This window comes from Oscillospiraceae bacterium CM, assembly GCA_022870705.1.
Lineage (GTDB): Bacteria > Bacillota > Clostridia > Oscillospirales > Oscillospiraceae > Sporobacter.
The window spans coordinates 56,354-171,696 of sequence record CP072107.1 but is presented as its reverse complement, the minus strand read 5'-3'; the positions used below and the strand labels follow the sequence as shown (position 1 = coordinate 171,696).

Genomic DNA, 115,343 nt, shown 5'->3' with positions numbered 1-115,343 from the left:
GAGAGGTCCGTAAACAGCGCGAAGTGGTCACAGAGGATTTTAGCACCCAGCGAAACGGCGTCTCTGGCGGAGATGGTTTTATCCGTCCAAACCTCAAGCGTCAGCTTGTCAAAGTCCGTCATATTACCAACACGCGTATTTTCAACTGTATAGTTAACCTTCTGCACCGGCGTATAGATCGAGTCGATCGGAATAACGCCGATAATCGGCTGCTGCAGCTTGTTGCGTTCGGCTGAGACGTATCCTCTGCCGTGGCCAAGCGTCATCTCAATACTGAGTGTCGCGTCGGCGCTTAGTGTGGCAATATGCAGGTCGGGGTTTAAAATCTCAACCTCGCTGTCCGGCTTGATATCACCAGCCGTGACGGCACCCTCGCCCGTTGCTTCTATATAGATCGTTTTTGCTCTCGGGTTGTGGAGTCTCGCGATAATCCCCTTGATGTTGAGGATAATCTCCGTGACATCTTCCTTGACTCCCGGAATCGTTGAAAACTCATGCTGTATGCCGGCGATTTTTACGGTCGTCACGGCGGTACCGGGCAGTGAAGACAACAGAATTCTGCGAAGGGAGTTTCCTAAGGTCGTGCCATAACCGCGCTCCAACGGCTCGACAACATATTTGCCATATGAATCGTCACCCGGCGTTTCAATGCATTCAATACGCGGTCTTTCAATTTCTACCATATATACCCTCCTTCAATGATCGGCGCATAGTCGCGCTTCGATGTGACAGCTATCCAATATGAGGGCTTGTATCTTACTTCGAGTAAAGCTCAACGATCAGCTGCTCGGTGATCGGCAGGTCGATTTCCTCTCTGGCGGGGAGACCGACAACCTTGGCCGACTGCTGCGTCGCATCATACTCAAGCCACTTCGGGGGCTGCCTGAAGGAATTTGCTTCGATCACCGACTTAAACTTATCCAGGCTTCTGCTGGAGTCTTTCAAGGCGAGGACCATTCCCGGCTTGACGATAAACGAGGGTATGTTGACCTTTTTGCCATTGACCTTGAAGTGCCCGTGCAGCACGAGCTGCCTGGCCTCGGCGCGGCTCATTGCAAAGCCGAGTCTGTAAACGGTATTGTCAAGGCGTCTTTCAAGGAGCGCGAGCAGGTTTTCGCCCGTCTTGCCCTTCATTTTGCTGGCTATATCGAAATAGCCTCTGAACTGGCTCTCCAAAACGCCGTAATATCTCTTTGCCTTTTGCTTTTCACGCAGCTGCGTGCCGTATTCGGACACCTTTGTACGGCCCTGTCCATGCTGACCCGGCGCATAAGCCCTGCGGTCGACGGCGCATTTTTCCGTGTAGCACCGGTCGCCCTTGAGAAAGAGTTTTTGTCCTTCCCTGCGGCAGAGGCGGCAAACTGCATCGGTATATCTTGCCATAGATTATTCCTCCTTAAACTCTGCGTCTTTTCGGCGGACGGCAGCCGTTGTGCGGTATGGGCGTCACGTCTTTGATCATGGTGACTTCAAGCCCAGCCGACTGGAGCGCACGAATCGCCGCTTCACGGCCGGAGCCTGGGCCCTTCACGAAGACTTCAACCGTCTTCAGCCCGTGCTCCATAGCAGCCTTGGCAGCCGTCTCTGCGGCTGTCTGAGCGGCGTAAGGCGTTGATTTCCGGCTTCCGCGGAAACCCATGCCGCCGGCAGAAGCCCAGGAAAGCGCGTTGCCTGCCGTATCGGTCACAGTAACCATCGTGTTGTTGAAGGACGAGCTGATATGCACGGCGCCCTTTTCGATATTTTTGCGTTCGCGGCGTCTTTTGACGACCTTTTTGCCCTTTGCGGGTGCTGCCACAGTGACCCCTCCTTACTTCTTCTTGTTGGCGATTGTGCGCTTGGGTCCCTTACGGGTGCGCGCATTCGTTTTGCTTCTCTGGCCGCGGACGGGGAGGCCTCTTCTGTGGCGAGTGCCTCTGTAGCAGCCGATTTCTGTCAGGCGCTTAATATCCAGCGCAACGGTACGCCGAAGGTCGCCCTCCACGACAAAGTTCTTATCGATGCACTCACGCAGTGCCGTTTCCTCGGCCTCGGTGAGATTCTTGACTCTCGTATCGGGATTGATGCCGGTTTGTTCAAGGATCTTCTTCGCGCTCGTCCTGCCAATGCCAAAGACATACGTCAGTCCGATTTCAATCCTTTTGTCCTTAGGCAGGTCAACGCCGGAAATACGTGCCATACTTTTTAATCATTCCTTTCGTTCATATGAGGAATCTACAGAATTAACCCTGTCTCTGCTTGTGTTTGGGGTTTTCACAAATAACCATAACTTTGCCCTTGCGCTTGATGATTTTGCATTTCTCGCACATGGGTTTAACGGACGGTCTCACTTTCATAATCAAGCATCCATTTCTCCGGCGTGAGTGAACTGTTTAGCGGCACCTGTCGGTTCTCGCCGGTATCGCGACAGGCTGTGTATTGTTTTCGCTCCGAAGAGCGGATATCAATTAACCGTTATTTACTCCGCCATGTGATCCTGCCGCGTGTCAGATCGTATGGCGACATTTGAACCGTCACCTTGTCACCCGGCAGAATTCTGATAAAGTTCATCCGGAGCTTGCCAGAGATATGCGCCAGAATGGTGTGCCCACCGCCAATATCGACCTGAAACATCGTATTCGGCAGCGACTCTAAAACGATACCTTCGAGTTCTATCATGTCGTCTTTTGCCAATTTACATACCTCCTTTATCTCCGAGTTGATTCGCTAAATGCTCAGCAAGTGCCCGTCTCAAATCACTATTGGTGACCTTTTGTCGGCTACGGATTTTTTCCGCTGCCCGGCAACCGCTTTTCGTCTCGAACCGGACATGCTTGAGCTTTTTTCGCTTAGGTTTTTCAAGCCGCCTGCTTTTCCCGTCGCACAGATAAACGAAGTTATCGGCCACATCGACGACAAAGAAGCGCTTGCCCTTGTCTCTGCCGTTAACGGATGTGACGATGTCTGACAATTCGATTCCCATCATTATAGATCCCCTGCCGTTGTGAGGATTTCGGGTGTCCCATCCGTCACGAGGATGCTGTTTTCATAATGGGCCGAGAGCTTCCCGTCAAGCGTGACGACCGTCCATTTGTCCGGAAGGACCCGTATGGCGGCAGTCCCCACGTTAACCATCGGCTCGATTGCCAGTGTCATGCCGCGAACGAGTCTAGCGCCGTGCCCCGGCCGACCGAAGTTCGGGATCTCCGGCGGCTCGTGCATTGCCGAGCCCACACCGTGGCCGACGTATTCGCGGACAACCGAAAAACCATTTTTTTCAACATAACTCTGGATGGCGTGTGAGATATCGGAGATTCGAAAGCCTTCCCGGGCATATTTGAGGCCTTCAAAGAAGCTGCTGCGGGTGACTTCGATGAGGCGCTCTGCCTCGGCCGATGCCTTACCGACAACAAAGGTTGCTGCGCAGTCACCGATATAGCCGTCTTTCGTCGCGCCGACGTCGATGCTGATGATATCGCCGTCACATAACGCGCGTTGACCTGGGATGCCGTGAATAACCTGATCGTTGACGGATGCGCAGATACTGCCGGGAAAACCGTGATAATTGTAGAAGGTTGGAACAGCGCCCTGGGCACGAATGAAGTCATGGACACACGTATCGATTTCCTTTGTCGTGACACCCACTTTTGCCATTTCGCCCCCCAGCGCGAGCGCAGCAGCCGCGATGCGCCCGGCGCGGCGCATGAGCTCCGCTTCTCGGGATGATTTGAGTTTAATCATCTTAAATCCCCAAGGCTTTTAAAATAACCTCGGTTGTTGCCTCAATCGTCGGCTGATTGTCAACAGACTTCAGCTTTCCTCTTGATTTGTAAAAGTCAATGAGCGGCTCCGTCTCCTGGTGATAAACCTTCAGCCGGTTTTTAACCGTTTCAGGTTCATCGTCCTTTCGAACGGTAAGCGCGCCGCCGCAGGCGTCGCAGACGTTTTCTGCTTTTGACGGGTTTGATACGACGTGGAAGGTGGCGCTGCACTGCGCGCACGTCCGCCTGCCGGTCATTCTCGCCTCAATCTCCGCGTCGGATATTTCAATGACAACCGCTGCGTCGATATCGACACCGGCGTCCTCAAGCGCCTTAGCCTGGCCGATTGTTCTCGGCATGCCGTCGAGGATGTATCCGCCGGCGCAGTCAGCTTCTGCAAGGCGTTCTTGAATGATCCCGATGATAACGTCATCCGGGACAAGCCCGCCGGACTCCATGTAAGCTTTGGCCTTCAGGCCGATGGGGGTGCCGTTTTTCACGGCCGCCCTTAAGATATTGCCGGTTGAAATCGTCGGTATCGAGAGCTTTTTGCTAATAATGTCGGCCTGTGTTCCTTTGCCGGCACCCGGTGCTCCCAAAAGTATCAGTTTCAACAGAAATCCTCCTTATTCAAGGAAACCTTTATAATGGCGCATAAGCATCTGCGCTTCAAGCTGCTTCATCGTCTCCAGCGCAACGCCGACGACAATGATGATGGACGTGCCGCCGAGTGAAATGCCCTGTTCCGCCGCAATTGGCGAGAAGAAACTAATGATAATCGGCGTGACGGCAATGATGGCGAGGTACAAGGCGCCGAAGAGCGTGATTTTAGTCAGCACCTTTTGTATAAACTCGCTCGTCGGCTTGCCGGCCCGGAAACCGGGGATAAATCCGCCGTTCTTCTTTAGGTTGTTGGCCACCTCAACGGGGTTGAACTGTATCGTCGAATAGAAATACGCAAAGAAGACGATCAGCAGGAAGTAAATGAGCGCATACGTCCATGTATTGGTATTGAATGCGTTCAAAAACCAGTTTGTTTTTGTATTCCACGCCGGGACAAAGGTGACAACCGTCGCTGGGAGCGATGCGATCGACTGCGCAAAAATGATCGGCATAACGCCCGACATATTGACCTTCATCGGCAGATGTGTCGACTGGCCGCCATACATTTTACGTCCGACGACGCGTTTGGCATACTGTACCGGTATGCGCCGCTCCGACTGCGTGACGATGACGATCATCACAATGACGAGCAGAACACCAATGAGAAGCAGGACGTGCAGCAGCCAGGAGGACGGCTCGGCTTTGACCTTTGTGATGGTTTCGACAAGCTGTGTCGGCCACCGGGAGACAATGCTCGTAAACAGGATGATCGAGATGCCGTTGCCGATGCCGAATTCGGTGATCTGCTCACCCATCCACATCAGCAGGCAGCTGCCCGCCGTGAAGGAGAGGATAATGACAATCGCCGGCCAGACATCGCCCGTTGTAAGGATCTGCGGGCTTGTGCTGTTTTTCATGAGGAAGTAATACCCGAGACCCTGAATGAGCCCGATGCCGAGCGTCGAATAGCGGGTAATTTTCTCAAGCTTTTTCTTGCCTTCCTCGCCACCTTCCTTCTGAAGGCGTTCCATAGCCGGGATGGCAATCGTCAGAAGCTGGATGATAATCGATGCGTTGATATACGGCTGGATGGACAGTGCGAAGATCGTCGCCCTTGAGAAAGCGCTGCCCGACATAACGTTGTAAAGGCCCAGCACGGTGTTCTGCATCGACTGGAAATAAGTGCTGAGCGCCTCGACGTTGACATACGGAACAGGCACGGCGTCACCAAGACGGTAGAGCAACAGGATGAAGCCCATGAATATGAGCTTTTTCCTGATTTCTTCGATTTTCCATGCGTTGCGTATTGTCTGCAGCACTTAAATCACCTCGGCCTTTCCGCCGGCGGCTTCGATTTTCTCTTTGGCCGATTCTGAAAAAGCGGAGGCTTTGATTGTCAGTTTCTTCGTGAAGGCGCCGTTACCGAGTATTTTGACGCCATAGACGCATTTGGAAATCACACCGGCGGCAAGAAGTTCTTCCGCGCCGATGACGGCACCGTTGTCAAACCGCTCAAGTTCAGAGACGTTGACTGCCTCTAAGGGCTTTGCAAAAATATTATTGAACCCGCGTTTTGGGACGCGGCGGACAAGGGGCATCTGGCCGCCTTCAAAGCCGACCCGGACGCCGCCGCCCGAGCGCGCTTTCTGTCCTTTATGACCGCGCCCGGCCGTTTTGCCGTTACCGGTGCCGGGGCCTCTGCCCTTGCGCTTGGCAACGTGCGTGGAGCCTTCCGCGGGAGAAAGATCGTGTAGATTCATGCTCCTTGCGCCTCCTTATTCTTCTGTGACTGAGATAAGATAGCCAATCTGAGCGATCTTGCCTCTCGTCTGCGGATTGTCGGGCTGCACGGTCTGGCTGCCGATTTTGGTAAGCCCCAATGATTTTGCCGTGGCGATGTGGCTTTCCAGTCGGCCGCTTAAACTCTTGACCAGCTTGATTTTAATGTTCGCCATGTTGCTGCCCCCTAACCCTGGATTTCTTCGACGCTCTTGCCTCTCGTCTTGGCGACCTGAGCGGCGTCGCGGAGCGACTTGAGTCCGACCATGGTGGCAGCGACGACGTTCTGAGGATTGTTGGAGCGCAGGCATTTTGTTCTGATATCGTGAATTCCGGCAGCTTCAACGACAGCGCGGACGGCGCCGCCGGCGATAACGCCGGTACCGGCGGGAGCCGGCTTTAAGAGCACGCGGCCGGCGCCGAATTCACCCACCACCTCGTGCGGGATTGTTGTTCCGGTCATCGTGATGGTGACAATATTCTTTTTGGCATCTTCGATACCCTTGCGGATTGCTTCGGAAACCTCGCCGGCCTTGCCGAGTCCGAACCCGACGCGGCCTTTGCCGTCACCAACGACGCAGAGTGCGGCGAACTTGAAGATTCGGCCGCCCTTAACGGTTTTGGAAACGCGGTTTAAGGAAACGACCTTCTCCACGAACTCCGACTGTACTTCTTCTCTTTTGTTATCTCTTCTGTTGTTACCGTAAGCCATGTTGTTTCCTCCCCCCGTTAAAAGTTCAGCCCGCCCTCGCGGGCGCCGTCTGCCAGTTCCTTGATGCGGCCGTGATAAATGTAACCGCCGCGGTCAAAAACGATCGTCTCAATGCCTTTTTCCTTGGCGCGTGCGGCAATCATCTGGCCAATCTTTTTGGCGGCTTCCTTGTTCCCGCCGGAACCTTCAAAGTTCTTTTCAACCGACGAAGCCGAGCAAAGCGTCGTCATGTTGACATCGTCAATCAGCTGCGCGTAAATGTTTTTACCGCTACGGAAAACATTCAGTCTCGGGCGCTCCGGCGTGCCGGTAATTTTGCTTCTGACCCTTTTGTGTCTCTTTAAACGCTGCGCTTTTGTATTTGGTCTTTTAATCATTTAGGCACACCTCCTTTTACTTTTTGGCGCCGGTCTTGCCTTCTTTGCGGCGAATGACCTCGTCTGAATATTTGATGCCTTTGCCCTTATACGGCTCGGGCGGTCTTTTCTTTCTGACATCGGCGGCAAATTGACCGACGATCTGCTTATCGATACCGCTGATAACAATCTTGTTCGGCGCGGGCACATCGATTTTGATGTCGTTCGTCTCTTCAACGATTACTTGGTGTGAAAAGCCGAGGTTCATCACAAGCTTGTTGCCTTCTTTTGTCGCTCTGTAGCCGACACCGTTGACATCAAGTTCTTTTTTAAAGCCCTCGGTGACGCCGGTGACCATGTTGGCGACAAGCGTTCTTGAAAGACCATGCAGCGAGCGGTGCACCGGCTGGTCGGTTGGACGCGTCAGTTTTATAACGCCGCCCTCAATCTCAACTTTGATTTCCGGATTAAGCGCCGTCTCTAATGTGCCCTTCGGCCCTTTGACGGTCACGACATTTGTGTCGGACACCTTGACGTCAACGCCGCCGGGGATGCTGATAGGGGTTCTACCGATTCTTGACATATCTGCTCCCCCTTACCACACAAACGCAAGGACTTCGCCGCCGACATGTGCCGCTCTGGCTTTTTTGTCGGTCATGACGCCCTTGGACGTTGAAATGATAGCAATACCCAGCCCCTTGAGGACCTGGGGCAGTTCCTCCGCACCCGCGTACATGCGCAGACCGGGTTTGGAAACACGGCGCAGACCCGTGATGGCCTTTTCGTTGCCGTTATATTTTAAGGTAATTTTAATAACGCCCTGCACGCCGTCATTAATCAGCTGAAAATTCTTGATATACCCTTCTTCCAGTAGAATTTCGGCAATCGCCTTCTTCATGTTGGAAGCCGGAATGTCAACCGTTGCGTGTTTTGCCGAGCATGCGTTGCGAATCCGCGTGAGCATATCGGCAATAGGATCGGTAATCTGCATAGATTTTCCTCCTTATTAGAGTTACAGGATGATTCCTGTCGTCGTGACGAGGTATCACGCTGGTCTGCATGACCTTTCGCCATCGTTATGCGCGTTTATCTGGGCCGACGCTGTGTGCGGCTTAGAGAATTTTTTCGCAGTCGAAGCGGAGGAGCCGCCGCTGTATTAAGATACTGCAAGGCTCCGACGCAAAGACTCCGGAATAATTACCAAGACGCCTTGCGAACGCCGGGGATCTGGCCCTTATAAGCCAAATTGCGGAAGCAGATACGGCACACGCCATAATCGCGGAGATACGCATGCGGACGGCCGCAAATCTTGCACCGGTTATAGGAACGGGTTGAGAATTTGGCCGCTCTCTGCTGTTTTAAAATCATTGCTTTTTTTGCCATGTTCTTTCTCCTCCCTACGCCTGAATGAACGGCGCACCCAGAAGCGTCAGAAGCTCTCTGGCCTCTTCGTCGGTGCTCGCTGTTGTGCAGATGGCGATGTCCATGCCGCGGATCTTTTCGATCTTATCGTAATCGATCTCCGGGAAAATGAGCTGCTCCTTGATACCGAGGGCAAAGTTGCCGCGGCCGTCGAAGGAGTTAGCGGAAATGCCGCGGAAGTCACGCACGCGCGGCAACGCGATGTTGAAGAGCCTGTCTAAAAACTCCCACATCTTATCCTGCCGCAGCGTCACCTTAACACCGACCGGCATGCCTTCGCGCAGCTTGAAGTTAGCAACAGACTTTTTCGCCTTGGTGATAACAGCCTTCTGGCCGGTGATGGCGGTGATGTCTTTGACGACGGCGTCTAAAGCCTTCGTGTTATCTCTGGCGTCGCCGCAGCCGACGTTGATCACGATCTTCTCAAGCTTCGGGATCTGCATCACGCTCTTGTATTGAAACTTCTTCATCAGGGCGGGAGCAACTTCATCCGCATATTTTTTCTTCATTCTTGCCATTTGTGCCCCTCCCTCCTATATTTCTGCGCCGCATTTTTTGCAGACGCGAACCTTTGTGCCATCTTTTTTGAACTGATGGGCTGGTCTTGTCGGCTTCGAGCACTTCGGGCAGACGCGCATCACCTTGCAGGCGTAAATCGGCGTTTCTTTTTTAATGATACCGCCGGGGTCGCCCTGCTTGCGGGGCTTCGTATGCCGCTTGGCAACGTTGACGCCTTCAACGATGACCTTGCTGTTCGCCGGGTCGGCGCTGATGACCTTGCCTTCCTTGCCCTTATCCTTGCCCGACAGGACAATGACCGTATCGTTTCTTTTGATATCCATTCCCGTACCTCCCTATATCACTTCGGGAGCAAGCGACAGGATCTTCATATAGTCCTTGTCACGGAGCTCTCTGGCCACTGGCCCAAAGATACGGGTCCCTCTGGGGTTTTTGTCTTCCTTGATGAGGACGGCCGCATTTTCGTCAAACCGGACGTAAGTGCCGTCCGTTCTGTGCACGCCCTTGGCCGAGCGCACGATGACAGCCTTAACAACGTCTCCTTTTTTAACGGTACCGCCGGGTGCCGCCTTGCGGACGGAGGCCACGATCACATCACCGATGTTGCCGTATTTCCTCTTGGAGCCGCCAAGGACACGAATGCATTTTATTTCTTTGGCGCCGGTGTTGTCGGCAACCTTCAGATATGTTTCCTGCTGAATCATTTTGGCGCCTCCTTACTTTGCCTTCTCAATGATCTCGACGAGACGCCAGCGCTTATCCTTCGACAAAGGGCGCGTCTCCATGACGCGGACTCTGTCGCCGATGGCGCAGTCGTTGTTCTCATCGTGAGCTTTCAATTTATAGGTTCTCTTAATAATCTTTTTATAAAGCGGATGCGCGACGCGGTCTTCAACGGCCACGACGATCGTCTTATCCATTTTATCTGAAACAACCTTGCCGACCCTAGTCTTTCTGGAAGATGTTCTTTCTGCGTTCATTCTGCCTTACCTCCTCACTGCTCGAGCTGTTTCTGACGAATAACTGTTTTGACTCGGGCAATATCCTTTTTGACTTGGGATATCTTAACAGGGTTGTCAAGCTGATTTGTGGCATGCTGCATTCTCAAAAAGAACAGGTCTTTTTTCAGACCGGAGAGCTTTTCCTCCAGCTCAGAGGCGGAGAGTTTACGTACCTCATTTGCCTTCATCTTATTCACCACCTGTCTCGGTCTCACGCATAACAAACTTCGTCTTCAGGGGAAGCTTGTGGCCGGCGAGGCGAATGGCTTCGCGGGCTGTTTCCTCTGAAACGCCGGATATCTCAAAGAGAATTCGACCCGGCTTGACAACGGCAACCCAGTATTCCGGCGAGCCTTTACCGGAACCCATGCGGGTTTCGGCGGGCTTTGCTGTTACCGGCTTATCGGGGAATATCTTAATCCAGACCTTACCACCGCGCTTTGTATAACGCGTCATGGCGATACGGGCTGCTTCGATCTGATTGGATGTGATCCAGGACGGCTCTGTCGCCTGCATGGCGTATTCGCCGTAAGCAATGGTGTTCCCGCGCGTTGCTTTGCCCGTCATGCGTCCGCGCATCACCTTGCGATATTTAACTCTTTTCGGTAAAAGCATTACTGTGCGCCTCCCTCTTTTGGCGTCTGCGGAGCCTGACCTGCCGGGCGCGGCGTGTAACCGCCCTGACCGGCGGGACGACCGGCATTTGCACCGCCAGGGCCGCGGTTATAGCCGCCTTGGCCACCCTGACCGCCTCTGTAGCCGCCCTGGCCGCCCTGACCGCCGCGATAGCCGCCTTGGCCACCCTGACCGCCGCGATAGCCGCCCTGACCGCCGCGGTTGCCGCCGCGATCACGGCGCTCTCTCGGGGGTCTTGTCGTATCCATCGTCCGCGGCGTTGTGCGCAGCGTCTGATTCAGAATTTCGCCGTTATAAATCCATACTTTAACGCCAATGCGCCCATAAGTCGTTGCCGCCTCATGGAAGCCGTACTCTATGTCGGCACGGAGCGTCTGAAGGGGAATTGTCCCTTCGTGATAAGACTCACTTCTGGCAATTTCGGCACCGCCCAGGCGACCGGCGACCGTGACTTTAATGCCGCGCACGCCGAGGCGCATGGCGCGCTGCATGGCGTTTTTCATCGCGCGGCGGAAGCCGATGCGCTTTTCCAGCTTTGCCGCAATGCTCTCGGCAACAAGCTGGGCGTTCGTATCCGGGTTTTTCACTTCAACGATGTTGAGCGCAACTGGCTTGCCGAGTCTTTTTTCCATTTCGCCGCGCAGGCGCTCAATTTCAGCGCCGCCCTTGCCGATCACGACGCCGGGGCGCGAGCAGTGAATCAGGATTTTGATCTTCGCGTTATCACGCTCGATCTCTATTTTCGGAACGCCTGCGGAAAACAGGAGCTCTTTCAGATATTTGCGAATGTTATAATCCTCAACAATCAGGTCTCCCACCTTATCGGCTCTGGCATACCAGCGGGAATCCCAGTCTTTAATGACGCCGACGCGGAAGCCGTGCGGATTAACTTTCTGTCCCATAATTTCCCCCTATTCCTTTTCCTTCACCACGATCGTGATGTGAGACGTTCTTTTGTTGATACGGTAGCCTCTTCCCTGCGCTCTCGGCATCATGCGCTTAATGATCGGGCCGGGATTGGCAAAAGTCTCGGAGACATAAAGGTTTTCGGGATCAAGATTATGATTGTTTTCGGCGTTGGCCACGGCGCTTTTGAGAAGCTTGAGCATCAGCTCGGCGGCGGCCTTCGGCGTCTGCATCAGAATAGCCTGCGCTGTTTTTGTATCTTTGCCGCGGATCAGGTCGCAGACGATTTTGACTTTTCGCGGTGCAATGCGCGCGTAATTTAAATGTGCCTTAGCATCCATCTTTCGTCTGCCTCCTTATTTCGTTGTTTTGCTGCCCGCGTGGCCTCTGAAAGTCCGCGTCGGGGCAAATTCGCCCAGTTTGTGGCCGACCATGTCTTCCGTGATATAAATCGGCACATGGCGGCGGCCGTCGTGAACGGCTATGGTGTGCCCGACGAAGGACGGAAAGATCGTCGTGGCGCGGGACCATGTTTTCAGGACCTTTTTATCGCCTGCTTTATTCATCTCATCGACCCTTTTGAGAAGCTCCGGTGCGGCAAAGGGGCCTTTTTTAACACTTCTACTCATTTAACTGCTGACCTCCTTACCTTATTTCGCGTTGCGGCGCTTGACGATGAACTTCGATGTCGGGTTCTTTGTCTTGCGTGTCTTATAACCGAGCGTCGGCTTGCCCCACGGGGTCACGGGTCCGGGACGGCCGATGGGGCTCTTGCCCTCACCACCGCCGTGCGGGTGGTCGTTCGGGTTCATGACAGAGCCGCGGACGGTCGGGCGGATGCCCATGTGGCGTTTACGTCCAGCCTTACCGATGGAGATGTTCGAATGGTCCGCGTTGCCGACCTGACCGATCGTCGCCATACAGTTCATGCGGATATAGCGGTACTCGCCTGACGGCAGCCTGACCTGAGCAAGAGAGCCCTCTTTCGCCATCAGCTGGGCCGCTGTGCCCGCCGAGCGGACAAGCTGCGCGCCCTTGCCGGGGTAGAGCTCGATATTGTGAATAACGGTGCCGACCGGGATGGCGGAAATCGGCAGGGCGTTGCCCGGCTTGATGTCCGCGGCGGCGGAAGCGGCGACAGTGTCGCCCGTGCCGAGGCCGACAGGTGCGAGGATGTAGCGGCGCTCGCCGTCGGGGTACTGGACGAGTGCGATGTTGGCCGTCCTGTTCGGGTCGTACTCCAGGCGGAGAACGGTACCTGCTTCGGCTTTGTCACGCTTGAAATCAATGATTCTGTATTTCCGGCGATTGCCGCCGCCCTGATGGCGGACGGTAATGTGCCCGTAGCTGTTGCGACCGGCATGCTTTTTCAGCGGCTCAACGAGCTTGCGTTCCGGTTTAGCCTTCTTATCAATTCCGTCGAAACCGGAAACAGACATATGCCTTCTCGACGGAGTGGTGGGTTTGTAAGTTTTGATTGACATGAAATCTTCCTCCCTTAAACCATTCCTTCGAAGAATTCAATCGTCTTGGAATCTTCGGTCAGCTTGACAACGGCCTTTTTCCACGCGCTGCGGCGGCCCTCCGGATAACGGCCGGTTCTCTTTCTCTTGCCCTGCATGTTGAGCGTGTTGACCTTATCGACCTTGACGCCGAAGATTTCCTCAACGGCTTTCTTGATTTCGATCTTATTTGCGTCGCGGGCGACCACGAAGGCGTATTTGTTAATATCACCCTGCTCCATCGACTGCTCGGTGATGATCGGGCGAATGATGATATCGTAAGCGGTTTTCATTATGCGTAAACCTCCTCGATCGTCTGCAGCGCCGCCTTGTCAACGATAAACGTTTTGGCGTTGAGCACGTCATAGGCGCTTAAAATGGTGGCAATCGTTGTCTGTACGCCGGGGATGTTGCGCGCACTTTTGATGACGGCCTCGCGGACTTCCGGGGTGACGACGAGTGCCTTGCCGGAAACGCCCACGGCGCTTAAAAACTTAATAAAATCCTTTGTTTTAATCGACGTCATCTCCAGGTTGTCAACAACGATAATCGCCTCGTCAACAGCCTTCTGGGACAGCGCGGATTTCAACGCCAGCTTTTTGAGCTTCTTGTTGATCGTGTAGCGGTAGTCACGTGGCTTCGGTGCGAAGGCAACGCCGCCGTGTGTAAACTGCGGGGCTCTCGTCGAACCCTGACGGGCGCGGCCGGTACCCTTCTGGCGATAGGGCTTGGCGCCGCCGCCGGAAACCTCGGCACGGGTCAGCGCCGACTGCGTGCCTTGGCGGACGTTGGCCAGATGGTTTTTCACAGATTCGTGAAGTGCCTGTTCGTTCGGGTTTATGCCGAATATGGCATCGGAAAGCGTCACCTCGCCGGTGACCTCGCCCGCCATATTGTATACTTTTAATGTAGGCATCTGACTTACTCCTTCCTAGCTCCTGGCCGATTGTTTTTGCGGGTTGGTGCTGACTGTCACAACAGTGTTCTTGACACGGTTGTTTTTGACGGTGTTCTTAATATAGACAACACCGCCCTTGGGGCCGGGAATCGCACCTCTGACAGCAATCAGATTGAGCTCAGGGTCAACCTTGACGACGTCCAGGTTCATAACGGTGACCTGCTCGGCACCCATCTGACCGGCGCCGATTTTACCCTTAAAGATTCTTGACGGGTCGGTGTTCGAGCCCATCGAACCGGCATGCCGGTGGACGGGGCCGCCGCCGTGCGTTGTCGGTGTGCGCTGCGCGCCGTGGCGCTTGATAACGCCGGCATACCCTTTACCTTTTGAAACGCCGGTAATGTCAACCTTGTCACCCTCAGTGAAAACGTCGGCCTTCAGCTCGTCGCCAACATTGTAGGTTGCGGCCATCGAGAGCTTAAACTCTTTCAGATGCTTTTTAAGGGCGGTACCCGCCTTCTTCAGATGGCCGAGCTCCGGCTTTGAAAGCTTTCTTTCCTTCTCGTCCTGATAGCCGAGCTGTACGGCGTCGTAGCCGTCTTTGTCTGCCGTCTTCTTCTGCACGACGACGCAGGGACCGGCCTCAATAACGGTCACAGGGATGACCTTGCCGTTATCATCGAAGATCTGCGTCATGCCGACCTTTTTGCCGATGATTGCCTTCTCCATATTTTTTCCTCCTCATAAAAGGTTATTGGTTGGCGTGCTGCGCTTTTGCGTCAGCTGCCAACATGACCCTCGCCGTCACATCGTCGCGCACCCGCTTCGCTGGGCTGCGCTCGGTTTGCACAGTGCAATAAAACGGCATGGGAACATTACAAAATTGTCTGTTAAAGCTTGATCTCGATTTCGACGCCCGCGGGCAGCTCCAGTGACATCAGCGCTTCAACCGTCTTCTGTGTGGGGCTGATAATATCAATCAGCCGCTTGTGCGTCAGCCGCTCAAACTGCTCACGGCTATCCTTATATTTGTGAACCGCGCGCAGAATCGTCACAATTTCCTTCTTCGTCGGAAGCGGAATCGGACCGGAAACCTTTGCCTCCGTGCGCTTGGCTGTTTCAACGATCTGCCCGGCCGCCTGGTCGATCAGCTGGTGATCGTAGGCTTTGAGCCTAATGCGGATCATTTTCTTGCTTGCTGCCATGTTTTTTTCCTCCTGATAGTACGATTTTTTGATGTCGCGGCTGTGCCGCTAAAAAATCCGTACGGAAGAGAAAATTCTGTACACCGAACCGTGCGTATCATTCCTGCTCATAAATCAAACCGGCTTGGTTTTCCGGCCGGTTTGCTCCTGATCATGGCGATATACGCCTAAACAGCACTTTCTCAGCCGCCCGATTGCGTGCCGACACGCGGTCGGCACCGGACATACTCCCCGGAAGTGACCAGGCAAAGTGCCTGCAATCTCCCGGATCATCGCAGTTTTTGCGCCTTAGAGCATAGTTATCCCATCAGAGCGCCTTGATAGAATATCAAATGAAATGCACCATGTCAATAGAATTCTGCCGGTTTTGCGAAGAAATTTTAATTGGATTTCACTTAACGCCTTACAGCCCGAACAGGCGGCCGATTTGGTAGACAAGCAACGAGATAACATAGGCTGCCGCAAGCTGCCAGCCAACGGATAGTACCGTCCATTTCAGGCTGTTCATTTCCCGATAAATCGTTGATACAGCCGCCACGCACGGGACGTAAAGGAGAATGAACACCATGTAGGAAAAAGCCGACAGGGGTGTAAATCCCGTGAGGGCAGCCGCAACAATGGCACCCGACGCCGTCAGAGAAAAGCCGTAGAACATGGAAAGGGACGCGACAACGGCCTCCTTTGCGATGATGCCGGTCAAAAGTGCCACGGCCGCCTGCCAAACGCCGAAGCCCATGGGCTTGAAGATGGGCGCAATGAACGTGCCGATACCGGCCAGAATCCCGTCGGCGCTGTTCGGCACCATCTGAAGGCGCCAGTTGAAGTTCTGGAGAAACCACAGAACAATGCTCATGAGGAAAATGAGTGTCCCGGCTCTAATTAGGAAGTCCTTCACCCGCTCCCAGACGTGGATGAGCGTGTTGTTCAGCGTCGGCATCCTGTATGGTGGCAGTTCCATCACAAAGGGGGCCGGTTCCCCGGCAAACAACGTTTTTTTGAAGAAGAGGCCGGAGACAATCGCCATGATCATGCCGAGCAGATACAGCGAAAAAACGGCCACACCGGCCCAAGCACCGAAAAAGGCGGCGGCAATCAGCCCGTAAACGGGCAGCTTTGCTGAACAGCTCATAAACGGCACAAGCAGAATCGTCAGACGTCTGTCCTTTTCATTTTCCATCGTGCGCGCGCCCATGATGGCGGGCACCGTACAGCCGAAGCCCATCAGCATCGGAATAAACGCCTTGCCGGACAACCCGAAATGGCGCAGCAGCCGGTCCATAATAAACGCCGCACGCGCCATGTATCCGGTATCCTCCAAAAGCGACAGGAAGAAAAACAGCAGCGCAATCTGCGGCAAAAACGTCAGAACGCCGCCGACGCCGGAAATAACGCCGTCTGTCACGAGGCTCGTCAGCCACGGGATGACATGGGCCCCGGCAAGAAACGCCGCCAGCCACCCGGAAAACGCATCGATCATAAACGCCACGCCGTCGGACAAAAATGCGCCGACGGGGCCGAATGTCACGGCGAACATAAGAAGCATCATTGCCAAAAAAACAGGGACGGCGAACAGGCGGTGCGTTGCGATTTTATCAATCCGGTCCGTCGTTGTCTCCGAACTGACGACGCCTTTTTTGACGGCTGCCTTGACAACGTGCTCAATATATTGATACCGGCTGTCGGCAATCAGCGTCTCACGGTCTCCGAGTCCGCCCAGCGTCTCATACTCTCCGGCAATGATGTCAACTTTTGCCGCCGTGCCGCTGTCAAGCCGGAGCGCCCGGCGGACGATATCGTCGCCCTCCAAAAGCTTGATAGACGCCCAGTGCGCCGGTATATTTGCCGCGTAGGCGTTGTCATGGATCAGTATACCGACCCTGTGATGAATTTCATGCGTGAGGCAGTCATATAAGTCGTCCGGCTCAATTGTATAACCGAGGTGCATCTGCCGGTGCGCCACGTGCAGAAGCTCTTCCAAATTTTCGCCTGTCCGCGCCGAAATGGGGATGACGGGGATGCCGATCTCTTTGGAAAGGCGGGCAACGTCAATCATGTCGCCGTTTTTCCGCGCCTCGTCCATAAAATTGAGGGCCATAACCATCGGCCGCTCCAGCTCGAGCAGCTGAACGGTGAGGTACATGTTCCGCTCCAGATTCGTGGCGTCGACAATGTTGATGATGGCGTCCGGCCGTTTGTCCGCCTCGCCGCCGATGATGTAGTCGCGCGCAACAAGCTCTTCAAGTGAATATGGCGAGAGGGAATAGATGCCCGGGAGATCGACAATGGTAATCTCCCTGTCTCCCAATGTGGCAACGCCCTCTTTTTTTTCAACCGTTACGCCGGGCCAGTTGCCAACATATTGGTTTGAGCCCGTCAGGGCGTTAAAAAGCGTTGTTTTGCCGCAGTTGGGGTTACCGACAAGCGCAATGCTCATTCGCCGCGTGTCATGGACGAATGTGTCATACGGCGCGGCGTGGTTGTTCAGCTCGTGCTCGTGCTCCAGGCGCATGCGCCGGAGTGTTTCGGGGTCAAGCGCTCGTGCGCTGTAGCTCGTGAAGGACGATGTTTTCTTCCGGCGCGCTGGCAGCGCATCGCCAACGCCGACCTGCGCGGCGTCCTCCCGGCGGAGGGAGAGCTCGTAGCCGCGAATGCGCACCTCAACAGGATCGCCGAACGGCGCAATCCGCTTGACGGTCACGCGTGTTCCTGGCGTCAGGCCCATATCAACGAGCCGCCGCTTAACGGCGCCCGACTGGCCGCCGACCGATAAAATGACGGCGCTCTGCCCCGGCACAAGGCCGTTTAATGTTTTTTCAAGTTTTTCCGCCATTTGGGTGCTCCTTTATTGCCATTACCGCAGCGCGAGAATCGCCAGAACCGCTCCGTACAGAATCGGCTGATGCAGCAGATAAATCAGCAGCGATCTTCTGCCGACAGCCGGTAGGAATGGTACGCTTGTTTCATAAAACCAGTCGGGCAGCCGATGCCCCACAACGTAAAAGCCTGCCCACGTTCCAAAAAGAAAGACGAACAGCCACGAGAACAGGGGGAAATAATCGGCGCTGAAAAAATCCGGCCCGTACCAGCCGAACATCCACAGATATGGGGCGTTGATCGGTATCAATCGCACGGCCAGCGCACTGACGATAATTATAATCGTATAGAAAAACGGTGCCAAAAGCCTTGGGATTCTGTCCCAGGCTTTTCGCGTCAGTCCATAGAAAATCATGCAGAAACCTAAAAGGTGCAAAACGCCAAAACGGATCGGCTCATTGACAAACGGCAGCGACGTGACGATTGTGAGAACCATCGCCAGCGCGAACACCTTGACACCGCGTTTTATATTGCTTCTGGAAAATTGTGAAGACACGCCGGAGAGAAAAATAAACACCCCTGCAAAAATTTCATGCAGAAAATTGAAAACAGGGTTTGAAAATAGCCAAACAGGCGCGTCTAAAAACGTCACGAGATCGAACAGCAGATGATGGATCACCATTAAAATGACAGCGAGCCCCCGCAGCGCGTCAATTAGGTCAATCCGCCGCTGCGTCGTCATACATTAAACCGGAACGTGACAATATCGCCGTCTTTCATCACGTATTCTTTACCCTCCGAGCGGATAAGGCCGCGTTCCCGGGCGGCGGCCATCGTCACGGAGGCCTTTAAGTCATCGAAGGCGACGATCTCGGCCCGGATAAAGCCGCGCTCAAAGTCAGAATGGATTTTTCCGGCCGCCTGCGGTGCTTTTGTACCGTTGCGAATCGTCCACGCCCGCACCTCGTCAGACCCAGCCGTTAAAAACGAAATAAGGCCCAAAAGACTGTAGGAACAGCGGATAAGCCTGTCAAGCCCCGATTCCTTCATGCCAAGCTCTTCGAGAAAAAGCTGTTTATCCGCTTCGTCGAGCTGGGCGATCTCCTGCTCTGTTTTGGCGCAAATCGGCAGAACCTGCGCCCCTTCGGCGTCAGCATATGCTTTGACAGTTTGGTAGTATGTGTTTTTTTCATAGCCGCCTGAGAAGCTCTTCTCGTCCATGTTGGCAGCATAGATGACGGGCTTTAAGCTGAGCAGCTCCGACGTGGCGATCAGCTCCTTTTCCGCCGCGTCGGCGTCATAGCTGCGGGCGGGCTTGCCGTCATTTAAATGCTGCAGAAGCCTTTCAAACAATTCAGCCTCCTGAAGAAATTTCTTATCGCCCTTCCCAGCCTTTTTTGCCTTATCAATGCGCCGCTCCACCATCTCCATGTCTGAAATAATGAGCTCTAAGCTCACGATTTCAATATCGCGCAGCGGGCCTGCCGCGCCCTCGACGTGGACGATATCGGCATCGTCAAAGCAGCGCACAACGTGGACGATCGCATCGGTCGCGCGGATATTCCCTAAAAATTTATTGCCGAGACCTTCGCCTTTTGACGCGCCCCGTACGAGCCCGGCGATGTCGACAAATTCGATAACGGCCGGTGTAAACTTCTTTGGTGCGTACATTTCGCGCAGAAACAGCAGCCGTTCATCCGGCACCGTCACAACACCGACATTCGGGTCTATGGTGCAAAACGGATAATTGGCGCTTTCGGCGCCCGCATTTGTGATGGCGTTAAATAGCGTAGACTTGCCGACGTTCGGCAGCCCCACGATACCAAGTTTCATTCGTTATCCCCATTCCGCCGGCGCGCGCCGGCCGTGTCATACTGTTCAATGTCTGCCGTTTCCCGTTGGGAAAAGCATTATTTTGCTATGTAAGCAATACCGGCAGCGCCCGGCCCCACATGCGTACCGACGGTAATGCCGATGTCGCACTCGACAAAATCTGTTATGTCAAACCTTTGGCTGAGATAGGCAATCGTTTCTTTGAGGGCTGCCGGGGCATCCGAATTCCCAAAGGCGACGAGATGGCGGCGGTCGGGCAGGTCTTGCTGCATCAGATCGGCGATGATCTTCAGCCCAGCCTTCAAGCCCCTGGCTTTCCCGACCGATTCAACCTTTCCGTTTGATATGGTTATAATCGGGTTAATCCCCAAAAGACCGCCGACAAAGGCCGTCGTATTCGAAATGCGCCCGCTCATTCTTAAGTATTTGAGCGTATCCACAACGGCAAAAAGCCGTGTTTTGCCGACGAGTGCCGATATCTGCCCAGCAATTTCCGAAGCGCTTTTCCCCGTATCCCGCAATTTCACGGCCTCACGAACGAGAAGCGCGAGCCCGAACGTTGCCATACGTGAATCGATAACAAAAATCCGCTCACAGGCCACCAACTCGCGGGCAACGGCCGCCGACTGGCAAGTACCAGATAGCTCCGACGAGATGAAAATACCGACTATGTCGTCTCCCGCGTCGATATACCGCTGAAACAGCGGCGTAAATTCGCCGGGCGGCACCTGCGAGGTCGTCGGCAGCGTGTCGGTCACGGCAAGCTTATCGAAAAACGCCCTGTTAGACAGATTGACGCCGTCAATATATGACTCATCTCCGAAATGCACAGTCAGAGGCACGATGGTCACACCCAGCCGCGCGCCGTCTGCCTGCGTCAGGTCGCTTGTGCTGTCGGTAATAATTCTAACCATTTTCGTCTCCTTCAGTATTTTTGAGGGAACAAGGCGTGTCAAAACACGTTATTTGAATGATTATACGTTATTTACGGCTGACAGGCAATTTATTTCTCGATCAGATCACCCTCAAGCCGCCATGTTCACCTAAGCGGCTTGAGGGTGACGCCGCAAGGTCGAGTTTGCCTTGCAAACCTGATCTGTTAACACACCATATCCGTTAGAATCAAACGCCGTCACCGGAACACGCCATGATTTTTACAAAAACATACTCCTAAAGCGTCAAGCGCCATAGGAGCACGTTTTGATATTTCAAAGAAGACTTCGGCACGATATTACGGTTTGTAGATGACGAGCGCCATCGCCAGCGCTGTATCACCCATCTCGGCAGGGTACCCGCTTTTAATAAGCTGCTCGGCCGTCGCCGCCGGAATTTCGATGCTGTAAGTCCCATCTTGATTGTCGGTCATCGTGTATTTTTCCAATAGAGCCGGCAGCTGTCCCTTTATCGTAAACGTCGCATAGTAGGACGCCGTGTCTGTTGCCGCCGGTGCCGCGGCGGTATATTTCTCAGCCGCCCCGTCTAACGGCTCGGCGGCGGCGTCCGACGCCGGTGTCATCATCAAGGACATATCAGACGCGCCGGTGTTTTCGGATGTTTGCGGGTTGCCTTCGCTTGCAGTGCCGCTATTTTCGGATGATAGTATTGGCACCGCTTTCCAAGGCATATCAAATAAGCCGTCTAAATTCGGAAAGACAAATAGCATCAGCGCCAGGCAGGCCGCCAGCGTCGCTGCGCTGAATAAAGCAGGCTTCAGGCGGTTTAACGGCGTCCTTGTCGATGCCGGAGCAGCGCCAGGCGCCTTTTTAATGCGCGCCATCACGGATGAAACAAGCGTTTCCGGCACATCGGTTTGCACATCGGTTGCACGGGCAATGCTTTGAACCGTTGACAAAAGGGCGCGGCAGGACGCGCAGCCGTCCAAATGGGCGCAGAGCTCTTCCTTTTCCAAGTCTGTCAATGCGTTGTCGGCAAAGGCGCTCACAAGGTCTCTCATTTTTTTGCAGTCAGCCACGTCCTTTCGCCTCCTTTCCTGTCTTTTCGGTATTATGACGGTCTTCATTTGAAAAGGTTCCGTTTTTGACAAGGTATGCGGCAAGGCGTTGCCGTGCGCGCGACAGGCGGGATTTGACGGTGCCCTCGCCGATGCCAAGCGCCCGTGCAATCTCGTCATATCGCAGGCCTGCCAATTCCCGCATCATGAGGATCTCCCGGTGGCTTTCCGGCAGGCTCATCATCCCGTCTGCAACGGCGCGCTGTACAGCGCGCTCTTCCGCTGCGCGGGCCGGTTCATAGCGCATGTCGGATATCTCCATGTCGGCAAGCTCCCCGATATCGTCCACAACCGTCAGCGAACGCACCGGCATCCGTTGTCTTTTCCGAATAAAGTCGATACATAGGTGATAGGTCAGCCTGTAAAGCCAAACGGAAAACCGGCAGTCTCCACGGAAGGAGGCGAGCCCGGTGAAGGCTTTCACAAAAGCCTCCTGTGCAATATCAAGGGCGTCGTCTTCATTCACCGTCATTTTTAGCGCGAGGTGAAATATCTTCTTCTGGTGCTCCAATACAAGCACCTCAAAGGCGTCCGTATCGCCGTCAAGAACCTTATGTATGACGGCCTGCTCTTCCGCGTGCGTCATGCGGTCACCTCAAATCTCGGAGGATGAGCGCGCTCACCGCGTCAATATCGGCCATCGTTTCGATTTTCGATATTCTGTCCCTGAAATACCCGGCGTGCGGAACACCCTTTAAATACCACGCATAATGCTTGCGTGCCTCAAGGCATGCAATCTTTTCGCCCTTATACCGTTCTGCCAGACGAAACTGACCGACGGCCGTCTCCACACGCTCTTGTAACGTCGGCGGCGGCGGGACAGGCCCCCCCGCGAGCGCCGCCCGGGCCTGGCTGAAAATCCAGGGATTTCCGAAAGCGCCTCTGCCGATCATCACCATGTCTGCGCCTGTATAGCGCAGAATCCGGACGGCGTCCGCCGCTGTAAAAACATCGCCGTTTGCCAAGACAGGAATGGAGACGCTCTTTTTGACAGCCCGGATGATGTCCCAATCGGCGACACCGGCATACATCTGCGCGCGCGTCCGCCCGTGAACGGCGATGGCCGACGCCCCGGCCTCTTCGGCCATGCGGGCAAATTCGGCGGCGTTGGCATTGCCTTTGTCCCAGCCTTTGCGGATTTTTACCGTTACGGGGCAGTCCGTGCTGTTTTTAACGCTTCTGATGAGACGCCGTGCTTTTTCGGGATCACGCATCAGTGCGCTGCCGTCGCCGCATTTGACGACCTTACCGACGGGACAGCCCATATTAATGTCAATAATTTCGGCACCGGAAATTTCCGCCGCGAGCGCGGCGGCACGGCCCAAGCACTCTTCATCGCTGCCGAACAGCTGTACCGCCGCCGGGTGCTCGTCCTCTCCTAGGCGCAGCAGCGTTCGCGTTTTTTTATCCTGATACACAAGCGCCTTGGCACTCACCATTTCCGTATACGTCAGCCCTGCGCCGAAGGATCGGCAGACTGTTCGGAACGCCAGATCGCAGACGCCCGCCATCGGCGCGAGCGCCAGTTTAGAATCGATGTCGACCAATCCGATTTGCACGCCGTTGCCACCTCCCGCTCGGATGATGCTGCCATCCATTGTATCAAAACGCTGCAGAAAGTCAATTGCCGCAGCGGGCTGCTGCGGCAACGATTTGGGTGGTTCTTCAGTCGGCAATAATCTCCAGCTCCCGGATTTTAACGCTGTTTTTATAGACCTTTATTAAGTATAAAACGTTTCCTTCAATCGGGCCGAAGGAAAACTGGCCCTCCGAATCCGTCATCTGCCTGTCAAGCAGTGCTTTTTTAGCGCCGGGCCGAAACAACAAAACGAGCGCGCCCTCCACAGCCTCACCGGTAATGTCCTGCACCGTCCCACAGATAGCAGCCGCTTTTTCCTGCTCAAGTGTGACCGTCGTTTCGATGTGCTCGCCCTCGGCGGGCTTAAAATAAAACTTTGCAACCGAACTCATGTTTTCAACTCCTTCGTGTCCGCTCCTGCCATATTGTATCGTTGGGGCAGGCTTTCCGTGCTTGACAACCGATGATGAATTCTATAGACTAATAAAGTTACATAATGTGTCAGAAGGAGCAAGCAGCATGGCAAAGGATAAAAAGGTTGAGCAGATCACGGATATGGACGTTGATTTTGCCCAGTGGTTTACAGATGTTGTGACAAAGGCGGAGCTCATCGACTACGCCGGCGTTAAGGGCTTTTTTATTTTGAGGCCATATGCCTATGCCATCTGGGAAAACATCCAGGCCATCCTTGACAAGCGTTTTAAAGAGCTTGGCCATGAAAACGTCTCCATGCCGATGCTGATCCCCGAAAGTCTTTTACAAAAAGAAAAAGACCATGTTGAGGGCTTTGCCCCGGAAGTGGCCTGGGTCACGCACGGCGGTTCGGAAGCCCTTTCCGAGCGCCTCTGCGTCCGCCCGACGTCGGAGACGCTGTTTTGCGACCATTGGAGCCACATTTTGCGCTCTTGGCGCGATTTGCCGATGCTGTACAATCAGTGGTGCAGCGTCTTGCGCTGGGAAAAGACGACGCGGCCGTTTTTGCGCCACCGCGAGTTTTTATGGCAGGAGGGTCACACGCTCCACGCAACGGCCGACGAGGCCGAACAGGAAACGCAGCAGATGCTCGGCGTTTACGCCGATTTCTGCGAGAACACGCTGGCCATGCCTGTTATAAAAGGCCGGAAGACCGACAAGGAAAAATTTGCGGGTGCCGTTGCCACATATTCTATCGAGTGCATGATGCACGATAAAAAGGCGCTCCAGAGCGGCACCTCCCATTATTTTGGGGACGGGTTTGCCCGCGCATTCGATATTCAGTTTACCGACAAGGACAATACGCTCAAATATCCGCATCAGACCTCCTGGGGTATGACGACGCGGCTCATCGGCGGGCTCATTATGACGCACGGTGATAACAACGGCCTCGTATTGCCGCCGCGTATCGCGCCCGTTCAGGTCGTTGTCATACCAATCGCCATGCACAAGCCGGGTGTGCTTGAGAAAGCCCAAGAGCTCGTCAGTCGCCTCAAGTCTTTCGGTATCCGTGTTAAAGGCGATACGTCCGATCAGAGCCCGGGCTGGAAATTTGCCGAGCACGAGATGAAAGGCATCCCCCTTCGGATTGAAATCGGGCCGAAGGATATTGAGAATAACCAATGTCTCGCCGTCCGGCGTGATAACGGCGAGAAAACGGCCGTATGCCTCTCCGAGCTTGAAACAGCCATCCCGGCGCTATTGGACGACGTTCAGATAGGGCTTTACAACAAGGCCAAGAAAAACTTAACAGACAATACGTGCCCCGTCACAACGGTGGGTGAAGCCAAAGCCGTCATGGCGGAAAACGGCGGCTTTATCAAATCCATGTGGTGCGGCGACCTCGCCTGTGAGCTTCAGATGAAGGAGGAAGCGGGTGTCTCCTCCAGATGCATCCCCTTCGCGCAGGAACACCTCGGCGACACCTGCCCCGTCTGCGGCAAACCGGCCCGTCACATGGTCGTCTGGGGCGTCGCGTATTAAGAATTTTTGACAAAACTGTTGAATTATCTCGAAACATGTATTATAGTTTATCCGTTCTCACTCCGAAAACGGCAAACCCGGCGAAAGCCGGTGACGCAAAGCCACGGGTCTAAAGCTTTTAGCCATGACAGCCGGGCCGCCGAAGAGGACGCGCCTTTATCGCTGCGCGCCTTTTTCAGGCACGCAGCTTTTATCATTTAATGGGGGTGTTTTTTTGATTAACCTCGGGGCGATCAACGATTTTTCCCGCATCAAAAAATGTCCGAAGGGCGCAGTCATCACCGGCAACGGCTCCGGCAATATCATGTTTGTCGTTGTGAAGGGCGAAGTGGGTATATATTCAGGCGGCAAAGTTTCGGGGTCCGACTTGATTTCAACGCTCGGGACGGGTGACCTTTTTGCCGACCCGGCACTCTTATGTGACAAGAAGGCACAATTTGCCACCGTGGCGCTCTCCGAAGCCATCATTCTGCCAATTGAAAAAAAAACAGCCGTCGACTTTATACAAAATGAACCGGCGCTGGCTTTTGAGCTTATTAAAGATCTCTGCATCCGCCTTGACCAGGCCAGCGATACAAACAAATCCCTGCTGATGCAGTACGGTGCCCAGCAGCGCAGTAAAAAATCAGCCGAGCAAAGCGCTGCTCCGGCCGATCCGCCGCCAGCAGCAGACGCACCGGGACAGCCGCGCAAGCCGTTACTTCAAGGCACCTTCCAACTGTTTCCCAACGGTCACGGCAGCTATGCCCTGCCGCTTGAGCGGCAGGAAGCCGCTTTCCTGATGAACAAATCATATACCTGCCCAATCTGCAAAAACAGCTTTTCGGCATCGGTTATCCGCCCGTCAAAGCTTGTTTTAGCGTCGACGGATGACGATATGCGCAGCCATTACAAGGGCATTGAGCCGCTGTATCACGAGGTTTTAACGTGCCCACACTGCTTGTACAGCGCCTTGCCGGACGTTTTTGATCTTCCCGATAAATCGAGGCAGGACATCTTGCGTGAGCTCGGCGCAGTCAAGGACGGCTCAGCGCTTGATTTCAAAGCCGCCAAGGACACGAACCTGGTGTTTGCTGCGTATTATCTGGCCCTCTTTTGCGCGCCTATCAGTTTCGTCAAATATCAGCTTGTAGCCGGAAAATTGCTGTACAAGCTCAGCCGCGTCTATCAGGACGCGGGAGATGCCGTTATGGAAAATGCGACTGCCGCCAAAGCTCTGGAAAATTATCTCTACGCTTATGAAAAGCTTGGCATCTCGCCAAATCAGGAGCAGCAGGTCTGCATTCTTATAGGCGAACTGTATTTGAAGCAAAACGACCTGAAAAACGCAATCGCCTTTTTCAGCAAGGCCAAAGCCAACACCCACGGGACACCCGTTTTAAAAAACCACGCAGAAAAGCGGATATATGAAATCCGAGAGACCGCCGCAGCCCAGCGATAAGACAAACAAAACCCCCGACAGTGTCGGGGGTTTTATTTTTATACCTGTTGGCCTCGGAGGCGCACTATCCGATCGCGCAGGACGGCGGCGTATTCAAATTCCAGCATTTTCGCCGCGGCCTGCATCTCTTTTTCAAGCTTGGCCACCGCCTCGTCACGCTCGCGCCGCGTCATCTTGACGTCGCCTTCCATCTTTTCCAAAACGCCCTCCGCTTTTGAAATCTCCAGAAGTTCGCGCACGCCTTTGACAATTGTTTTCGGGATGATGCCGTTTTTATCGTTGAAAGCCGTTTGTTTGGCTCTCCTGCGCTCTGTCTCGTCGATAGCGGCGCGCATGGAACGCGTCACCGTGTCGGCGTACATGATAACGGACCCCTCGGCGTTTCTGGCCGCACGCCCAATCGTCTGAACCAGCGACGTTTCACTGCGCAGGAAGCCCTCTTTGTCGGCGTCGAGAATCGCCACGAGCGACACCTCCGGGAGGTCCAGCCCCTCGCGCAGAAGGTTGATGCCGACGAGGACATCAAACTCCCCCAGGCGCAGGTCTCGGATGATTTCCATACGCTCAATTGTCGAGATATCGTGATGCATATACCGGACGCGGATACCGGCGCCGGTGAGGTAGGCGGTAAGGTCCTCCGCCATCTTTTTCGTCAAGGTCGTCACAAGTGTCCGTTCGCTTTTTTGGCTGCGCGCGCGGATCTCGCCGATTAAATCGTCAATCTGCCCGTCGACCGGCCGGACCGTGATCGTTGGGTCTAAAAGCCCCGTCGGGCGGATGATCTGCTCGACAATTTGGGACGAGCGCGATTTTTCATAATCGCTCGGCGTGGCCGAAACGTATACGACCTGCCCCACGCGCCCTGTAAACTCGTCGAATTTCAGCGGCCTGTTGTCAAATGCCGAGGGGAGGCGAAAGCCGAATTCCACGAGGCTTTCCTTACGCGCCCTGTCGCCGTTATACATGGCGCGCACCTGTGGCAGCGTCACATGGCTTTCGTCGACAAACAGGACAAAATCCTTTGGAAAATAGTCGAGCAGCGTCATCGGTGCCGACCCAATGGGTCGGCCCGTAATGATGCGGGAATAGTTTTCAATGCCTGTGCAGTAGCCAAGTTCGCGCATCATTTCGATGTCGTACATCGTCCGCTGGTGAATGCGCTGCGCCTCCACAAGCTTGTTCTGGCTTTCAAAGTATTCAATGCGTTCCGTCATCTCCGCTTGAATTTCCTTGACGGCCCGTTCCATCTTCTCTTCCGTTGTGACGTAGTGCGACGCCGGGTAGACGGCCACGTGCGCGAGGCTCCGCACCGGCGTGCCGGTCACAACGTTTATTTCGCTGATACGCTCAATCTCATCCCCGAAAAACTCAACGCGGATCGCATTTTCCCGCGCGTAAACAGGGAAGATTTCCACCGTATCGCCCCGCACCCGAAACATATTGCGCTCAAAGGCGACGTCGTTGCGCCCGTATCGAATTTCAACGAGTTTTTTTAAAAGCTCATCCCTGTCGCGCGTTTGTCCAACGCGCAGGGAAATGACCATATTTTGATAATCGATTGGGTCGCCGAGGCCGTAAATACAGCTAACGGAGGAGACGACGATAACGTCCCGCCGCTCGAAGAGCGACGACGTCGCGGAGTGGCGCAGTCGTTCAATTTCGTCATTGATGGCGCTGTCCTTCTCAATATACGTATCCGTATGCGGGATATAGGCCTCCGGCTGATAATAATCGTAGTAGGAGACAAAGAACTCGACGGCATTATCGGGAAAAAACTCTTTAAACTCGCTGCACAGCTGCGCCGCGAGCGTCTTGTTGTGCGCCAGCACAAGCGCCGGGCGCTGGAGCTTTTCGATGATTTTGGCCATCGTATACGTTTTTCCCGAGCCGGTAACGCCCAGAAGCGTCTGCTCCTCAAAGCCGATTTCTATGCCCTGCGCGAGCGCCCGGATCGCCTCCGGCTGGTCGCCGGAGGGACTATATTCACTAACAACTTTTAAATCAGGCATGTAATACCTCGAAATTATTCTGATTGGACTGGTCGTTGTTTTCGTGGGGGCGATTGCAATAGCTCTCTTTGTCTATACCAAAAGGCTTTTCAGTTCCTTAAAAATGCCGGGGCTTGACACAATCAGATTCTTACAGCGGATGTCGTCCGGCACATCGCCATCCCCCTCCTTGAAATACCCGACAGCCGCCCCCGCCTCACGGGCGATGAGCTTAGCCGCGGCGACGTCCCACGCATTCAGCTGCCCCTCATAATACCCCTGCAGGCGGGAGCAGGCAACCCAGCAGATATCAAGCGCAGCCGAGCCGAGCCGCCGAATATCACGGACGCGCGGCCACACGCGTCCTAAACGTGCCGTGATCTCTTCGGCATCGTCCTTGACATATGGAAAGCCGGTAGCCACAAGACACGTGTTGAGCGCCGATACGTCCTTGACTTTAATTCTCTGGCCGTTTAAAAAAGCGCCGGTCTTTTCGGCGGCGTAAAACAGCTCATCTAAAAACGGATTATAGACAACACCGGCGCGAACTGTTCTGTTATCGGCGAAAGCAATTGAAACGGCTGCCATCATATGGCCGTTGGCATAGTTAACGGTGCCGTCAATGGGGTCAATAATCCACGTCGGCTTAATAAGCTCCTCGCTGCGCTCGACGTCTTCCTCGGACAGGATTTCATGATCCGGATATAGCTTAAAAATCTCGTTTTTAATAATCTCGTTTGACAACAGGTCGGCATTTGTCACGAGCTCATAACCATATTTCAACTCTTCCGTCAGCGCGTTTTTTTCCCGGAGCGCACGGATCGCCGCGCCTGCCAGCCGCGCAATACGAATTAATTCCTGTATTTCAATCTCCACCGCATTTACCCCATGTCATATTGATACGCGCCTTCAATTATCTGAAAAAACCGTTGTCTGCCAGTGAAACAAAGTCGTCATCGGCGACAATGATGTGGTCAGCCAGAACAACATCAACAGCGCGCAGCGCCTCTTCGATCCGCTTTGTCGTCGCCTTGTCCTCCTGCGAGGGCAGCGCGATGCCGCTCGTGTGATTATGGGCGATAATAACGCTCGTTGAATTGTATAGAAGGGCGTTTTCCACGATTTTTCGCACACTGACATGCGCCGAGTTGACGCTGCCCCGGAACAGAAGCTTGCAATTTAACACCTTGCACTTGGCGTCCAAACAGATCATGTAGACGATTTCGTCTCGTTCGGCGTAGAATCGCGGCAGAAGATATTCCCCCGCCTTTTTTGTCGTGTCAAGAATATCGTCAAAGCTCGAGCGGGACATGAGATAGCGTCGGCTGACCTGCGGAATCAGCTTTAAAAAAAGCGCCGTATTTTTGCCGATACCCGGCACCTTGACAAGCTCGTCCAAGGGCGCATCGAAAACAGCCGATATCGACCCGAATTTATCGACTAAGGCATGGGCGATCGGGTTGACGTCACCACGCGGCAGTGCGTAAAACAAAAGCAACTCCAGCACATTGTGGTCATCAAAGTTCTCCATGCCATGCTGAAGAAAACGCCGTTTCATCCGCCCCCTGTGTCCGTCATGGATATTCATGCGTCCACCCGTTTTGCTCCATACTCCGCCAAATACTGTCCGATCGCCGTGCCGCGCGCATCGCCTTCCGGCAGCGTGCCAAGCATGTCCAGAACCGTTATAATAGGATAGACGTTGATGTGAAGCGCTGTGCGCAGCTCGTCCAGGGCCGACAGGCTGCCCGTACCCCGTTCCATCCTGTCGACTGACACGTAGAGCGCCGAAATGGTGATATCCGCCGTTTTTGTGAGCAGTGCCACACTCTCGCGCACAGCCGTTCCCGCCGTGACAACGTCTTCAATAACGGCAATTTTATCCCCGTCTTTCGGCTGATAGCCAACGATGACGCCGCCCTCCCCGTGGTCTTTGGCTTCTTTTCTGTTAAAGCAGTAAGGGATATCAAGCCCATGATTGCGGTATAGGGAAGACGCTGCCGCCGCTACAAGTGGAATGCCTTTGTAGGCTGGCCCGAACAGGGCGTCAAACCGCTCGCCGCTTCGGACAATGCAGTCGGCGTAATAATCGCCGAGCTTTGATAATTGTGCGCCTGTTTTATAATTTCCTGTATTGATAAAATATGGTGTCCGACGGCCGCTTTTTGTTTGAAAATCTCCAAAAGTTAAAACGCCCGCTCCCATCATAAAATCAATGAATTCCTTTTCCCGACTCATCTTATTCCCCCGTCGTTCAATATCCTATGAACATCCTTGTGCCGCTCTGGTGACGGCATCAACTTGTAAATCTACTAAATTCACCCACTTTTATTCGGGTAGAAAATATTATATCATTCAATAGCGACTCCTTCAATATTTTTGGTAAAACAAATCACGCAGAAATGTTGAATTTTCTCCGTTTTAGATGTATAATCATCTTTAACGCAATTTACTTCAAACCTCTAATTTAAAGATCGCCATCGCCGCCCGGCCATGTGCAGGGCAGTGGTTTTGTCTAAGGTGGGTTTATGGGTTATAAAATTGGAATCGATATCGGCAGCACGACGGTTAAAACGGTCGTTTTGGACGACCGGAACACCCTTGTATTCAGGGCATATGAGCGGCATTTTTCAAAAGTGCGCGAGAAGGCGGCCGAGCAGCTGCTGTCGGCTGCACCAATCCTTGCCGGGCAGCCTGTCGATGCCGTCATCACCGGCTCTGCCGGGCTTGGCGTCGCGAAGGCTTCCGGCATCCGATTTGCCCAAGAGGTCTATGCCACGGCAGCCGCCGTCCGAACGTACATACCGAATACCGACGCTGTCATTGAGCTTGGCGGCGAGGACGCGAAAATCATCTTTTTCGGCGGCAGCCTTGAAGAGCGGATGAACGGCTCCTGCGCGGGTGGCACCGGCGCGTTTATTGACCAGATGGCGACACTTTTAAACGTCACCGTTTCGGAGCTTGACGCGCTGTCGCTGCAATATGAAAAAATTTATCCGATCGCGTCGCGCTGCGGTGTCTTCGCCAAGTCGGACATACAGCCCATCCTCAATCAGGGTGGGCGGCGTGAGGATATTGCCGCCTCCATTTTTCAGGCCGTCGTTGACCAGACGGTTGCCGGGCTGACGCAGGGGCGCGAGCTCACCGGAAAAATTGTTTTTCTCGGCGGGCCGCTGACCTTTCTGCATGGTCTTCGCCGCCGTTTTGTTGAGACGCTGACCCTTGACGACAAACACGCCGTCTTTCCGGAGAACGCCGACTGCTTTGCCGCCCTCGGCGCGGCGCTCTTAGCCGATATGACGCGCATGACCTCCTTCGAAGAGCTGCTCCGTCTACTGGAAAGCTCGCAGCAGGCGACGACGCTGACGGACGTGATGGAACCTCTGTTCGTCACCCAGGAGGAATATAACGATTTCACCGCGCGCCATGCTCAAGCCGCACCGACAACCGTTGATGCTGATACATACACCGGCGGCGCTTATCTGGGTATCGACGCCGGCAGCACGACGACGAAGCTTGTGCTCATTGCGGAAAACGGCGGCATTTTATTCAGCTACTACGGCTCGAACAAGGGTGACCCCGTTGCCATCGTCAAACAGCAGCTTGCGAACATTTACAGCCGTTTTGGCAGCCGCGTCACCATCCGCTCGAGCGCTGTAACCGGCTATGGCGAGGACCTCATCAAAAACGCCTTCGGCGTTGACCTCGGGCTCGTTGAGACGATGGCGCATTTCCGCGCGGCGCGCCATTTTAACCCCAACGTTGATTTTATCCTCGATATCGGCGGGCAGGACGTCAAGTGCTTTAAAATCCACGGCGGTGCCGTTGACAGCATCATGCTCAACGAGGCCTGCTCATCCGGCTGCGGCAGCTTTATCGAGACATTTGCCAGCGCCCTTGGATACGCCATCGCCGATTTTGCCGCGCTCGGCCTGTTCGACCCGGCGCCCGTCAATCTCGGCTCCCGCTGCACCGTTTTTATGAACTCGAGCGTCAAACAGGCGCAGAAGGAGGGCGCGTCCGTCGAGGCCATTTCGGCGGGGCTCTCCATCTCCATCGTCAAAAACGCTGTTTATAAGGTCATCCGCGCTGCCAGCGCGGACGATTTGGGGCAAAGCATCGTCGTTCAGGGCGGCACCTTTTTGAATGACGCCGTCCTACGCGGCTTTGAGCGCGAAATCGGCCGCAATGTTACACGGCCGACAATTGCGGGTCTCATGGGGGCCTACGGCGCCGCCCTCTCGGCAATGGATGCGCCAAGCGCGCCCTCAACGCTGCTTGACGCGGCAGCGCTAACCCACTTTGTCCATACGTCAAAGCCAACCACCTGCCAGGGCTGTACAAACCGCTGCAGCATGACGATCAATACGTTTGACGGCGGCCGCCGCTTTATTTCCGGTAACCGCTGCTCAAAGCCCCTTGGCCTTCAAAAGGTGTCCGAGCCGAATCTGATGAAATGGAAGTACGATTTCCTGCGCGCCTTAAACGGCAAAGGGGCCGGCACTGGCGCACGCGGCACAATCGGCATCCCCTTCGGCCTGAACATATATGAAAATCTGCCGTTTTGGTTTGCATTCTTGACACAGCTCAATTTTGAGGTCGTCTTGTCGCCGGAGTCGTCGCGCACGCTTTATATCAAGGGTCAGCGCACGATCCCGTCGGATACGGTCTGTTATCCGGCCAAGCTCATGCACGGGCACATTGAAAACCTGCTGGATATGGGTGTCGAGACAATTTTTTACCCCTGCATGCCGTATAATTTCGACGAGGGGAAGAGCGACAACCATTATAACTGCCCTGTCGTGGCCTATTACCCCGAGCTCCTGGCCGCCAACATGCCCCGACTGAAAAACGCCCGTTTTCTCTATCCTTACTTTGGCCTGCATAAGAAAAAGGGTTTTGTTGAAAAGGCCGCCGAATACTTTTTAGAAAACTTCGGCATTCGGAAAAACGAGACGAAACTGGCTGCCCGCGCAGCTTATGTGGCGTATGACGATTACCGCCGCGCCATCATCGCCGAGGGCGAAAATGCCATTGCCTATGCCCGGGCCAATAACAAGCCAATCATTGTTGTGGCTGGGCGGCCGTATCATGTCGACCCGGAAATTAACCACGGCATTGATACGCTCATCACCTCGTTCGGGCTCGTCCTCATAACGGAAGACGCCATCTCACATATCCTGAAAAAAGAGAGCCGCCGCGTCCTCAACCAGTGGACATATCATGCGCGCATGTACAATGCCGCGCGCTATATCACCCAGCAGCCTGACATGCAGATGATCCAGCTCGTCTCCTTCGGCTGCGGGACAGACGCCATCACGACCGACGAACTCCGCAGCATTCTGGAATCAGGCGGCAAGCTCTACACGCAGATTAAAATTGACGATATTTCAAACCTCGGCGCCGTCCGAATCCGCATCCGCAGCCTCATCGCCGCAATGGCGTCGCGGGATAAAGACAATGCAAGCCCGAAGGCTTAAATGGAGAATATTATGGCAACACTGACATACGACAAAACAGGCCGTCTTCTTTTCACAAAGGAGATGAAAAAAGACTACACACTTCTCATGCCGCAAATGCTGCCCGTCACGTTCACGATGATGAAGAAGGTTTTTGAGCTTGATGGTTATAAGATTGACATGCTGACGACGACGCACCGCGGCATTGTTGACACCGGGCTCAAATACGTCCATAACGACACGTGCTACCCAGCTCTGCTCGTCATCGGCCAGCTGATTGACGCCGTCAAAAGCGGGAAATATGACACGCACAAGGTCGGCCTGCTCATCACCCAAACGGGCGGCGGCTGCCGCGCGTCTAACTACATTCATCTCCTGCGCAAAGCCCTTGAAAAAGCGGGGCTGTCTTACATACCGGTTGTTTCCGTCAATCTGTCGGGCCTTGAAAAAAACCCCGGCTTCTCTATCCCGCTCAAAACGCTCCGGCGGCTGGCCACCGTTATGATCTACGGCGACTTGCTCGTCTGGCTGCGGAATCAGTGCCTGCCGTATGAGGTGATACCGGGCGTGACCGATAAGCTCACGACACACTGGACCGACCGGCTCGTGACCCTGCTCGGTGAAGGGCGCGGTCTCGGAAAAAAGGACATGCGCCGCATCATGACGGAAATTGCCGCCGACTATGCCAAAATCGAGCGGCAGGGGCCGCCGAAAACACGCGTCGGCATCGTTGGAGAGATTTACGTCAAGTTCGCCCCGCTCGGCAACAACGGCCTTGAAGAATTTTTGCTCTCCGAGGGCTGCGAGCCTGTTGTGCCGGGTCTCACCGATTTCATGATCTTTAAAATCAACAACCGCGCCGTCGACGTTGACCTCTATAAGGGCTCTCAGCTTAAAAAATTCATCGTTGGCATCTTCCAGCGGTATATTGAGGATCTTCAGGAGATTATGGTGGACGCCGTCAAAACGCAGGCGTCGTTTCGCCCGATGGGCCGGTTTTCCGACCTGCAGCGTCTCATCAAAGGCTATCTCGGCTATGGCAACAAAATGGGCGAGGGCTGGCTGTTAACCGCCGAAATGCTGGAGCTTATTCACACTGGGACGAACAACATTGTCTGCACCCAGCCATTCGGCTGTCTGCCCAACCACGTCGTCGGCAAGGGGATGATCCGGCGGCTCAAGGACGATTATCCCAACTCCAACATCGTTGCTATCGACTACGACCCGGGCGCAACGAAAATCAACCAGGAAAACAGGATTAAGCTCATGATCTCAAATGCCGGGCGTATTGCCGACGTTGTGGGCATCCAGGAAGTGTCTGCTCCCGGCGCGGCTGTTTCGGAACAGCCCGCACATACAGCGGCAGGCGTTCATTAACGCGTTTGCCGGCCACAGCATCACAGAAGAGGAATTTTAATGCGTAACAACATTTTCGTCAAAGGCGCCAGAGAGAACAACTTAAAAAACATAGACGTCGAAATCCCGCGGGACAAGCTCGTCGTTATGACGGGCATCTCCGGCAGCGGCAAATCGTCTCTGGCGTTTGACACCATTTACGCCGAGGGCCAGCGCCGCTACGTCGAGTCGCTCTCTTCCTATGCGCGCCAGTTTCTCGGCCAAATGGAGAAGCCCGACGTCGATTATATCGAAGGCCTCTCCCCCGCTATTTCCATCGACCAGAAGACAACGAGCAAAAACCCGCGCTCAACGGTGGGCACGGTGACGGAAATTTATGACTATCTGCGCCTTCTCTGGGCGCGCATCGGTATCCCACACTGCCCGATTTGCGGAAAAGAAATCCGTCAGCAAACTGTGGATCAGATCATTGACCACGTGATGGCGCTGCCGTCGGCCACCCGTATCCAAATCCTTGCGCCCGTCGTCCGTGCGCGCAAGGGCGAATATCAGAAGGTTTTTGAAGACGCCCGGAAAAGCGGTTACGTCCGCGCGCGTGTTGACGGCATCACGTATGACCTGTCCGAGGAAATCAAGCTCGACAAGAACAAAAAACACACGATTGATATCATTGTCGACCGCCTCGTCATCAAGGACGACATGGCCCGCCGCCTGACCGATTCCGTCGAAACGGCGGCTAGCCTCGCGGGCGGTATCGTCATCATCGACATTGTCGGCGAAGACCGCGAGCTGATGTTCTCGCAAAACTACGCCTGTGACGACTGCGGCATCTCCATCGAGGAACTGACGCCGCGGCTGTTTTCCTTCAACAGCCCTTACGGTGCCTGCCCGTCGTGTACGGGTCTCGGCACACAGCTGCGCGTCGACCCCGATATTATCATCCCGAATCAGGCGCTCTCCATTCTGGAGGGCGGTATCAGCGCCTCCGGCTGGGGCAACATTAAAAACGACGGCATCGCCAAAATGTATTTTGAGGCGCTGGCGAAGAAGTATAAGTTTAATCTCAACACCCCGATCAAGGATCTGCCTCCCGGCGTCCTTAATATTATTCTCTTCGGCACGAACGGCGAAAAGCTCGTTTTGCATTACGATCAGCCGCGTGGTAAGGGTGTGTTAAACCAGCCGTTCGAAGGCATCGTCAAAAACTTGGAGCGCCGCTATAAAGAAACGCAAAGCATGTCCATGCGCTGGGAGCTTGAGCAGTACATGTCCGAGCACCCATGTCCCGACTGTGGCGGCCGCCGCCTGAAAAAGGAAGTCCTCGCCGTCACCGTCGGCGGGATTAACATCGTTGCGTTTACCGATAAATCCATCGTTCAGGCGCTTGACTTTATCGAGCACCTGACGCTCACCGAAAAAGAAGCGCTGATCGCCCACCGCATTTTAAAGGAAATCCGCGAGCGGCTTGGCTTTTTGCGCAGCGTGGGGCTTGAATACCTGACGCTTGGCCGCCAGGCGGGAACGCTGTCGGGCGGCGAAAGCCAGCGCATTCGCCTCGCCACGCAAATCGGCTCATCGCTGATGGGCGTTTTGTACATTCTTGATGAGCCGTCGATCGGGCTGCACCAGCGCGATAACCAGAAGCTTTTAAAAACACTCAAGCACCTGCGCGACCTCGGCAACACGCTCCTCGTCGTCGAGCACGATGAGGAAACGATGATGGAGGCCGATTATATCGTCGACGTTGGCCCCGGTGCCGGAATTCACGGCGGCGAGGTCGTCGTCGCCGGAACGGTGGATACCGTCAAAGCCTGTGCGCGCTCCGTCACCGGGCAGTACCTGAGCGGGGCCAAAAAAATCCCCGTTCCCCGATCGCGCCGGGCAGGCAACGGCAAATTCTTCACCGTTCATAAAGCGTCTGAAAACAACCTGAAGGATGTGACCGTGTCAATCCCCCTCGGCGTTATGACGTGTGTCACCGGTGTCTCCGGCAGCGGCAAATCGTCTCTCATTAACGAGGTCGTTTACAAAGCCCTCGCCGCCGAATTAAACCGTGTGAAAGTAAAGCCCGGCAGGCACGAGCGCGTTGAGGGTCTGGAATACCTTGACAAGATCATTGACATTGATCAGTCGCCCATCGGGCGCACGCCACGCTCTAACCCCGCCACCTACACCGGCGTTTTTAACGACATCCGCGAGCTCTTCGCCTCAACGCAGGATGCCAAAACGCGCGGCTACGGGCCGGGCCGTTTCTCCTTCAATGTCCGCGGTGGGCGCTGCGAGGCCTGCTCGGGTGACGGCCTGATTAAAATCGAAATGCACTTTCTGCCTGACATTTATGTCCCCTGCGAGGTCTGCAAAGGCAAGCGCTATAACAGAGAAACACTGGAGGTGCGCTATAAGGGGAAAAACATTTTTGAAGTGCTCGACATGACGGTAGACGAGGCCGTCATCTTCTTCGAGAATATGCCGAAAATTTCGCAGCGGCTTCAGACGCTTGTCGACGTCGGCCTGGGTTATGTCCGACTCGGTCAGCCATCCACAACGCTGTCCGGCGGCGAGGCGCAGCGCGTGAAGCTTGCCACCGAGCTGAGTAAGCGTTCGACCGGCTCAACGTTCTATGTCCTCGACGAGCCGACAACGGGCCTGCACACGGCCGACGTCCATCGCCTTATTGACGTTTTAAACCGCCTGACAGATGCGGGGAACACCGTCGTCGTCATCGAGCATAATTTGGACGTCATTAAGACGGCCGATCATATCATCGACCTCGGCCCGGAGGGCGGCGACAATGGCGGCGAGGTGGTTTTCACCGGAACGCCGGAAGCGCTGGCCACCTGTGATAAAAGCTACACCGGTCAATTTTTGAAGCCGCTGCTGGGCTGCTGAGCAGTGCAAATAATAATAAAAAGGATACGCCGCGGCGTATCCTTTTTGTCTTCTGCTTTTATGACCGTTGCGTCAGGCTTCCGAACACTACCCTGTCAGGCGCGATCATTGCGCACTATGCGTTTTCCCTCAACAACAAGTGCCTTTTCTTCCTTTTCTATCAGACGGACAAGATGCTCAAGGCGTTCGATGGCAAATTCGGTTTTACTTGTGTTGTCATCAATGCGCGCGATGACGCTTTCCAGCCGCTCTCCTTGAATATTTTGTCCCTTCAGGATGACGGAGAGGAGCACCAACTGCAAAAACGTCTGCGCCACCCAGGAGACAATCGTTAAAACATTATGCGAGGCAATAGCCGACGGCAGGGATATGAGCGCAATGATGCAAAAGAGATACGCACACCACATGGAACCGACAGCCTGCGTGACCTTAACGGCGATCAAATTGTTTATTTTTTTCATGCAAATCGTCCCCTTGACATTGTAAAGAGTGTCGGCTGTTTGCCGAGTGCCTTTATTATATCATATCGCCGCGTAACGGCAAGTCAATCAAATTGACTTGCCGTTACGCGGCGGGCTTTAGCCCGGTGACGCCCTGTTTTTCGAATTTATTTATTGAAAAACGTCGAGACCTCTTGTCTATCGGTCCTGAAATTGGTATTTTATTTATTGGCAACAAAATTTTGATTCGCTTTTTCAGGCTCGCGGATATTGCATGCAATATTTGATGCGATTATGGCGCCGGGCAATCATAACGCTCGGCAATTTACACCTTGTTTTTGCATGCTCCTGCTGTATGATAGATGTGAAATATCAGCCATCGCCGATGCGGCAGTTTAGACAATTTTATTGGAGAACCGTCAGTTATGAAAAAATTCTTTTACCGCACCTTTGCTTTTTTGCTCCTCTTCAGCATGATGTCCGGTCTGACGGTCGTCCTCGCCGAAGAGACGTATCCGGATCTCAGCGGCCACTGGGCGGAGCAAACACTCCGCGCAGCCATCAGCGCCACCCTTTTGAAAGGCGACGGCAGCGGCATCCATCCAGACAACGCCGTTACCGGTGCTGAGGTTGTCGAGCTTTTATGCCGCGTTTTGGCGCCCCAAAAGTTGGCCGACCTGTCCGCCGTTTCGGACATCAGCAAGAGCGATTGGTTTTATGATGCGGCCGCGAAAGCCGTAGCAATGGGCCTCATCACCCCGACAAACGGGCGGCTTAATTTGAAGGCGCCGATGATCCGCAGCAAGGCTTTTAGCATGCTGGCCGAGGCCTTCCAGCTCGTCCGCGCCGAGCAGGACACGTCTGTTCTAAACGCTTATTCCGACGGCAGCGACCTGTACGGTCAATACCGTCTGGCGGCGGCGGCGCTTGTGCAGGGCGGCTATGTTACCGGTTATGGCGGCGCTTTACATATCAATGACAACATGACGCGCGCAGAATTTCTGACAATTCTCTTCAGAATTGCCGCCAATTATCCCACCCCGGGAGAAGCTGTCACGATGACGGGCGGCACGGTTTTGTCGGGCGACGACAGAATTGTTAACATAACATCAGACAGCGCCCTTTATTTTAACGGCTCAGCCACGTCGGTTCAGCTGCAGAACGTCTCGCTTCCGACCGCTGTTATCCGGTCGGCCAATTTGCAGTCCCTCAGCCTTTCGGGCTGTCGCATTGATCGCCTTGTCCTCGCGGCGGCCAGCGGCGACGTAACTTATACCGCCAACGCATCCAGCACCATAGCCGCCCTAGCCGTCGGTACCGGCAGCGGGACGGTGACGCTTACTAGCCGTCTGTCTCAGGTTGAGGTGACCGGCAGTCACAGAACCGTCATTATCAGCGCGCCTGTTGAAACGCTACTCATCAGCGGCAGCGGCAACGAAATTATTATCAGTCCTGGTGCCGTCGTCAGCACGGTTAAAATAGGCACTGTCGGCACCGGCAATACGATCACGCAAAACGGGTCTGTCTCAGCCCTGACCCTTTACGGTTCGGAAACCGTCATCAGCGGTTCTGGCTCGATCCAGGCGCTGACAGATAACGCCGTCGGCAGCACTGTCAGCCTGAGCGCTCAAGACGCAACCGTCAATGAGACGTTCGGCCTTAACACCGTCAGCCTTGCGCTCGCGGCTCCGGCCGAGCTGCCGTCGTATCAGTCCCTCGGCGCGTCCGTTACTATTGACGCACCTGCTAACACGATTTCCTGCCGCGGCGCTTGGTACGTTGATGATACCTATGTCTCATCTTCGGCGGTGACGCTCGGCAAGACGGCGAAGCTGTCACTCAACAAGGCTATCCCCGCCTCGGCTGAGCTGCCGGTAACCGTCACCGTTACCTTCGTCTTAAGCTGCACGACGTCGGACGGTATTTATGTGGAGCGCCGGGCCGATCGCTCCGTCACGCTTTTAAACACGACGAAGTTTGACGCTAAGGAAGTCCTCTCTCTGGTGAAAACCGGCTACAAAGGCAACTATACGCTTGAATGGGCCCAAACACATGATTATGATGATGCGCTGAAGGTCGCCTGGGTTGACGCCAAGGGGTATTCAAGCAAGACGGAATATCTCATCTGGGTCAGCATCGCCTATCAGCGCGTGAACATTTTTACCGGCTCCACCGGCAACTGGACGCTGTCAAAATCCTATATTGTCGGCACCGGCGCTTCCGGTAAAGACACACCCATTGGCGTTTTCAAAATCATCGGCAGAAATCCGAAAGGCTGGACAACGGATAAGTATACCGTTAAACCGGTTGTTAATTTTATCAACAGCGCATATGCCTTCCACTCGCGGCTTTACTACCCGGGAACGACAACGGTTGAGGATAAACGGATCGGCTTCCCCGTCAGCCACGGCTGCGTGCGCATGTATGATGAGGACGTCGCCTGGATTTACGACAATATTCCGACCGGCACGACCGTCGTCGTCTATTAAGGACAAGAAGCCTGTCGGCATTGGATAACAGCCCCGCGGACGCAACACTGCCGTCTGCGGGGCTGCTCTGTACCGGCGGCCCTTCGGCCTGCACGGTTAAAAATTAAAAAGATTCGTGCTTAAATATTTTTCACCGCGGTCGGCAAACAACACAACGACAAGACCTTCGTCAATCTCACGGATCGTCTCCAGCGCGGCAAGCATCGCGGCCCCGCTGCTCATCCCGACGAAAATACCCTCCTGGCGGACGATGTCTCGCGCCATGGCAAACGCCTCTTCCGACTCAATCATGACGGATCTGTCAATTTTCGACGGGTCGTATATCTCGGGGACGATGGCCTCTTGCATATTCTTCAGCCCCTGAATGTAATGGTTTTTTACAGGCTGCGCCTCCACAATACGGATGGCGGAATTCTTGCTTTTAAGCCCCATGCCGACGCCCATAATGGTGCCCGATGTCCCCAGCGCTGAGACAAAGTGTGTCACCTTTCCGTCCGTATCGTCCCAAATCTCGTTCGCCGTCGTCTCGTAATGCGCGAGCTTATTATACTCGTTTGAGAACTGGTTCGGCATAAAATACTTCCCGGGGCTGTTCTGTACAAGCTCATGGGCCCGGCGGATTGCCCCGTCCGTTCCCTGCGCCGGGTCTGTCAGGATGATCGTCGCACCGAAGGCTTCAATCATTTTGCGCCGCTCAACGGAAACCGCCTCGCTCATCACAATCTCAACGGTATAGCCCTTGACGGCACCGATCATGGCAAGGCCGATGCCGGTATTGCCGGAGGTCGGCTCGATGATGGTCTTCCCACGGTGCAGCATGCCGCATGCTTCCGCCTGTTCAATCATCTTCAGCGCAATTCGGTCCTTGATGCTGCCGGTCGGATTAAAGCCCTCCAGCTTCGCGTAAAGCGGAATATGGGGCTTTGGATTGAGGCGGTTGATCCGCACGAGCGGTGTTTTACCAATCGTTTCAAGAATATTGTTATACATGTGTCACACCCTTTTTATCTGCTGCTATTACTATACGCTCCCCCCGCACCCTGTTGCAAGAAAAAGCTGCCGTTTGCGGCAGCTTTTTCTGCTGTGTGAAAAAAGCGTTGAAAAGAGGGCTTTGCGGTTATACAATGATGCCGACACCGATCACAGCTGAAAAGGAGCGCCATCATGATTTCCGAAACGAGACTGACGGTTCGTTACGCCGAAACGGATAAAATGGGCATTGTGCATCATTCAAATTACCCCATCTGGTTTGAAGCCGGCCGGACAGACTTTTTAAAAAAACTCGGTTTTTCTTATTCCGAGGTTGAAAAACGCGGCATCCTGCTCCCGCTATACGAGATCACCTGCCGCTTTAAACACCCGGCCTATTATGAGGATGAAATCCGTGTTCTGACAAGCCTTTTAAAGCTCTCCGGCGTCCGGCTCGTGCTGGCGTACGAAGTTAAAAACCGTGATGATTTGCTTCTGGCAACTGGGGAGACACTGCACGCCTTTACGGACAAGGCTCTCAAGCCTGTTAACGCCGAGCGTGCCGCCCCGGCACTCTTTAACGTTTTAAAATCCGCCGGGCAAAACTAGCCACATATTTTAAAAGTCCGCAGGTCGAAAACCTGCGGACTTGTTTTTATTTCCGCCGCTTACTCCGGTTTGGGGGCACTTTTCAGCTTTGATTTTAAAAAGGCGATGATAGCCGGGAGAAGCGATACGGCAATGATGGCAAGAATGACGACGGAAAAGTTGTCCTTGACTGCCGGTATGTTGCCGAAAAAGTAGCCAAGCATGGACGAAATGCCGACCCAGGCCGCCACGCCGACAAGATTATACGACATAAACCGCCCGAACGTCATACGCCCGATTCCGGCAACAAACGGTGTGCATTGCCGCACAAGCGGTATAAATCTTGAAAAAATAATGGCTTTTCCGCCATGGCGCTCGTAAAACGCTTTCGCCCTGTCGATATTTTCTCTTTTTAAAAACCGGCCCTTGGCCTGCCGGTAGAGTTTCTTGCCGACGGAATGACCAAGGTAATAATTAACACTGTCTCCCAAAATACCCGCCACCAAACAGATGAGGACGAAAACTCCCATGTCGAGCATGCCGGCCGCCGCGAAAGCGCCCCCGGCAAAGATGAGCGAGTCACCGGGCAGCGGCATAAAAAGGCCCGTCTCACAGAATAAAATGATAAAAATCAGGATATAGACGAGCACACCGTACCGGATGATGACATCATTTAAAAATGTGTCGATATGAAAGAGCAGATCAAATATGGAAATATCAGGCATGTATGGCTCCGTTTCGGCAAAAAATGTTCCCTTATGGCCAGTATATCATAAGCCAAGCACGCGGGACAGGGGTATTTTGTAAATTTTGTGTGACACTGGCGTCAGGCGCTGCGGTGCGGCAGGCCGTTAATTTTTGCTTCAAGCCGTGTACACGCCGCCCGAAGCGGCTTTCTATAATAGTAAATGTGCCAGATGAAAACAACGCCTGCTATCCCTGCAGACAGGGCGGTCATCGCACGACCACCAATACTCATGAAAATGCTCTCGGCAACGATGAGGGTGAAACACGGCAGATTCAGTTTTAATTCTTTCTCCACAGAAACAAGCCTCATCGTATCGGCCATCCGTATGATCACAACAATGAGATAGCAAAAAACGCCGGACGTCAGCGGCCCCCAGACACCGACGACATGAACAAGCAGTGCCCCCGCCGCAATATTGGCGGCGGCTCCCGCTATTGTCGACACCATAACCATCTTATTGTTTTTAAATGCATTATACAATGTGCCGAAATACGTGGAGTAGCAGTTAAGCATCGCCGTCACCATCAAAAGCGGCAGATACGTCATAGCCGCATAAAAATCGCCTTTGAGCATGAGCCGCGCCAGGATGGGCGTTGCCAAAATAACGGCGGCGCCGAACAAGAGAACAAGCGCCGAATAAACTTTGAAGATATTTGAAAAAAACAGCTTGCCGTCCGCGCTTTTGTGCTCCCGCGCGCTTGACGCCTGCCACGCCTGCTGAAACGTCCCGGCGGCAAGGTTAATGACGGCAGGCAGTTTGCTGGCCGCGGCGTATAATCCGGCCGTCGCAACACCGCAGGACCACAAAATGATATACCGGCCGGACATATTGGTCAGCCACCAGGACATCACGTTAAAAACCATTGGAAAGCTAAAAGTGAGGATCGTTTTCACCAGCTTCGGATCCCATTTTTCAAACACGATATACCGATGCAGCCCGGACGATATGATGATAAACAGCGTTGAGACGATATTTGATATCGTCAGCGATAATAGGTACCCCGCTGCCCCCATCCGGCAATAGATGAGCAAGATAATATTTGCCCCAAAAAGCGCCGCGACGTTTACAACGCCGCCGGCCGCGAACCGCCTGACGTGGCCAATCCCACGGACAAATCCAGCCAGAACCATTCTGACCGCGTATGTCACAATGATCAAGTAGGATAGCCATGTATACGGGCTATGGATAAAGGCCTGCAAGACACCTGTCAGCGCCGTAAAGACAAGAATACCTGAGAATAAAACGCGCAGGCTGTCCGTTAAGAGCTTTCTATGCTCAACGTCGCGCTCCACGGCAAACCGAAACGTCGCCTCATAAATGCAGATTGTCACGACCGGGAGCAGCATTTCCGTCAGGTTGTTGATAAGCTCCGCCGTGCCGTATGCCGCCGTTGTCAGCGTCACGGTATACAGCGGCAATAGCAGCAACTGAACAATTTTGACGAGCAGATTACCGACGGCGAAGACAACGGTGTCGGACAACAGTTTGATGTATCTGTTTTCTCTTTTCAATGGCCATCACATTTCTGTACTGTTTTTGTAAGTTTCGAGCACGCCGGTGTTTTCTTTTTTTCATAGCGGCTTTTGCCGTCCAGCCTAAGATACCGCCGCAGCTTGTTCAATGCCTTTTCAGGGCGCCGTAGGAGCCACCAGACAAGCAAAAACGGACGGGTCATGGTATTTAAAGTCTTGCCACCCCGCGTCAGCTGCTTGTTTGACATCATGAGCCTTTGCTGAAAAAAGCTGCGGCAAGTCTCTGAAAACCATTCGCCGCCATCGTCACAAGCCTTGTTTCGGATATCGGCATACGTCGGCGCAGCGATTTCCGGAATAGCCCCCATTGTTAGCAGCGCATGGCCGTTGACGCAGTAAGGCTCGGTGCAGTAATAACCAACCGGAATAAATTTAATCGGCTTTGCCGGGTCTTTGAAAATGTTCTGATTAACAGGCTGGCCGTAACATTGGCAGGCATCCCCCGTCGACATGTTGACCCACAGCGTCCAGCTACCGGCATAACAGAATTCCTTCCTTTTGACATCTGAAAGCGCCATTTTAAAGTCGAACATCGCCGAGCCAAGCTTAGACCAGGCGGCGACATACTGCTCCCTGCTCTGCGCTGTGAGGAGATACCGCCCTTTATAGCCGTCATTTCTGCCCACCGTCGCGTGGCAGACGGCCCCCGCGTTTGACCGGCAGAGCGCCATGATCTCATCGAGATGTGCTTCCTGTTCGTCACAGGGCATCAGCTCCAACGAAAACGAGCAGGGAGAGGCTTTGATGGCTTTGACGTTGCGCCAGAACTGCTCGAGAATTCGAAGGCGCTTGAGCTCGTTATAATGAAAAGAAATCTTAAATTCCAGCCGCGCCAGCAGCACCGCATCCATGGCCAGCAGCTGATTGATAACCTTCGTCACCGTGCCGTTTGTTACAATTTCGACGTAATGACCCTCCCGAAGCAGCGCGCGGGCGAGGTCTTCAATACCCGGTTGCAGGAGTGTTTCGCCCTGCCCCGTCAGATTGATGAGGCTCACACCGCCGAGCCGCTCGGCGGATAGGCACCGCGCGATATCATCCGGCGCGTAGGCGAGCGGCGACGATCGTGTGTCGTTCCAGATGTCGCGCTGCGTAAAATAACAATACGGACACTGCAAATTGCAGACGTTGATTGGGATATGCCCTAAAATAAGACGCTTCGGTTTATCCGGCATCAACCGCGACCTCCTCTCGTATCAGGCTGGTGAGCGCATTAAAAAAAGGCAGAAAATCGGCGTCGGTATCGCTCCGGCTCTCTTCGGAAAGCGCCTTTTTGACAGCCGCCGGGGCGTCGGCGCTTTTTTGAACGAATAAAACGCGGCCGGTTTCACGAAGCCACAATTCAAAAACGCCGCGCACCTTAGACGTTTTATTATCAAGCGCAACGCAGGGCGTCTTCGCCAGAAACGCAAAAATCATCCCATGCAGTCTATCCGTCACAACAAGCCGGGCGCGTGAAAATTCCGTCAGCTTTTTCTCAATCATCCGCTGTCGCCGGTGCAGCGGCACAATCGTCTGTATCACGGTGTCGGTCCCGTGCGCTGAGCAGCCACACGCTTTGGCAGTCAGAGAAAGCGCTTGCAGATCGCCCCGGATTTTTTCCCGGTCCTGCCGCAAACATAAAAGAACCGTGTTTTGTCGATCGACAATAGGCCCCTCCCGCCGGTACAGCAGGGCGATATCCGGCATGAGCAGGCAATGCCTTTCCTGAAATCCGAGCGCGTTTGTGGCAAACTCATACGAGCGCCTGTCCCGCACGCAGAGCGTCAAATCGTCGCAGCGCCGATACGTCTCCCGTGCGGCGCGGAGAATCGGCATATACGCTGACAGCGCCTCGTTGTAGTAGACCGTCTGCGGGAAAATGATGATCTTCCGGCGGGCAAACCGGCGCAAGACGGCCTGCATAAAAAGTTCGTCATCCGGCCACAAGTTCCCCATCCAGCCGCCGCCGCTGATAAAAACAATGTCCTGCGGACGGACGCATGGCGACACCTCGTTCGGATACGCCGCAAAAAGCTCTGTCGGAATGTCATAGACGGGAATATCGGGCGCAAGGCTGCGCAGATACTGCTGTTCCGCCGCCGCAATTAAATGATCGCCCAAATTGTCGTGAATCGGCGTTCCGAAAATGAAAAACCGCCGTACTGCCCCGTCGGCTCTGATACGCTCGGTATAGGCATGTGGGTTAAGCCCGGCCAGGCGGAGCTTCAGGCGCTTTAAAAAAGAAGGCGGTAACATTTTTTTCATCACTGCGCGAATGCGCTTGACCATTGTTTTCTCCTTTACTGCACGCGCGCCGGAGGGACTTTGTCCTCAATCCGTGCCAATGTTTCAAATAAGAGCGACGCGATGGCCGCCATCCCCCTGTCATTCGGATGCTTGCCGTCGACGAAAAAGTCGCTCCGCGTTACCTCCGGCAGCGCCGAGCCGCCGTCAATAAAATAGATATTCCGGTCCCCTCGTGCCACTGCCGATTCAAACGTTTTTCTGATGATGGCGCTTCTTTCTGAAGCTTCCTGTTGAGGGACGGACACGCCGCCCGACAATCTGGACAACAAAACGATCGGCAGCCCGGGCTGGCGCTTGCGAATCAGGCGGTAAAACGTCTCGTGCGTCCGCATGAGTTCGTCAACACTGGCATTGTGGTCATATTCCATCACGAGGGCTGATATATCGAGTCCGGCCAACAGGCGGGCAAGAAAGGGCTCGCCGCGCGCCGCGCCGGAAAATCCGAAATTATAGACATCCGTTTCAAGCATACGTGACAAAAGCGCCGTGTACGCCAGCCCAGCCCGGCTGCACGCGCAGCCCTGTGTGATCGACGAGCCGTAGACGGCGATGGGCTTTTGAAGCTTTTCGCGGCCGGGCGCAAACAGAATAGCGTCACTGTCAAGCCCCGCCACGATATGTCCAATTTCAGCGAACAGCGGGAAATAAACATAAATATCTCTTTTTTCACGCGTCTGGAACGCCATGTCAATCCGAATTGCCGCCGGTAACAGCTTTTCCGGCGTAAAACAGCCATACCAGAAAAACCCCTCCCCGTTGCCGACATAGACATCCGCCCCTGTTGCGCCAGTTGGCGGCATATGCGGAAATTCCATAATGTTCAGGAGCGTCATGCGAATTTCAATGTTCTTTGAATCCGTTGTAAAACGTAAGTATCCACCGGCCGGGCAGCGCCCCATTTTTTCAAGGTCTGGCCTGAGCCCCCGGCGCAAAAGGCTTTCCGGCAGCCTGCCGTAAATCGTGCGGCTCTGCCCGCAAAACGGCAGCCCGCCGATTAAAAAATGCGCGTCACTGACACTGAGGTACATCACTTTTCCGCGCCGACCGTATCGGCTGCCGTGCGCCGCTTGACGGACGGTGACATCTTCAGGCACTGCCCTCTTTGTGCCGTTTTCCGCGATTGATCGAAACTGCTTTGCCTGGCGGCGCTGCACCGGATGTGCGGCGTTGAGTCTGGCGCTTAATTGAATCAGGCTTTTTTTCAACAAGGTCATGGTTTCTCTCTCCGAAATACTTTATTTCTGCCAAAAGAATAAGTACGGCACAACGCCGCTCTTTTTTTCAACAAGCTGGACGACGCAGGGGATCATTAGCGTCAGCTGGGCTGTAATATTGAGGATTACTTTATCGTTTTGAAAACACCGAATAATACTTGGAATCAGACAAATGAAATAAATCGTGAAATATTCCCGCAGCCTTAAAATATTGACGTATTGCGCGGCCGCAAGGCCCACGGCGACGGAAATTAGACACGGCAGCAGCAGATAACGCAGTTTTTGCCGGTCGGCAGCGCTCAGCCCGAATGTACCGTCCGGGCGCGATTCTATCAGAAGTCCGACGGCGACAACGACGGCATAGAACAGCGTGAGCAGGATATTCCGCCCCTGTCCGGCGTCAAAGACCGACCGACCGATGGCGTTGTTGACATAGACGAGATACCGAGGGAAAAGGCGGCAAAACAAGCTGAGCGCCTCGTCAAATATGACAGAGAAAAAAAGCACCAGAATCACCGAGGCGGCAACGAAAATGCGCAGCGTTTTTTTGCTGACATTATTGGGCGTTGCCAGCAGAAATGGGACGAAGATGAGCGCCGTGTTGTGCACGCCGACGGCCAGGCTTGCAAGGAGTAGCCCCATCACAAACTTTTTTCGTCTGAGCACGCAGGCTGCCAGCAAGAGCAGCGACAGGGCGACATATTGCCGTGTCCCGTTCATGCTGAAGAAAAAGCAGTACATCGTGACGTAGCAAAGCGTCGAGACAAAGACATCGTCGGAAAAATTGTAGATAAAAACGGCAACCGAGACGCTGATTATCAGTGCGTTGAGAACGATGATTGCCCGGTCGTCTGGCCAGATAAAAAAGACAATTTTGTTATACAAATTATAGACCGGGGCTGACGGGACAATATCCCAAAAACGGCTCGTCGCCCCGATCTTATAAAAGATTCGGCTGTACGTCTCCGTGTCCGTTCCGACAGATGACGCCCGCAGCGCCATCAAAAGGCCCAGCAATAGAAACGCTCCTGCCAGAAACAGTTTTTTGCGCCTTTCTGGTCCGGCCTCACTTTTGATATACAAGCTGAAAAACGCGAGTGCGAAAATGAGGCCGACAACGACGAAATAAATTGCCATAGACGCCATTCCTTTTCTGTATTTACCGGAGCAGGCTGAAAACGGCCCGGCACAGCCCCGTGCCAAAGTAGGATATCAGTGCGGCGGCACGCGCTTTTTTACGCGCCGCGCGGTCATACAAAACATTGGCGCGGAGACGTTTAATCTCCTGCCAGAGCGCGTCATGCAGATCGGGAAACGATGATGGGGTGATTTTCAGAAAGAGCTGAAAAGTCATGCTCAAGCTCCGGCAGTCCATCGCACGGGTAAGGGCGGGGTATTTTTCTAAAATAGCCCGCCGCATCGTCTGAAGAGACGTGATCGCAACCATCTCGCGCCTGTCAAACGCGCTGTGCCGTATGCTCCCCCGGCGCTGCCGGTATAAATAAAGCCTTGCATTCGTATAGGCAACTGCGTCGCACATAAGCAGGAGCTTATACGTTGTGGACAAGTCCTCGTAGACTTCGCCGATCGGATAGCGAATATCGGAAAAAAGTGCCGTTGAGTAGAGCTTATACGGTGCGGAAACGTCGAATTTCTGATACAGCATGTGTTCCAGCGCCGTCTCTGTCTGAAAGACGGCTTCATCCGGCTTCTTCCTGTCGGGCGGTATAGCATCCATTTCATCAAACGTTGTCATCCCGCAGACGGCGAGCTTTGTTCCATACCGGCAGATGAGACGATACAACATTTCCACATACTGCGGCCGGACAAGGTCGTCACTGTCGACAAACGTCACATATTCCCCTGTCATTTTATCGAGCGCCGCGTTACGCGCAGCCGACAGGCCGCCGTTTTGCTGGTGAATCACTTTGACGCGCCTGTCGCGTTGCGCGAAATCGTCACAGAGCGCCCCGCACGCGTCCGGCGACCCGTCGTCGACGAGCCAGATTTCAAGATTTTGATAACTCTGACATAAGACGCTTTCGACGCACGTCGCGAGATACGCTTCAACCTTATAGACGGGGATAATTACGGTTATGAGCGGCCCTATGGCCTCATTTAAATGAGTAGGATATCTTTCCGACATCATCGGCCAGTCTCCTCTGCCGCTGCACAGCCTCCCACGGATTTTGATACAGTGCGCTCAGCCTTGTATTTTTCATTTCAGTGTTATACTCCCGAACGACATCGTCATGCGCGTTTTCAACGAGGCGTACCCAGTCAACACCGCCAGATAAAACCTTCGAAAGCGCCTTTTCCATATCGTCGTCGGAATAACACAGAAAGCCGTTAACGCCGTTTTTAATAACGTCCCTATTGCCCTCGGCGTCCATGGTGATGCAGATTTTCCTGAGATATAGGCACTCCAACAGCGCCAGCGAGAGCGACTCCCACAGCGTCGTAAAGAGGAAAATATCGCAGCCGAGCGCGTAGGCGATTGCCTCCTCCCGGCTGACCCAGCCGGTCACTTTGATATTGGGGCTTGTCAGAAGCGCCGCTGCCTCGCCGTCTCCGATCCACAAAAACGGGATTTCCGGGAAGCGCTGCGCCAAGCGGTTAAACTGCGCGGGATTTTTCTGCGCGCAGATTCTGCCCATCATAAACACCGTCGGCACAACACCAGACGGCGTCACACGGAGCTTTTGAACGGTCTCCTCCAGCTCACAGATATCAATGCCGTTATTAATACAGACGCTTTTTGACGTGACCGTTTTACTCTCGTCATATTCGCTCATACAGTCACAAACGGTAATGCACGACCGCTTCCCGGCGATTTTTTCAAGCCATAAGTAAAGTTTCCGTTCAAACCGCGTTGCGTTTTGCATCACGAATCCATAGGCATGCGGCGAATAAAAAAGCGGTATATCATCGCCGTTAACGGCCAGCCTTCCCCAGAATCCGGCGAAGGACGAGTGCAGGTGAATCACGTCCGGTTGCAGCTTATGGGCGATTTCCCGAATAGCATCAATCGCTTTGAGGTTTTTCAGCGGATTCATCGACCGACCGCAGCCCGTCATTTCAACAAAACGGACGCGCTGATCAAATTGGCCCATAAACCCGCTCGGTGTTTTTTCAATCATGCAAAACGCGATGGTGACCTCATACTTTTCCGCCTGCCAGTTGGCGCAGTCCCTGACGTAGTTATAAACACCGCCGCCGAACGCTTCAACGATATGCAATACTTTTTTCATCTTTCAAAACCCTTTCTGTCGTTTTCAGCGCCGCATCAATAACCTGATCCATATCCATATACTGATACGTGCCGAGCCGGCCGCCGAAAATGACACGCGTCTCCCGCTCGGCCAGCGTTTTATATTTTGAATAAAGCGCTCCATTGCAATCGTCATTGACGGGATAATACGGCTCCTGCCCGATTTCCCACCGCATCGGATACTCACGCGTGACAACGGTTTTCTCCTGCGCGCCGAATTCAAAATGTTTGTGCTCGATGATGCGTGTATACGGTGTTTCCCTGTCGGTATAATTAACGACAGCGCTTCCCTGAAAATTGTCGGCAGCAAGCGTCTCGGTCTCAAAGCGCAGGCTTCGCCAGGCCAGCACGCCCAGCGCATAGTTAAAATAGGCATCAATCTGGCCTGTATAGATGACCGTATCAGCAAGGTCGTTATAGCGGGCGCGGGCGGCAAGATAATCGCAGTTGACAATAACCTCTACACCTTCGAGCAGCTTGTCGATGAGCGCATTGTACCCGCCGATAGGGACGCCCTGATAGGGGTCGCTGAAATAATTGTTGTCGTATGTATACCGCACCGGCAGACGCCGGATGATAAAGGCCGGCAAGTCCCGACAGTCGCGCCCCCACTGCTTTTCCGTATAGCCTTTTATAAGCTTTCGAAAAATATCCGTCCCAACGAGGCTGATGGCCTGCTCCTCAAGATTTTCCGGTGCTTTCCCGCCCAAGGCAGCGCGCTGGTGCGCAATGATTTCTTTGGCTTGCTCCGGTGTCCTAACACGCCAAAGGCCATAAAACGTGTTCATATTAAACGGCAGGTTATACATGTCGCCTTTGTAATTTGCCATCGGGCAGTTGATAAAATGGTTAAAGCGCACAAACCTGTTAACGTACGCCCAAACCGTGTCGATTTTTGTATGGAAGATGTGCGCGCCATACTGATGCACCGTTATGTCTTCCAGCGTCCGGCAGGCGACATTGCCGCCCGTCTCGCTTCGCTTTTCTATGACAAGGCAGCGCTTGCCGTTGTCCGTCAATTCCCGCGCGCAGACGGCGCCGAAAAGCCCCGCGCCAACAATTAGAAAATCGTATTGTCTCATCTATTACCCCACGTTCCGATATCATCTGTAGCCGCCTCAAAACAGGCGTCTTCTTTTGGTATGTTCAATACTGAATATGTATGCTCAGCACGCGCCCCGCCCGAATAAGACGGCCGGTACCGTCAGGATGAGTATTTTAAAGTCGGTCACAAACCCTGCTTCCTCGATGTACTTTAGATCAAGCTGAACCCATTCGTCGAAACTCAGGCGGCTCCTGCCGCTGATCTGCCAGTAGCACGTCAGCCCCGGCGTTACAGACAGGCGCTGCATCTGATAAGGCGTATATTGCGAAACCTCACGTATCAGCGGCGGTCTTGGACCTACGAGTGACATGTCGCCACGCAAAACGTTAAAAAGCTGTGGCAGCTCATCTATGCTCAGCTTGCGAATCAGCCTGCCGATGCGTGTGACACGCGGGTCATGCGTGATTTTAAAAACGGGGCCGTCTTGCTCGTTAAGATGCAGCAGCTCCTTTTGCCGTTCCTCCGCGTCGCAGACCATGCTTCTGAACTTATAAATGGTAAACGGTTTTCCGTGTTTCCCGACGCGCGTCTGCGCGTATAAAGCCGGCCCCATAGATTCCAGCCGGACGGCAATGGCCGTCAGGAGCATGATGGGAGAAACAACGATCAGGATCATTAGAGAAAAAATAACGTCCAGCACGCGTTTGACAGCGGCATACCGCTCTTTTCCCGGCGGACCTTTCAGCGGCGGCGATAGTGAGAGAACAGCCTGCCGCTCCCCGCGTGCGTGAACCATCACGTCACCGGCTACATCATCGTAGCGCTTTTGATAACCCCAATGCGCCTCATCAAGCCCAGTCACATAGGTCGCACCGCTTTCAAAAAAACTGCCTGCTTTCATCTTCGCCTCCGTTATTGCCATTTATTGGAATCATTATAAATTGGTATTAATTGTAAATCAATAAAAATTTTGGGAAATTTTGTACAAAAATAACCGTGAAAGTTAAATGAGATTCGGCTGCATCAAAAAAAAGCGTGAAATCCCCTTGTTTGAAGGGAATTCCACACCCGGTTCGTTATGGGCGGGCACAGTCTGAAAAACAGGCCGCCACGCATCAAAGCACCAATTATGATGGAACAGAATTTTTTTTGTTGATTTATGGAATCATTATGTTATAATCAACTCATAATTTACCAAATTTTTGAATATGAGGTATTTATTGTGCGCCAAAAGGAACTTGATCTTCGACAGATTTTTTTGATTTTCCGTAAAAATCTATTCTGGATTCTGCTCGCGATGCTGCTCGGGGGAGGCGTGTCATTTTCCATTTTTCATTTCCTCGTCACGCCAAAATATGTGGCTACAACTTCTCTGTATGTTTTCAGCAACGCCGATAGAACACTTGACGCCATTACCTCTTCCGAGCTGACAGCGTCTCAAGAGCTCGTCAATACATATATTGTCGTCTTAAAGAGCGATACGGTTTTAGAAAAGGTCATCAGCACACTGAATCTTTCCATGACGCCGGACGATATTCGAGCCATGATGTCGGCCGGGGCCATTGATGCGACAGAGGCCTTTCGCGTCAGCATCACGAGCAGCGACGCCCGTGAGGCGCAGATGATTGCCAATACAATTGCAGCCGTCGCGCCGGCGGAAATTATCCGTGTCGTCAAGGCCGGCGGTGTCGAAGTTATCGACTATGCCAAGCAGCCGGACAAACCGTCGTCACCGCATGTTCTATTCAACACCCTTCTTGGCGTTCTGGCGGGTTTTGTTGCTTCGTTCGGTTTTCGGATTGCCGCGGTCTGGTTTGACACCCGCGTGCACGGGGAGGAAGACCTGCAGCAGCTTTTTGCTATACCGGTTCTCGGCACCGTGCCGTCACTCGCGGCTGTTCAATCTTGAAGGAGGCTCTCGCCATGCGGTTTTTTAATGGGGGAAAAAAGAATATCAGCTTTAATAAAAGCGACGCCAGAAAGTTGCTTCGGCATGACTCCCCTTTTGGGATCAAAGAGGCATACAGTTCCATTCGGACAAATATTCTGTTCACAGGCGCCGGTGAAAAATGCCCCGTATACGCCGTGACTAGCCCGCTCCCCAACGACGGCAAGACGATTAACTGTATCAATCTTGCTGTTTCCTTTGCCTTGATGGGGAAAAAAACACTGCTGATTGACGCAGATATGCGCAACCCAACCATTCATCATTTCTTTTCTGCCCCGCTGCAAAACGGCGTCAGTGAAATTTTAGCCGGTCTTGAATCAAACATTAATTTTGAACAGACGGACCTCCCGCTACTGAAGTATTTAAACGCCGGAAAAATTCCGCCAAATCCAGCTGAACTTTTATCCGGCAGCAGGCTGGACAAACTGATTGAAATTGCCCGCGAGCACTTTGATTACGTTTTTATTGACACGCCGCCCGTCTGCGTTGTAACAGACGCGACGGTTCTCGCCAAAAAAGTGACGGGCTATATTTTTATCGTCAAAAACGGCAAAAGCGACATCCGTATTATCAAGCAAGCCGTCGCCAGCTTAGAGCAAGTCGGAGCGACCGTCGCCGGCTTCATTTTAAACGACGTCAGCCCGAAAAGCGCGCCGGCATATCAAAGATACAGCACCAAGTATCAATATGCCGGCACCACGAATACGCGCCGATAAAACGGCTCACGCCGCCGAGATCCTTTAACTTCTGCTCATGCAAGACAAAAGCCCGGGCCATAGCGGCCCGGGCTTTTAAGGATTATTGTTTTGTCAGATACTGCTTCAACAGCGCCCTATTTGCCGTCAGGTCCGGCAAAAGAACGTCCATCTTCCGGATAACGGCCGGTTTAAACGTCCCGTCGGCGGGAATGCGCAGCGTCTGTGTGCGTTTGACGCCATTTTGAAGAATGGTATACACGTCTCGCAAAATATCCTCTTTTGTCATATCCGTTGTTAATAATGGCAATACCTTGTTGAGCAGATCGAGCTTCGCCGTCAGATTCAGGCGCGACGTCACATTAAAGGCCTGCAGCAGAATCGTTCTCTGCCGCTCAGTGCGCTCATAGTCGGCTTTCCCGATGTATCTGATTCTTGAATACATCAGCGCCTGCTGCCCGTTTAGATGGTTTTCCCCCGAAACGAGCGTTGATTTTGTGCTTCTGCTCAAATATGTGGCCTCCGCGCTGTTTAACGTGATCTCAAGGCCGCCCAGTGCGTCAATAATCGATGTAAACTGCTCGAAGTCGACTTCAATATTGCCGTTGACTGTGATGCCAAAGTTTTCTTTTATCGTCTCGTCAAGAAGCGCCATCCCGCCGAACTGATACGTTGCGTTGAGTCTGTTGTCGCTGAAGCCTGGAATCTGCACATACATATCGCGCATCAGTGACACCAGCGTCAGCACGCCGCTTTTTCTGTCATAGCTGACGAGAATCATAGAATCCGAGCGCCCGCGCTCCTGATTTGGCCTTTTGTCTTGGCCGATGAGGAGTATGTTAATCATATCCTGATCAGCGATCGGCTCAACGCCTTCCGGCCAGACAACGTCGCTTGGGTTGAGCAGCATCGCCTCGTTCCCAAAACCGGCATTATCGTCTGTATCAAACGTCTCATTTTCTCGCGGGATTGCTGTTACACTTCCGGCCTTTTTGATCTTTGACAATTCCATATTGATGAGAATGCAGCCGGTTATTACGATGATTGCCGCCATCAGCCCAGCAACAAGCAGCAGCCGTTTCGGGCGGCTTTTTTTCTTTTTGTCATTCTCCCCCATACACTTTGCCCCCAACGATATCTTTGGCCATCGATTCACGCCGTGTTTTATCGTGACCAAATTATATCAGGGGGCATAATAAATGTCAATATTTTACATTTATCTGCTTCCTATTCCTTTACCGGGCCTTCGATGACGATATTCAGCAGACTGTAGTCGTTGAAGAGATTGAGGTCATATGGGGAAACGTCTTTGCCGCCGGAATTGATGACGCGTACCTTCGGGCGCAGGCAGCATGCCTCGAAATTTTCCACGACGATTGCCGTGTCGCCGCTGGAGAGGCGAACGAGCGTACCAACGGGATACGGCGCGACCTTGCGGATAAAGATCTCTGCAATTTTTGGGTCAAAAACCGTTTCAATGTTCCCCATAATAAATTCCATCGCCTCAGACGGGCAGAGCGCTTTGCGATAAGGCCGCTCCGACGACAAGGCGTCGTAAATGTCGGCTAGTGTGATAATTCTGCCGAATAGAGAGATGCTTTTTCCGCTTTTTGCGGCGGGGTATCCCGTCCCGTTATATTTTTCGTGGTGGTCTCGGATGCCCGTATAACTTGACGTTGGCAGACGAAATTTTTTACGGGCATACTCATAGCCGAGCAGCGAGTGTTTTTTGATCTCCTCAAATTCCGCTGGTGTTAAAACATCCGGCTTGTTAATAATACTTTTGTCAATAAAAACTTTTCCGATATCATGGAGCACGGCGCTCAAGCCCAGCTTCCATAACGTTTCACGGTCAAGCTCCATCGCAATGCCCATAACGAGTGATAAAACGGCGACGTTGACGGAATGGGAATACGTATAATTGTCAAAGCACTTTAAATCAATCATGTTGATCATCAGGTGCTTATTTATTAGCAGCTCCTCAACAATGCTTTCCACCATCAGCCGGATTTCTTCAACTTTTTCTTTCCGGCTGGCTCCGCTCTTGGCATCAAGAAAGATTCTTTTGACGCCCTTCATCGTTTCAACCCGTAATTCGTCGCTGATGACGCTCATAATATCGATATCTCTCGATATATCGTCCTCGATGTAAATACCGGGGTACTTCAGCCTTTGAATGCTGTCGATGTACTTGCTGTTTAGAACAACGCCAACCGCCAGAAGCTTTTCGTTGTTCTTGCCATATAATGGTTTTGCAACCTGCATGCCGTCGCGAAGGCAGCTCGCCGGTACAAATCTCATGCGCTATCCCCCTCGTTCAAACCGCACTTGCCGCTGTATTAGTTTTTATCGACAGAAAAACCTGTTGAATTAGTCCAAAATTGTCAGTCTTTTAAAAATCTCAAAACCTATGCATCACGGTAGCGAAGCGCCATTCATAACTTTTTATTGCATTTTTTTGCGTCCCGTGCTATTCTAAAAAAAATTAATATCGTATCTTCAGGGCAGGGTGTGATTCCCTACCGGTGGTAAAGCCCACGAGCGCTATGGCGCAGATTCGGTGTAACTCCGAAGCCGACAGTATAGTCTGGATGAAAGAAGAATGTTTGTGCATGTTAATGCCGTTTGTTTATTGGCTCTGGAATGAATTATTCCAGAGCTTTTTATTCGAATCGGCAGAAAATGCGCATCATAAACGCCGGGAAGAACATTCCCGGCCTTTTTTGAGATGGACGTGAAAACATGACACATGAAACATATATGGGGCTGGCGCTTTCCGAAGCCGAAAAGGGCTGCGGCTGGGTCAGCCCAAATCCGATGGTCGGTGCCATCATTGTTAAAAACGGCGCGGTGATCGGCAAAGGGTATCACGAGCGGTTCGGCGGCCGGCATGCCGAAATTAACGCCCTCGCAAATTGCACAGAAAATCCTCGCGGGGCGACGCTTTATGTGACGCTGGAGCCCTGCTGCCACCACGGGAAAACGCCGCCCTGCACGGACGCTATCCTTGAAAGCGGCATATCCGAGGTTGTCGTCGGTGTTCTGGACCCAAATCCGCTTGTCTCCGGCAAGGGGCTCGAAGCACTCCGCTGTCACGGCATCCGCGTCGTCTTCGGTATCCTGGAGCAGGCGTGCCGCACGATAAACGACGTGTTTTTTCATTTTATCACCACCCATACGCCATACGTCGTTTTGAAATACGCCATGACGCTGGACGGTAAATCGTCAACACGCACCGGAAAATCGCGCTGGATTACAGGCGAGGAGGCCCGGGAATACGTCCACCGCATGCGCCATCGCTATATGGGCATCATGACGGGTGTTGGAACCGTTTTTGCCGACGATCCGATGCTGTCCTGCCGCCTGCCGGGCCATAAAAATCCGGTGCGCATCATCTGTGATTCATCCCTGTCCATCCCGATTGATTCCAAAATCGTCAGCTCCGCGGCGGCAATTCAAACATATATCACAACGTCTGCCCCGCCGTCGGAAAAAGCCGATCAGCTCATCAAAAAGGGCATCGGTCTTATCGCGGTTTCCGGCCAAAACGGCCGTCTCAACCTGCGGGAGCTTATGCAAAAGCTGGGGGCACTTGGTCTTGACAGCATTCTCCTTGAGGGCGGGCCTTCTCTCAATGCCGCGGCGCTCGAGTGCGGTATTGTTAATAGGGTTTGCGCCTTCATCGCGCCGACGATTTTTGGCGGCGAGGCAGCAAAGACGCCTGTCGGCGGCATCGGCGTTGAAAGCCCCGACGACGCCGCCCTGCTTGAAAACGGGCGCATCACGGCGCTGGGCCGCGATATTCTTTTTGATTATAGATTGAAATGAGGCAAACAGATGTTTACAGGTATAATTGAGGAAATCGGCACCGTCACAGCTGTTGCCAAGGATGCTCGCGCGTCAAGGCTCTCGATCCGGGCGGCGGCCGTATTCGGCGATTTAAAACTTGGTGACAGTGTCGCCGTCAACGGCGTCTGTTTGACGGTTTCGGATTTCGGCGGCAGCGTTTTCACGGCTGATGTCATGCACGAGACACTGGACCGCACAAATCTTGGCGCGCTCGTCCCTGGGCGCCGCGTCAATTTAGAACGCGCCATGAGCGCCTCCGGTCGCTTCGGCGGCCACATGGTGTCCGGTCACATCGACGGGACGGGGCGGATCATTGCAACGCGGCGGGACGGCAGCGCCGTCTGGGTCATCGTTTCGGCCCCGCCCGCCATTCTTCGATACATCGTTGAAAAAGGCTCCATTGCCATTGACGGCATCAGTCTGACTGTGGCGCGTGTCACAGCGCGTGATTTCTCGGTATCGCTTATTCCGCACACGGGGCAGGCAACAACGCTGCTGGATAGACACATAGGCGAGACGGTGAATCTCGAAAACGATATGATTGGTAAATATGTCGAACGTTTTGTGACAGCCGGGCAGGCGCCCCAAGCGGCGGGTGGCAGCGTAACGCGTGACTTTCTCATGCGGACAGGTTTTTAAAAAGAGGTGATTAAGATGTTTCAATTTCATACGATTGAGGAAGCCCTGGAAGACCTGAAACAAGGCAAAATTATCCTCGTTACGGACGATGAGGACCGTGAAAACGAGGGGGACTTCATCTGTGCGGCTCAATACGCCACACCGGAAAACGTCAACTTTATGGCAACAATCGGCAAGGGGCTCATCTGCATGCCGATGGGCGAAGCCCTCGTTTCGCGGCTGCGGATTCCGCAAATGGTTTCACACAATACCGACAATCACGAGACGGCGTTTACCGTCTCTATCGACCATATTTCCACAACGACGGGCATTTCCGCGGCAGAACGGTCCATAACGGCGCTTAAGTGCGTTGAGGCGACTGCCAAACCGGAGGATTTCAGAAGACCGGGCCATATGTTTCCGCTGCTGTCCAAGCCAAACGGCGTACTGGAGCGCCCCGGTCATACCGAGGCGACAGTGGACCTCATGCGTCTGTCGGGGCTTTCGGAATGCGGCCTGTGCTGTGAAATCATGCGTGAAGACGGCACCATGATGCGAACACCAGAGCTCGTTTTGCTGGCAGAAAAATTTGGTCTCAAGTTCATCACCATTAAAGCCCTGCAGGACTATCGCAAAAAGCACGACAAGCTTGTCTCATGCGTCGCCGTCACAAAAATGCCGACGAAATACGGCGACTTCACAGCATACGGTTACGTCAACAAGCTCAACGGTGAGCACCATGTGGCGCTCGTCAGGGGGGAAATTGGAGACGGGCGGGATGTCTTATGCCGCGTCCACTCCGAATGCCTGACGGGTGACGCGTTCGGCTCCGTCCGCTGCGACTGCGGCGAGCAGTTTGCCGCCGCAATGCGCCGTATTGATAAGGCCGGGCGCGGTATTTTACTGTATCTGCGGCAGGAGGGGCGCGGCATCGGCCTTGTCGGCAAACTGAAAGCCTACGAGCTGCAGGATACAGGTCTTGATACGGTACAGGCAAACCGCGCCCTCGGGTTTGAAGACGATGCGCGCGAATACTATATCGGCGCGCAGATTCTCCGTGACCTTGGGGCGAAAACGCTCCGCCTCCTGACAAACAACCCGCAAAAGGTCTATGGACTTTCCGATTTCGGGTTGGAAATCATTGAGCGCCTACCGATCCAGATAGACGCAACAGCGCACGACGCGTTTTACCTCAAAACAAAAAAAGAAAAAATGGGACATATTTTAAACTGAAAAGGAGCACCATCATGAAAATCTATCAGGGCAATCTCGTATCCGAGCATATAAGGGTCGGTATTATCGCAGCGCGTTTTAATGAATTTATTGTTTCAAAGCTCCTCTCCGGCGCGCTTGACGGGTTATATCGGCACAATGTGGACGATGGCGATATCGATGTGGCGTGGGTGCCGGGCGCATTTGAAATACCGCTTATCGCCTCAAAAATGGCTCAGAGCGGCAAATATGACGCCGTCATCTGCCTTGGGGCCGTCATCCGCGGGGCAACATCCCATTACGACCTCATTTGCAGTGAAATCACAAAGGGCATCGCCCAGACGGCGCTTCAAACCGGTGTCCCCGTTCTCTTCGGCGTCGTGACGGCCGAGACGATTGAGCAGGCCATCGAGCGCGCCGGGACGAAGGCTGGCAACAAAGGCTATGACGCGGCGCTCGGCGCCGTTGAAATGGTCAATCTGCTGCGAGGCATGGCGCAATAACGCACACGCCGTACGAAAAGCCCCCGACAGTGTCGGGGGCTTTTCGAAAAGAGAGGGCTTTTACGGGATAAACAAAATCGGACGTTACCTGCCGGGGGAGGATGGTACGTGTGTATGTTTAGAAGCAGGCGTCAAGCGGTACCGAATGGCAGGCGATTTCCGTTTTGATAGCTTTATCATATGCCTTAAATCCATCATTTTTGTGAATAGACTTTGAATAATTTGTTAATTTGTCACCGCGCGCCGGGCGGCCGCTCGTTTGAATCCAATGTCAGCGTAAACGTGAATTTCGTCACACCATCGGCGCTCGTGACGAAAATATCCTCTTTGTGATTGTCAAGAATTGTTTTGACAATATAAAGGCCGAGCCCCGTGCTGTCGCGGTTTTCGCTCCGCGACCGGTCTGTTTTATGGAATCTGTCGAAAATGAGCCGCATCTCCTCCGGCGGTATCGTCTCCCCAGTGTTTTCAATAGATACGAAGGCCCGCTGTCCCTGCTTCCATAGACTGACGCGCAGGGTCGAGCCTTGCTCGGCAAATTTGACGGCATTGTCGATCAGGTTGTAGACAACCTGCGTCATCGCATCCTGATCGCCGCGGGCCGTCATCGGCTCCTCCGGCAGCGCGGCATCAACGTCCAGCCCTTTCGCGTCAATCTTGCTGCCAAGGCTTAAAAGGGATAACCGGATGATTTCCGAGATATCAAACCTGCCGCTTCGCAGAATCTCGGCGCTTGTCGACTGGATGCGGGACATGTCGAGCATGTTGCGCACGAGTCTTGACAGGCGCTTCGTCTCAGCAGATATGACCTCCAGATACTCGCGTGAGTTTTCCTGCGGGATCGTGCCGTCAAGGATACCATCTGAAAAACCGGAGATGACCGTCATCGGTGTCTTGAGCTCATGGGAGACGTTGGCGACGAATTCACGGCGCAGGCTTTCCGACCGCTCAAGCGAATCAGCCATCTTATTGAAGGCGTCCGTCAGCTGGCCGAGCTCATCATCCCGGCATGTCTCAGCCACGCGCGCCGTGAAATCGCCCCGGGCAAAGCGCCGGGCCGCCAGGGCCATTTCATTAAGCGGCTCGGCCTGTTTCTTCGACGTGATGAGCGTGATGAAAAAAGTAAGCACCAGCACAAAAAGAGAGATCATCAGAAAAACACCGGAGAACTGCCGCCAGACATGGATCATCTCGGTCGATTCGCTTGAGAGCAGCACATACCCAACGATGATATTGCCGCTCGTGAGCGGCACACCAACGACGTATCGGCTGTCGTCATAGACACCGCCAAGGTCGGACGTTCCGCTGTACCCGGCGTCGGATGTGATCTGTGAAAGAATGCCGTGCGGCACGTTTCTGCCGATGTGCGGGCAGGTACCATCCTTGTCCGAGCAGGAGATGACGGTGCCGGTTCTGTCGGCAACCAGGATATCAAAACCAGTCGTCTTCGACATGACGGACAGCGCCATACGCATTTCAAAGCCGCCGAGCTCATACCCATTGTTGAGCGCTGAAATGTAACGGACAACTTCACCGGCCGTTTTTGACATTGTCTCTTTCGTTTCCGCGACGACGAGCCTGTAGCTCCAGGCCGAAAAAATGGCGCCGAGGAAGAGAAAGCTCAGCAATACGATGCTGGCCGTCATCATAAAATTCCGAAAATATAGGCTTTTCATGCGCCGCTCAACTCAAATTTATAACCGACGCCCCAAACAGTCTTGAGTGACCATTTCTCGCTGACGTTCTCAAGCTTTTCGCGCAACCGCTTAATATGGACATCAACCGTCCGCGAGTCGCCGAAATAGTCAAAGCCCCACACTTCGTCGAGCAGCTGGTTGCGCGTATAAACTCTGTTCGGCGTCATGGCCAGATGGTATAAAAGCTCCATTTCCTTTGGTGGGGCGTCTACTTTCTTCCCGTCGACAATGAGCTCAAAGGAATCCATATCAATAATCAGCTTATCAAAAACAAGCTTTTTGGCGGCGGTCTCCTCTTTTGTCTCGGTCCGGCGCATCACGGCATGAACGCGCGCTAAAAGTTCTTTGACCTCAAATGGTTTGACGACGTAGTCGTCGGCACCCATTTCAAGGCCCGTAATTTTGTCAAATGTCTCCCCCTTGGCCGTCAGCATGATAATCGGCGTTTTTGATGTGCTTCTGATTTCACGGCAGACGCCCCAGCCGTCCAAAACGGGCAGCATGATGTCCAGCAGAACAATATCGGGTTTGATCCGTTCAAATTCGCTGACGCCTTTACCGCCGTTGTCGGCAATGGCGACGTCAAATCCGTCCTTTTCAAGATACAGTCGCAACAGTTCGGCTATATGAATATCGTCCTCAATGACAAGCGCTTTCTTTGGCAATGAGCTCACCCCTCTAACCCTACAATTCGCGGCATTATTGCCGAGATTATCATAATACGCGCCTGGAGACAATGGTGAACAATTTGTTAACCGCAAGGGAACAATTTGTTAACCGGCGCATCAAACGCTTTACCGGACTTCCCGATACATGGCGCCTGCATCAGATTTCTGGGCGTATTCATTAACGGCGAGCACCTCAACGCTGAGCGTCCTCTGCCCGAAGCGGATGTCAATAATATCACCGATTTTAACGTCGTACGACGCTTTGGCAGGCCGCCCGTTGACCGTGACGTGCGCGCTGTCGCAAGCGTCATTGGCTACCGACCGCCGCTTAATCAGCCGCGAAACCTTCAAATATTTATCAAGTCTCATAGAATTCTCCGTTAAAACGTAAAATGACGGCACGAAACACCCGTGCCGTCATTATATCACAGTATTTGATCAAGCGCATGAATCTGACCGGATAACCCGCGCAGGTTATTTCGCAACGGCATCCTTCAGGGCCTTGCCGGCCTTAAACTGCGGCGTTCTCGAAGCAGGAATCTTAATGGCTTCCTTTGTCTTCGGATTGCGACCGGTGCGTGCGGCACGATCCTTGACGTCAAAAATGCCAAAACCAACGAGCTGAACCTTTTCCCCGGCCGTCAAAGACTCGGTGATGGCGTCAATGGCGGCAGCAAGCGCCTTCTCGCTGTCTTTTTTCGAAAGACCGGAATTTACGGCAATTTTGCTGATGAGATCTGCTTTATTCATTAGTACCGTCCTCCTAAATAAAATGCATTTGTTTATTTTAAAGAAAAATACGCTCGCTTTATTCGTACTTTTTCTCTAATGCCTCTTTAACATGCGTATAGAGCTTGTCCATTTCCTCGGGTGACAGAGCGCCCAGTTCTTTTCCGCTGTCGCGGGCGGCCGTCTCGAGATGTCTGAACCGGCGGGAAAACTTATCGCACGCGCCTTGCAGGGCGTCATCCGGGTCAATCTGCAGAAACCGCGCGACATTAACGGCGGAAAAGAGCACATCACCAAGTTCTCCGGCGGTGTCACCGTTTTGGCCGACGGCGTCCGTCAGCTCGCGAAGCTCTTCAGAAAGCTTGTCCAGCGGCCCCGTGATATCCGGCCAGTCAAAACCAACCTTTGACGCCTTTTTTTGCATTTTTTCGGCACGCCACAAGCCCGGCAGGCTTTTGGCGACGGCGTCGAGCGCATCGGCGGTCGTCTCGTGGTTTTTCTCCGCGCGTTTAATGACATCCCAGTTGTCGATCACCTCGCCGCTGCCAGAGACAATCAAATCCCCGAAAACATGCGGATGGCGGTTGAGCAGCTTCCGAACGGACATGTCGGCCACGTCGTTTAAGTCAAAGCGCCCGGCATCGGCTTCAATATCCGAATGAAAGATCACCTGCATGAGCACATCGCCCAGTTCCTCGCAGAGGTGCACGGGGTCATTCTCATCAATCGCTTCGACAGCCTCAAAGGCCTCCTCCAGCAAATTGCGCCGGATGCTCTCGTGTGTTTGTTCGGCATCCCATGGGCATCCGCCGGGCGCGCGCAGGATTGAAACGATTTTTTTCAGGTCATAGACGTCATAGCGGTCTTTGTTTTCAAAATTTACCATACTTTCCCCCGTTCCGCAAGCTTTTTATGAAACTTTTTTAAAAAAATCGTTGAATTTACTTGATTTTAAGAAAGCTTGCGATGATTTCACCCTTGGGGACGAACTTCATATCCTCCCGCGTGACCGTTTTTGTCGCAATAACGAGAGCGCCGTAGACGACGACGGCGGCAACAATGGCGCCTGTTAGATAGACGGCAAGCGCCAAATGACCTGTACCGAGTGCCTTTGCGCCCACTTTCGCCAGCAGTTCATAGACAGACCACGCCGTTACCCCCATGGCGGCCGTGCAGAGCGCCGGTTTGATGAACGCCGGCGCGAAGTTCGGTTTGTGACGAACCGTTACGGCGATAAAAACAAAGTTTAGCACGGTGATGATAAAGTAGCAGGTCAGCGTGCCGATTGGAGACCCGATAATACCGACAGACGGGTTGCCGACGAGCACCCAGTCGAGAACAATTTGAATGATACCGCCGACAGGAAACGTGAACAGCGGGATTTTTTCACGACCGCTGGCCTGCAAAAGCGCCGTTGTCATCAGCTGCATGCAGACAAAATACGCGGCGATGCCGAAGATCGACAGCAGCGTTGGCCCGACGGGATTGCTATGCGGATAAAGAACGTTGAAGATTGGGTACGCCAGAATGCACAGACCAACTCCCGCCGGCATAGCGAAGAGATTCGTCAGCTTCATTGAAGAGGCTATAACCTCCTTGGCGTCCCGATACCGGTGTGTCGCCAACGCCGCCGAGACAGCCGGGATGATGCTGATGGTGATGGGCACAATTAAAAAAGACGGCAGCACGAGAAGCGACAAGCCTTTGGAATAAACGCCATAAAGCGCGACCGCGTTTTCGGGCGCAAAGCCCGCGCCTGTCTGTAAACGCAGCAGGACAAACTTTGTGTCAAGCAGCGTTAGGATATTCATAAAAGACGCACCGAGCGTGATAGGGATGCTGACTTTGAAAATACTCAAAAGAACATGTCGGCGACTGTCGGTTGTTGCAACGTCATCGTATTTTTTGTTCCTGTAAAACGTCCTGTCGATTTTCCGCTTAAAATAAAACATAACGGGCAGCGCCAAGCCAAGGCCGAATGTGACGCCCGAAATGGCCCCGGCCGTCACAACGGGCGAGGGATATCCCGCTCTGAGGAGAAACCAGACGATGGAAAGGCCGAAAATAAGCTTACAAGAGACCTCGATGAGTTGTTTGACGGCCGTGGGATACATGTTTTCGTGCCCCTGCCCGTATCCCTCGTAGACCGAGACGATACAGACAAAAAAGACGGCCGGGGATAAAATCCGGATGGCGGCCGTTGCCTGGCCGTCGTTCATAAAAAGAGCCAGTTTGTCGGCATAAACAAACATAACGACAGAAAAGAACGCGCCAACGACAGCAAACGCAGGCAGCGCCATGGAAAAATAGCGCCTGACGAGACCGCGCTGCCCAACGGCGACGGCGGCAGAAATCTGGCGGGACAGGGCGACTGGAATTCCGGCCGTCGAGATGGTAAACAGCAGTGTGAAAATTGTATATGTCACCTGAAAATGACCGGTACCCTCATCCCCGATCATATTATACAAAGGAATTTTATAAATGCCGCTGATGATTTTGACGACGATCGCCGTCGCCGCCAGGATCGCCGCGCTCTTCATATACGATTGCTTGTTTTCAGACAATATATTACATCCTTCCCGTGACCCATACGGGATTATTGACAGTCGTGTATACACTATATTCAATAGCGGCTCATTTTACACCCGGGCGGGACAGAATACAAGTTTCGGGCAATCGCTGTGAATATTTTAACAGATGTGTTGACATAACACACGGTGGAAAAACCTGTGGAATGTGTGTAAAACTCGCGGAAATACAATGAATATTTCCTGTGGGAAATACGTTTCATGCCGTTATGCGATATTCAGAGGACTGAATATATCGCTCATAACCCTTTTTTCAGCAGCCGGATGTCTCGGCCGCAGAAATTCAAGACGTGATAGTCCCCCTCGATCCGCGAGGCAATTTGCTGGGAATACTTGCTTCGCAGCTCATCGGCGGGGAGGTTTGAGCTGATAATCGTTTTTTTCCCGCGGTTGAGGCGCGTGTTGACGAGCTCATATAGGGCGCTGACGGTAAACGATGTCGTCATCTCCGTACCGAGATCATCTAAAATGAGCAGATCGCACCCGAGGTAGCGGCGGATTTCCTCGCGTGACGACGACAAATCCACGTTTTTTGAAAACTTCTCTTCCTCAAACGTTGAAAAAACGGCTGACGCCGTCTCATAGACAACCGAATAGCCCTTTTCGGAGACGACACGGGCAATACAGGCCGAGAGAAACGTCTTGCCAAGCCCTGTGCCGCCGGACAAATAGAGGTTTGCTGCCCTGGCATCGAATCGCGCGGCGTAATCGGCGCACGTTTCAAAAACGAGTGTCATCTGTTCACGCGGCGATATGCCCGACAGCGCGTCGGGCGCATTGTCGTACCAAGACAGGTCAAAGCGCTCAAACGTCTCCTCGCCGAGCTTATAGAGACTGCTTAAAGACGCCGCCTGCTCCTCTTTGTAAAACGCCGCCAGGCAGGAACAGATCTCCGTCCCAACATACCCTGTGTCTCGGCATGTTGCGCACCGGTATGCATCGTCCAGATAATCAGCCGGGAAGCCGGCATTGCGCAGGGCCCGGACGCGCTCCTCCTGCAGCGATAAATTGGCGTCCCGGATATCGGCGATGGCGGCACTTGGGTCTTTGCTGTTTTTCAGCGCCACGCCGATAACGTCGATGACCGAGGCCTTGAGTGCATTGTCGAGCGTACGGACACGGGGCACCGCCGCGTAGACCTCTTCTTGCCGTTTTGCCAGAACGGCCTCATGCTGGCGCGCCGCTTCTTCAAGGCGTGCCTTTGCGCGGGCAAGCAGCCTGCCGTCTAACGCCATGTCCTCAAGCCTCCCTCTGCTTCTGCAGGAATTTTTTCATGCGTTCAAAGTCCGTCCGGTCGGCCTCTGCCGTTTTGGGCGCTTTCTGCTGTGTGTTTTTGGCCGCGAACGGCGCTTTTTTATCCTTTGCCTCAATTTCATCAACGGTATGCAGATTTTTGCTGTGCCAGCTCATGATGATGGAATCCATATAGCTCCAGGCCAGGCGGCCCGTTTTGAGCAGCGTTTTATCGTAAGCCAGCTCAACAGCCTCCGGCGAAAAGCCAAGTGCCAGCCAGCTTTCAACGTATTTTCGTTCACCCGATGAGAGTTCCCTGTCCTTAATTTGAAGCACCTTTTTCATCTCGCGGATGCTTTTTTGCTCGGTCTCCAAACGCTTGAGATACGCCTCGGCCCGCTCCAGCGATAAAACGCCCTCTTTTTCCCATGTATAGGCGGCTTTCTCAATATATCGCATTGTCGGCACGCGCCCGAGTCCATAGCGTTTTTTGTTCTCATCAATGCAGTGGGTAACAAGGTGTAAAATCACTTCCGGCGGCAGGCCGAGGCTGTCGTAAATGCCGAAAAGCCGCAGCAGGTCGTCGGATGTGAGAATTTTGCCAAGGCTCTTTTGAATCTCCTGTACGAGCGCGTGAAAAACAGAACCGTTTTGCAGCTCGTTTTTGATGTCCTCCGCCGTATATTCCGGCGTCTCGTCCTTCTGGGGGGCCGGTGCGGCCTCGTCAAAGTGAATGAGCCCAAGCCGACCGAGGACGGCCATTGCCCCGGCGGCCGCACTTTCGCTTCGGCCGAGAATTTCTGACGCTTGCCGTGCCGTTACGGTTCCGCCGTTTCTCAGCAGATACAAGTATAAAAGCGCCGCGTCACCGTCGGCGGCGCGGATGAGTTTATCGGCTGCCTGCCCGCTCAGTGTGATTGCTTCGGAGCCTGACAAAACGAGTTTAACATCCAAAACGGCGCTTCTCCTTTCCTGTTTGACAACAATCGAACGATGGCCTAAAAACCCCGCTGTCCAGCGGCGCGGCTGTCATCGCTGCTGCGCTCTGATTATATCAGCAAATGTCTCGCCGGGCAATGCCGCCCGGCGATTAAATCATGATAATTATGTCAAAATTAATTCTATACGGCGACGGCGGACATTGAAAGCCCGTTATGTCGCCGAAACGATGCCGTCTTGGGGCGGTATGATGCCTGAGGAGGCCTTATGGAACTGTTATTACTGTGTATACAGGTCTTTTTTTGCAGGATCGTCGATGTTTCGCTTGGTACGGTGCGCACCATTTTGACGGTTAAGGGCAAAATCGTGGCGGCCTCCGCCATTGGTTTTGTCGAGATTTTTGTCTGGTATGTCATTGTTCAGGCCGCTATCAGCAAAGGCGGCAGCAGCCTTTTTGTCGCGCTATCGTATGCCGGCGGCTTTGCCGCCGGGACATGGGCCGGCGGCAGACTGGCAAACACTTTTCTCAGAGGCTTTCTCGATATCCAAATCGTCACCAGCTCGAAAAACGACCGTCTTGTCGAGGCCATCCAAAACGCTGGTTTCGGCGTCTCCGTTCTGAACGTCAACAGTTCGGCTTTCGGCAATGAGAAGTATCTGCTCGTTATCGAAATTCGGGGCAGCGACCTTAAAAAGCTGCAGCGTATTGTCTATCACGTCGACCCGTCCGCCTTCGTGATGGCCCGGGAGACAACGTTTATTCACAATGGGTTTTTTAAATAGCGCCGCGTTGAACCCTGTCAAGCCTTTGCCTTGTCTCAGGCTTATTATTGACATTACTAGCAGATATGTTATCTTTATAAAAAGAATGTCGGCTCGGCCGGCCGTCTTGTCGTCCGTTTTTTTTTGGCTTTCAGACAAGCCATTGACGATACTGGGCCATGGTGTATCACAACACTTTCCCTCAGTGAAAGGCAGATGAAACATGCTTGAAATACTTGCCCCCGCCGGTTCTTCCGAGGGGGTCATCGCCGCCGTACAAAACGGTGCCGACGCGGTCTATGTCGGCTTCGGCAATTTTAACGCCCGCAGAAATGCGAAGAATTTTACTGCGGAAGATTTTCGTAAAGCCGCCGAATACTGCCGCATCCGCGGCGTTAAAATATACGTCACGTTTAATACGCTTGCCTCTGACAGAGAGTTCCCAATGCTTGCCGAGCAGGCTAAATTTGCCTGCCGCCACGGCGCTGACGCGTTTATCATACAGGACCTTGGCGTTCTGCGCGCCCTGCGCCAAGCGACTCCGGAAATGCCGCTGCACGCGAGCACACAGATGAGCATTCATAATCTCGAAGGGGTCAAGCTCGCGGCAGCGATGGGTCTCTCCCGCGTTGTCCTCTCCCGGGAGCTGTCTCGGGCTGAAATCGCCTATATCTGCCGGAATGCGCCGATTGAAACAGAAGTCTTCGCGCACGGCGCTTTATGCATGTGCTACTCCGGCCAGTGCTATATGAGCGCCATGATCGGTCGCCGCAGCGGCAACAGAGGTCTTTGCGCGCAGCCGTGCCGCCTGAATTACAGCACCGGCGGCCACACCGCCGAATATGTTCTAAGCCTTAAAGACAACTGCCTGATTGAACACCTCGAGGAACTTGAACAAATCGGCGTGACAAGCCTGAAAATCGAAGGCCGCATGCGTCGGCCGGAATATGCGGCGATCGTTACCGGCATTTACTCACAGGCCGTTAAAGAAAGAAAACAACCCTCGGCTGATGATATGCGTGCCCTGGAGCAGGCTTTTTCCAGACAGGGCTTTACGGACGGCTATTATGTCGGGAAAAAGGGCGTTGATATGTTCGGCATCCGTGAAGAGGAGAAAAAAGGCGATCAGGTCATTTTTGCCACGGCGCGGAAAAATTATCTGCACGGCGAGTTCCAACGCATTCCCGTCCGCTTTGCGGGCGTTGTCCGGCTTGGCGAGCCTTCAAAATTTGCCGCTGTCGACGACAAGGGAAATCAGGCCATGACGCAGGGGCTTGCGCCGGAACCGGCGTTCCACAAGGAGCTGACGGCGACGGCCTTGCAGACACAGCTGCACAAAACGGGCGGCACGCCGTTTTACTGCGTTGGTGTTAAAAGCGCGGTCGACGGCGGCCTGTCACTGCCGGCTGCGGCCATCAATGAAATGCGGCGCGACCTGCTTGCCGAGCTCATGGAAAAGCGCAAACACTTTGAGCCCCGCCTGGAAGGGGAATTTATTCCGGGCCTCCGCCTGCTCAACCGGGAGGATAAGCCGGTTTTTACAATCTCCGTCATGAAATCCGCGCAACTGTCTAAGGAGCTGGCCGTTTTACAGCCGCGTGTTTTATATTTACCACTTGAAGAACTCCGCGACGATGATGACGCCCTCATTCCGTTTTTGGACGATCCGGATATCACTGTTGCCGTCCGGCTGCCGCGCGTTATCTTTGACAGCGAGAAAAAAGACGTTACAAGTCTGCTTGAAAAAGCAAGCCGTATGGGCATCACCGAAGCACTCATCGGCAACATCGGCCATATCCAGTTCGTCAAGAGTCTGGGCTTTGAGGCACGCGGTGATTTCGGCCTGAATATTTACAATTCCCAGACGCTCAAATCTATGAAAGACATCGGCCTGCTGTCGGCAACGCTTTCTTTTGAGCTCCGCCTTGAACAAATCCGCGATCTCTCAAAACCGCTCGACACGGAGCTGATTGTTTACGGCCGCCTGCCGCTTATGCTGACGGAAAATTGCATCGTCAAAAACAGCACCAATCTGTGCACCTGTGATAACCCGTCCGGCCTTAAAGACCGCCAGGGCGCGTTTTTCCCCATCGTCCCCGAATATAAGTGCCGCAATGTTGTTTTAAATTCCAAGAAGCTCTTTTTGGCCGATAAACTTAACGAGACAGCCAAGCTCGGTCTTTGGGCGGAGCGGCTCATGTTCACAACGGAAAACGCCGTTGAATGCGTGGCTGTTTTCCGCCGTTACCTGGGGCAGGGCGACTATGAACCCGGTACGTACACGCGCGGGCTGTATTTCAGGGGAGTGGAATAATGGGCCTTATTCTCGCCTCAGCCTCGCCGCGTCGGCGCGAGCTTCTTTGCATGCTCGGCCTGAAAGACTTTAAAGTCATCCCGGCCGACACACAGGAGGATACCGGCCCGCTCCCGCCGGAGCAAGCCGTTTGTCAGATAGCCCTCGCCAAGGCGGAGGACGTTGCATCCCGCGCGGGCAGAGACGATATTGTTTTGGCAGCCGACACACTTGTCTATCTGGACGGTGTCCCCCTCGGCAAGCCGCGTGATGCATCTGAAGCCGCAGATATGCTCAAACGCCTCTCCGGCAACCGCCACACGGTTTACACCGGCGTCGTGCTCCTTCAAAGCGGCCGTCGTGTGACATTTGCGGAGAAGACCGATGTTTTCTTCAGGGCACTGTCCGGCAGTGAAATCGCGTCCTATGTCGCGACAGGGGAGCCGCTGGACAAGGCGGGCGCTTACGGCGCGCAAGGCCGCGGCGCCGTCTTTATCGAGCGCATTGAGGGCGATTTTTTCACCGTCATGGGGCTGCCGCTCTGCCGCCTTGTGACGGCCTTGCGGGCGTTCGGCGTTGACCTTGCGGCTTTACCGGCCGACGGTACGAAAGCAGGTAATTAAATGAAACGGTTTTTGAGAATCAGAGTTTTAGGCGTCTTAATCGTCGCGGTCATCATCGCGACGTTGACGCTCATATCGGTCAATACAAATGGCAGTCCTGGTTTTCTCACGAACTCCCTGATGTCGCTATCAAAACCGCTGAAAAGCATCGCCTCGTCCGTCGCCAGGGAATATGAGAACCTATATGGTTATATAAACCAGTATGAGAAGGTCGTTGAAGAAAACGAGAGCCTTAAAGCAGAGCTGGCTAAGCTCCAGCAAGATTACAGAGAGTATACGGACGTGTCCAATGAAAACGAGCAGCTGCGCGCCCTTTTAGAGCTCAGCGCGCGTCATCCCGATTACAAGCAATACGACATGGCCTCTGTTATCTCGTGGAGCGTCTCAAACTGGTCGTCCTCCTTCACCATCAGTAAAGGCTCGTCGAACTCCCGCATCAAGGTTGGCGATTGTGTGATCACGGAAACGGGCGATCTTGTCGGCGTTGTCAGTGCTGTCAGCTCAAACTCCTCCACTGTTGTCACCGTTCTGGACACGACGTTTTCCGTCGGCGCGTATATTGAGCGCAATGACGAGCACGCCATCGCCACAGGCGACTTTACCCTGATGGGTCAGGACATGCTAAAGCTCGACTATCTGCCGGACTCCACGGATATCGTCACCGGCGATACCATCATCACCTCCGGCAAGGGGGGAATATTGCCGGCCGGGCTCGTTATCGGGACGGTGCAGGATGTAAGTACCTATGATACGGGCATCCGCCGTTACGCCACAATCAAGCCGGCTGCCGACCTAAGCAGCCTCACAAACGTCTATCTGATCACGAGTTTTGAAATAACAGGAAACGGGGAATAACATGTCCAAGATCCAGATTCCGGCTGTCCTGCTGGCACATATCCTCGTCATCGTGCTCGTTTACATGTTGCAATCTATGATTTTTGCGTACCTGCCGATTGCCGGTATTTTCCCTGTCATTCTGCCGCTTGTCGTTGTCGGCATCGCTATGTTTGAAGGCAGCGCCCGCGGCGCCGGCTACGGGCTGCTGGCCGGTATCCTCTGCGACATTTCATTCAATCAGCCGGTCGCGCTCATGACGGTCACGTTCACCATTATCGGCATCGGCGTCGGCATCCTGTCCGAAACGGTGCTGGCGCGCGGCTTTCCGACATTTTTGATCTGCTGCTTGGGCGCATTGCTCCTGACGGCGTTTGTCAACATGTTCTCTCTGCTTTTCTTCTCTCGCGTCGATTTTTCATCGCTGCTGCGCGTCGGTTTTTTGCAGACGCTCTATTCCATTTTTTTTGCGTTTCCGATTTACCCGATTATCCGGTCACTCAGCCGGCGTGTTCCGTCCGCCTGACGCTTCTGGCTTCAGGCTGTTAGAAAGGGCCTTCCATGCAGAAATACTACAAATCCTCGAGAATTGCCGTCGTTGCCGTTTTGATCCTTCTCGTTCTCGGCATTTATTTGGCAACACTGTATAAGCTCCAGCTCTTTGACAAGGGCGGGGCTGAAAACGCATATCTGGCGCGCAACACAACGAAACAGGCAACGATCCTAACGGCTGCCCGCGGTGATATTCTCGACAGGAACGGCATCGTTCTTGTCTCTTCCCGCGTTTCCTATAACGTCTCGCTCTCCCTCGATGCACTGCTTGACAGCGGTGATCCGAACAAAACAATTCTCGACCTCATTCACGCTGCTATTGCTAACAACATTACGTATACCGACACGTTCCCCGTGACGGCCGGGGCACCGTTTACATACGATTCCGAAATGACGAAAACGCAAAAAGATCGCCTGTCGGCCTTTATCAGTTATATCAAAGCCGACCCGAACATCTCCGCCTCCGACCTGATTATCAAGCTGAAAGAGCGCTACGGCATCGATTTTACAACGAATATTAACGACGCGCGCTTGGTTATCGGGGTGCGATATGAGCTTGAGATGCGCCGTGTCAAAAGCTTGAACCCATATGTCTTTGCCTACGACGTCAGTGTCGACTTCCTGTCGATGATTAAAGAACAGAAATACCCCGGCGTCAATATTGAAACGTCTTCAAAACGCGTCTATAACACGACGTATGCCGCGCATTTGCTCGGTTACATCGGCCTGATGGACAAGGAAGAATACGACAATAAATATAGTACCCTCGGATATTCCTACAGTGCCATGGTTGGAAAATCTGGTGCCGAATTTGCTTTTGAAAAATATCTGCATGGGACGGACGGTAAGCAGGTCACGACAACCAGCAATAACGGCACTGTTTTAAATGTCCAAACGACGAAAGAGCCCGTTCCCGGTAACAACGTCTTTTTATCTATTGACATCGGTCTGCAGGCCGTCTGTGAGGACGCGCTGGCCGCCAAAATCGACCTGATCAATGCCGACCGAACTGAGGAAGACCGCGTCACAGGCGGCGCCGTCGTCGTGACGGACGTCAAAACGGGCGAAGTTCTGGCCTGCGCATCGTATCCGTCGTACGATTTGTCAAAGCTCTCAGATAACATATCAGACCTGTTGAACAATAAAACGCAGCCGCTCTACAACAGGGCTACAATGGGCACGTATAACCCCGGCTCCACGTTTAAAATGGTGACGGCTCTTGCTGGCTTTAAGTCAGGTGCCATTACGCCGAACACCACCATTGACGATACGGGCGTTTACATGAGGTACGCCGACACCGGCTTTAAGCCGGTCTGCTGGATTTACACGCAGGAAGGGCATGGGCACGGGCCGGAAACGATCGTAACGGCCCTGCGTGACTCCTGCAACTATTTCTTCTACTGGCTCGGTGACACCATCGGTATCGACGCAATTTCGAGCACCGCCTCCGACTTCGGTCTGGGCGCGAAGACAGGCATCGAGCTGCCGGAGGCTGCCGGGACGCTGGCAACGCCGGAGACAAAAAAAGAGATTGTCGGGGACGATTGGTACGCGGCCGACAACATTATTACGGCTATCGGTCAGGATATCAACTATTTTACACCGGTGCAGCTGAGCAACTATGTCGCGACGATCGCAAACGGTGGCAAGCATTATAACCTGACGATCCTGCGCAGTATCCGCAGCGCCGATTTCTCCCAGGTCGTTTATCAGCCGCAGCAAAAACTGATCAACACGGTCAGCGGCAGCGAGTATATCGGATATCTGCAGCAGGGGATGAAGCTGGTGGCCTCAAGCGGTACGGCCAAATCTGTCTTTCAAAACTATGCGATCCCGGTTGCTGCCAAAACAGGTACCGTTCAATCAAGCGCGACGAAAAAGAATGCCAAGCTGAATAACGGCATTTTTGTCTGTTACGCCCCGGCCGACGACCCGCAGATTGCTATCGCCCTTGTTGTAGAAAAGGGGACGTCCGGCTCCACGATCATGGAAATCGCCAAAGACATCATGACACAGTATTTTAAGTCACAGCCCGGCATCACCACCGCCAAGGACAACACGGTTCTGCCGTGACGGCCGCTGTCCGGATTTCATAATTTTGTACAGAATGGAGACTTGTCAACGACGCCGTCGTTGTATATAATGATATAACTACTTTAACGGCTTGGATTGGAGAGACCTATGGGCAAAGTGATCGTCGTCGCCTCCGGCAAGGGCGGCACGGGCAAAACGACTTCTGTCGGTGCCATCTCCTCCTGCCTTGCTGCGCTTGGGTATAAAACGCTGTGCATGGACTGTGACGCCGGCTTGCGCAACCTCGATATCACCATCGGCATGTCGGATTACGCCGTGACGGATTTTGCCGATGTCCTCGATGGCGATACGACGCTCACGGAAGCGTGCAGCGAGCACCCGAACATTGAAAACCTGTTTTTTCTGTCGGCCCCGGCGTTTCGCGGCCCGGAGGATATCGACCCCGCCGCAATGTCCGCTCTGATGGGGCAGATTAAGGAGACGTTCGACTACTGCCTGATCGATTCTCCGGCAGGCGTCGGCCCCGGTTTCCGCCTTGCCGCACAGGCTGCCGACATGGCGCTGATTGTGGCTGTCTTCGATATGTCGAGCATGCGCGACGGGCAGCGCGTTGCCGAAGAACTGCGCGCGATGGGGATCAGTGAAATCCGCCTCGTTGTCAACCGCGTCAACCCGCGTAAGTTTCGCCAGCTTGACACGACGGTGGATGACGTCATCGACACGGTCGGCGCGCGTCTGATTGGCCTTGTGGAAGAGGATGAGGCCGTTTTCATGGCCTCCAACTCCGAGATGCCGCTTATTCTCTATACGCACAAAAAAGCAGCGCTCCAATATCTGAAAATTGCCCGGCGTCTTGCCGGTGAGCGCATCCCGCTCAGCAAAAAATGGTCCTGACACAATTCGGTTAACAAATCCGGAAAGAGGGCGGCTTTATTGAATATCGCTTTGATGGCTCACGACAGAAAAAAGGAACTGATGGTGCAATTTTGTATCGCCTATTGCGGCATTCTCGCCGGTCATTCCATCTGTGCCACGAATACGACCGGTCGGCTTGTCACAGAGGCTACCGGTCTGCCGATGACGCTTTATCTCTCCGGCAATCAAGGTGGCGACCAGCAGATCGGCGCGCGCATCGCCTATAACGAGCTGGACCTCGTCTTATTTTTCTGCGACCCGACACAGCCGGATATGTCAAGCAACGTCAATGACATTGCGCGGCTTTGCGACCAATATAACGTACCCTTTGCCTCAAACGTCGCGACGGCGGAGGTCCTGATCCAAGGCCTCAAGCGCGGCGACCTTGACTGGCGCGACATTGTTAACCCGAAGCATTAATCGTTTTCCGATCGTGCTGCAGGGCGGGGGCTTGCCCCCGCCCGCGTGTTTGTTTTTGAGTCGATATCAAGGAGAATCATCATGGAAAAAGTCACGCCCCGCACCCTGTCGGGCTTTATGGAGCTTTTGCCGGAACGCCAGGCGCTGTTCGATCTTATGGTTGCAAAGCTGCGCGACACGTTTTCGCTCTACGCTTTCACACCGCTTGATACACCGCTTGTTGAGGCGTCCGAAGTGCTTTTGGCCAAGGGCGGCGGCGAAACGGAAAAACAGATCTACCGCTTTACAAAGGGTGACAGCGATCTGTCACTCCGTTTTGACCTCACGGTGCCGCTGGCAAAATACGTTGCCCTGCACGCCGGTCAGCTGACATTTCCCTTCCGCCGGTATCAGATCGGCAAAGTCTTCCGCGGCGAGCGCGCCCAGCGCGGCCGCTTCCGCGAGTTTTATCAGGCTGATATCGACGTGGTGGGCGACGGCGCTCTAGACATCGTAAACGAGGCCGAAATCCCGAGTATTATCTACCGCTGTTTCCGTGCGCTCGGCCTCGAGAAGTTCGTCATCCGCGTCAACAACCGCAAGGTCCTTACCGGGCTTTTCGCCATTTTCGGGATCGGCGAAAAAGCCCACGCCGTCATGCAGGTTATCGACAAGCTTGAAAAAATCGGGGACGACAAGGTGCTCAGCTTGATGACGAATGAGCTTTCATTTGAGCCGAGTCAAGCCAGCCAACTTCTCGCCGTTATCACTTGTCGTGACAGCGCCGAGGACCCTTTGTTGAAGCTCTCGGCGTTTCGCGGCCAAAACGACACGTTTGACACCGGTCTTTCAGAGCTTGAAACGGTGCTCCGCCTCATGGCGGATTTCGGCGTCCCGGCGTCACATGTGCGACTGGACCTCACCATTGCGCGGGGTCTGGACTACTACACCGGCACGGTGTACGAGACGACGATGACAGATCATCCCGAAATCGGTTCGATTTGCTCCGGCGGCCGCTATGACGACCTTGCGGGGTATTATACGGAGAAAAAGCTACCAGGCGTCGGCATTTCGATCGGCTTGACGCGGCTGTTTTTTATTCTTGAAAACCAGGGCTATTTAAACGATGCGCTGCTATTTGCCCCATCGGACGTTCTGATCCTGCCGATGACCGGTGACATGGGGCCGTCCGTCACTCTGGCAACGGCGCTGCGCGAAAATGGGCTTCGCGTTCAGATATACAGTGAAAACAAAAAGTTTAAAGCAAAGCTCGCCTATGCCGACAAGCTTAAAATCCCCTTTGTCGTCTTCCTCGGCGAGGATGAGCTGAAAAATAACGTGATATCCGTCAAGGATATGACGACCGGCACGCAGACGTCTGCGCCTTTTGAGGACGTCCTCACGCGCATCAAAACCGCCGTCCCTTCGAGGCGTGACGGTCTGCCGATCAAAGAACCAAATCAAGAATAATGTCTGGAGTTTTCAACACATGGAATCATTAAACGGCTTTAAGCGCTCTGACTACTGCGGTCTCGTCAAATCATCCGATATCGGCAAAACGCTCTCCGTCTGCGGCTGGGTCCAGCGCCGCCGTGACTTGGGGCAGCTTTTATTTATCGACCTGCGCGACAGGACGGGCATCGTGCAGTTGGCCTTTGACGATGGGACAGCTCGGGATGTCTTTGAAAAAGCGCTGTCGGTCCGCTCTGAATATGTTCTTGCCGTGACGGGCGTTTTGCGCGAGCGGTCGTCAAAAAACAAAGACCTGCCGACGGGTGATGTTGAGCTTGCGGTGACGTCGCTCCGCATTCTAGCCGTTTCGGAAACGCCGCCTTTCGAAATAACGGAAAATTCCGATGTCAACGACACGCTGCGCCTGAAATACCGCTATCTCGACCTTCGCCGGCCCGATATGCAGCGCGCCATCTCGCTGCGCCACAAGGTCGTTAAAATCGCCCGCGACTATTTTGATGAAAACGGCTTTTATGAAATTGAAACGCCAATCCTTACGAAATCAACGCCGGAAGGCGCGCGCGACTATCTTGTGCCCAGCCGCGTCCATCCGGGGAAATTTTACGCCCTCCCGCAGTCCCCGCAGCAGTATAAACAGCTTTTGATGCTCTCGGGCTTTGACCGGTATTTCCAGATCGCGCGCTGCTTCCGGGATGAAGACCTTCGTGCCGACCGGCAGCCGGAGTTTACGCAGATTGACCTTGAAATGTCCTTTGTCGATACCGACGACGTCATTGCCGTCAACGAGGGCTTCTTGAAAAAAGTTTTCAAAGACGTACTCGGCGTCGAGATCAAAACGCCTCTGCTCCGCCTGCCGTATGATGAGGCGATGGCGCGCTTCGGCTCCGACAAGCCGGATCTCCGCTTCGGGCTGGAGCTTTGCGACATCAGCGACCTTGTAAAAACCTGCGGATTTAAGGTCTTTAAAGACCCGGTCGAGCAGGGCGGCAGCGTCCGGTGTATCGTTGTCCCCGGCGGGGCGGATGCTTTCCCGAGAAAACAGATTGACGCTCTTGTCGAATTTGTCAAAACTTATGGCGCTAAAGGGCTTGCCTGGACGCGTCTGGGGCAGGATGGCGCGAGCTCCTCCTTTGCCAAGTTCCTCACAGATGACGAAAATAATGCCATTATTGCGCGGGCGGGTGCCAAAACAGGCGACCTGATCCTCGTCGTCGCCGACTGCAGTGACAAAACGGTTTTTGCCGTGCTCGGCGCGCTGCGCTGTGAATGCGCCAAACGTCTCGGCCTCCTGAAGAAGGGCGACTATCGGCTGTTGTGGGTCACGGAGTTCCCCATGTTTGAGTATTCCGAGGAAGAGGGCCGCTTTGTGGCGATGCACCACCCCTTTACAGCCCCTCTTGATGCCGATATCGGCAAAATCGAATCGGATAAAAAGAGCTGCCGCGCTAAAGCGTATGACATTATATTAAATGGCACGGAGCTTGGCGGCGGGTCTATCCGGATTTCGACGCCGGACATGCAGGAGACGATGTTCCGCGCGCTCGGCTTGACGCACGAGGATACGCACGCGCGCTTTGGCCACCTTTTAGAAGCTTTTAAATACGGCGCGCCGCCGCACGGCGGTCTGGCCTTTGGGCTCGACAGGCTCGTCATGCTCCTCACCGGCGCCGAAAGCGTCCGTGATGTTATTGCGTTCCCAAAAGTCCAAAATGCGTCAGAGCTTATGACAAGCGCCCCCGACGTTGTTGACAAAAAGCAGCTCGACGAGTTGTTTCTGGCACACAAGCAGAATTCGGAAGATTAATTCGTTTTAACGGCAAAAACATACATGATCCGGGCGGGAATAAATTTCCCGCCTTTTTTCTGCTCTTTTTTCGCAATATCTAGTGTATTATAAGGCCAATTAATACTATATATGGAGCAGGTGTTGTGTTATGCCGCTTTTAAAAAGGCGCGGTCTGTTTGAAGCAAGTCGTATTGTCTACCTGCCGCTCAGCGAAATCCAACCAAACCCTGACCAGCCGCGCAAGAACTTTGAACCGGCTGCCCTCAGCGAGCTGGCCGGCAGCATTTCGCGATACGGCGTTCTTCAGCCTCTCACGGTGCGCCGCCGCTGTGCGGGATATGAGCTCGTTTCCGGTGAGCGCCGGCTTCGCGCGGCGAAACTGGCCGGACTTAAAAATGTCCCCTGCATCATTTTGGATGTCGACGCCCAGAAATCCTCCATTCTAGCGCTTGTTGAAAACCTGCAACGCAAAGACCTCGATTTCATTGAGGAGGCCGAAGGCCTTTATCATCTCGTCAACACTTACCAGCATACGCAGGAGGAAGTTGCCCGGCTTGTCGGCCTGTCTCAGTCGGCCGTATCCAACAAGCTGCGCCTCTTGAAGCTCTCCCCCGCCCTTTTAACCATGCTGCGCGAGTCAGGGTTGACAGAGCGCCACGCCAGGGCGCTTTTGCGCCTGGAGACGGAAGAAGCGCGCCTTGAGGTTATTAAAGAAATCTTGACGCGCAATCTCAATGTGGCGAACACTGAAGAATTTATTGACGGCTGCCTTCAGAAAAAGGAAGAACAGGAAAAACAACCTGTGAAACCGGTCTACGTCCTCAAGGATGTGCGCCTATTTTTAAATACGCTATCACGTGGCATGAACCTCATGCAGCAGTCGGGTATTGATGCCCAGTATGGTCGGGATGAGACGGACAACGAGATTGTCCTGACGATCAAGATTCCGAAAACGAAATAACGCCAGAAACAACAAAAGGGGGCGTTTCAGCTGTGTGAAACACCCCTTTTGATTTGTTCTTTTCGGTTTATTGCGCGTCGTACATTTCCTTCTGTTTGACGAGATTGTCGTAGCGCTCTTTCGCCTCTTTTTCGGCGCTTGCAAAGAGCTTTTCGGCCCTATCCGGGAAGGCCAGCTTCAGCGAGCTGTACCGGACTTCGCCCATAATGAAGTCACTATAACTCTCGGTCGCGGGCTTGCTGTCAACCGACAGCGGGTTTTTGCCTTCAGCGGCAAGGCGCGGGTCAAAGCGCATCATGTTCCAGTACCCGGCGTCAACGGCTTTTTTCATCTCGGTCATCGATTTGCCCATACCGGCGCGGATACCATGGTTGATGCAGGGGGCATAACCGATGATGAGCGACGGGCCGTCATAGCTTTCCGCTTCTAATATAGCCTTCAGCGTCTGCTGATAATTGGCGCCCATGGAGACCTGTGCGACATAGACATAGCCGTAAGACATCGCAATCTGTGCGAGGTCTTTTTTCTTCACGCCCTTACCGGCAGCGGCAAATTGCGCAACAGCGCCTGTCGGCGTTGCTTTAGAAGCCTGGCCGCCGGTGTTGGAATAGACCTCCGTGTCAAAGACAAAGATGTTGACATTCTGGCCGGAAGCAATCACGTGGTCAAGACCACCGTAGCCGATATCGTAAGCCCAGCCGTCGCCGCCGAAGATCCAAACGGACGGCTTGACAAACTGGTCGCGGGCGTTACTCAGCGCCTCAATCTGTGTTTTGAAGGGGAAATCGCCCGTTTTCTTCAAGGCCTCTGAAAGAGCCGCCTCCAGTACCTTTGCGGTCTTTTTCGAGCCGTCGGCATTGTCGAATTCCTTCAGCCAGTTTTCGATCGCTGTTTTCAGCGTGCCGCTCTCCAGCTTTTTTGCCAGTTCGTCGGCCAACAGGCGTATGCCGTCGCGGCGCTGGACGGAGGCCGTCGCCATGCCGAGGCCGAGCTCTGCGTTATCCTCGAACAGGGAGTTTGCCCACGCCGGGCCTTTCCCCTCGTCGTTGACGGTGTACGGCGTCGTCGGCGCGCTGCCGCCCCAGATGGATGAGCAGCCCGTGGCGTTGGCGATTAACATTCTGTCGCCGAAGAGTTGCGCGATGAGGCGCGCGTACGGCGTTTCGCCGCAGCCGGCGCAGGCGCCCGGGAACTCGAGCAGCGGTTTTAAGAACTGCGAACCCTTCACGGTGTTCGCGGCAAAGCCGGTTTCTTTGAATGAGACATTTTTGACAGCGTAGTCAAAGGACTTCTGTGTCTCTGAAACCTCGTCAAGCGGCTTCAGAACGAGCGCTTTTTCCTTCGCGGGGCAGACATTGACGCAGGAACCGCAGCCGGTGCAGTCAAAGACGGTTGGGATGATCGAGAAGCGGTAGTTCTCGTTGCCCTTGCCCGTCATCGGTATTGATTTTGTGCCTTCCGGCGCGTTTTTAGCCTCCTCGGCATCCATCACAAACGGGCGGATAACGGAATGCGGGCACACATACGCGCACTGATTGCACTGAATGCAGTTTTCCGGAATCCACATCGGTGCGTCGGAGGCAATTTTACGCTTTTCAAAGGCGGCCGTACCGGCTGGGACAACGGCGCCGCATTCGAGGTCAAGGAAGGCCGAAACAGGCAGCTTGTCACCGCGCATGGTGTTCATCTTGTTCATGACACCGTTTAAATACTGATCGGCATCCGCTCTGTTTGACGTAACGGCAGCCGGTTCAGGCGACGGCGACGGGTTCTTCCAGGAGGCCGGTACGTCGATCTGTGTGATGCTTTCAAGGCCGGCGTCGATCGCTTTGTTGTTTTTGTTGACCACGTCTTCGCCCTTGTGGCCGTATGTCTTTTTAACGGCTTCCTTCATATATGCAACAGCTTCGTCAATCGGCAGAATCTCCGACAGCTTGAAGAAGGCTGACTGCAAAATGGCGTTTGTCTTGTTGCCAAGGCCGATCGCTCGTGCGATTTTCTCGGCGTCAACCGTGTAGAAACGGATGTTATTGTCAGCAATATATTTCTTCGCAGCGGCGGGCAGCCGTTCTTCAAGCTCCGCAGCATCCCAGGAGCAGTTGGCTAGGAAAACGCCGCCGGGCTTAACGTCCTGCACGATATCGAATTTTTCGAGATACGACGGGTTGTGGCAGGCGACAAAGTTGGCTTTTGAAATATAATAGGTCGATTTAATGGGGCTCTTGCCAAAGCGCAGATGGCTGATTGTGACGCCGCCTGATTTACGCGAGTCATACTGGAAATAGGCCTGAACCTTTAAATCGGTATGGTCGCCGATGATCTTGATGGAGTTCTTGTTCGCGCCGACGGTGCCGTCCGAGCCAAGGCCCCAGAATTTGCAGGAGATGATGTCCTTCGGCGTCGTGTCGGGCTCCTCTGTGATGGGCAGCGACAGATGCGTCACATCGTCCGTAATGCCAACGGTGAAGTTGTTCTTCGGGTTTTTCTCCTGAAGGTTTTTGAAGACAGAAATGATGCAGCCTGGTGTTGTGTCCTTGCTGGCAAGGCCGTAACGCCCGCCAACAACCTTGATATCCGTGCCGCACAGGGCGGAAAAAACGTCGAGATACAGCGGCTCGCCGACGGAGCCGGGCTCCTTCGTGCGGTCGAGAACGCCGACCGTCTTGACAGTCTTCGGCAAAACGCTCAGTAGGTGCTTCACGCTGAAGGGGCGATAGAGGCGGACCTTGACAAGACCGACCTTCTGGCCGCTTGCATTGAGATAATCCACGACCTCTTCCGCCGTCTCACAGACGGAACCCATCGCAATGATGACATGCTCGGCGTCGGGTACGCCATGATAGTTGAAGGGTTTATAATTCGTGCCGATCTTTTTGTTAACGGCGTCCATGTAATTTTCAACGATATCAGGAAGCGCTGTGTATTTATCGTTAATGGACTCTCTGGCCTGGAAGAAGATATCGCCGTTCTGGGCCGAGCCGCGCAGCACGGGGTGGTTGGGGTTTGACGCCCGCATGCGGAATTTGTTCAGTGCGTCGAAATCGACCATTTCCGCCAGATCGTCATAATTCCAAATTTCAATTTTCTGCATCTCGTGTGATGTCCGGAACCCATCGAAAAAGTGCAGGAAGGGCATGGAGCCGCGGATGGCGGAAAGATGGGCGACGGCGCCGAGGTCCATGGCCTCCTGCGGACTGTTCGTGGCGATCATGGCAAAGCCCGTCTGGCGGCAGGCCATGACGTCGCTCTGGTCACCGAATATCGACAGGGCGTGCGTTGCAACCGTTCTGGCGGATACATGGACAACGGCGGGCAATTGTTCACCCGCCCATTTATACATGTTGGGTATCATCAGGAGCAGACCCTGCGACGCTGTGAATGTCGTTGTAAGGGCGCCTGCCAGCAGTGAGCCGTGGACAGCACCGGCAGCGCCGGCCTCCGACTGCATCTCCAGCACCTTAACGGTTTGACCGAAAATGTTCTCCTGTCCATTTGCCGACCACTTGTCGACATATTCAGCCATCGTCGACGATGGGGTGATCGGATAAATCGCGGCAACATCCGTAAACGCGTAGGCGACGTGCGCGGCAGCGTTGTTGCCGTCCATGGTTTTGAGTTTCCGAGCCATTAATTTAGCATCCTTTCTGGATCAAGTTTCGTCCGTCCATAAATTCTCGTCAAATTCACCGATTTGAATAGTTAAACTATTATATCATTCCCGAAAGACCGTGTAAATTGTGTTTTTCCATGAATTCCCCCGCATTTTAGGCGTCTTCGGTTGCAAACATTACACGATTAATGCTATACTGAGTTGACAAATTTTACCCTGTTCCGATGAAAAATTTCGAAAATGTGTCGACGGTGCGCCAGCCGCTATTTATCAAAAATGACGGAATTATATCGGGCTTGCAGTCACTCGGGAGGATGTTTCTATGTCCACAACACAGGATTTTGTTGAACACGTCTCAAAGCAGGTTGACGGTGCCGGCCGCATTCGATATCGGAAAATGTTTGGCGAATATATGGTATACGTTAATGATAAGCCGGTACTCCTCGTCTGCGACAATACCGTCTATGTCAAAAAGCTTGACATTCTGCACGAAGAGATGTCGGGCGCTGAGGTCGGCGTCCCATACACGGGTGCGAAGGAACATTATATTCTCGATATCGACGACGCGGAGCGCAGCCGCCGTGTCGCCGTGCTTTTGGAGTCAGTGACAGCTGTTCCGAAGAAGAAAGTGAAGCCAGAGGTTGACCGCAAATGAAATATCAATGCACATTAATCGCCGTTCACGATATGAGTCTGTCAAAGCAATTTTACGCTGCCGTTTTGGGTCTTGAAGTGGCGGCGGATTTTGGGGCAAACGTCACGCTGACGGGCGGGATTGCCTTGCAGACGCTTGATACCTGGAAAGGCTTTATACAAAAACGGGATGACGAAATCCTTTTCGGCAGCCATGTTGCCGAGCTCTATTTTGAGGAAGATGATATCGACGGTTTTGCAGCCAAGCTGAATCGTCTTGACGGCATTGAATACGTTCATCCCCTTATGGAGCATGCATGGGGCCAGCGCGTGATCCGATTTTATGACCCCGACCGGCATATTATTGAAGTCGGTGAAAACATGACCGCTGTTGTCAGGCGCTTTTTTGACGCCGGGCTATCTGTTGAAGAAACGGCCGCCCGGATGGATGTCCCGCCTGATTTCGTGAGGACTTGCTTAAATATGTCGTAAGCGAGGTGCGCATATGCAGATTATCAAGGCATCGGCAGCCCAGCTTGAAATCGTCCAACATATTGTCCACGAGACGATTCGCGTCGTTTTCCCCCGTTATTATCCGTCCGGCGCTGTTGACTACTTCTTGTTGCACCACAGCAAACAGGCAATCCTGACAGACATTGACAGCGGCTTTGTCTATTTGCTTTTTGGTGAAAATGGCCAGGCGCTCGGAACAGGCTCGGTAAAAGAAAACGAGATTCACCGTTTGTTTGTATTCCCTGCTGTACAGCATCAAGGCTACGGTTGTCAACTCATGCATTTTTTAGAGCGTCAGGTTTTTGAATCGTATGACACAATTTATCTGGCTTCATCACTCGCCGCACTTGCCTTCTATCGAAGCCGCGGCTATACCGAAACGGAATTTTATAAAATCGTGACGGGCAACGGCGATTTTTTATGCTACCATATGATGCAGCTAAAACGACAAGAAACCGCTTGTCCGGAAAAACAAGATGAGATTTCATATGACGGCAAATCTTTTGTGACAATGCGGAATTCGACCAACGGAGAAGCCGGTGAGAAGACACGGTTTTGTTACCATCAGAGCGACAGGCATATTTGGGCGGAGTATTCCGGCGGTGGAATTGTCAAAGGGTTTTTGGCCGGATTCGTCCAACGAGACGGCAGTCTTGAGTTTTCTTATGTACATACAAATGACATGGGGAACATAAGGGCCGGCGAGTGCAAAAGCTATCCTGAAATACTCTCGGATGGACGTCTCACGTTGCACGAATCATGGCAATGGCTTAATGGTGATAAAAGCTTTGGCAAGTCACAGCTGACCGAAGTCAGCAACGCATAAGAAAAACTTCATCTCCCTGAAAGGAGCGGTTCTATGGTCTCAAAAATCCGTTCCCACAGCCTTAGCAGCACATCCGGCTATGAGGTCTCGGTTGAATGCTACTAAACAGGAGGCCAAATAGGTATTATGAATATAAAACATACAGTAATATTCACTTTGATTATATACTGCATTGTGTTTTATACCTTATGGGCTTTCGTCGAGTTAATCATAACCCCTCAAATCAGTTTACTAGATAATGATTTGTTCGAAACAATAATTAAGACGGTCTTAATTAAAAACATCGTTTGGACAGGCCCTGCTTTTCTATTAATTAAGTATTTTAAAGACGACGTTTATGTCTCGCTGAAAGACATGTTTTTCAACACGGTAAACTGGCTGAAATATCTGCCTGTGTTTGCTTTTTTCACAATTTACATTCTGGTTGCAAGCTGTTTGCTACATGGCGGGATCTTCGTTTCTCCGGATTTTACTTATTCTACGCTCATCATTGTTTTGTTTGTCGGTATTTCAGAAGAACTCGTTTTCAGGGGCTGGCTCTTAAACGCAACCGTCAAAGGTTGCTCGAAAAAACAGATGTGGCTGATGCTGATACTCAACGCCATGCTGTTTTTATTCATTCATTTTCCGATATGGATATATGAAAAAACACTTTTTACTAACTTTAAAAACATGGGTTTTCTGTGTATTATTGTTCTAGGTATCGTATTTGGCCGGGCTTTTATAAAAACGAAAAACATTATGGTACCGATTTCTTTGCATATGTATTGGGACTTTTTGATGTTTATTTTCGTTTGAAAGAAATAAACCTAACCCTTGAAAGGAGCGGTTCCATGGTTTCAAAAATCCGTTCCCTCGGCCTTGGCGGCATTTCCGGCTACGAGGTCTCTGTTGAATGCTATTTGTCGGGCGGCCTGCCGAGCTTTGATATCGTCGGCTTGGCCGATATTGCCGTCAAGGAAGCGCGGGAGCGTGTGCGCGCCGCGACGAAAAACGTCGGGATCAAATTCCCAATAAGCCGCATCACGGTCAACCTCGCACCGGCCAACACCAAAAAAGCGGGGACGGTTTATGATTTGCCAGTGCTGCTGGGCATCCTCGCGGCGGCCGAGAGTATTCATCCCCTCCCGGATGACAGCGCCTTTTTCGGCGAGCTCTCGCTCTCGGGCGAGCTGCGGCCGGTGACGGGCGCATTGCCGATGGCGCTGGCGGCCGAGCGGGCAAGTATCTCTAAGCTCTTTGTCCCGGCGGACAATGCCGCCGAGGCGTCATATGCCACCGGCGTCACGGTCTATCCTGTCACACACGTTGAGCAGCTTTTAAGGCACCTAGACGGGACGGAACCGATAACGCCTATAAAGCCGACTGAGCCGGTAGCCGTCTACCCCGTGACGCTGGATTTTTCCGAGGTCAAGGGGCAGGATAACGTCAAGCGCGCCTTAGAGGTCGCCGCCGCGGGCGGCCACAACATCCTCCTCGTCGGCCCGCCGGGCGCGGGCAAGAGCATGCTGGCCAAGCGCCTGCCGACGATTTTGCCGGACATGAGCCGCGATGAGATGCTTGAATGCACAGAAATCCATTCCGTCATGGGCATGACAGGCCGCGATAACCCGATTATCACAACGCGCCCCTTTCGCTCGCCGCACCATACTGTTTCGTCAACGGCAATGGCGGGCGGCACGTCAAACCCCAAACCGGGCGAAATTTCCCTTGCCCACAACGGCGTGTTGTTTTTAGACGAGATGCCGGAATTCACGTCCGATGTTTTAGAGTCTCTGCGCCAGCCGCTCGAGGATGGGCAAGTTACCATCTCGCGCGCCGTGGCGTCAATTACGTATCCCTGTCGCTTTATGCTCGTGTGCGCGATGAACCCGTGCCGCTGCGGGTGGTACGGCCATCCGACGCGGCGATGCACCTGCGGCGAGAACTCTGTAAAAAAATATCACGAGCGCCTCTCTGGCCCGCTCCTCGACCGCATTGACCTGCACATCGAAGTGCCGTCGCTTGAATATGAAGAACTGCGGGACAGGCCGCAGGCCGAAACGTCGGCAGCCATCCGCGCGCGCGTCAACACTGCCCGCGCGCTACAGCAAAAACGCTATGCCGGATCGGGGATCGAGTGCAACGCCTACATCGGCTCCAAAGAGCTTGAAAAATACTGCGCCTTAAACGACGATTGCGAAAAGCTCATGAAAAACGCCTACAGCCGCCTCGGTCTCACCGCCCGCTCGTATGACCGCATTTTACGCGTGGCGCGCACCATCGCCGACCTCGCCGAGAGTGAAAACATCGAGCGTACCCACTTGGCCGAGGCCATCCAGTACAGGACTTATGATTTCCGGGATGGGGAATAAAACACCCGCTCATATAAGATAACTGCAACGACAAAATATTTTGATTGGAATAATGCATGGAAGATATCATACTCCTCAAACAAGGCGAAATCGTCTTAAAGGGCCTCAACAGGCGAAGCTTTGAAATCAAGCTCATTGCGAATATCACAAAACGTTTAAAGCCGTTCGGCGACTTTAAGATTTACGCCGTGCAGTCGACGATTTACGTTGAGCCGCAAAACGACCGGTGCGACATGGACGGGGCATATGATGCCGTCAAAACGATTTTCGGCATTGTCGCCGTCTCGCGTGCCGCCGCGTGCGCCAAGGATAAAGACGCTATTTTAGAGACGGCCAAACGCTATCTGGGCGATACGCTCGCGCGGGCAAAATCCTTTAAGGTCGAGACAAAGCGCGCTGATAAACGTTTTCCGATGACGTCCATTCAGCTCTCGCAGTACGTCGGCGGTGAACTGGCCGACGCTTATCTGCATGTCAAGGTTGATGTGCACGCGCCGGACTTTACCGTCCATCTTGAGGTGCGCGATTACGCGGCGTACGTCCACGGGCCTGTTGACCCCGGCGCGGGCGGCCTGCCCGTCGGCACAAACGGCCGGGCCGTTTCGCTCTTATCGGGTGGGATTGACAGCCCCGTGTCTACTTATATGATCGCCAAGCGTGGTGTTCACATCATCCCCGTGCATTTTTTCTCCTTTCCATATACGTCGATGCAAGCCAAGGAAAAGGTCATTGAGCTCGCGCGGCTCTTAACGCGCTACTGCGGGCGTATGACGCTGGAAATTGTCCCGCTCACGCATATTCAGGAAGAGATCCGAGAAAAATGCCCGGAAGAGCTTTTTACAATCATCATGCGCCGGTTCATGATGCGCCTTTCGGAAAAGCTTGCCGACTACCACGGCTGCCGCGCCCTTGTCACGGGTGAAAATCTCGGCCAGGTCGCGAGCCAAACCCTGGAGGCCATGGCCGCGACGCAGGCATGCGTCACGATGCCCGTTTTGCGTCCCGTTATTGGGCTCGACAAAAAGGACATTGTCGCTATGGCGGAAAAAATCGGCACGTTTGACACGTCGATTCTCCCGTATGAGGACTGCTGCACCGTGTTTACGCCGCGCCATCCGAAAACGAAGCCGCGTCTTGACGACGTTTTAAAGGCGGAGGCGGCGCTCTGTATCGACACCCTCGTCAGCGAAGCATTCGACGGGACAGAACACGTACATGTCGACGTTTCGTGAAAACGACCCCATTGACGGGCGTCGTTTTCTTGCTTAAAATGGTGCTGTCGCGGCACGCTGCCGCGTGAACGGAGGATTTTCTATGGCATATACAGCGGAGATTATCAGCGTTGGGACAGAGCTGCTTTTGGGGAGCATTGCCAATACGGACGCGCAGGATGTGTCGCAAGCGCTGTCGGAGATCGGCATCAACGTCTTTTTCCACACCGTTGTCGGCGACAATCCCGAACGGGTCAAACAGGCCGTTGCCATTGCCAAAGACCGCGCCGATATTATTATCACAACGGGCGGCCTCGGCCCGACGTGCGACGATCTGACAAAGCAGACGCTTGCAGATGCCTTCGGTAAAAAGCTCCTTTTCAACGAAAACGAAGCCGCGAAAATCCGCGCCTATTTCGAGACGCGGCTTAAGAATATGGAGATGACGGAAAACAATTTTCAGCAGGCGTATTTGCCGGAAGACTGCGTTATCTTTGACAATGGCTGCGGCACGGCCCCCGGCTGCGCCTTTGAGGCCGAGGGTACACACGTTTTAATGCTGCCCGGCCCTCCGCGCGAATGCCGGGCTATGCTTAAAAACTGTGCGATCCCATACTTGAAAGCACTGTCCGACGCGGAGATTCACTCGCATAACATCCACATATTTGGTCAGGGCGAAAGCACTGTTGAGTCGCGCCTGCGCGATATGATGCTTGAAATGAATAACCCGACGCTCGCCCCCTATGCCAAGGACAGCGAGGTGCTGCTCCGCCTGACGGCGAAGGCCGCTTCAAAAGACGCGGCGGAAGCGATGCTGGCGCCTGTTCTTGAAAAGCTCCGCAATATTTTGGGCGACATTATTTACGGCGTCGATACGGACAGTCTGGAAAGAACGGTTATCACCCTCCTCACGGAAAAAAGCACAACACTCTCGGCGGCTGAATCGTGCACGGGCGGTCTTTTAGCCAAACGCCTGACGGATATCCCTGGCGCGTCACGCGTCTTTTTCGGCGGCGTTACGACGTACGCTACGGCGTCAAAAACATCGGTGCTCGGCGTCGATGCGTCACTTATTGCAGAAAAGGGCGTGGCGTCGAAAGACGTTGCCGAGCAGATGGCCATCCGGGTCAAAACGCTTTTCGGCACGGACCTTGGTATCGGCATCACCGGCATCGCCGGGCCGGACGGCGACGGCAGCGGCCTCGACGTCGGGACGGTTTTTGTCGCTCTTGCGGCACCGGCCGGGGTTTTTACACGGAGCCTCATGCTCTATCCGGACCGCGACAGAACGCGCACCACAGCGGCAAGCCACGCGCTTGACATGCTCCGTCGGTATCTGACGGGGCTGCCGGTCGAACAGATTTCCGGGCAATAAGCATGCCCGCATGACAAACGCAAACATCTGCGTGCTTCAATCGCGGCGCGGCGCGGGCCGGGAGGGCCAACGGTGCAAGAGGAAAGACAGGACATAAAAATTGAAGGAACGGTTGCCGCGCTCGTCTATCAAAACACGGATAACGGGTATGCCGTTCTGCGCCTTCAGACCGATAACGGCTTGGTGACGGCTGTCGGCTGCATGCCCGGTATTAATCCCGGCGAGGCCCTTATTCTGACAGGGGTTTGGGCGACGCATCATGCCTACGGCGAGCAGTTTAAAGCTGAATACGTAGAGCGGCGGATGCCGTCCGGCCGCGAGGCTATTTATGCCTATTTGGCCTCCGGCGTTATCAAAAACGTCGGCCCGGCCAAGGCGCGCGACATTGTCGATACCTTTGGGGACAAAGCACTGGAGGTCATCGAAAACGACCCGGATCAGCTCGCGCAGGTGCGCGGCATTACGTCTAAAAGAGCGCGCGAGGTCGGCGCGTCCTTTCGGCGTCAGGTCGGCCTGCGGCGCTTAATGGAATTCTTGTCGGCATACGGCCTCAAGCCGGTAATCGCCGTCCGGCTTTACAAAACGTTTGGGGACGACGCGCTTGACGCCGTTCGGGATAATCCATACATCATGACAAGTTCTGATTTCGGGGCCGATTTTTTTGAAGCGGATGCTGTGGCGCTCGCCCTCGGTTTTGACAGCGACTGCCCAGCACGTGCCGAGGCGGCCGTTTTATTCGAATTAGAGCACAATCTTAATAATGGCCACACCTTTTTGCCGTTTGATAAGCTTGTCTCGGCAACGCAGCAGCTGATTGACGTTGAGAATCAAACGATCACCGACGCGCTTGACGCACTGTGCGAAAGCGGCTATATCGTGCGCGAGCCCATCGCCGGGCAGGACGCATGCTATTTAGAGCCGCTTGCCCAGGCCGAGCGGTCTGTTGCCACCCGCCTGCTGGCAGCGGCAGCGCCCGAAACAGACGACTGTGTGGATATTAACGCGCTCATCGCGGCGGTGGAACGCGCGCAGAATCTTCGTTATGCCGCCGAGCAGAAACGGGCTGTGGCGCTGGCACTCAAAAGCCGTGTCCTCGTCTTAACGGGCGGCCCCGGTACCGGGAAGACAACGGCTGTTAACGGCATACTCGCCTTGTTTGACAATCTCGGCCTTAAAACACGCCTTTGCGCGCCGACCGGCCGCGCTGCCAAACGCATGAGCGAGGTCACTGGCCGCGAGGCGGCGACGATTCACCGCCTTTTGGGTGCCGGCGTCGGTGAGGGCGACGGCCTAGTTTTCGAATACGACGAGACAAACCCGCTTGATGCCGACGCTGTTGTGGTTGACGAAACGTCAATGGTCGATATCCTCCTGATGCGCGCTCTTTTATCGGCGCTCCCGGCGGCGTGTCGCCTTGTCCTTGTCGGGGACGCCGACCAGCTCCCCTCTGTCGGTCCTGGCAACGTGTTCTCCGATATCATCCGCAGCGGCGCCGTCGAGACGGTTGCCCTGTCTGAAATTTTCCGCCAAGCCGGTGAGAGCGGCATCATTAAAAGCGCACACATGATTAACAAGGGCCTCGTTCCCGATCTGTCCGAAAAAACGCATGACTTCTTTTTTCTCCGCCGCCCATCTGCCGAGCGCACGGTTGAGACAATTGTCGATTTGTGTGCCGAGCGGCTGCCGAAAAACATGGGCGTTTCCCCCGCGCAAATTCAGGTTCTCTCTCCGACACGAAAAAACAAAGCGGGGACGGAAAACATAAACAGGCGGCTGCAGGAAGTGCTCAACCCGCCTTCTCCGGGCAAAAAAGAGAAATCCTTCGGCGACTTTGTCTTCCGCGAGGGTGACAAAGTTATGCAAATTCGCAATAATTATGATATACTATGGAAAAGTGACGGCGGCCTCACCGTCGGCACCGGCGTCTTCAACGGTGACATCGGATGCATTCTGGATATTGACTTCGCCCGTGAGACACTATCTGTCGATTTCGACGACAAAATTGTGACATATCTCTTTGAGCAGCTATCGGAGCTTGAGCCAGCGTACGCGCTGACCGTCCATAAATCACAGGGCAGTGAATACCGCGCCGTTATATTAGCAGCCGCCGCCGGTGCGCCACAGCTTCTCGTGCGCAGCGTCCTATACACCGCCGTCACGCGGGCCAGAGAGCTTCTCATCATCGTTGGCGACCAGGCCGTTTTTGAGACGATGGTTGCAAACGACAGGCGGCAGAAGCGCTACAGCGGCCTTCGCGCGCGGCTGTCCGGGCCTTTGTAATCATTTCGGCGGCATTTTCGGCCATCTCCGCAATTCGGATGAAACGAAAGGAGCGGTTCCGGATGCGTTTTTTGTCTGAAATTCTTGATCTTTTATTTCCGCCAAAGTGCATTTTCTGCGGAAAGCACTTCAAGAACGGCGAGGTGTGCTGCTGCGACGCCTGCGCCAAGACGCTGCCGTTTACGAAGGCTGCCGACGTCAGCCAAAAGGGCAACTATTTTGACGAATGCGTCTCACCGCTTTTTTATGCTGGCATGGTCCGCAAATCCATCCATCGATATAAATTCAAAGGTGCGGCCGCTTATGCCGACTGCTACGGCAAGCTTCTTGCAGCCTGCATCCGGGATAATCTCGCGGGGAAATTTGATCTCATTACATGGGTTCCGCTCAGCCGGAATCGCGAGCGGGAGCGCGGATACGATCAGGCCATGCTCTTAGCCTGTGCCGCCGCATTAGCGCTTGGCGACGTCGCTGCGGAAACACTCGTTAAAAACGCCAACATCCCGGCCCAATCCTCCCTAACCGGCGGGGAGACACGGCGCGCCAACGTCATCGGCGTTTACGACGTTAAAGATCATGAGCTTGTATGCGGTAAACGCATTTTAATTATTGACGATATTATTACAACAGGCTCAACGCTATCGGAATGCGCGCGGACGCTTTTATTAGCGGGGGCAGAATCCGTCGTTGGCGCAGCGCTGGCCCGCGCCACATAAATTCCCGGCGCGGACGGTTTGAGTCTTTCATTTGCGTCTATACTTAACTACTGAGGCTTTTGTCGTCCATTTCAACGGCGCGTCGGCGCATCTGTACTTATTTGGGGGTTTGTCATGCTTTTTGGTAGAGATATCGGAGTCGACCTCGGTACGACTTCGGTGATGGTCACAGCAAACGGCAAGGGTGTTTTATCGCGGGAGCCGTCCGTCGTGGCGATGGATAAAAATACAGGCCGTCTTCTGAACGTCGGTATGGCGGCGCAGCGTATGCTCGGCAGAACGCCTGGCAACATCGTTGCCATCAGGCCGATGCGCAACGGGGCCATTTCCGATTACGACATGGCCGAGCGCATGCTCCGCGAGCTCATCCGCAAAGCCGTCAATTTCAGCCTGTTCAAGCCGCGCGTCATCATCTCCGTCTCTTCCGGCATCACGGAGGTTGAGGAACGCGCCGTCATTGATGCCGGCATTGAGGCCGGTGCCCGCAAAGTCTACCTGATGGAAGCCCCGCTCGCGGCGGCCGTCGGTGCCGGGCTTGACATCTCAAAACCGGACGGTCATATGGTCGTTGATATCGGCGGCGGAACAACGGATGCCGCCATCCTCTCGCTATCCGGCGTTGTCGAGTCGGATTCCATCAAAGCGGGCGGCGCCGCGTTTGACGACGCCATTGTTAAATACATCCGCCGCAAGCACAACGTTCTTATTGGCGACAATACGGCCGAGGAGCTTAAAAAAAGCATTGGCTGCGTTTTCCCACGCCCCGAATCGACGACTGTTGACGTTAAGGGGCGCTGCCTGATGACCGGCCTGCCACGGATCGTTTCCATCAGCTCAACGGAAATTCTCGAAGCTTTTGAAGAGGTCACCGAGGGCATTCTTGAGATGGTTCACCGTGTTCTGGAAAACACACCGCCGGAGCTTGTGGCCGACGTCTCGCAAAACGGGATCGTTTTGACAGGCGGCGGGAGTCTTTTATGGGGGTTCGACAAGCTCATTGAAAGCCGCACGAATATTCAAACGCGGATTGCTGACGACGCGGAAATGTGCGTCGGCTATGGGGTCGGCAAATCGCTTGATCTCGTTGGCGACATGCACGAGGGGACGATTAACCTCGCGCGGCGGCGGCAGATGAAGGCCTAGCCCACTTGCCGAAATATGGTTTATTCATTATAATGAAGGTATAGCGCCAAATGGCGGGACATGCTCCCGCCATTTTGATACGCAGCGGCACAATCCTTACAGGATTGCCCCGTGAAGTTAAACGTTACCGATGTCACTAGGAGGTTATTTTTATGGCAAAAAAACAATTTAAATCCGAATCAAAACGGCTGCTCGACCTGATGGTCCACTCAATTTACACGCATAAGGAAATATTCCTGCGTGAAATCATTTCCAACGCATCCGACGCCATTGACAAGCTCTGTTACGTCTCTTTGACGGACGACAAGGTCGGTCTGACGCGCGACGATTTCAAAATCGACATCACCGTCGACAAAGAAAAGCGCACGCTCACCGTTTCCGATAACGGCATCGGCATGACGGCGGAAGAGCTGGAGTCCAACCTCGGCGTCATCGCGCGCAGCGGCTCGCTCCAGTTTAAAAAGGAGATGGGTGATAACGCGGCGGATGACGTTGACATCATCGGCCAGTTCGGCGTCGGCTTTTACTCGGCGTTCATGGTAGCCTCAACAGTCACGGTCATCTCGCGGGCATACGGGGCATCTTCAGCCAACATGTGGGTTTCCGCCGGGTCGGACGGGTATTCGATCACCCCCTGTGACAAAGAAACGGCCGGCACAGATATCATCATCGAAATGAAGCCCGATGAGGATGATGAGCACTACGGCGATTATCTGGAAGAGGAAACGCTGCATCGGATCATCAAAAAGTATTCCGATTATATCCGCTGGCCGATCGTCATGGATGTGACGAAAAGTCGGCAGGTTGAGGGGCCGGAAACCGATCAGGACGGCAAGAAAAAAATGGTCTGGGAGGACTACATCGAAAAAGAAGTCGTCAACAGCCGTATTCCAATCTGGCAGCGCGCTAAAGGCGACGTCACCGACGAGGCGTGCGCCCAATTCTATAAGGAGAAGTTTTACGACATGGACGACCCTGTCTCCGTCATCCGTGTCAGCGCAGAGGGTGCAGTCAGCTATAAAGCGATGCTGTTCATCCCGGCTAAAGCGCCGTATGACTATTACACGCGCGACTATAAAGCGGGCCTGCAGCTCTACACATCGGGCGTTATGATTATGGAGCACTGCGCCGACCTGCTGCCGGAGCATTTTCGCTTTGTCCGCGGTGTCGTCGATTCACAGGACCTGTCGCTGAACATTTCCCGCGAGCTGCTGCAGCATGACCGCCAGCTCCGTGTCATCGCGATGAATCTAGACAAGAAAATCAAGGCCGAGCTCAAGCGCCTTTTGGAAAACGACCGCGACAAATATGAGAGCTTCTTTAAAAGTTTCGGCCTGCAGCTTAAATACGGTGTTTTGAACGAATATGGCGCCAGCCGCGATGCGTTTTCGGAGATGCTCCTCTTTTATTCAACGATTGCCGAAAAGAATATTACCTTCTCGGAATACATTAAGAATATGCCGGAGGCGCAAAAATACATCTACTATGCCACCGGCGAAAGCGCCGCGGCGCTTGATAAGCTCCCGCAGGCTGAGAGCCTCCGTGACAGAGGCTTTGCCATCCTCTATCTGACGGACCGGGTTGACGAGTTCGTCGTCCGGGCGCTGATGAAAGTCGATGGGAAGGAATTCCGCTCCGTCAACGATGATGACCTCGGCCTTGAGACGGAGACGGAGAAAGCCTCAGCCGACAAGCTAGAGGCCGACAACAAAGATGTGCTTGATTTTGTCGGGGAAAGCCTAAACGGCAAAATCGTCTCGGCCAAGCTTTCTCACAAGCTCAAAAGCCACCCCGTCTGCCTGACGACGCAGGGCGGTGTCAGCTTCGAAATGGAGCGCTATTTTGCCATGATGCCGAATGAGGAGGCCGGTCTTATGAAGGCCGAGCGCGTCCTTGAGCTTAACGCCAGCCACCCCGTCTTTTTAGCGCTGAAGGATGCTGTTGATCACGATCGGGACAAGGCAAAAAAATATGCCGAGCTGCTTTATGGCCAGGCCGAGCTTTTGGCCGGGCTCACGCCGGAGGACCCGGCGCGCTTTGCCGCACTTGTCGCCGAGCTCATGATCTGACAGCGTGCATCCCTTCTCTTTAAGCAAAACGGAACATGCGATAAATATTATGTAACCTTGATACAGCAGCGCCTGCAAACAGCCCGACGCCATTTGGCTTCGGGCTGTTTCTTTTGCATTTCCGAGTATTTCCCGACGCAATGTTACAGCCGCCAGCGCCACTGTTTGACCGTATTTTCATCGGGTGTCTTCTAGAATGAAATTACTATTTTATGACGACCTGGTGCATTTTATGCCCATCTGAGAGGACGATGATTATGACCGGTAACGACCTGCGGCAGCGGCTGAGCGCGATCAAAACGGATCTTCAGGGGGGCGCGGCTCTCAAGGTCTTCAAAGCGGACAAGGCCTTGGCGGCCGAGTGTCTCGTCCGCTTTGCGCTGGCATTTGTATTATCCGGCTCGCAGATTTTTGGCGCTGTCGCGCCGTTTGCCGTCGGGCTGACGGCGGCATCCGGTGCCGGCGTCACGGGTTTTGCCGCGCTGTTCGGCGCCATTATTGGCTATCTGCTTTCAGGGTCGTTTTTCTGGGCGGTCAAATACATATCCATCGCGGTTATTGTGACGACGGCCGCGATGGTGTTCCGCGATACGGAAGTTAAACAGACCGATTGGTTTATGCCGGTTATCGCAGCCGTTGTCACAGCCTGTATCGGCTTCGTATCGGCAGTCGACGCTGGCTGGACTGCCGCCGCAACGGCACTTTTTGTGACGGACATCGTTTTGGCCGGCGGCAGCGCTTATTTCTATAAAATTGCGCTCTCCCCGTGGTCGGGCCGGTTCAATTTGGAACAGGGCGCTGAAATTACGCACACCGTCAGTATCCTTATCCTCTTGTCAACGCTGCTGATCTCCTTAGCCCACCTAGAGCTTTTCGGCGTTATTTCGATCGGGCGCGCGGCCGCAACGCTGATTGTCTTTCTTGCGGCCTTCAAAGGCGGCGCGGGCATGGGCTGCGCCACCGGCCTTGCCGTCGGGCTGGCAATGGACGCATCGACGAGCGTTTCGCCCATATTCTGTACGGTTTATGGGCTCTCAGGCCTCATCGCAGGGATTTTTTCAAGGCGGCGCCGACTCTTATTTGCCATGACGTATATTCTTGTTGACGCCTGCGCGGCGGCGGTATCGCTTGGCAACGCCGCCGTTCCGGCCATTTTATATGAGACCTTTATCGCCTCCGTCGTCTTTATGCTGCTGCCGCCGTCGTTTATGGCAAGACTTTCCGTCCTCATCCCGGGGACAAGCGGCGGCTATGGCGTTTTAAAATCCCGCGAATACACAAAAAGCCGCGTCGAGCAGGCGGCGCTCGCCTTCAGAGAGCTGTATGAAACGGTACAGACGGCTGCCGGTGTCGGCCGCAACGATCAGGACATCGCCTCTGTTTTCGATAAAGCTGCCGAGGTGGCCTGTCTGACGTGCGCTCGCTCGTCAACGTGCTGGCATCAGGATTATCAGACGACAGTTGATGCAATGAATAACGCAAGTCCCGCTATGCTTGAGCGCGGAAGCCTTTTGGAATCGGACCTGCCGGATTATTTTGTGCACGCGTGCGTCAATCTGTCGGAATTCATCACCGCCGTTAATGCCGAGCTCAAGAGCCTCTTATACCGCCGTCAGTTCAGAAAACGGCTCAAGGAGAACCAAAATGCCGCGTTTCATCAGTATGGCGACGTCGCTGCAATATTAAACGGAATTTCAGAAGAGCTCGGCAGCGGCACGAGCTTTGAACCGGAGCTTGAAAATAGGCTGCGTAAGTATCTCAGAAGCCTCAACATTCAGGCCGAAACAGCCGTTTTTCGTGACCGAGCCGGTCGATTGCACGCCGAATTATTCGGTGCCAACGCCGTGACAATCAAAAAAATTCCAGACTATTTGGAAAAGCTCTCTGCCGTTTTAAATGTCCGCTTATGCACCGCCGAGACGGTTTCCGCGGTCGACAGGCTTTATCTGCTTGAGGCGGAACCATTGGCAGCCGCCGTCGGCATTTCCTCTAAAAAGAAAAACGAAAAAGGGCAGAGCGGCGATAAAGGCGCCTATTTCAAAACAGACGAGGGGCTCTTATACGTGATTTTGTCCGACGGCATGGGTACCGGCGCGGAGGCCGCTCAATACGCCGGAGACACCGTTCGGATTTTGGAGCGCTTTTTGCGTTCCGGCGTCGCGCCCGAAACGGCCGTGCGGATGCTCAACGACCTGATGCTTCTGAAAAATGAGGATGATATTGGCTGTGCAACGGTTGACCTTGTGTGCATCAACCTTTTTACTGGCGATGCGCGCCTGTTTAAATACGGCGCGGCCCCATCGTACCTCCGAAACGGCCGCGGGGTGCGCCGGATGAAGGGCAAAAGCCTGGCCGCCGGTCTCGGCCTGCCGCCCCACGACGCGCCGGATCAACTGAAAATGGCGCTTAAGCCCGGTTCCGTTGCCGTCATCGTCAGCGATGGGGTGACGGCTGACCCCGAGGACGGCTGGTTGTGCGATCTTATTTCAAAATTTTCCGGGGATACGCCAAAGGACCTCGCCGCCTCCATCGTCCGTGCGGCGACGGAGAAATACGGCGTCGAAGACGATATGACGGTCATTGCCATTCAAATGGCCGAGCGCGTTTAATTAACCGCGTCGTTTACCTGTATATTCCACTCCTGAATCGGGCAAAATTTTAGCAAATCGTCTAGGAGTGTGATTTAAAGTGGTAAAAGGTGTATCCCGTCGTGTCATCGTTATCAAGTCTCCGGGCCTGCATCTGTTTGACGAAGCAATCTTCATCGTCAAGGAGGAAGCGCTCCGCGCAGGCGGCGTAACGGGCGATGAGATCGTCCGGCAGGCGCAGGCGGTAGCCGACCGTTATATTCGCGTTCACCTGAAAAAGTCTTTCTTATCAAAATTGCCCGCCCCGGCCTTTGCCGCTTTGGGCGCGGCATTTACGGCGCTCATCTGGGTTTTGACACAGTTTGTTATATAGTCTTCCGCCATAAGCGGCGCCGTCTGTGATGACGACGCCGCTTTTCTTGTCAATGCCGGTTATCATTGAAAGCTATTGAAAAGGGGCTGTGTCTTCCGGCTTGTCAACAAGGGGCGCGGGTGGTATAGTTAAAAAGCAAAAAATGTTGGAGGGCGTCACATGTCGGTATTAATCCGAGATATCCTCGCGATCCTGCCCGAGGGCGCGGCTGTCTGCTCCGTTGCCGTTGAAAACGGCGTCATCACGGCTGTCGGCGACGTTCCGAAAGACTTCCGTGCGGAAAAAACAATCCTCGGCTCCGGCAAAATGCTCATTCCGGGCCTTATAAACGCGCACACCCACGCCTATATGACGCTTTTCCGCAACGTCGCCGACGACCTGACGTTTCATGACTGGCTTTTCGGCCGCATTCTGCCGTTGGAAGACCAGCTGACACATGAGGACTGCTACTGGGGCTCACTGCTCGGCATCATGGAAATGCTCTCAACGGGTACGACAGCCTTTAACGACATGTATATTTTTGTTGACGCGGCGGCTCAGGCCGTCTATGACAGCGGTATGCGCGCCGTTTTGTCGCGCGGGCTTGTCGGTGACCGGGAAAACGCCGCGGGCGGCGCGCAGCGATTACACGAGGCAAAGACGGAGATTGAAAAATGGCGTGGCTATAACAACATCAGCTTTATGCTGGCGCCGCACGCACCATATACGTGCGATGATATCTATCAAAAGGAAGTTGCCGAAGAAGCGCACCGTCTTGGCGTACGCATTCACACGCATCTGTCCGAAAGCCAGTCCGAGATGGCGGCAATTCGCGCTTCTTATGGCTGCACGCCGCCGGAACTCTATGACAAAACGGGTCTTTTGTCGGATAAGACCGTTGCGGCCCACTGCGTCTATTTGACGGATGACGATATCGCCCTCTTAGCACGCTGCGGGGTGTCCGTTGCAACGAATCCAGTCAGCAATTTAAAGCTTGCCAACGGCATCGCGCCAATTCCAAAAATGCTGAAGGCGGGTATTAACGTGGCGCTCGGGACGGACGGCCCCGCCAGTAATAACACACTCAACATGTTCCGTGAGCTCGCCTTTCTCACGGCGCTTCATAAGGGAACGACGGGCGACCCGCAGGCGGTCACGGCTCGTGAAGGCTTACAAATTGCGACAATCAACGGTGCCCGGGCGCTCGGTCTGACAAACGTCGGCGCCATCAAACCGGGGATGGCGGCGGACCTCGCGATTATCGACCTCGACCGTCCGAACCTCCAACCCCTGAATGACCCCGTGGCGGCGCTGGCCTATTCAATGAACGGCTCGGAGGTCGAAACCGTCCTTGTCGGCGGGAAAATATTAATGGAAAACAGGCGCTTTCTGACGATTGACCGTGATCGGGTCCTCCATGAAGTCAGCCGCGTCTGTGAAAGGATCGGAACACGATGAGTGATATTCGCGATATTGCCCTCGCCCCATCGGGCGAGAAGAAAATCGCCTGGGCGCTTCGGAACATGCCGCTGCTCAACGCCCTTGATAGGGAACTGTCCGTGTCAAAACCGTTTCGCGGCCTTAAAATAACGCTGTCCGTCCACATGGAGGCCAAAACAGCCTGCCTGTGCCGGATGCTGCAAAACGCCGGCGCCGAAATGCATGTGACCGGCTGCAACCCGCTCTCCACGCAGGATGACGTCGCCGCGGCGCTGGCTGCCGGCGGGATGGATATCTACGCCGTCCACGGCGTGAAGGCCGCGGAATATGAGCGCCATCTCGTCGCCGCCCTCGCGTCGGGCCCCAATATCATCATTGACGACGGTGGCGACCTCGTCGGTTTGGTACATACAAAACTTCAGCATCTCATCCCGGGCATACTCGGCGGTTGCGAGGAGACGACAACAGGCGTTGTCCGTCTTAATGCGATGGCCCGCGAGAAGACGCTCAAATTCCCGATGATTACCGTTAACAACGCCCAGTGCAAATATCTTTTTGATAACCGCTACGGGACGGGCCAATCCGTTTTAGACGGCATCAACCGTACGACGAATCTTGTCGTCGCCGGGAAAACCGTCGTTGTCGCCGGATATGGCTGGTGCGGCAAGGGGATCGCCATGCGCGCCAAAGGCTTCGGCGCACGCGTCGTCGTCACGGAAATCGACCCCGTCAAAGCGCTCGAGGCGATGATGGACGGCTTTGATGTCATGCCGATGGCAATGGCTGCCGAAATCGGCGACCTGTTCATCACAGCGACAGGCTGCAGCGGCGTTATCACGCCGGAGCATTTCAACAACATGAAGGACGGCGCCGTTTTATGCAACGCCGGTCACTTCAATGTCGAGGTTGACGTGGCATGGCTTGATCAGCACGCCGTCAATAAGGCTGAGCAAAAGCCGAACATCATGGGATATGCGCTCGAAAACGGGCGGACGATCTTTGTTTTGGCTGAGGGGCGGCTCGTTAATCTCGCCTCCGGGGATGGGCACCCCGTTGAAATCATGGACATGAGCTTCGCCATCCAGGCGCTTAGCGCCAAATTCCTTGCCGATAACAGGGATAAGCTCGTGCCCGGTGTCCACGCGGTACCGGTGGAAATCGATACGGCGGTTGCAAAAATGAAGCTTGCCGCCTGCGGTCTTTCGATTGATGCGCTGACAGAGCAGCAGCGGGAATACCTATCCAGCTGGAACGTCTAAGCTGCACTGTCGGTATTAATGAGCTTGTATCAATCATCCTATCTTTCGAGGTCAAAATATGAAAAAAGTCATGCTCGTTTTCGGCACGCGGCCGGAGGCCATAAAAATGTGCCCGCTCGTGCTGGAACTGAAAAGCCGAGATAATTTCGAGACACTCGTCTGTGTCACCGGCCAGCACCGCCAAATGCTTCAGCAGGTGCTCGACGCCTTTAACGTCACGCCGGACTTTGACCTGTCCGTCATGTCAGACAGGCAGACATTGTTTGATATCACAGAGCGCGTGATGCGCGGCATGAAGGACATTTTGGAGCAGACACGCCCCTACGTCGTCCTTGTTCATGGCGACACGACAACGACGTTTGCCGCCAGTCTTGCCTGCTTCTATCTGGACATTCCCGTCGGCCATGTGGAGGCCGGTCTGCGCACCTACAATATTACATCACCGTACCCGGAGGAGTTCAACCGGCAGGCCGTTGACAGTGTCGCGCGTTTTCTCTTTGCGCCGACAGCCGTCTCCGAAGCCAATCTGCTGCGCGAGGGCAAAGCGCCGGAGACAATCTTTGTGACGGGCAACACGGCGATAGATGCCTTAAAAACAACGGTACGCACCGATTACACCCATCCGGAGCTCAGCTGGGCGGAAGGCAGCCGCCTCGTGATGCTGACGGCGCACCGCCGCGAAAATCTCGGTGCGCCGATGTACCGCATCTTCGGCGCGATCCGCCGGATTGTCGACGAATTTCCCGACGTTAAAATCATCTACCCCGTCCATCTAAACCCCGCCGTCCGGGAGGCAGCACGTGACGTCCTTGGCGGCCACGAACGGGTGCATCTCATTGACCCGCTTGATGTGCTTGATTTTCACAATTTTCTCGCGCGCTCCTATCTCATTCTCACGGATTCAGGCGGCATTCAGGAGGAAGCGCCCTCCCTCGGCAAGCCGGTCCTCGTTCTGCGGGACACGACGGAGCGCCCGGAAGGCGTGGACGCCGGAACGCTCAAGCTCACAGGCACCGACGAAGAGACGATCTACCAAGAGTTTAGAACACTGCTCGTCGATCAGCGCGCCTATGACGCGATGAGTCATGCCTCCAACCCATACGGTGACGGCTTTGCCTCAAAACATATTGCGGATATTCTTGAAAAAAAGTTATAAATATGGAAAAGGGCTTGACGCCAAACGAACAGGCGCTGATTTTCCAAAAGCCAGTCATAACGGAGGATTACCATGAAAAAAGCTGTCGCTGCCTTGATGCTTTTCGCAACACTTCTGCTCAGCTCCTGCGGCTTAAATAATATGTTTTCACGAAATCAGAGCGCATCGCCATCATCCGGCGCCACCCCGTCATCCAATCGTTACGGTTCGCCGATGGCGTCGCCCCAAAATACGCAAACGCCGCTGACATCGTCGGAGCTGTCCTATTTCACTGCGTATTTTGAGGACCCCCAAAACAACGGCTTTTTATTGTCGGTTGATTGTAAAATGAAATTGAACACTTGAACAGAAAAATCCATAGTGATTATTCTTCGTGGTAAAATGTAGTTCCTACACAACATCTGCCACCGAAAGGATACAATCACTATGGATAACAATGATTCTATCACAGTCAGCGCAGAACGCAAGAAAGGGCAACACTTGAGCTTGGAAGATCGTGGTGCTGTCAAAGCCCTCTTGAAGCAGGGACTTGGCGTACGCGGCATCGCCCGAAACATTGGCTGTTCACCGTCCACCATCTCATACGAGTTAAGGCGAGGTACACCGACACGGAAGAGCAACAGGGGCCAAGCACCTGGCTATTCTCCGAAACTCGGCGAGGCCATCTACAAGGCTAATCGAAGGGCTTGTGTCAAGCCCCTCAAAGCAGGCTCCTGCAAGACTTTCATTGACTGGGTAGTCAAGCAGATCCGGGAACACAAGTGGTCGCTGGATTCCTGCTGCGGATATGCGAAGCGACAGCGTTTGTACAGTGAAGATCAGATGGTTTGTACCCGCACTCTGTACAACATGGTCTGGGCAGGCTTGCTTCCCATCACGCCGACCGAACTGCCGGAAGCCTTAAAACGCAGCACCCGAAAGGCCAGGGGCAGGGAAAACAAAAAGCACTACGGCACAAGCATTTCCGCCCGTCCTGAGATCGCTTCCCTTCGTATAGAAGGCGGCCACTGGGAGGGCGACACCGTGGTTGGAAAACGAGCTGGGAAAGAGGCAGTTGTACTCTCTCTGCTGGAGAAGAAGACCGAGCACTACATCGCCATTCGTATTCCCGGAAAGACCAGTGATGCGGTGATGTCTGCCATGAAAAGCCTACGCGCTGAGTACGGGGAACGTTTTTCACAGATTTTTAAGACGATTACCGTAGACAACGGCAGCGAGTTCGCCGACTTTGCAGAAGTCGAGGCTTGGGGTTCCCAGATCTACTTTGCCCACCCATACAGCTCTTGGGAACGTCCTCAGAACGAAAGGCATAATGGACTGTTCCGGACCTTCGTTCCAAAGGGAACATCTATTGAGCAGTATACAGACGAGGACATCCTGTCCGCTGCTGATGAGTTAAATGGGCGACCCCGGAAGAAGCTCGGATACCACACGCCAGAGGAACTATTTGAAGCCTTTCTTGATTCCGAATACGCAGCCTGACGGCTGCGACAACCTTGGCACAGACAGCGCCTGCGGCACCATCTGTGTCCAAGGTTAATTGATGGGAACGATTTTGCCTCGGGGTGTTCAATTTGCACTTGCAATTTATGGCTTTTTATTGTCAAACTACGCTAAACCTTCAGAAATTGACCTGGATGCGCTTTTTTACACCGGTGCCGGGATTGCCTCTGACGGGCAGGAAATCAGCTCAGACGAACAACAGGCCTTTATGGATGCGTATGAATTAGACAGCATCGACGGCGACCTGCTTAAGCTGTCCACCAAGCAGATCAACGACTATTTGAAAGAAAAAGCAGGCGTCACGCTCTCTCAAATCAGCGGGAAGCTTCACTGGCTGTACATCCAAAAGTACGACGCGTATTACAGCATGGTCTTTGATACAAATTATGGCTTTTTCAACTGCGTCAGCGGCTATAAAACAAGCGACGGGACATATGTCATCCAATGCGAGGACAATCCCGAATATGGCCAGCAGATCGATCGCTGCGTTGTCACGCTCCATCAGTCTGGCGACAGTTACATGTTTGTCTCAAACAACGCCCATATGGTGTATTGATCGCAAACTTTTCACAGAAAATTGCAAATAGTAAGCCCGGCTGCGCCTGTACGCTGCCGGGCTTGTCATTATTGAGACCGAGTCTGCTCTTTTTACGTCGTCTCCTGCGGGATACCCTGTTCATCCGGCGCATACAGGTCGTCGGCGGAGATCACCGTACTACCGGCGGCAGGCTCTCTGGCCGGTGTCTGCGTCGTATCCGCGTATGTAAATGAAATATTCAGGGCTTGGCGCGTCACATCATTGACGGCGTCTTTCAGCACCAGACTGCCATGACCGTCGGTTGTATAGGCAAACAGCATCTCTGTTTTATATGTCTCAGCATACGCGTCGCCATATCGATAGGTGGCGTCATCCGTCAAAGACAGCGATAATCCTGTAAATGTTTCTCCGCTAAAGGAATAAACCATCTTCAATGTAAACCGGTTGGTATATCCGTATTCATCGCCTTCGGTCTCCGTTTCCGATAGCGATACGACATATGAATCGCCGTCTCGAACCATAGCCTGATCGCTGAAAAGCTGATTAATATTATTCAAAACACTTTCGATATTGTCATTACCGGAGCGCAGCTGACTGACAAGAAGATGTTTGACGCCGTCTCGGAAGCTGCCACCGGCAGCGGCGATGTCGCTCATGCTCAGGCCGGAATAACCGCTCATGCTTAAAACATCTAACCCAAAATTCGTCCCAGCGTTCCCCGTTTCATTGGAGACCCACGCATCTGCCGAAATACCGTAAACTGACGACAGGAGTGGGGATTTTATATACATCATCCCTGTCTCGTTATTGATGATGATGCTCATATCGATATTATCGAGCTGGCTTAACAAGGCTCTTGTCTCATCGTCAAGCGGTTCAGCGCTCTCGAGCATTTCGGTAAAATCGGATAGATTTGTTTTCAAGTTCAGGCTCATTTCCTCGCCACCCTTGTCAAAAAGGCCTGAAACCGTGCCGGTAGCCGTTAAAGCACTAGGCACAGCCGGTTGGTCTTCATCCTCCAAATTGCCGTACAGTGACGATTGCATATCCATGGAATAATCAAAAGTGCCCTCTAAGGTATGGCTTTTTTCCAAAAAGCTTCTGTTATAGGCAAGATACTTATCCAAAACCGTATAGGTTGCGCCGCTTCTCGCCATAAGCTCGTCAACAGTCCCGAGGACGATGGTGCGTGCCGCGCCATCCCACGATACGGTATACCCAAGCGCCTGGGCCGCATAGCGTATGGAGATGTAGATTTTTCCGGTGCTCGTGTTTTCAATCGGCGGGTAAGCGCAGTACATGTCATACGTCTCCTCCCCGTCAGTTATCGTGATATTGCCGCTGCTGCATGGCATCACAACGGTCGTTGTTCCCGATACCGCCGTTATCGTTTTTGACGCGGCGTCATAAACAGCGCGTGCACCAAGCGCCTTGAAAAGGGTGTTATATGGTGCAAACGACCTGCCGTCCTGCATTAAAACCGGCACAACATTGAGTGTTTTCGTCCCAAGCTTGAGGTGAATCGGCGCCGCCGCCGCCGCAACCGACATCGGCAGCAACAACACCAGACAAAGCGCCCCTGCGATAAGCCCTCTTATGTATCGACGCATCAGATTTCCTCCCGGTAATCTGCTTCTTTAGAAGCATTATTTTGCCGTATTCGTTTTGAAATTCCTCTTCCTTACTATTATAGCAAAATATAAATATATTTCAATTTATTTATAGTGCCCAGACAATAACAAAGACGGGAGATATCTCCCGCCTTTGTTATTCATTATCCGGTGCGCCAGCGTCGTATGAAAACACCTATTCGTCCAACTTCAAAACCGCCATGAAGGCTTCCTGCGGCACCTCGACGCTCCCGAGGCTCCGCATGCGCTTCTTGCCTTCTTTTTGCTTTTCAAGAAGCTTTTTCTTGCGGGTGATATCGCCGCCGTAGCATTTGGCCAAAACATCTTTCCGCATGGCCTTGATTGTCTCGCGGGCAATGACCTTGCCGCCGATGGCCGCCTGCACGGGGATTTCAAAGAGCTGTCGCGGGATGTTGTCTTTGAGTTTTTCGGCAATCCTTCTGCCGCGCGCATAGGCCTTGTCCTTGTGGACAATAAAAGACAGCGCATCCACGACCTCGCCGTTGAGCAGAATATCGAGCTTTACAAGCTCGGATGGCCTGTACCCGAGAAACTCATAGTCAAGTGAGGCGTACCCGCGTGAGCGGGATTTGAGCGCGTCAAAAAAGTCATAGATAATTTCGTTGAGTGGCATGTCGTATTGCAGCTCGACGCGCGCCGTGTCAAGATACGTGAGCGCCTTGTATTCACCCCGCCGGTCCTGACAAAGATCCATAATGTTGCCGACGTATTCAGGCGGGCAGATGATGGCGGCTTTGACAAAGGGCTCCTCCGCCTGCTCAATATGGGCCGGGTCGGGATAGTTAAGCGGGTTATCAACCAGGATCGTCTGCCCGTCCGTTTTCGTCACGCGGTAGATAACGCTGGGAGCCGTCGTAATAAGGTCAAGATTGTATTCGCGCTCGATCCGCTCCTGAATAATCTCCATATGCAAAAGGCCGAGAAAGCCGCAGCGAAAGCCGAAACCCAAAGCGACTGACGATTCCGGCTCGAAGCTGAGCGCCGCGTCGTTGAGCTTGAGCTTTTCCAGCGCGTCGCGCAGGTCCGGGTATTCTGCGCCATCGACCGTGTAGATGCCGGAATAGACCATCGGTTGCGCAGGCTTATAGCCCGGCAGTGCCTCTTGCGAGGGGTTCTCCGCCCCTGTGACAGTGTCGCCGACCTGGGTGTCGGCAACATTTTTGATGCTGGCCGTCAAATATCCAACGTCGCCGGCGCACAAGACGTCGCACGGTTCCATGCCGATTGGGCGTAAATGCCCGATTTCAACGACGCGGTATTCAGCGCCGGTTGCCATCATCCGAACCGTCATATCCGGGCGCAGCTCGCCGTCAAACAGCCGCAGATAGACGATGACGCCGCGGTACGCGTCGTACTGGCTGTCAAAAATGAGCGCGCGGAGCGATTTTGAGCAATCGCCCTTCGGCGCGGGGACGTTTTTAACGATGCTCTCGAGCACCTCGTCAATGCCGATGCCGAGCTTGGCTGAAATTTCCGGCGCGTCAAGCGCTGGCAGACCGATGATGTCCTCGATTTCAGCCTTGACCCTTTTCGGGTCAGCAGCAGGCAAGTCAATTTTATTGACAACAGGGAGAATCTCAAGATTATGCTCCAGTGCAAGGTAGGTGTTAGCCAGTGTTTGGGCTTCGATCCCCTGCGCCGCGTCGACAACGAGAATCGCCCCCTCGCAAGCCGCGAGAGACCGTGACACTTCGTAGTTAAAATCAACGTGACCCGGTGTGTCGATCAGGTTAAGCGTATACGTTTCACCGTCACAGGCTTTGTATGTGAGGCCGACGGCGCGTGCTTTGATCGTAATGCCGCGCTCACGCTCGAGCTCCATGTTGTCCAGAAGCTGATTTTCCATGTCTCGCGCGTCGACGGCGCCGCATTTTTCGAGCAGCCGGTCGGCCAGCGTCGATTTGCCGTGGTCAATGTGGGCTATAATAGAAAAGTTGCGGATTTTTTCTTGATCGATCATGTACACACCTCATGGCGCATTTATTGTCTCGAATGTCCAGCGTCATCCCATTGAAGGCGTTTTCAGCTTCCGGACCGATTCTTCAACAGCCACGAAGAGCTTATCCAATGCATCTTGGGATTCCGGATATTTTGCTTTGATTTCCTCTAATATCAATAAGCGTTTGTATTGTGGGTCATGTCTGATGCGAATAATCTGGGTCATACAAAAATCTTCTGAAATCTTGATCGCCGCATCAAGCAGCATGCTGCTCTCATCTGCTGGGCGGCGGCACATAGCGGCGAGGAGGCGGTACATCCAGAATTCAAAATAGTCTCTGACTGATGCCGTTAACGTATCGTCTCCGATATCTTTTAGAAGCGACAGGAGCAGCGCCGCGTTGTCAAGGCTGCTTCTGATGCTGTCTGTGAAGCACGGCATGGCGATGTTATCACTGCATGCCTCCTGCCGGGCGCGGCCAAGAATAAAGTCTGCCGAAACACTGTAATAATCACAGGCTTTTATAATGAATTCCATCTTAGGCTCACGGACGCCGTTTTCGTAATGTGACAGAAGCGCCTGCGAAATTCCAAGGTCGTCAGCCACTTTCTTTTGGCTGAAGTTTTTGCCGCGCCGGAGATTCGTGAGCGCTTTTGCGAAATTAGGCTTCATATGTTTGGCACCTTTCGTCAGACCTTCGCCGTGCGGTCTTCTGCGTTTTCCGATACTGGGGCAGCCGGAACGCCTGCCATCTCCCGGCTGCTATATTACAGTTAGTATAGTATAGCCGGAAGATCTCTTTTTGTAAATAAGATTTCACAAAGCCTTCTTGCGCTTTTTTCCTGTTGGTGGTAAAGTAGGACGTTGTATCAATAAATTTTTAATATAAATTCGAGGTATCGAAAATGACGGAGAAAAGAGTAATCATCGAAGGCTCTGGAAAGCATTGCCACGTCACGCGCGAAACGCTGGACACGCTCTTTGGAAAGGGGTTTGAGCTTGTCCCTAAAAAGTGGCTGTCGCAGCCCGGCCAGTTTGCCTCCGACCAGAAGGTGACCGTCGTCGGCCCAAAGGGCCAGACGACCGTGACGATCATCGGCCCCTGCCGCCGTGCCGATCAGGTAGAGCTCTCCTTTACCGACGCCCGTGCGCTCGGTTTTGAGCCACCGGTTCGTGAAAGCGGCGATTTAAAAGGCAGCCCCGGCTGTAAGCTTGTCGGCCCCAGCGGCTCTGTCGACATTGAAAGCGGCGTTATCATCGCCAAGCGCCATCTGCATTTAACACCGGAGGACGCCGAAAAGTTCGGTCTTCATGATAAACAGGTCATCAAAATCCGTGTCGATGGCGATCGCGCGCTTATTTTTGATGAGGTTGTCGCCCGTGTCAGCCCTGACTACGCCACGTTTGCGCACCTCGACTACGATGAAGTTAACGCAGCAGCGCTTTTCGGCACGCCAACCGGCGTGATTATTGACTGAAATAACGGCAAATAAAAAGGCTGCCCTTCTTCGGCAGCCTTTTTAGTACGATGGTGTTTAAAAAACAATGTTTAAAATAAGTGTCAGGACAACGAAAACAATCGCCACCCATTTCGTAGCTCTGGCCAGCTTTGAATCGAGCGTTTTCATCTTGTTTTTTGACAGATATGTGTCCGATCCGCCGCCAATGACGCCGGAGAGGCCGGCCGTTTTGCCTGTCTGCAAAAGGACAACGGCAATGAGGATAACACAAGTAATGAGCTGAAAAATCGTAACGACCGTTTCCAGGAGGATCATTCCCTTCAAATCAAGTAACGCGCCGGATGGCGCGACAATTGCGTATTCGTTATAATAACACAACTTTGATGCGTTGACAAGAGCTTTTTGCGTTTTCGTCGGCGCCTCGGGAGGATGACCGATGCTGTTCGATACACACGCACATTATGATGACGCTCAATTTGATCCAGACCGCGATGCCTTGCTCGCCTCGATGCCGGAAAACGGCATTGAGCTAATCGTGAACGCTTCCAGCAATCTGTGTTCGGCGCAGGCCGGGCTAAAGCTTGCCGAGGCGTATCCGTTTATTTTTGCAGCCGTCGGCGTCCACCCGCACGATGCCGGTGACATGAACGACGCAACACTCATAGCGCTTGAAGACCTGTTAAAGCACCCGAAAGCCGTCGCCGTCGGCGAAATTGGGCTAGACTACCACTATGATTTCTCCCCGCGCGAGATTCAGCAGCAGCGCTTTCGTGACCAGCTTGCTCTGGCCAGACGCGTCGGGCTGCCTGTTGTAATCCACGAGCGCGAGGCCACGCATGACGTTTTGTCAATTCTCGATGATTTCCCTGATGTCCGCGGCGTCTTCCACTGCTATTCCGGCAGCTGGGAGACGGCCAAAGGCCTCTTGGATAAGGGGTGGTATCTCTCGTTTACCGGTGTTATCACCTTTAAAAACGCGCGCCGCGCCGTCGAGGTGCTCGAAAAAATGCCGCGTGACCGCATCATGATCGAAACAGATTGCCCTTACCTTGCGCCGGAGCCGATGCGCGGCCGCCGCAACAGCTCATTATATTTAAAATTTACGGCGTTGAAGCTCGCCGATATCATCGGCGTATCCCCGGAGGACGCCTGTCAGCTGACCCTGGAAAACGGCCGTCTCTTTTTTGGCATTTAACAGCATATTGTCTCCATTGCCGCTATTTCAAGTTCGTTCATAGAGTATTCACACTTTGTTAAATTGTTGGCGGTCCAACTTGCGATATACTTTTCCCGGCAGTTATTGCTGTACAGCGCCATTTTCTGTCTGCGCTGATAATATTTTAAGGGGGGAACCTCTCTTGATCGAAGTGCGTGACCTCGTTAAGCGGTACGGTAGCCACACCGCTGTGGATCATCTGAGCTTTAAGGTCGAAAAGGGGCAGATATACGGCTTTCTCGGCCCCAACGGCGCTGGTAAAACAACGACAATGAACATTATGACAGGCTACATCGGACCGACGGCCGGTGACGTTATTATTAACGGTCACAATATCCTTGATGAACCGGAAGCCGTCAAGCGCGCCATCGGGTATCTGCCGGAACAGCCGCCGCTGTACACCGACATGACGCCCCTCGAGTACCTCGACTTCGCGGCCGAGCTGAAAGGCCTTGACAAAGAGTCGCGCCAGGCCGCTGTTGACGACGTCATCGGGATGACAAAAATCGTCGCTGTCAAAGACCGCCTGATCAAGAACCTTTCCAAGGGGTACAAGCAGCGCGTCGGTCTGGCGCAGGCCATTCTCGGTCTGCCGGAGATTATCATTTTAGACGAGCCGACCGTCGGGCTCGACCCAAAACAAATATTAGAAATCCGCGAGCTAATACGCGGCCTCTCAAAAGATCATACGATTCTTCTCAGTTCCCATATCCTCTCGGAGGTCCAGGAAATCTGCGACCACGTCCTGATTATTCACGAAGGGCATCTTGTCGCCTCTGGTACGCCCGCCGAGCTTGAAAAACAGCTGACAAGTCACGCCGTCGAGATGACGGTTAAAGGTGACGACGCCGACAGTATTAGAAAGCTTTTTTCAGACATTCCGGATGTCGTCAATGTCAGCTGCCGCCTTTTTGCGCCGGGTGAAGTCCATGTCACCGTCGAGGCACAAGGGCTTGCTGATGTGCGTGCATCACTTTTCTATGCCTGCGCAGCCGCCGATAAGCCTAT

116 protein-coding genes, 1 pseudogene and 2 riboswitches (2 of these 119 running past the window's edge) are annotated in these 115,343 nt (G+C 53.7%); of the genes and pseudogenes, 47 read left to right on the top strand and 70 right to left on the bottom strand.

What is annotated here, in order from left to right:
- From IZU99_00880 to IZU99_00690, 39 genes are all read right to left on the bottom strand, one after another.
- On the bottom strand, positions 1–683 hold the 5' portion of the coding sequence (locus IZU99_00880) for a DNA-directed RNA polymerase subunit alpha (GenBank protein ID UOO37854.1). 268 nt of this gene lie to the left of the window's left edge; the window shows 683 of its 951 coding nt (coding positions 1–683); it begins with the start codon at positions 681–683; its stop codon lies beyond the left edge, outside the window.
- A gap of 73 nt (positions 684–756) precedes the next feature.
- Complete coding sequence (gene rpsD, locus IZU99_00875; GenBank protein UOO37853.1) at positions 757–1,383, bottom strand: 30S ribosomal protein S4; 627 nt, start codon at positions 1,381–1,383, stop codon at positions 757–759.
- A 13-nt stretch (positions 1,384–1,396) separates the two neighbouring features.
- Positions 1,397–1,798 carry a 30S ribosomal protein S11 gene (gene rpsK, locus IZU99_00870; GenBank protein UOO37852.1) on the bottom strand — a complete coding sequence of 134 codons (402 nt, stop codon included), beginning with the start codon at positions 1,796–1,798 and terminating at the stop codon, positions 1,397–1,399.
- Positions 1,799–1,810: 12 nt separating this feature from the next.
- On the bottom strand, positions 1,811–2,179 hold the full coding sequence (gene rpsM / locus IZU99_00865; protein ID UOO37851.1) for a 30S ribosomal protein S13: 369 nt from the start codon (positions 2,177–2,179) through the stop codon (positions 1,811–1,813).
- A gap of 43 nt (positions 2,180–2,222) precedes the next feature.
- The gene (rpmJ, locus tag IZU99_00860; protein ID UOO37850.1) at positions 2,223–2,336 is read right to left on the bottom strand and encodes a 50S ribosomal protein L36; all 114 of its coding nucleotides are present in this window, start codon (positions 2,334–2,336) and stop codon (positions 2,223–2,225) included.
- 118 nt (positions 2,337–2,454) lie between these two features.
- The gene (gene infA / locus IZU99_00855) at positions 2,455–2,673 is read right to left on the bottom strand and encodes a translation initiation factor IF-1 (protein ID UOO37849.1); all 219 of its coding nucleotides are present in this window, start codon (positions 2,671–2,673) and stop codon (positions 2,455–2,457) included.
- 1 nt (position 2,674) lies between these two features.
- A complete protein-coding gene (locus IZU99_00850; protein UOO38702.1) occupies positions 2,675–2,962 on the bottom strand; it encodes a KOW domain-containing RNA-binding protein in 288 nt (95 codons plus the stop codon).
- 2 nt (positions 2,963–2,964) lie between these two features.
- Positions 2,965–3,720 (bottom strand): type I methionyl aminopeptidase, encoded by a 756-nt coding sequence (gene map, locus IZU99_00845; protein ID UOO37848.1) that lies wholly within the window; start codon positions 3,718–3,720, stop codon positions 2,965–2,967.
- Position 3,721: 1 nt separating this feature from the next.
- A complete protein-coding gene (locus IZU99_00840) occupies positions 3,722–4,354 on the bottom strand; it encodes an adenylate kinase (protein ID UOO37847.1) in 633 nt (210 codons plus the stop codon).
- Positions 4,355–4,366: 12 nt separating this feature from the next.
- On the bottom strand, positions 4,367–5,662 hold the full coding sequence (secY, locus tag IZU99_00835) for a preprotein translocase subunit SecY (protein ID UOO37846.1): 1,296 nt from the start codon (positions 5,660–5,662) through the stop codon (positions 4,367–4,369).
- The gene (gene rplO, locus IZU99_00830; GenBank protein ID UOO37845.1) at positions 5,663–6,103 is read right to left on the bottom strand and encodes a 50S ribosomal protein L15; all 441 of its coding nucleotides are present in this window, start codon (positions 6,101–6,103) and stop codon (positions 5,663–5,665) included.
- Positions 6,104–6,118: 15 nt separating this feature from the next.
- Positions 6,119–6,298, bottom strand: a complete 180-nt coding sequence (gene rpmD / locus IZU99_00825; protein ID UOO37844.1) for a 50S ribosomal protein L30 — start codon at positions 6,296–6,298, stop codon at positions 6,119–6,121.
- A gap of 11 nt (positions 6,299–6,309) precedes the next feature.
- Positions 6,310–6,834: a 30S ribosomal protein S5 gene (gene rpsE, locus IZU99_00820; protein ID UOO37843.1), complete on the bottom strand. Its 525-nt coding sequence runs from the start codon at positions 6,832–6,834 to the stop codon at positions 6,310–6,312.
- A 17-nt stretch (positions 6,835–6,851) separates the two neighbouring features.
- A complete protein-coding gene (gene rplR / locus IZU99_00815; GenBank protein UOO37842.1) occupies positions 6,852–7,211 on the bottom strand; it encodes a 50S ribosomal protein L18 in 360 nt (119 codons plus the stop codon).
- 16 nt (positions 7,212–7,227) lie between these two features.
- On the bottom strand, positions 7,228–7,773 hold the full coding sequence (gene rplF / locus IZU99_00810; GenBank protein UOO37841.1) for a 50S ribosomal protein L6: 546 nt from the start codon (positions 7,771–7,773) through the stop codon (positions 7,228–7,230).
- Positions 7,774–7,785: 12 nt separating this feature from the next.
- On the bottom strand, positions 7,786–8,181 hold the full coding sequence (rpsH, locus tag IZU99_00805; GenBank protein ID UOO37840.1) for a 30S ribosomal protein S8: 396 nt from the start codon (positions 8,179–8,181) through the stop codon (positions 7,786–7,788).
- 206 nt (positions 8,182–8,387) lie between these two features.
- Positions 8,388–8,573 carry a type Z 30S ribosomal protein S14 gene (locus tag IZU99_00800; protein ID UOO37839.1) on the bottom strand — a complete coding sequence of 62 codons (186 nt, stop codon included), beginning with the start codon at positions 8,571–8,573 and terminating at the stop codon, positions 8,388–8,390.
- A 14-nt stretch (positions 8,574–8,587) separates the two neighbouring features.
- Entirely contained in the window at positions 8,588–9,130 is a 543-nt protein-coding gene (rplE, locus tag IZU99_00795; protein ID UOO37838.1) for a 50S ribosomal protein L5, read from the bottom strand.
- Between the two features lie 15 nt (positions 9,131–9,145).
- Positions 9,146–9,454, bottom strand: a complete 309-nt coding sequence (locus IZU99_00790) for a 50S ribosomal protein L24 (protein ID UOO37837.1) — start codon at positions 9,452–9,454, stop codon at positions 9,146–9,148.
- A 12-nt stretch (positions 9,455–9,466) separates the two neighbouring features.
- Positions 9,467–9,835: a 50S ribosomal protein L14 gene (gene rplN / locus IZU99_00785; protein UOO37836.1), complete on the bottom strand. Its 369-nt coding sequence runs from the start codon at positions 9,833–9,835 to the stop codon at positions 9,467–9,469.
- Between the two features lie 12 nt (positions 9,836–9,847).
- Positions 9,848–10,111, bottom strand: coding sequence for a 30S ribosomal protein S17 (rpsQ, locus tag IZU99_00780; GenBank protein UOO37835.1), 264 nt, complete (start codon positions 10,109–10,111; stop codon positions 9,848–9,850).
- 14 nt (positions 10,112–10,125) lie between these two features.
- Positions 10,126–10,320, bottom strand: a complete 195-nt coding sequence (gene rpmC / locus IZU99_00775; protein UOO37834.1) for a 50S ribosomal protein L29 — start codon at positions 10,318–10,320, stop codon at positions 10,126–10,128.
- A gap of 1 nt (position 10,321) precedes the next feature.
- The gene (rplP, locus tag IZU99_00770; GenBank protein ID UOO37833.1) at positions 10,322–10,747 is read right to left on the bottom strand and encodes a 50S ribosomal protein L16; all 426 of its coding nucleotides are present in this window, start codon (positions 10,745–10,747) and stop codon (positions 10,322–10,324) included.
- Positions 10,747–11,670 carry a 30S ribosomal protein S3 gene (gene rpsC, locus IZU99_00765; GenBank protein UOO37832.1) on the bottom strand — a complete coding sequence of 308 codons (924 nt, stop codon included), beginning with the start codon at positions 11,668–11,670 and terminating at the stop codon, positions 10,747–10,749. The genes rplP and rpsC overlap by 1 nt, the downstream gene beginning before the upstream one ends.
- A 9-nt stretch (positions 11,671–11,679) precedes the next feature.
- Positions 11,680–12,015: a 50S ribosomal protein L22 gene (gene rplV / locus IZU99_00760; GenBank protein UOO37831.1), complete on the bottom strand. Its 336-nt coding sequence runs from the start codon at positions 12,013–12,015 to the stop codon at positions 11,680–11,682.
- Between the two features lie 15 nt (positions 12,016–12,030).
- Positions 12,031–12,303 (bottom strand): 30S ribosomal protein S19, encoded by a 273-nt coding sequence (gene rpsS / locus IZU99_00755; GenBank protein UOO37830.1) that lies wholly within the window; start codon positions 12,301–12,303, stop codon positions 12,031–12,033.
- 21 nt (positions 12,304–12,324) lie between these two features.
- Positions 12,325–13,158: a 50S ribosomal protein L2 gene (rplB, locus tag IZU99_00750; GenBank protein ID UOO37829.1), complete on the bottom strand. Its 834-nt coding sequence runs from the start codon at positions 13,156–13,158 to the stop codon at positions 12,325–12,327.
- Positions 13,159–13,172: 14 nt separating this feature from the next.
- On the bottom strand, positions 13,173–13,469 hold the full coding sequence (gene rplW, locus IZU99_00745) for a 50S ribosomal protein L23 (GenBank protein UOO37828.1): 297 nt from the start codon (positions 13,467–13,469) through the stop codon (positions 13,173–13,175).
- Positions 13,469–14,092, bottom strand: coding sequence for a 50S ribosomal protein L4 (gene rplD, locus IZU99_00740; GenBank protein UOO37827.1), 624 nt, complete (start codon positions 14,090–14,092; stop codon positions 13,469–13,471). The genes rplW and rplD overlap by 1 nt, the downstream gene beginning before the upstream one ends.
- Positions 14,093–14,107: 15 nt before the next feature.
- Positions 14,108–14,803, bottom strand: coding sequence for a 50S ribosomal protein L3 (gene rplC, locus IZU99_00735; GenBank protein ID UOO37826.1), 696 nt, complete (start codon positions 14,801–14,803; stop codon positions 14,108–14,110).
- Between the two features lie 161 nt (positions 14,804–14,964).
- On the bottom strand, positions 14,965–15,279 hold the full coding sequence (gene rpsJ / locus IZU99_00730; protein UOO37825.1) for a 30S ribosomal protein S10: 315 nt from the start codon (positions 15,277–15,279) through the stop codon (positions 14,965–14,967).
- Positions 15,280–15,682: 403 nt separating this feature from the next.
- Positions 15,683–18,109 (bottom strand): ferrous iron transport protein B, encoded by a 2,427-nt coding sequence (gene feoB, locus IZU99_00725; GenBank protein UOO37824.1) that lies wholly within the window; start codon positions 18,107–18,109, stop codon positions 15,683–15,685.
- 21 nt (positions 18,110–18,130) lie between these two features.
- On the bottom strand, positions 18,131–18,835 hold the full coding sequence (locus tag IZU99_00720; GenBank protein ID UOO37823.1) for a DUF1624 domain-containing protein: 705 nt from the start codon (positions 18,833–18,835) through the stop codon (positions 18,131–18,133).
- Positions 18,832–19,926 carry a redox-regulated ATPase YchF gene (gene ychF / locus IZU99_00715; GenBank protein ID UOO37822.1) on the bottom strand — a complete coding sequence of 365 codons (1,095 nt, stop codon included), beginning with the start codon at positions 19,924–19,926 and terminating at the stop codon, positions 18,832–18,834. Before ychF ends, IZU99_00720 begins: the two co-directional genes overlap by 4 nt.
- Before the next feature lie 77 nt (positions 19,927–20,003).
- A complete protein-coding gene (locus tag IZU99_00710; GenBank protein ID UOO37821.1) occupies positions 20,004–20,840 on the bottom strand; it encodes a DegV family protein in 837 nt (278 codons plus the stop codon).
- A gap of 317 nt (positions 20,841–21,157) precedes the next feature.
- Entirely contained in the window at positions 21,158–21,898 is a 741-nt protein-coding gene (locus IZU99_00705) for a zf-HC2 domain-containing protein (protein UOO37820.1), read from the bottom strand.
- Positions 21,891–22,523: a sigma-70 family RNA polymerase sigma factor gene (locus IZU99_00700; protein ID UOO37819.1), complete on the bottom strand. Its 633-nt coding sequence runs from the start codon at positions 22,521–22,523 to the stop codon at positions 21,891–21,893. Before IZU99_00700 ends, IZU99_00705 begins: the two co-directional genes overlap by 8 nt.
- Positions 22,524–22,527: 4 nt before the next feature.
- Positions 22,528–23,496, bottom strand: coding sequence for a tRNA dihydrouridine synthase DusB (dusB, locus tag IZU99_00695; GenBank protein ID UOO38701.1), 969 nt, complete (start codon positions 23,494–23,496; stop codon positions 22,528–22,530).
- A 106-nt stretch (positions 23,497–23,602) separates the two neighbouring features.
- The gene (locus IZU99_00690; GenBank protein UOO37818.1) at positions 23,603–23,908 is read right to left on the bottom strand and encodes a hypothetical protein; all 306 of its coding nucleotides are present in this window, start codon (positions 23,906–23,908) and stop codon (positions 23,603–23,605) included.
- 127 nt (positions 23,909–24,035) lie between these two features.
- Between IZU99_00690 and IZU99_00685 the strand changes: the two genes are divergently transcribed.
- Both IZU99_00685 and IZU99_00680 read left to right on the top strand, forming a co-directional pair.
- Positions 24,036–25,472 carry a proline--tRNA ligase gene (locus IZU99_00685; protein UOO37817.1) on the top strand — a complete coding sequence of 479 codons (1,437 nt, stop codon included), beginning with the start codon at positions 24,036–24,038 and terminating at the stop codon, positions 25,470–25,472.
- A 60-nt stretch (positions 25,473–25,532) separates the two neighbouring features.
- Positions 25,533–25,616: riboswitch (cyclic di-GMP riboswitch) on the top strand.
- Positions 25,617–25,686: 70 nt separating this feature from the next.
- A complete protein-coding gene (locus tag IZU99_00680; GenBank protein ID UOO37816.1) occupies positions 25,687–26,913 on the top strand; it encodes a DUF2225 domain-containing protein in 1,227 nt (408 codons plus the stop codon).
- A gap of 38 nt (positions 26,914–26,951) precedes the next feature.
- On the opposite strand, the gene uvrB is transcribed toward IZU99_00680, so the two are convergent.
- From uvrB to pyrE, 4 genes are all read right to left on the bottom strand, one after another.
- Positions 26,952–28,922, bottom strand: a complete 1,971-nt coding sequence (uvrB, locus tag IZU99_00675) for an excinuclease ABC subunit UvrB (GenBank protein UOO37815.1) — start codon at positions 28,920–28,922, stop codon at positions 26,952–26,954.
- 72 nt (positions 28,923–28,994) lie between these two features.
- Positions 28,995–29,777 (bottom strand): inositol monophosphatase, encoded by a 783-nt coding sequence (locus tag IZU99_00670; GenBank protein ID UOO37814.1) that lies wholly within the window; start codon positions 29,775–29,777, stop codon positions 28,995–28,997.
- Between the two features lie 37 nt (positions 29,778–29,814).
- A complete protein-coding gene (radC, locus tag IZU99_00665) occupies positions 29,815–30,489 on the bottom strand; it encodes a DNA repair protein RadC (GenBank protein UOO37813.1) in 675 nt (224 codons plus the stop codon).
- On the bottom strand, positions 30,486–31,139 hold the full coding sequence (gene pyrE, locus IZU99_00660; GenBank protein ID UOO37812.1) for an orotate phosphoribosyltransferase: 654 nt from the start codon (positions 31,137–31,139) through the stop codon (positions 30,486–30,488). The genes radC and pyrE overlap by 4 nt, the downstream gene beginning before the upstream one ends.
- 290 nt (positions 31,140–31,429) lie before the next feature.
- Here pyrE and IZU99_00655 point away from each other — a divergent pair, with 290 nt between their 5' ends.
- Genes IZU99_00655 through uvrA form a run of 3 tightly spaced genes read left to right on the top strand, consistent with a single transcriptional unit; the run spans position 31,430 to position 38,605 of the window.
- Positions 31,430–34,381 (top strand): 2-hydroxyacyl-CoA dehydratase, encoded by a 2,952-nt coding sequence (locus tag IZU99_00655; protein ID UOO37811.1) that lies wholly within the window; start codon positions 31,430–31,432, stop codon positions 34,379–34,381.
- Between the two features lie 12 nt (positions 34,382–34,393).
- Complete coding sequence (locus tag IZU99_00650) at positions 34,394–35,737, top strand: 2-hydroxyacyl-CoA dehydratase (GenBank protein UOO37810.1); 1,344 nt, start codon at positions 34,394–34,396, stop codon at positions 35,735–35,737.
- Positions 35,738–35,776: 39 nt separating this feature from the next.
- Positions 35,777–38,605 carry an excinuclease ABC subunit UvrA gene (gene uvrA / locus IZU99_00645; protein ID UOO37809.1) on the top strand — a complete coding sequence of 943 codons (2,829 nt, stop codon included), beginning with the start codon at positions 35,777–35,779 and terminating at the stop codon, positions 38,603–38,605.
- Between the two features lie 95 nt (positions 38,606–38,700).
- Here the strand turns inward: uvrA and IZU99_00640 are convergent, their stop codons facing one another.
- Complete coding sequence (locus IZU99_00640) at positions 38,701–39,066, bottom strand: hypothetical protein (protein ID UOO37808.1); 366 nt, start codon at positions 39,064–39,066, stop codon at positions 38,701–38,703.
- A 404-nt stretch (positions 39,067–39,470) separates the two neighbouring features.
- Here IZU99_00640 and IZU99_00635 point away from each other — a divergent pair, with 404 nt between their 5' ends.
- Positions 39,471–41,534, top strand: a complete 2,064-nt coding sequence (locus tag IZU99_00635; protein UOO37807.1) for an S-layer homology domain-containing protein — start codon at positions 39,471–39,473, stop codon at positions 41,532–41,534.
- Between the two features lie 96 nt (positions 41,535–41,630).
- On the opposite strand, the gene IZU99_00630 is transcribed toward IZU99_00635, so the two are convergent.
- A complete protein-coding gene (locus tag IZU99_00630) occupies positions 41,631–42,524 on the bottom strand; it encodes a cysteine synthase family protein (GenBank protein UOO37806.1) in 894 nt (297 codons plus the stop codon).
- A gap of 174 nt (positions 42,525–42,698) precedes the next feature.
- Here IZU99_00630 and IZU99_00625 point away from each other — a divergent pair, with 174 nt between their 5' ends.
- Entirely contained in the window at positions 42,699–43,112 is a 414-nt protein-coding gene (locus tag IZU99_00625) for an acyl-CoA thioesterase (GenBank protein UOO37805.1), read from the top strand.
- Between the two features lie 59 nt (positions 43,113–43,171).
- Here the strand turns inward: IZU99_00625 and IZU99_00620 are convergent, their stop codons facing one another.
- From IZU99_00620 to IZU99_00575, 10 genes are all read right to left on the bottom strand, one after another.
- Positions 43,172–43,816 (bottom strand): VTT domain-containing protein, encoded by a 645-nt coding sequence (locus IZU99_00620; protein UOO37804.1) that lies wholly within the window; start codon positions 43,814–43,816, stop codon positions 43,172–43,174.
- A 101-nt stretch (positions 43,817–43,917) separates the two neighbouring features.
- Positions 43,918–45,351 carry a lipopolysaccharide biosynthesis protein gene (locus IZU99_00615; GenBank protein UOO37803.1) on the bottom strand — a complete coding sequence of 478 codons (1,434 nt, stop codon included), beginning with the start codon at positions 45,349–45,351 and terminating at the stop codon, positions 43,918–43,920.
- Positions 45,348–46,547: a radical SAM protein gene (locus IZU99_00610; protein UOO37802.1), complete on the bottom strand. Its 1,200-nt coding sequence runs from the start codon at positions 46,545–46,547 to the stop codon at positions 45,348–45,350. Before IZU99_00610 ends, IZU99_00615 begins: the two co-directional genes overlap by 4 nt.
- Positions 46,537–47,643, bottom strand: a complete 1,107-nt coding sequence (locus IZU99_00605) for a polysaccharide pyruvyl transferase family protein (GenBank protein ID UOO37801.1) — start codon at positions 47,641–47,643, stop codon at positions 46,537–46,539. Before IZU99_00605 ends, IZU99_00610 begins: the two co-directional genes overlap by 11 nt.
- 11 nt (positions 47,644–47,654) lie before the next feature.
- A complete protein-coding gene (locus IZU99_00600) occupies positions 47,655–48,875 on the bottom strand; it encodes a hypothetical protein (GenBank protein UOO37800.1) in 1,221 nt (406 codons plus the stop codon).
- A gap of 21 nt (positions 48,876–48,896) precedes the next feature.
- Positions 48,897–50,012, bottom strand: a complete 1,116-nt coding sequence (locus IZU99_00595; GenBank protein UOO37799.1) for an EpsG family protein — start codon at positions 50,010–50,012, stop codon at positions 48,897–48,899.
- A 22-nt stretch (positions 50,013–50,034) separates the two neighbouring features.
- Positions 50,035–51,024 (bottom strand): glycosyltransferase family 2 protein, encoded by a 990-nt coding sequence (locus tag IZU99_00590; GenBank protein ID UOO37798.1) that lies wholly within the window; start codon positions 51,022–51,024, stop codon positions 50,035–50,037.
- Positions 50,990–52,126 carry a glycosyltransferase gene (locus IZU99_00585; GenBank protein ID UOO37797.1) on the bottom strand — a complete coding sequence of 379 codons (1,137 nt, stop codon included), beginning with the start codon at positions 52,124–52,126 and terminating at the stop codon, positions 50,990–50,992. The genes IZU99_00590 and IZU99_00585 overlap by 35 nt, the downstream gene beginning before the upstream one ends.
- Positions 52,101–53,228 carry a UDP-galactopyranose mutase gene (gene glf, locus IZU99_00580; GenBank protein UOO37796.1) on the bottom strand — a complete coding sequence of 376 codons (1,128 nt, stop codon included), beginning with the start codon at positions 53,226–53,228 and terminating at the stop codon, positions 52,101–52,103. The genes IZU99_00585 and glf overlap by 26 nt, the downstream gene beginning before the upstream one ends.
- 84 nt (positions 53,229–53,312) lie before the next feature.
- Positions 53,313–54,092: an exopolysaccharide biosynthesis polyprenyl glycosylphosphotransferase gene (locus tag IZU99_00575; protein UOO37795.1), complete on the bottom strand. Its 780-nt coding sequence runs from the start codon at positions 54,090–54,092 to the stop codon at positions 53,313–53,315.
- Positions 54,093–54,413: 321 nt separating this feature from the next.
- On the opposite strand from IZU99_00575, the gene IZU99_00570 reads away from it, so the two are divergent.
- Positions 54,414–55,100 carry a hypothetical protein gene (locus tag IZU99_00570; GenBank protein ID UOO37794.1) on the top strand — a complete coding sequence of 229 codons (687 nt, stop codon included), beginning with the start codon at positions 54,414–54,416 and terminating at the stop codon, positions 55,098–55,100.
- 14 nt (positions 55,101–55,114) lie between these two features.
- Positions 55,115–55,855: a CpsD/CapB family tyrosine-protein kinase gene (locus tag IZU99_00565; GenBank protein UOO37793.1), complete on the top strand. Its 741-nt coding sequence runs from the start codon at positions 55,115–55,117 to the stop codon at positions 55,853–55,855.
- An 82-nt stretch (positions 55,856–55,937) separates the two neighbouring features.
- Here the strand turns inward: IZU99_00565 and IZU99_00560 are convergent, their stop codons facing one another.
- Together IZU99_00560 and IZU99_00555 are read right to left on the bottom strand one after the other, a co-directional pair.
- Positions 55,938–56,951 carry an LCP family protein gene (locus IZU99_00560; protein UOO37792.1) on the bottom strand — a complete coding sequence of 338 codons (1,014 nt, stop codon included), beginning with the start codon at positions 56,949–56,951 and terminating at the stop codon, positions 55,938–55,940.
- A gap of 110 nt (positions 56,952–57,061) precedes the next feature.
- The gene (locus IZU99_00555; GenBank protein ID UOO37791.1) at positions 57,062–58,135 is read right to left on the bottom strand and encodes an HD-GYP domain-containing protein; all 1,074 of its coding nucleotides are present in this window, start codon (positions 58,133–58,135) and stop codon (positions 57,062–57,064) included.
- 190 nt (positions 58,136–58,325) lie between these two features.
- A riboswitch (FMN riboswitch) is annotated at positions 58,326–58,441 on the top strand.
- A 135-nt stretch (positions 58,442–58,576) separates the two neighbouring features.
- Between IZU99_00555 and ribD the strand changes: the two genes are divergently transcribed.
- Genes ribD through IZU99_00535 form a run of 4 tightly spaced genes read left to right on the top strand, consistent with a single transcriptional unit; the run spans position 58,577 to position 62,016 of the window.
- Positions 58,577–59,662 carry a bifunctional diaminohydroxyphosphoribosylaminopyrimidine deaminase/5-amino-6-(5-phosphoribosylamino)uracil reductase RibD gene (ribD, locus tag IZU99_00550; protein ID UOO37790.1) on the top strand — a complete coding sequence of 362 codons (1,086 nt, stop codon included), beginning with the start codon at positions 58,577–58,579 and terminating at the stop codon, positions 59,660–59,662.
- Positions 59,663–59,671: 9 nt separating this feature from the next.
- The gene (locus IZU99_00545) at positions 59,672–60,322 is read left to right on the top strand and encodes a riboflavin synthase (protein UOO37789.1); all 651 of its coding nucleotides are present in this window, start codon (positions 59,672–59,674) and stop codon (positions 60,320–60,322) included.
- A 15-nt stretch (positions 60,323–60,337) separates the two neighbouring features.
- Positions 60,338–61,534, top strand: coding sequence for a bifunctional 3,4-dihydroxy-2-butanone-4-phosphate synthase/GTP cyclohydrolase II (locus tag IZU99_00540; GenBank protein ID UOO37788.1), 1,197 nt, complete (start codon positions 60,338–60,340; stop codon positions 61,532–61,534).
- 14 nt (positions 61,535–61,548) lie between these two features.
- Complete coding sequence (locus IZU99_00535; protein UOO37787.1) at positions 61,549–62,016, top strand: 6,7-dimethyl-8-ribityllumazine synthase; 468 nt, start codon at positions 61,549–61,551, stop codon at positions 62,014–62,016.
- A 233-nt stretch (positions 62,017–62,249) separates the two neighbouring features.
- On the opposite strand, the gene IZU99_00530 is transcribed toward IZU99_00535, so the two are convergent.
- The 8 genes from IZU99_00530 to IZU99_00495 form a co-directional block, all read right to left on the bottom strand.
- The gene (locus IZU99_00530; protein UOO37786.1) at positions 62,250–63,692 is read right to left on the bottom strand and encodes a HAMP domain-containing histidine kinase; all 1,443 of its coding nucleotides are present in this window, start codon (positions 63,690–63,692) and stop codon (positions 62,250–62,252) included.
- Positions 63,689–64,378, bottom strand: a complete 690-nt coding sequence (locus tag IZU99_00525; GenBank protein UOO37785.1) for a response regulator transcription factor — start codon at positions 64,376–64,378, stop codon at positions 63,689–63,691. The genes IZU99_00530 and IZU99_00525 overlap by 4 nt, the downstream gene beginning before the upstream one ends.
- Before the next feature lie 129 nt (positions 64,379–64,507).
- Positions 64,508–64,750 (bottom strand): RNA-binding S4 domain-containing protein, encoded by a 243-nt coding sequence (locus IZU99_00520; protein UOO37784.1) that lies wholly within the window; start codon positions 64,748–64,750, stop codon positions 64,508–64,510.
- Between the two features lie 105 nt (positions 64,751–64,855).
- Entirely contained in the window at positions 64,856–65,131 is a 276-nt protein-coding gene (locus IZU99_00515) for an HU family DNA-binding protein (GenBank protein UOO37783.1), read from the bottom strand.
- A 58-nt stretch (positions 65,132–65,189) separates the two neighbouring features.
- Positions 65,190–65,996: a nucleoside triphosphate pyrophosphohydrolase gene (mazG, locus tag IZU99_00510; GenBank protein ID UOO37782.1), complete on the bottom strand. Its 807-nt coding sequence runs from the start codon at positions 65,994–65,996 to the stop codon at positions 65,190–65,192.
- Between the two features lie 55 nt (positions 65,997–66,051).
- Positions 66,052–67,674 carry a polysaccharide biosynthesis protein gene (locus IZU99_00505; GenBank protein UOO37781.1) on the bottom strand — a complete coding sequence of 541 codons (1,623 nt, stop codon included), beginning with the start codon at positions 67,672–67,674 and terminating at the stop codon, positions 66,052–66,054.
- Between the two features lie 263 nt (positions 67,675–67,937).
- Positions 67,938–68,933 (bottom strand): ATP-binding protein, encoded by a 996-nt coding sequence (locus IZU99_00500; GenBank protein ID UOO37780.1) that lies wholly within the window; start codon positions 68,931–68,933, stop codon positions 67,938–67,940.
- A gap of 4 nt (positions 68,934–68,937) precedes the next feature.
- On the bottom strand, positions 68,938–69,885 hold the full coding sequence (locus IZU99_00495; protein UOO37779.1) for a DnaD domain protein: 948 nt from the start codon (positions 69,883–69,885) through the stop codon (positions 68,938–68,940).
- 252 nt (positions 69,886–70,137) lie between these two features.
- Between IZU99_00495 and IZU99_00490 the strand changes: the two genes are divergently transcribed.
- The 11 genes from IZU99_00490 (at position 70,138) to IZU99_00440 (ending at position 82,502) form a co-directional block, all read left to right on the top strand.
- A complete protein-coding gene (locus IZU99_00490; protein ID UOO37778.1) occupies positions 70,138–70,653 on the top strand; it encodes a DUF2179 domain-containing protein in 516 nt (171 codons plus the stop codon).
- Between the two features lie 202 nt (positions 70,654–70,855).
- Complete coding sequence (locus IZU99_00485) at positions 70,856–72,946, top strand: U32 family peptidase (GenBank protein ID UOO37777.1); 2,091 nt, start codon at positions 70,856–70,858, stop codon at positions 72,944–72,946.
- Positions 72,946–73,548 (top strand): septum formation protein Maf, encoded by a 603-nt coding sequence (gene maf, locus IZU99_00480; GenBank protein ID UOO37776.1) that lies wholly within the window; start codon positions 72,946–72,948, stop codon positions 73,546–73,548. Before IZU99_00485 ends, maf begins: the two co-directional genes overlap by 1 nt.
- Positions 73,549–74,403, top strand: coding sequence for a rod shape-determining protein MreC (mreC, locus tag IZU99_00475; GenBank protein ID UOO37775.1), 855 nt, complete (start codon positions 73,549–73,551; stop codon positions 74,401–74,403). It abuts the gene before it with no gap.
- Between the two features lies 1 nt (position 74,404).
- Complete coding sequence (locus tag IZU99_00470; protein UOO37774.1) at positions 74,405–74,908, top strand: hypothetical protein; 504 nt, start codon at positions 74,405–74,407, stop codon at positions 74,906–74,908.
- A 35-nt stretch (positions 74,909–74,943) separates the two neighbouring features.
- On the top strand, positions 74,944–77,007 hold the full coding sequence (locus IZU99_00465) for a penicillin-binding protein (GenBank protein UOO37773.1): 2,064 nt from the start codon (positions 74,944–74,946) through the stop codon (positions 77,005–77,007).
- Between the two features lie 108 nt (positions 77,008–77,115).
- On the top strand, positions 77,116–77,862 hold the full coding sequence (gene minD, locus IZU99_00460) for a septum site-determining protein MinD (GenBank protein ID UOO37772.1): 747 nt from the start codon (positions 77,116–77,118) through the stop codon (positions 77,860–77,862).
- Positions 77,863–77,901: 39 nt separating this feature from the next.
- Positions 77,902–78,303, top strand: coding sequence for a methylglyoxal synthase (locus IZU99_00455; protein ID UOO37771.1), 402 nt, complete (start codon positions 77,902–77,904; stop codon positions 78,301–78,303).
- An 81-nt stretch (positions 78,304–78,384) separates the two neighbouring features.
- Complete coding sequence (hisS, locus tag IZU99_00450) at positions 78,385–79,752, top strand: histidine--tRNA ligase (GenBank protein ID UOO37770.1); 1,368 nt, start codon at positions 78,385–78,387, stop codon at positions 79,750–79,752.
- Between the two features lie 19 nt (positions 79,753–79,771).
- Entirely contained in the window at positions 79,772–81,559 is a 1,788-nt protein-coding gene (gene aspS / locus IZU99_00445; protein ID UOO37769.1) for an aspartate--tRNA ligase, read from the top strand.
- A 130-nt stretch (positions 81,560–81,689) separates the two neighbouring features.
- The gene (locus tag IZU99_00440; GenBank protein ID UOO37768.1) at positions 81,690–82,502 is read left to right on the top strand and encodes a ParB/RepB/Spo0J family partition protein; all 813 of its coding nucleotides are present in this window, start codon (positions 81,690–81,692) and stop codon (positions 82,500–82,502) included.
- A 67-nt stretch (positions 82,503–82,569) separates the two neighbouring features.
- On the opposite strand, the gene nifJ is transcribed toward IZU99_00440, so the two are convergent.
- Positions 82,570–86,130 carry a pyruvate:ferredoxin (flavodoxin) oxidoreductase gene (gene nifJ, locus IZU99_00435; GenBank protein ID UOO37767.1) on the bottom strand — a complete coding sequence of 1,187 codons (3,561 nt, stop codon included), beginning with the start codon at positions 86,128–86,130 and terminating at the stop codon, positions 82,570–82,572.
- A gap of 304 nt (positions 86,131–86,434) precedes the next feature.
- Here nifJ and IZU99_00430 point away from each other — a divergent pair, with 304 nt between their 5' ends.
- From IZU99_00430 to IZU99_00335, 20 genes and pseudogenes are all read left to right on the top strand, one after another.
- Entirely contained in the window at positions 86,435–86,767 is a 333-nt protein-coding gene (locus IZU99_00430) for a TfoX/Sxy family protein (GenBank protein UOO37766.1), read from the top strand.
- Positions 86,764–87,237, top strand: a complete 474-nt coding sequence (locus IZU99_00425; protein UOO37765.1) for a VOC family protein — start codon at positions 86,764–86,766, stop codon at positions 87,235–87,237. Before IZU99_00430 ends, IZU99_00425 begins: the two co-directional genes overlap by 4 nt.
- Before the next feature lie 13 nt (positions 87,238–87,250).
- A pseudogene (locus tag IZU99_00420) lies at positions 87,251–87,694 on the top strand (GNAT family N-acetyltransferase).
- Positions 87,692–88,084 carry a n-acetylglutamate synthase gene (locus IZU99_00415; GenBank protein ID UOO38700.1) on the top strand — a complete coding sequence of 131 codons (393 nt, stop codon included), beginning with the start codon at positions 87,692–87,694 and terminating at the stop codon, positions 88,082–88,084. Before IZU99_00420 ends, IZU99_00415 begins: the two are co-directional and overlap by 3 nt.
- A gap of 126 nt (positions 88,085–88,210) precedes the next feature.
- A complete protein-coding gene (locus tag IZU99_00410; GenBank protein UOO37764.1) occupies positions 88,211–88,882 on the top strand; it encodes a CPBP family intramembrane metalloprotease in 672 nt (223 codons plus the stop codon).
- 35 nt (positions 88,883–88,917) lie between these two features.
- The gene (locus tag IZU99_00405) at positions 88,918–90,438 is read left to right on the top strand and encodes a YifB family Mg chelatase-like AAA ATPase (protein UOO37763.1); all 1,521 of its coding nucleotides are present in this window, start codon (positions 88,918–88,920) and stop codon (positions 90,436–90,438) included.
- A 56-nt stretch (positions 90,439–90,494) separates the two neighbouring features.
- Positions 90,495–91,670: a tRNA 4-thiouridine(8) synthase ThiI gene (thiI, locus tag IZU99_00400; GenBank protein UOO37762.1), complete on the top strand. Its 1,176-nt coding sequence runs from the start codon at positions 90,495–90,497 to the stop codon at positions 91,668–91,670.
- 82 nt (positions 91,671–91,752) lie between these two features.
- A complete protein-coding gene (locus IZU99_00395; GenBank protein UOO37761.1) occupies positions 91,753–93,024 on the top strand; it encodes a competence/damage-inducible protein A in 1,272 nt (423 codons plus the stop codon).
- A gap of 72 nt (positions 93,025–93,096) precedes the next feature.
- The gene (locus IZU99_00390; protein UOO37760.1) at positions 93,097–95,304 is read left to right on the top strand and encodes an ATP-dependent RecD-like DNA helicase; all 2,208 of its coding nucleotides are present in this window, start codon (positions 93,097–93,099) and stop codon (positions 95,302–95,304) included.
- A 62-nt stretch (positions 95,305–95,366) separates the two neighbouring features.
- Positions 95,367–96,020, top strand: a complete 654-nt coding sequence (locus IZU99_00385; GenBank protein UOO37759.1) for a ComF family protein — start codon at positions 95,367–95,369, stop codon at positions 96,018–96,020.
- 114 nt (positions 96,021–96,134) lie between these two features.
- Complete coding sequence (gene mreB / locus IZU99_00380) at positions 96,135–97,163, top strand: rod shape-determining protein MreB (GenBank protein UOO37758.1); 1,029 nt, start codon at positions 96,135–96,137, stop codon at positions 97,161–97,163.
- Positions 97,164–97,315: 152 nt separating this feature from the next.
- Positions 97,316–99,232 carry a molecular chaperone HtpG gene (gene htpG, locus IZU99_00375; protein UOO37757.1) on the top strand — a complete coding sequence of 639 codons (1,917 nt, stop codon included), beginning with the start codon at positions 97,316–97,318 and terminating at the stop codon, positions 99,230–99,232.
- Between the two features lie 257 nt (positions 99,233–99,489).
- Positions 99,490–101,841 (top strand): SpoIIE family protein phosphatase, encoded by a 2,352-nt coding sequence (locus IZU99_00370; GenBank protein UOO37756.1) that lies wholly within the window; start codon positions 99,490–99,492, stop codon positions 101,839–101,841.
- A 79-nt stretch (positions 101,842–101,920) separates the two neighbouring features.
- The gene (locus IZU99_00365) at positions 101,921–102,193 is read left to right on the top strand and encodes a translation initiation factor 2 (GenBank protein UOO37755.1); all 273 of its coding nucleotides are present in this window, start codon (positions 101,921–101,923) and stop codon (positions 102,191–102,193) included.
- Between the two features lie 159 nt (positions 102,194–102,352).
- Positions 102,353–103,630, top strand: coding sequence for an amidohydrolase (locus tag IZU99_00360; protein ID UOO37754.1), 1,278 nt, complete (start codon positions 102,353–102,355; stop codon positions 103,628–103,630).
- Positions 103,627–104,871: an adenosylhomocysteinase gene (locus IZU99_00355; GenBank protein UOO37753.1), complete on the top strand. Its 1,245-nt coding sequence runs from the start codon at positions 103,627–103,629 to the stop codon at positions 104,869–104,871. The genes IZU99_00360 and IZU99_00355 overlap by 4 nt, the downstream gene beginning before the upstream one ends.
- Before the next feature lie 58 nt (positions 104,872–104,929).
- On the top strand, positions 104,930–106,027 hold the full coding sequence (gene wecB, locus IZU99_00350; GenBank protein UOO37752.1) for a UDP-N-acetylglucosamine 2-epimerase (non-hydrolyzing): 1,098 nt from the start codon (positions 104,930–104,932) through the stop codon (positions 106,025–106,027).
- A 72-nt stretch (positions 106,028–106,099) separates the two neighbouring features.
- Entirely contained in the window at positions 106,100–106,372 is a 273-nt protein-coding gene (locus IZU99_00345; GenBank protein ID UOO37751.1) for a hypothetical protein, read from the top strand.
- A gap of 81 nt (positions 106,373–106,453) precedes the next feature.
- A complete protein-coding gene (locus IZU99_00340) occupies positions 106,454–107,509 on the top strand; it encodes an IS30 family transposase (protein UOO37750.1) in 1,056 nt (351 codons plus the stop codon).
- Between the two features lie 61 nt (positions 107,510–107,570).
- Entirely contained in the window at positions 107,571–108,086 is a 516-nt protein-coding gene (locus IZU99_00335) for a hypothetical protein (GenBank protein UOO37749.1), read from the top strand.
- 92 nt (positions 108,087–108,178) lie between these two features.
- On the opposite strand, the gene IZU99_00330 is transcribed toward IZU99_00335, so the two are convergent.
- The 3 genes from IZU99_00330 to IZU99_00320 all read right to left on the bottom strand — a co-directional run bounded on the left by IZU99_00330 (position 108,179) and on the right by IZU99_00320 (position 112,331).
- Positions 108,179–109,678 carry a copper amine oxidase N-terminal domain-containing protein gene (locus IZU99_00330; protein UOO37748.1) on the bottom strand — a complete coding sequence of 500 codons (1,500 nt, stop codon included), beginning with the start codon at positions 109,676–109,678 and terminating at the stop codon, positions 108,179–108,181.
- A 196-nt stretch (positions 109,679–109,874) separates the two neighbouring features.
- Positions 109,875–111,680, bottom strand: coding sequence for an elongation factor 4 (gene lepA / locus IZU99_00325; protein UOO37747.1), 1,806 nt, complete (start codon positions 111,678–111,680; stop codon positions 109,875–109,877).
- A 42-nt stretch (positions 111,681–111,722) separates the two neighbouring features.
- A complete protein-coding gene (locus IZU99_00320) occupies positions 111,723–112,331 on the bottom strand; it encodes a helix-turn-helix transcriptional regulator (protein UOO37746.1) in 609 nt (202 codons plus the stop codon).
- Positions 112,332–112,564: 233 nt separating this feature from the next.
- On the opposite strand from IZU99_00320, the gene pduL reads away from it, so the two are divergent.
- The gene (gene pduL, locus IZU99_00315; protein UOO37745.1) at positions 112,565–113,137 is read left to right on the top strand and encodes a phosphate propanoyltransferase; all 573 of its coding nucleotides are present in this window, start codon (positions 112,565–112,567) and stop codon (positions 113,135–113,137) included.
- A gap of 57 nt (positions 113,138–113,194) precedes the next feature.
- Here the strand turns inward: pduL and secG are convergent, their stop codons facing one another.
- Positions 113,195–113,434: a preprotein translocase subunit SecG gene (gene secG, locus IZU99_00310; protein ID UOO38699.1), complete on the bottom strand. Its 240-nt coding sequence runs from the start codon at positions 113,432–113,434 to the stop codon at positions 113,195–113,197.
- A 121-nt stretch (positions 113,435–113,555) separates the two neighbouring features.
- On the opposite strand from secG, the gene IZU99_00305 reads away from it, so the two are divergent.
- Together IZU99_00305 and IZU99_00300 are read left to right on the top strand one after the other, a co-directional pair.
- Positions 113,556–114,314 (top strand): TatD family hydrolase, encoded by a 759-nt coding sequence (locus IZU99_00305; GenBank protein ID UOO37744.1) that lies wholly within the window; start codon positions 113,556–113,558, stop codon positions 114,312–114,314.
- A 163-nt stretch (positions 114,315–114,477) separates the two neighbouring features.
- On the top strand, positions 114,478–115,343 hold the 5' portion of the coding sequence (locus IZU99_00300; GenBank protein UOO37743.1) for an ABC transporter ATP-binding protein. The gene runs 115 nt beyond the window's last position; 866 of the gene's 981 nt are visible here — the first part of the coding sequence; it begins with the start codon at positions 114,478–114,480; its stop codon lies off the right edge, out of view.

Coding starts and splice junctions, on each gene's coding strand:
- IZU99_00335 (UOO37749.1), top strand. CDS start 107,571: ATGGGAACGATTTTGCCTCGGGGTGTTCAATTTGCACTTGCAATTTAT.
- IZU99_00500 (UOO37780.1), bottom strand. CDS start 68,933: ATGGCGTTAGACGGCAGGCTGCTTGCCCGCGCAAAGGCACGCCTTGAA.
- IZU99_00710 (UOO37821.1), bottom strand. CDS start 20,840: ATGGTTAGAATTATTACCGACAGCACAAGCGACCTGACGCAGGCAGAC.
- IZU99_00385 (UOO37759.1), top strand. CDS start 95,367: ATGCGTTTTTTGTCTGAAATTCTTGATCTTTTATTTCCGCCAAAGTGC.
- IZU99_00355 (UOO37753.1), top strand. CDS start 103,627: ATGAGTGATATTCGCGATATTGCCCTCGCCCCATCGGGCGAGAAGAAA.
- pyrE (UOO37812.1), bottom strand. CDS start 31,139: ATGAGTCGGGAAAAGGAATTCATTGATTTTATGATGGGAGCGGGCGTT.
- IZU99_00540 (UOO37788.1), top strand. CDS start 60,338: ATGTTTCAATTTCATACGATTGAGGAAGCCCTGGAAGACCTGAAACAA.
- rpsD (UOO37853.1), bottom strand. CDS start 1,383: ATGGCAAGATATACCGATGCAGTTTGCCGCCTCTGCCGCAGGGAAGGA.
- IZU99_00850 (UOO38702.1), bottom strand. CDS start 2,962: ATGGGAATCGAATTGTCAGACATCGTCACATCCGTTAACGGCAGAGAC.
- IZU99_00545 (UOO37789.1), top strand. CDS start 59,672: ATGTTTACAGGTATAATTGAGGAAATCGGCACCGTCACAGCTGTTGCC.
- ychF (UOO37822.1), bottom strand. CDS start 19,926: ATGAAACTTGGTATCGTGGGGCTGCCGAACGTCGGCAAGTCTACGCTA.
- hisS (UOO37770.1), top strand. CDS start 78,385: ATGGAAAAAGTCACGCCCCGCACCCTGTCGGGCTTTATGGAGCTTTTG.
- IZU99_00625 (UOO37805.1), top strand. CDS start 42,699: ATGATTTCCGAAACGAGACTGACGGTTCGTTACGCCGAAACGGATAAA.
- map (UOO37848.1), bottom strand. CDS start 3,720: ATGATTAAACTCAAATCATCCCGAGAAGCGGAGCTCATGCGCCGCGCC.
- uvrB (UOO37815.1), bottom strand. CDS start 28,922: ATGCCTGATTTAAAAGTTGTTAGTGAATATAGTCCCTCCGGCGACCAG.
- IZU99_00610 (UOO37802.1), bottom strand. CDS start 46,547: ATGCCGGATAAACCGAAGCGTCTTATTTTAGGGCATATCCCAATCAAC.
- IZU99_00620 (UOO37804.1), bottom strand. CDS start 43,816: ATGCCTGATATTTCCATATTTGATCTGCTCTTTCATATCGACACATTT.
- rplO (UOO37845.1), bottom strand. CDS start 6,103: ATGAATCTACACGATCTTTCTCCCGCGGAAGGCTCCACGCACGTTGCC.
- rpsJ (UOO37825.1), bottom strand. CDS start 15,279: ATGGCAGCAAGCAAGAAAATGATCCGCATTAGGCTCAAAGCCTACGAT.
- minD (UOO37772.1), top strand. CDS start 77,116: ATGGGCAAAGTGATCGTCGTCGCCTCCGGCAAGGGCGGCACGGGCAAA.
- IZU99_00305 (UOO37744.1), top strand. CDS start 113,556: ATGCTGTTCGATACACACGCACATTATGATGACGCTCAATTTGATCCA.
- IZU99_00470 (UOO37774.1), top strand. CDS start 74,405: ATGTCCAAGATCCAGATTCCGGCTGTCCTGCTGGCACATATCCTCGTC.
- secG (UOO38699.1), bottom strand. CDS start 113,434: ATGATCCTCCTGGAAACGGTCGTTACGATTTTTCAGCTCATTACTTGT.
- IZU99_00720 (UOO37823.1), bottom strand. CDS start 18,835: ATGACGACGCAGCGGCGGATTGACCTAATTGACGCGCTGCGGGGGCTC.
- maf (UOO37776.1), top strand. CDS start 72,946: ATGGGCCTTATTCTCGCCTCAGCCTCGCCGCGTCGGCGCGAGCTTCTT.
- IZU99_00595 (UOO37799.1), bottom strand. CDS start 50,012: ATGGCAATTTATTTCGTCGTTGTCGGCCTCATTTTCGCACTCGCGTTT.
- rplP (UOO37833.1), bottom strand. CDS start 10,747: ATGCTTTTACCGAAAAGAGTTAAATATCGCAAGGTGATGCGCGGACGC.
- mazG (UOO37782.1), bottom strand. CDS start 65,996: ATGGTAAATTTTGAAAACAAAGACCGCTATGACGTCTATGACCTGAAA.
- IZU99_00520 (UOO37784.1), bottom strand. CDS start 64,750: ATGAGACTTGATAAATATTTGAAGGTTTCGCGGCTGATTAAGCGGCGG.
- lepA (UOO37747.1), bottom strand. CDS start 111,680: ATGATCGATCAAGAAAAAATCCGCAACTTTTCTATTATAGCCCACATT.
- IZU99_00555 (UOO37791.1), bottom strand. CDS start 58,135: ATGAGATTTGTACCGGCGAGCTGCCTTCGCGACGGCATGCAGGTTGCA.
- nifJ (UOO37767.1), bottom strand. CDS start 86,130: ATGGCTCGGAAACTCAAAACCATGGACGGCAACAACGCTGCCGCGCAC.
- IZU99_00410 (UOO37764.1), top strand. CDS start 88,211: ATGAATATAAAACATACAGTAATATTCACTTTGATTATATACTGCATT.
- radC (UOO37813.1), bottom strand. CDS start 30,489: ATGAATATCCATGACGGACACAGGGGGCGGATGAAACGGCGTTTTCTT.
- rplN (UOO37836.1), bottom strand. CDS start 9,835: ATGATTCAGCAGGAAACATATCTGAAGGTTGCCGACAACACCGGCGCC.
- IZU99_00640 (UOO37808.1), bottom strand. CDS start 39,066: ATGAAAAAAATAAACAATTTGATCGCCGTTAAGGTCACGCAGGCTGTC.
- IZU99_00405 (UOO37763.1), top strand. CDS start 88,918: ATGGTTTCAAAAATCCGTTCCCTCGGCCTTGGCGGCATTTCCGGCTAC.
- IZU99_00535 (UOO37787.1), top strand. CDS start 61,549: ATGAAAATCTATCAGGGCAATCTCGTATCCGAGCATATAAGGGTCGGT.
- IZU99_00360 (UOO37754.1), top strand. CDS start 102,353: ATGTCGGTATTAATCCGAGATATCCTCGCGATCCTGCCCGAGGGCGCG.
- IZU99_00440 (UOO37768.1), top strand. CDS start 81,690: ATGCCGCTTTTAAAAAGGCGCGGTCTGTTTGAAGCAAGTCGTATTGTC.
- htpG (UOO37757.1), top strand. CDS start 97,316: ATGGCAAAAAAACAATTTAAATCCGAATCAAAACGGCTGCTCGACCTG.
- IZU99_00425 (UOO37765.1), top strand. CDS start 86,764: ATGAAATATCAATGCACATTAATCGCCGTTCACGATATGAGTCTGTCA.
- IZU99_00605 (UOO37801.1), bottom strand. CDS start 47,643: ATGGTCAAGCGCATTCGCGCAGTGATGAAAAAAATGTTACCGCCTTCT.
- IZU99_00585 (UOO37797.1), bottom strand. CDS start 52,126: ATGAAAAAAGTATTGCATATCGTTGAAGCGTTCGGCGGCGGTGTTTAT.
- IZU99_00790 (UOO37837.1), bottom strand. CDS start 9,454: ATGGATATCAAAAGAAACGATACGGTCATTGTCCTGTCGGGCAAGGAT.
- IZU99_00395 (UOO37761.1), top strand. CDS start 91,753: ATGGCATATACAGCGGAGATTATCAGCGTTGGGACAGAGCTGCTTTTG.
- glf (UOO37796.1), bottom strand. CDS start 53,228: ATGAGACAATACGATTTTCTAATTGTTGGCGCGGGGCTTTTCGGCGCC.
- ribD (UOO37790.1), top strand. CDS start 58,577: ATGACACATGAAACATATATGGGGCTGGCGCTTTCCGAAGCCGAAAAG.
- feoB (UOO37824.1), bottom strand. CDS start 18,109: ATGGCGGAAAAACTTGAAAAAACATTAAACGGCCTTGTGCCGGGGCAG.
- rpsS (UOO37830.1), bottom strand. CDS start 12,303: ATGAGTAGAAGTGTTAAAAAAGGCCCCTTTGCCGCACCGGAGCTTCTC.
- rpmJ (UOO37850.1), bottom strand. CDS start 2,336: ATGAAAGTGAGACCGTCCGTTAAACCCATGTGCGAGAAATGCAAAATC.
- aspS (UOO37769.1), top strand. CDS start 79,772: ATGGAATCATTAAACGGCTTTAAGCGCTCTGACTACTGCGGTCTCGTC.
- rplV (UOO37831.1), bottom strand. CDS start 12,015: ATGGATGCTAAGGCACATTTAAATTACGCGCGCATTGCACCGCGAAAA.
- IZU99_00700 (UOO37819.1), bottom strand. CDS start 22,523: ATGACGCACGCGGAAGAGCAGGCCGTCATACATAAGGTTCTTGACGGC.
- IZU99_00690 (UOO37818.1), bottom strand. CDS start 23,908: ATGAGTTCGGTTGCAAAGTTTTATTTTAAGCCCGCCGAGGGCGAGCAC.
- IZU99_00685 (UOO37817.1), top strand. CDS start 24,036: ATGGCAAAGGATAAAAAGGTTGAGCAGATCACGGATATGGACGTTGAT.
- IZU99_00515 (UOO37783.1), bottom strand. CDS start 65,131: ATGAATAAAGCAGATCTCATCAGCAAAATTGCCGTAAATTCCGGTCTT.
- IZU99_00465 (UOO37773.1), top strand. CDS start 74,944: ATGCAGAAATACTACAAATCCTCGAGAATTGCCGTCGTTGCCGTTTTG.
- IZU99_00800 (UOO37839.1), bottom strand. CDS start 8,573: ATGGCAAAAAAAGCAATGATTTTAAAACAGCAGAGAGCGGCCAAATTC.
- rplR (UOO37842.1), bottom strand. CDS start 7,211: ATGATTAAAAGACCAAATACAAAAGCGCAGCGTTTAAAGAGACACAAA.
- IZU99_00430 (UOO37766.1), top strand. CDS start 86,435: ATGTCCACAACACAGGATTTTGTTGAACACGTCTCAAAGCAGGTTGAC.
- rpmD (UOO37844.1), bottom strand. CDS start 6,298: ATGGCGAACATTAAAATCAAGCTGGTCAAGAGTTTAAGCGGCCGACTG.
- rpsM (UOO37851.1), bottom strand. CDS start 2,179: ATGGCACGTATTTCCGGCGTTGACCTGCCTAAGGACAAAAGGATTGAA.
- rpsQ (UOO37835.1), bottom strand. CDS start 10,111: ATGAACGCAGAAAGAACATCTTCCAGAAAGACTAGGGTCGGCAAGGTT.
- IZU99_00635 (UOO37807.1), top strand. CDS start 39,471: ATGAAAAAATTCTTTTACCGCACCTTTGCTTTTTTGCTCCTCTTCAGC.
- IZU99_00655 (UOO37811.1), top strand. CDS start 31,430: ATGGGTTATAAAATTGGAATCGATATCGGCAGCACGACGGTTAAAACG.
- IZU99_00490 (UOO37778.1), top strand. CDS start 70,138: ATGGAACTGTTATTACTGTGTATACAGGTCTTTTTTTGCAGGATCGTC.
- IZU99_00650 (UOO37810.1), top strand. CDS start 34,394: ATGGCAACACTGACATACGACAAAACAGGCCGTCTTCTTTTCACAAAG.
- rplD (UOO37827.1), bottom strand. CDS start 14,092: ATGCCTACATTAAAAGTATACAATATGGCGGGCGAGGTCACCGGCGAG.
- rplC (UOO37826.1), bottom strand. CDS start 14,803: ATGGAGAAGGCAATCATCGGCAAAAAGGTCGGCATGACGCAGATCTTC.
- IZU99_00345 (UOO37751.1), top strand. CDS start 106,100: ATGAAAAAAGCTGTCGCTGCCTTGATGCTTTTCGCAACACTTCTGCTC.
- IZU99_00560 (UOO37792.1), bottom strand. CDS start 56,951: ATGGGGGAGAATGACAAAAAGAAAAAAAGCCGCCCGAAACGGCTGCTG.
- IZU99_00320 (UOO37746.1), bottom strand. CDS start 112,331: ATGAAGCCTAATTTCGCAAAAGCGCTCACGAATCTCCGGCGCGGCAAA.
- IZU99_00330 (UOO37748.1), bottom strand. CDS start 109,678: ATGCGTCGATACATAAGAGGGCTTATCGCAGGGGCGCTTTGTCTGGTG.
- IZU99_00340 (UOO37750.1), top strand. CDS start 106,454: ATGGATAACAATGATTCTATCACAGTCAGCGCAGAACGCAAGAAAGGG.
- rpmC (UOO37834.1), bottom strand. CDS start 10,320: ATGAAGGCAAATGAGGTACGTAAACTCTCCGCCTCTGAGCTGGAGGAA.
- uvrA (UOO37809.1), top strand. CDS start 35,777: ATGCGTAACAACATTTTCGTCAAAGGCGCCAGAGAGAACAACTTAAAA.
- IZU99_00565 (UOO37793.1), top strand. CDS start 55,115: ATGCGGTTTTTTAATGGGGGAAAAAAGAATATCAGCTTTAATAAAAGC.
- wecB (UOO37752.1), top strand. CDS start 104,930: ATGAAAAAAGTCATGCTCGTTTTCGGCACGCGGCCGGAGGCCATAAAA.
- IZU99_00530 (UOO37786.1), bottom strand. CDS start 63,692: ATGAAAAGCCTATATTTTCGGAATTTTATGATGACGGCCAGCATCGTA.
- rpsC (UOO37832.1), bottom strand. CDS start 11,670: ATGGGACAGAAAGTTAATCCGCACGGCTTCCGCGTCGGCGTCATTAAA.
- IZU99_00600 (UOO37800.1), bottom strand. CDS start 48,875: ATGACCTTGTTGAAAAAAAGCCTGATTCAATTAAGCGCCAGACTCAAC.
- mreB (UOO37758.1), top strand. CDS start 96,135: ATGCTTTTTGGTAGAGATATCGGAGTCGACCTCGGTACGACTTCGGTG.
- IZU99_00370 (UOO37756.1), top strand. CDS start 99,490: ATGACCGGTAACGACCTGCGGCAGCGGCTGAGCGCGATCAAAACGGAT.
- IZU99_00575 (UOO37795.1), bottom strand. CDS start 54,092: ATGAAAGCAGGCAGTTTTTTTGAAAGCGGTGCGACCTATGTGACTGGG.
- rplB (UOO37829.1), bottom strand. CDS start 13,158: ATGTCAATCAAAACTTACAAACCCACCACTCCGTCGAGAAGGCATATG.
- pduL (UOO37745.1), top strand. CDS start 112,565: ATGACGGAGAAAAGAGTAATCATCGAAGGCTCTGGAAAGCATTGCCAC.
- IZU99_00415 (UOO38700.1), top strand. CDS start 87,692: ATGCAGCTAAAACGACAAGAAACCGCTTGTCCGGAAAAACAAGATGAG.
- rplW (UOO37828.1), bottom strand. CDS start 13,469: ATGAAAACCGCTTACGATATCATCATTCGCCCGATCATCACCGAGCAG.
- rpsE (UOO37843.1), bottom strand. CDS start 6,834: ATGGCTTACGGTAACAACAGAAGAGATAACAAAAGAGAAGAAGTACAG.
- rplF (UOO37841.1), bottom strand. CDS start 7,773: ATGTCAAGAATCGGTAGAACCCCTATCAGCATCCCCGGCGGCGTTGAC.
- rpsH (UOO37840.1), bottom strand. CDS start 8,181: ATGCAGATTACCGATCCTATTGCCGATATGCTCACGCGGATTCGCAAC.
- rplE (UOO37838.1), bottom strand. CDS start 9,130: ATGGCAAGAATGAAGAAAAAATATGCGGATGAAGTTGCTCCCGCCCTG.
- IZU99_00630 (UOO37806.1), bottom strand. CDS start 42,524: ATGTATAACAATATTCTTGAAACGATTGGTAAAACACCGCTCGTGCGG.
- thiI (UOO37762.1), top strand. CDS start 90,495: ATGGAAGATATCATACTCCTCAAACAAGGCGAAATCGTCTTAAAGGGC.
- IZU99_00485 (UOO37777.1), top strand. CDS start 70,856: ATGCTTGAAATACTTGCCCCCGCCGGTTCTTCCGAGGGGGTCATCGCC.
- mreC (UOO37775.1), top strand. CDS start 73,549: ATGAAACGGTTTTTGAGAATCAGAGTTTTAGGCGTCTTAATCGTCGCG.
- IZU99_00590 (UOO37798.1), bottom strand. CDS start 51,024: ATGATGTCGGAAAGATATCCTACTCATTTAAATGAGGCCATAGGGCCG.